106 protein-coding genes (2 of these 106 only partly in view) are annotated in these 110419 nt (G+C 69.4%); 61 read left to right on the top strand and 45 right to left on the bottom strand.

What is annotated here, in order from left to right:
• The 3 genes from AC07OX_RS12980 to AC07OX_RS12970 form a co-directional block, all read left to right on the top strand.
• On the top strand, positions 1 to 589 hold the 3' portion of the coding sequence (locus tag AC07OX_RS12980; RefSeq protein WP_062475258.1) for a ferritin family protein. The gene continues 269 nt to the left of window position 1, outside the view; the window shows 589 of its 858 coding nt (coding positions 270–858); the start codon falls outside the window, past its left edge; it ends in the stop codon at positions 587 to 589.
• Between the two features lie 98 nt (positions 590 to 687).
• Positions 688 to 1578 carry an RNA polymerase sigma-70 factor gene (locus AC07OX_RS12975; RefSeq protein ID WP_495261351.1) on the top strand — a complete coding sequence of 297 codons (891 nt, stop codon included), beginning with the start codon at positions 688 to 690 and terminating at the stop codon, positions 1576 to 1578.
• 105 nt (positions 1579 to 1683) lie between these two features.
• The gene (locus AC07OX_RS12970; RefSeq protein WP_062475252.1) at positions 1684 to 2151 is read left to right on the top strand and encodes a carboxymuconolactone decarboxylase family protein; all 468 of its coding nucleotides are present in this window, start codon (positions 1684 to 1686) and stop codon (positions 2149 to 2151) included.
• Between the two features lie 3 nt (positions 2152 to 2154).
• Here AC07OX_RS12970 and AC07OX_RS12965 read toward each other — a convergent pair whose 3' ends face one another.
• A complete protein-coding gene (locus tag AC07OX_RS12965; protein WP_495261352.1) occupies positions 2155 to 3222 on the bottom strand; it encodes a septal ring lytic transglycosylase RlpA family protein in 1068 nt (355 codons plus the stop codon).
• On the bottom strand, positions 3215 to 6010 hold the full coding sequence (gene glnE, locus AC07OX_RS12960; RefSeq protein ID WP_495261353.1) for a bifunctional [glutamate--ammonia ligase]-adenylyl-L-tyrosine phosphorylase/[glutamate--ammonia-ligase] adenylyltransferase: 2796 nt from the start codon (positions 6008 to 6010) through the stop codon (positions 3215 to 3217). Before glnE ends, AC07OX_RS12965 begins: the two co-directional genes overlap by 8 nt.
• 25 nt (positions 6011 to 6035) lie before the next feature.
• Here glnE and AC07OX_RS12955 point away from each other — a divergent pair, with 25 nt between their 5' ends.
• From AC07OX_RS12955 to AC07OX_RS12940, 4 genes are read left to right on the top strand one after another with little or no spacing between them, the layout of a single operon-like run.
• A complete protein-coding gene (locus AC07OX_RS12955; RefSeq protein WP_495261354.1) occupies positions 6036 to 10199 on the top strand; it encodes a YhdP family protein in 4164 nt (1387 codons plus the stop codon).
• The gene (locus tag AC07OX_RS12950) at positions 10196 to 11014 is read left to right on the top strand and encodes a carbon-nitrogen hydrolase family protein (RefSeq protein WP_495261355.1); all 819 of its coding nucleotides are present in this window, start codon (positions 10196 to 10198) and stop codon (positions 11012 to 11014) included. The genes AC07OX_RS12955 and AC07OX_RS12950 overlap by 4 nt, the downstream gene beginning before the upstream one ends.
• 2 nt (positions 11015 to 11016) lie before the next feature.
• Positions 11017 to 13074, top strand: coding sequence for a sensor histidine kinase (locus AC07OX_RS12945; RefSeq protein ID WP_495261356.1), 2058 nt, complete (start codon positions 11017 to 11019; stop codon positions 13072 to 13074).
• A gap of 49 nt (positions 13075 to 13123) precedes the next feature.
• Positions 13124 to 13750: a response regulator transcription factor gene (locus tag AC07OX_RS12940; RefSeq protein ID WP_062480799.1), complete on the top strand. Its 627-nt coding sequence runs from the start codon at positions 13124 to 13126 to the stop codon at positions 13748 to 13750.
• 20 nt (positions 13751 to 13770) lie between these two features.
• Here AC07OX_RS12940 and AC07OX_RS12935 read toward each other — a convergent pair whose 3' ends face one another.
• The 5 genes from AC07OX_RS12935 to AC07OX_RS12915 all read right to left on the bottom strand — a co-directional run bounded on the left by AC07OX_RS12935 (position 13771) and on the right by AC07OX_RS12915 (position 17112).
• Complete coding sequence (locus AC07OX_RS12935; protein WP_070063265.1) at positions 13771 to 14250, bottom strand: 2,4'-dihydroxyacetophenone dioxygenase family protein; 480 nt, start codon at positions 14248 to 14250, stop codon at positions 13771 to 13773.
• Positions 14251 to 14387: 137 nt separating this feature from the next.
• Positions 14388 to 15326: a helix-turn-helix domain-containing protein gene (locus tag AC07OX_RS12930; protein ID WP_495261357.1), complete on the bottom strand. Its 939-nt coding sequence runs from the start codon at positions 15324 to 15326 to the stop codon at positions 14388 to 14390.
• Positions 15327 to 15462: 136 nt separating this feature from the next.
• Positions 15463 to 16020: an OmpA family protein gene (locus AC07OX_RS12925; protein WP_062480792.1), complete on the bottom strand. Its 558-nt coding sequence runs from the start codon at positions 16018 to 16020 to the stop codon at positions 15463 to 15465.
• Between the two features lie 85 nt (positions 16021 to 16105).
• A complete protein-coding gene (locus tag AC07OX_RS12920) occupies positions 16106 to 16765 on the bottom strand; it encodes a YiaD family glycine zipper/OmpA-like lipoprotein (RefSeq protein WP_062480790.1) in 660 nt (219 codons plus the stop codon).
• Positions 16766 to 16962: 197 nt separating this feature from the next.
• Positions 16963 to 17112, bottom strand: coding sequence for a hypothetical protein (locus AC07OX_RS12915; protein WP_369645632.1), 150 nt, complete (start codon positions 17110 to 17112; stop codon positions 16963 to 16965).
• Between AC07OX_RS12915 and mltA the strand changes: the two genes are divergently transcribed.
• Together mltA and AC07OX_RS12905 are read left to right on the top strand one after the other, a co-directional pair.
• Positions 17111 to 18259 carry a murein transglycosylase A gene (mltA, locus tag AC07OX_RS12910; protein ID WP_159274134.1) on the top strand — a complete coding sequence of 383 codons (1149 nt, stop codon included), beginning with the start codon at positions 17111 to 17113 and terminating at the stop codon, positions 18257 to 18259. The two genes, AC07OX_RS12915 and mltA, sit on opposite strands and share 2 nt — an antisense overlap.
• A gap of 161 nt (positions 18260 to 18420) precedes the next feature.
• On the top strand, positions 18421 to 20700 hold the full coding sequence (locus AC07OX_RS12905; RefSeq protein ID WP_369645630.1) for a PhoX family protein: 2280 nt from the start codon (positions 18421 to 18423) through the stop codon (positions 20698 to 20700).
• A 119-nt stretch (positions 20701 to 20819) separates the two neighbouring features.
• Here AC07OX_RS12905 and AC07OX_RS12900 read toward each other — a convergent pair whose 3' ends face one another.
• On the bottom strand, positions 20820 to 21293 hold the full coding sequence (locus AC07OX_RS12900) for an Lrp/AsnC family transcriptional regulator (protein ID WP_062480783.1): 474 nt from the start codon (positions 21291 to 21293) through the stop codon (positions 20820 to 20822).
• A 105-nt stretch (positions 21294 to 21398) separates the two neighbouring features.
• Between AC07OX_RS12900 and mdeB the strand changes: the two genes are divergently transcribed.
• Positions 21399 to 24056, top strand: a complete 2658-nt coding sequence (mdeB, locus tag AC07OX_RS12895) for an alpha-ketoglutarate dehydrogenase (protein ID WP_495261358.1) — start codon at positions 21399 to 21401, stop codon at positions 24054 to 24056.
• Positions 24057 to 24061: 5 nt separating this feature from the next.
• Here the strand turns inward: mdeB and AC07OX_RS12890 are convergent, their stop codons facing one another.
• Both AC07OX_RS12890 and AC07OX_RS12885 read right to left on the bottom strand, forming a co-directional pair.
• Positions 24062 to 25030 carry a hypothetical protein gene (locus AC07OX_RS12890; RefSeq protein ID WP_369630648.1) on the bottom strand — a complete coding sequence of 323 codons (969 nt, stop codon included), beginning with the start codon at positions 25028 to 25030 and terminating at the stop codon, positions 24062 to 24064.
• Positions 25014 to 25679 carry a DUF6932 family protein gene (locus tag AC07OX_RS12885; protein WP_495261359.1) on the bottom strand — a complete coding sequence of 222 codons (666 nt, stop codon included), beginning with the start codon at positions 25677 to 25679 and terminating at the stop codon, positions 25014 to 25016. The genes AC07OX_RS12890 and AC07OX_RS12885 overlap by 17 nt, the downstream gene beginning before the upstream one ends.
• 79 nt (positions 25680 to 25758) lie before the next feature.
• Here AC07OX_RS12885 and AC07OX_RS12880 point away from each other — a divergent pair, with 79 nt between their 5' ends.
• The 9 genes from AC07OX_RS12880 (at position 25759) to AC07OX_RS12840 (ending at position 34442) form a co-directional block, all read left to right on the top strand.
• A complete protein-coding gene (locus tag AC07OX_RS12880; protein WP_070063260.1) occupies positions 25759 to 26535 on the top strand; it encodes a FadR/GntR family transcriptional regulator in 777 nt (258 codons plus the stop codon).
• A 156-nt stretch (positions 26536 to 26691) separates the two neighbouring features.
• A complete protein-coding gene (locus AC07OX_RS12875) occupies positions 26692 to 28017 on the top strand; it encodes an MFS transporter (protein WP_487847631.1) in 1326 nt (441 codons plus the stop codon).
• Between the two features lie 16 nt (positions 28018 to 28033).
• Positions 28034 to 28954, top strand: coding sequence for an L-threonate dehydrogenase (gene ltnD / locus AC07OX_RS12870; RefSeq protein WP_495261360.1), 921 nt, complete (start codon positions 28034 to 28036; stop codon positions 28952 to 28954).
• 43 nt (positions 28955 to 28997) lie between these two features.
• The gene (gene denD / locus AC07OX_RS12865) at positions 28998 to 30011 is read left to right on the top strand and encodes a D-erythronate dehydrogenase (RefSeq protein ID WP_495261361.1); all 1014 of its coding nucleotides are present in this window, start codon (positions 28998 to 29000) and stop codon (positions 30009 to 30011) included.
• A gap of 3 nt (positions 30012 to 30014) precedes the next feature.
• Positions 30015 to 31286 (top strand): 3-oxo-tetronate kinase, encoded by a 1272-nt coding sequence (gene otnK, locus AC07OX_RS12860; protein WP_495261362.1) that lies wholly within the window; start codon positions 30015 to 30017, stop codon positions 31284 to 31286.
• A complete protein-coding gene (locus AC07OX_RS12855) occupies positions 31283 to 31948 on the top strand; it encodes a class II aldolase/adducin family protein (protein WP_070063255.1) in 666 nt (221 codons plus the stop codon). Before otnK ends, AC07OX_RS12855 begins: the two co-directional genes overlap by 4 nt.
• Positions 31949 to 31960: 12 nt before the next feature.
• Positions 31961 to 32779: a 2-oxo-tetronate isomerase gene (gene otnI / locus AC07OX_RS12850; protein WP_495261363.1), complete on the top strand. Its 819-nt coding sequence runs from the start codon at positions 31961 to 31963 to the stop codon at positions 32777 to 32779.
• Positions 32776 to 33978 (top strand): amidohydrolase family protein, encoded by a 1203-nt coding sequence (locus AC07OX_RS12845; protein WP_495261364.1) that lies wholly within the window; start codon positions 32776 to 32778, stop codon positions 33976 to 33978. Before otnI ends, AC07OX_RS12845 begins: the two co-directional genes overlap by 4 nt.
• Positions 33975 to 34442, top strand: a complete 468-nt coding sequence (locus AC07OX_RS12840) for a RidA family protein (protein ID WP_062479653.1) — start codon at positions 33975 to 33977, stop codon at positions 34440 to 34442. The genes AC07OX_RS12845 and AC07OX_RS12840 overlap by 4 nt, the downstream gene beginning before the upstream one ends.
• Here the strand turns inward: AC07OX_RS12840 and AC07OX_RS12835 are convergent.
• The 9 genes from AC07OX_RS12835 to AC07OX_RS12795 all read right to left on the bottom strand — a co-directional run bounded on the left by AC07OX_RS12835 (position 34435) and on the right by AC07OX_RS12795 (position 44553).
• Entirely contained in the window at positions 34435 to 35085 is a 651-nt protein-coding gene (locus tag AC07OX_RS12835) for a TetR family transcriptional regulator C-terminal domain-containing protein (protein ID WP_159274126.1), read from the bottom strand. The two genes, AC07OX_RS12840 and AC07OX_RS12835, sit on opposite strands and share 8 nt — an antisense overlap.
• A complete protein-coding gene (locus AC07OX_RS12830) occupies positions 35082 to 36044 on the bottom strand; it encodes a PDR/VanB family oxidoreductase (RefSeq protein ID WP_070063251.1) in 963 nt (320 codons plus the stop codon). Before AC07OX_RS12830 ends, AC07OX_RS12835 begins: the two co-directional genes overlap by 4 nt.
• A 21-nt stretch (positions 36045 to 36065) precedes the next feature.
• Positions 36066 to 36659, bottom strand: a complete 594-nt coding sequence (locus AC07OX_RS12825; RefSeq protein ID WP_062479647.1) for an NAD(P)H-dependent oxidoreductase — start codon at positions 36657 to 36659, stop codon at positions 36066 to 36068.
• Between the two features lie 142 nt (positions 36660 to 36801).
• Positions 36802 to 37830, bottom strand: coding sequence for an ABC transporter substrate-binding protein (locus AC07OX_RS12820; protein WP_070063250.1), 1029 nt, complete (start codon positions 37828 to 37830; stop codon positions 36802 to 36804).
• 57 nt (positions 37831 to 37887) lie between these two features.
• Positions 37888 to 39285 (bottom strand): FAD-binding oxidoreductase, encoded by a 1398-nt coding sequence (locus tag AC07OX_RS12815; protein ID WP_495261365.1) that lies wholly within the window; start codon positions 39283 to 39285, stop codon positions 37888 to 37890.
• Positions 39257 to 40141: an ABC transporter permease gene (locus tag AC07OX_RS12810; protein ID WP_216360118.1), complete on the bottom strand. Its 885-nt coding sequence runs from the start codon at positions 40139 to 40141 to the stop codon at positions 39257 to 39259. The genes AC07OX_RS12815 and AC07OX_RS12810 overlap by 29 nt, the downstream gene beginning before the upstream one ends.
• Complete coding sequence (locus AC07OX_RS12805; RefSeq protein WP_062479639.1) at positions 40119 to 40928, bottom strand: ABC transporter ATP-binding protein; 810 nt, start codon at positions 40926 to 40928, stop codon at positions 40119 to 40121. Before AC07OX_RS12805 ends, AC07OX_RS12810 begins: the two co-directional genes overlap by 23 nt.
• Before the next feature lie 14 nt (positions 40929 to 40942).
• Complete coding sequence (locus AC07OX_RS12800; RefSeq protein ID WP_062479637.1) at positions 40943 to 41764, bottom strand: creatininase family protein; 822 nt, start codon at positions 41762 to 41764, stop codon at positions 40943 to 40945.
• 170 nt (positions 41765 to 41934) lie between these two features.
• Entirely contained in the window at positions 41935 to 44553 is a 2619-nt protein-coding gene (locus AC07OX_RS12795) for an autotransporter family protein (protein WP_495261366.1), read from the bottom strand.
• Positions 44554 to 44754: 201 nt separating this feature from the next.
• Here AC07OX_RS12795 and AC07OX_RS12790 point away from each other — a divergent pair, with 201 nt between their 5' ends.
• The 6 genes from AC07OX_RS12790 to AC07OX_RS12765 are packed head-to-tail and all read left to right on the top strand — an operon-like array spanning position 44755 to position 49940.
• Positions 44755 to 45270 (top strand): hypothetical protein, encoded by a 516-nt coding sequence (locus AC07OX_RS12790; protein ID WP_062479635.1) that lies wholly within the window; start codon positions 44755 to 44757, stop codon positions 45268 to 45270.
• A gap of 57 nt (positions 45271 to 45327) precedes the next feature.
• Positions 45328 to 46497, top strand: coding sequence for a c-type cytochrome (locus AC07OX_RS12785; RefSeq protein WP_495261367.1), 1170 nt, complete (start codon positions 45328 to 45330; stop codon positions 46495 to 46497).
• A complete protein-coding gene (gene ctaD / locus AC07OX_RS12780) occupies positions 46494 to 48287 on the top strand; it encodes a cytochrome c oxidase subunit I (protein WP_495261368.1) in 1794 nt (597 codons plus the stop codon). The genes AC07OX_RS12785 and ctaD overlap by 4 nt, the downstream gene beginning before the upstream one ends.
• Complete coding sequence (locus AC07OX_RS12775; protein ID WP_495261369.1) at positions 48284 to 48901, top strand: cytochrome c oxidase subunit 3 family protein; 618 nt, start codon at positions 48284 to 48286, stop codon at positions 48899 to 48901. Before ctaD ends, AC07OX_RS12775 begins: the two co-directional genes overlap by 4 nt.
• An 11-nt stretch (positions 48902 to 48912) precedes the next feature.
• Positions 48913 to 49605 carry a heme-copper oxidase subunit III family protein gene (locus AC07OX_RS12770; RefSeq protein WP_070063243.1) on the top strand — a complete coding sequence of 231 codons (693 nt, stop codon included), beginning with the start codon at positions 48913 to 48915 and terminating at the stop codon, positions 49603 to 49605.
• Between the two features lie 11 nt (positions 49606 to 49616).
• A complete protein-coding gene (locus AC07OX_RS12765; RefSeq protein WP_495261370.1) occupies positions 49617 to 49940 on the top strand; it encodes a cytochrome C oxidase subunit IV family protein in 324 nt (107 codons plus the stop codon).
• 9 nt (positions 49941 to 49949) lie between these two features.
• Here AC07OX_RS12765 and AC07OX_RS12760 read toward each other — a convergent pair whose 3' ends face one another.
• The 4 genes from AC07OX_RS12760 to AC07OX_RS12745 all read right to left on the bottom strand — a co-directional run bounded on the left by AC07OX_RS12760 (position 49950) and on the right by AC07OX_RS12745 (position 54032).
• Positions 49950 to 51575 (bottom strand): MFS transporter, encoded by a 1626-nt coding sequence (locus AC07OX_RS12760; protein WP_095950483.1) that lies wholly within the window; start codon positions 51573 to 51575, stop codon positions 49950 to 49952.
• Positions 51576 to 51605: 30 nt separating this feature from the next.
• Positions 51606 to 52376, bottom strand: a complete 771-nt coding sequence (locus tag AC07OX_RS12755; RefSeq protein ID WP_062479621.1) for an amino acid ABC transporter permease — start codon at positions 52374 to 52376, stop codon at positions 51606 to 51608.
• A gap of 93 nt (positions 52377 to 52469) precedes the next feature.
• Positions 52470 to 53228, bottom strand: a complete 759-nt coding sequence (locus AC07OX_RS12750) for a basic amino acid ABC transporter substrate-binding protein (RefSeq protein ID WP_095950484.1) — start codon at positions 53226 to 53228, stop codon at positions 52470 to 52472.
• An 81-nt stretch (positions 53229 to 53309) separates the two neighbouring features.
• Entirely contained in the window at positions 53310 to 54032 is a 723-nt protein-coding gene (locus AC07OX_RS12745; protein WP_495261371.1) for a hypothetical protein, read from the bottom strand.
• A 179-nt stretch (positions 54033 to 54211) separates the two neighbouring features.
• Here AC07OX_RS12745 and AC07OX_RS12740 point away from each other — a divergent pair, with 179 nt between their 5' ends.
• The 4 genes from AC07OX_RS12740 to AC07OX_RS12725 all read left to right on the top strand — a co-directional run bounded on the left by AC07OX_RS12740 (position 54212) and on the right by AC07OX_RS12725 (position 56254).
• A complete protein-coding gene (locus AC07OX_RS12740) occupies positions 54212 to 54856 on the top strand; it encodes a hypothetical protein (RefSeq protein ID WP_139700769.1) in 645 nt (214 codons plus the stop codon).
• A gap of 12 nt (positions 54857 to 54868) precedes the next feature.
• A complete protein-coding gene (locus AC07OX_RS12735) occupies positions 54869 to 55411 on the top strand; it encodes a GTP-binding protein (protein WP_070063237.1) in 543 nt (180 codons plus the stop codon).
• The gene (locus AC07OX_RS12730; protein ID WP_495261372.1) at positions 55408 to 55797 is read left to right on the top strand and encodes a roadblock/LC7 domain-containing protein; all 390 of its coding nucleotides are present in this window, start codon (positions 55408 to 55410) and stop codon (positions 55795 to 55797) included. The genes AC07OX_RS12735 and AC07OX_RS12730 overlap by 4 nt, the downstream gene beginning before the upstream one ends.
• 97 nt (positions 55798 to 55894) lie before the next feature.
• Entirely contained in the window at positions 55895 to 56254 is a 360-nt protein-coding gene (locus tag AC07OX_RS12725) for a hypothetical protein (RefSeq protein ID WP_307695214.1), read from the top strand.
• An 86-nt stretch (positions 56255 to 56340) separates the two neighbouring features.
• Here the strand turns inward: AC07OX_RS12725 and AC07OX_RS12720 are convergent, their stop codons facing one another.
• Positions 56341 to 56817, bottom strand: coding sequence for an Lrp/AsnC family transcriptional regulator (locus tag AC07OX_RS12720; RefSeq protein ID WP_062478228.1), 477 nt, complete (start codon positions 56815 to 56817; stop codon positions 56341 to 56343).
• A 178-nt stretch (positions 56818 to 56995) separates the two neighbouring features.
• Here AC07OX_RS12720 and AC07OX_RS12715 point away from each other — a divergent pair, with 178 nt between their 5' ends.
• From AC07OX_RS12715 to AC07OX_RS12695, 5 genes are all read left to right on the top strand, one after another.
• Positions 56996 to 60607 carry an indolepyruvate ferredoxin oxidoreductase family protein gene (locus tag AC07OX_RS12715; protein ID WP_495261373.1) on the top strand — a complete coding sequence of 1204 codons (3612 nt, stop codon included), beginning with the start codon at positions 56996 to 56998 and terminating at the stop codon, positions 60605 to 60607.
• Positions 60608 to 60865: 258 nt separating this feature from the next.
• Complete coding sequence (yajC, locus tag AC07OX_RS12710; protein ID WP_062478234.1) at positions 60866 to 61201, top strand: preprotein translocase subunit YajC; 336 nt, start codon at positions 60866 to 60868, stop codon at positions 61199 to 61201.
• 89 nt (positions 61202 to 61290) lie between these two features.
• On the top strand, positions 61291 to 63174 hold the full coding sequence (secD, locus tag AC07OX_RS12705; protein WP_062478237.1) for a protein translocase subunit SecD: 1884 nt from the start codon (positions 61291 to 61293) through the stop codon (positions 63172 to 63174).
• An 18-nt stretch (positions 63175 to 63192) separates the two neighbouring features.
• Positions 63193 to 64155, top strand: a complete 963-nt coding sequence (gene secF, locus AC07OX_RS12700; protein WP_062478240.1) for a protein translocase subunit SecF — start codon at positions 63193 to 63195, stop codon at positions 64153 to 64155.
• Between the two features lie 112 nt (positions 64156 to 64267).
• Positions 64268 to 66667, top strand: a complete 2400-nt coding sequence (locus AC07OX_RS12695) for a DUF1631 family protein (protein ID WP_495261374.1) — start codon at positions 64268 to 64270, stop codon at positions 66665 to 66667.
• A gap of 55 nt (positions 66668 to 66722) precedes the next feature.
• Here the strand turns inward: AC07OX_RS12695 and AC07OX_RS12690 are convergent, their stop codons facing one another.
• From AC07OX_RS12690 to AC07OX_RS12680, 3 genes are read right to left on the bottom strand one after another with little or no spacing between them, the layout of a single operon-like run.
• Positions 66723 to 67259 (bottom strand): Smg family protein, encoded by a 537-nt coding sequence (locus tag AC07OX_RS12690; protein WP_139700756.1) that lies wholly within the window; start codon positions 67257 to 67259, stop codon positions 66723 to 66725.
• Between the two features lie 59 nt (positions 67260 to 67318).
• On the bottom strand, positions 67319 to 68461 hold the full coding sequence (gene dprA / locus AC07OX_RS12685; RefSeq protein ID WP_495261375.1) for a DNA-processing protein DprA: 1143 nt from the start codon (positions 68459 to 68461) through the stop codon (positions 67319 to 67321).
• 33 nt (positions 68462 to 68494) lie between these two features.
• On the bottom strand, positions 68495 to 69718 hold the full coding sequence (locus AC07OX_RS12680) for a LysM peptidoglycan-binding domain-containing protein (RefSeq protein WP_159279203.1): 1224 nt from the start codon (positions 69716 to 69718) through the stop codon (positions 68495 to 68497).
• A gap of 160 nt (positions 69719 to 69878) precedes the next feature.
• On the opposite strand from AC07OX_RS12680, the gene def reads away from it, so the two are divergent.
• The 5 genes from def to AC07OX_RS12655 are packed head-to-tail and all read left to right on the top strand — an operon-like array spanning position 69879 to position 72925.
• Positions 69879 to 70400, top strand: a complete 522-nt coding sequence (gene def / locus AC07OX_RS12675; protein WP_070063231.1) for a peptide deformylase — start codon at positions 69879 to 69881, stop codon at positions 70398 to 70400.
• On the top strand, positions 70397 to 70894 hold the full coding sequence (locus AC07OX_RS12670) for a hypothetical protein (RefSeq protein ID WP_056577158.1): 498 nt from the start codon (positions 70397 to 70399) through the stop codon (positions 70892 to 70894). The genes def and AC07OX_RS12670 overlap by 4 nt, the downstream gene beginning before the upstream one ends.
• Positions 70891 to 71847: a methionyl-tRNA formyltransferase gene (fmt, locus tag AC07OX_RS12665; RefSeq protein WP_495261376.1), complete on the top strand. Its 957-nt coding sequence runs from the start codon at positions 70891 to 70893 to the stop codon at positions 71845 to 71847. Before AC07OX_RS12670 ends, fmt begins: the two co-directional genes overlap by 4 nt.
• A complete protein-coding gene (locus tag AC07OX_RS12660) occupies positions 71847 to 72587 on the top strand; it encodes an AzlC family ABC transporter permease (RefSeq protein ID WP_495261377.1) in 741 nt (246 codons plus the stop codon). Before fmt ends, AC07OX_RS12660 begins: the two co-directional genes overlap by 1 nt.
• Positions 72584 to 72925: an AzlD domain-containing protein gene (locus AC07OX_RS12655; RefSeq protein ID WP_095747259.1), complete on the top strand. Its 342-nt coding sequence runs from the start codon at positions 72584 to 72586 to the stop codon at positions 72923 to 72925. The genes AC07OX_RS12660 and AC07OX_RS12655 overlap by 4 nt, the downstream gene beginning before the upstream one ends.
• A gap of 10 nt (positions 72926 to 72935) precedes the next feature.
• Here the strand turns inward: AC07OX_RS12655 and AC07OX_RS12650 are convergent, their stop codons facing one another.
• From AC07OX_RS12650 to AC07OX_RS12625, 6 genes are read right to left on the bottom strand one after another with little or no spacing between them, the layout of a single operon-like run.
• Entirely contained in the window at positions 72936 to 73910 is a 975-nt protein-coding gene (locus tag AC07OX_RS12650) for a Bug family tripartite tricarboxylate transporter substrate binding protein (RefSeq protein WP_495261378.1), read from the bottom strand.
• 40 nt (positions 73911 to 73950) lie between these two features.
• On the bottom strand, positions 73951 to 74916 hold the full coding sequence (locus AC07OX_RS12645; protein WP_495261379.1) for an MBL fold metallo-hydrolase: 966 nt from the start codon (positions 74914 to 74916) through the stop codon (positions 73951 to 73953).
• Positions 74913 to 75131 carry a DUF2783 domain-containing protein gene (locus AC07OX_RS12640; protein WP_354348068.1) on the bottom strand — a complete coding sequence of 73 codons (219 nt, stop codon included), beginning with the start codon at positions 75129 to 75131 and terminating at the stop codon, positions 74913 to 74915. Before AC07OX_RS12640 ends, AC07OX_RS12645 begins: the two co-directional genes overlap by 4 nt.
• Positions 75128 to 76783: an FAD-dependent oxidoreductase gene (locus AC07OX_RS12635; protein WP_495261380.1), complete on the bottom strand. Its 1656-nt coding sequence runs from the start codon at positions 76781 to 76783 to the stop codon at positions 75128 to 75130. Before AC07OX_RS12635 ends, AC07OX_RS12640 begins: the two co-directional genes overlap by 4 nt.
• An 11-nt stretch (positions 76784 to 76794) precedes the next feature.
• Positions 76795 to 77916, bottom strand: coding sequence for an alpha/beta hydrolase family protein (locus AC07OX_RS12630; protein ID WP_495261381.1), 1122 nt, complete (start codon positions 77914 to 77916; stop codon positions 76795 to 76797).
• The gene (locus tag AC07OX_RS12625; protein ID WP_307582157.1) at positions 77909 to 78463 is read right to left on the bottom strand and encodes a VOC family protein; all 555 of its coding nucleotides are present in this window, start codon (positions 78461 to 78463) and stop codon (positions 77909 to 77911) included. Before AC07OX_RS12625 ends, AC07OX_RS12630 begins: the two co-directional genes overlap by 8 nt.
• A gap of 90 nt (positions 78464 to 78553) precedes the next feature.
• Here AC07OX_RS12625 and AC07OX_RS12620 point away from each other — a divergent pair, with 90 nt between their 5' ends.
• The 3 genes from AC07OX_RS12620 (at position 78554) to pyk (ending at position 82302) form a co-directional block, all read left to right on the top strand.
• Positions 78554 to 79462: a LysR family transcriptional regulator gene (locus AC07OX_RS12620; RefSeq protein ID WP_495261382.1), complete on the top strand. Its 909-nt coding sequence runs from the start codon at positions 78554 to 78556 to the stop codon at positions 79460 to 79462.
• Positions 79463 to 79554: 92 nt separating this feature from the next.
• Positions 79555 to 80748, top strand: a complete 1194-nt coding sequence (locus AC07OX_RS12615; protein WP_495261383.1) for a phosphoglycerate kinase — start codon at positions 79555 to 79557, stop codon at positions 80746 to 80748.
• A 105-nt stretch (positions 80749 to 80853) separates the two neighbouring features.
• A complete protein-coding gene (gene pyk / locus AC07OX_RS12610) occupies positions 80854 to 82302 on the top strand; it encodes a pyruvate kinase (RefSeq protein ID WP_062478290.1) in 1449 nt (482 codons plus the stop codon).
• Positions 82303 to 82362: 60 nt separating this feature from the next.
• On the opposite strand, the gene AC07OX_RS12605 is transcribed toward pyk, so the two are convergent.
• The gene (locus AC07OX_RS12605) at positions 82363 to 83379 is read right to left on the bottom strand and encodes a 1-aminocyclopropane-1-carboxylate deaminase (RefSeq protein ID WP_070063219.1); all 1017 of its coding nucleotides are present in this window, start codon (positions 83377 to 83379) and stop codon (positions 82363 to 82365) included.
• A gap of 145 nt (positions 83380 to 83524) precedes the next feature.
• Here AC07OX_RS12605 and AC07OX_RS12600 point away from each other — a divergent pair, with 145 nt between their 5' ends.
• From AC07OX_RS12600 to AC07OX_RS12590, 3 genes are all read left to right on the top strand, one after another.
• Positions 83525 to 84010 carry an Lrp/AsnC family transcriptional regulator gene (locus AC07OX_RS12600; protein ID WP_070063218.1) on the top strand — a complete coding sequence of 162 codons (486 nt, stop codon included), beginning with the start codon at positions 83525 to 83527 and terminating at the stop codon, positions 84008 to 84010.
• 154 nt (positions 84011 to 84164) lie between these two features.
• Positions 84165 to 85229, top strand: coding sequence for a class II fructose-bisphosphate aldolase (gene fba / locus AC07OX_RS12595; protein WP_062478296.1), 1065 nt, complete (start codon positions 84165 to 84167; stop codon positions 85227 to 85229).
• A gap of 100 nt (positions 85230 to 85329) precedes the next feature.
• Positions 85330 to 86238, top strand: coding sequence for a phosphoribosylaminoimidazolesuccinocarboxamide synthase (locus AC07OX_RS12590; protein ID WP_062478299.1), 909 nt, complete (start codon positions 85330 to 85332; stop codon positions 86236 to 86238).
• A 15-nt stretch (positions 86239 to 86253) separates the two neighbouring features.
• Here the strand turns inward: AC07OX_RS12590 and AC07OX_RS12585 are convergent, their stop codons facing one another.
• The 4 genes from AC07OX_RS12585 to AC07OX_RS12570 all read right to left on the bottom strand — a co-directional run bounded on the left by AC07OX_RS12585 (position 86254) and on the right by AC07OX_RS12570 (position 89494).
• On the bottom strand, positions 86254 to 86700 hold the full coding sequence (locus AC07OX_RS12585; RefSeq protein WP_062478302.1) for an META domain-containing protein: 447 nt from the start codon (positions 86698 to 86700) through the stop codon (positions 86254 to 86256).
• Between the two features lie 102 nt (positions 86701 to 86802).
• Entirely contained in the window at positions 86803 to 88083 is a 1281-nt protein-coding gene (locus AC07OX_RS12580) for a type II toxin-antitoxin system HipA family toxin (RefSeq protein ID WP_495261516.1), read from the bottom strand.
• A gap of 49 nt (positions 88084 to 88132) precedes the next feature.
• Entirely contained in the window at positions 88133 to 88441 is a 309-nt protein-coding gene (locus AC07OX_RS12575) for a helix-turn-helix domain-containing protein (protein ID WP_062481916.1), read from the bottom strand.
• Positions 88442 to 88573: 132 nt separating this feature from the next.
• The gene (locus tag AC07OX_RS12570) at positions 88574 to 89494 is read right to left on the bottom strand and encodes a tetratricopeptide repeat protein (protein WP_062481920.1); all 921 of its coding nucleotides are present in this window, start codon (positions 89492 to 89494) and stop codon (positions 88574 to 88576) included.
• 36 nt (positions 89495 to 89530) lie between these two features.
• On the opposite strand from AC07OX_RS12570, the gene purE reads away from it, so the two are divergent.
• The 3 genes from purE to AC07OX_RS12555 are packed head-to-tail and all read left to right on the top strand — an operon-like array spanning position 89531 to position 92264.
• Positions 89531 to 90076: a 5-(carboxyamino)imidazole ribonucleotide mutase gene (purE, locus tag AC07OX_RS12565; protein ID WP_495261384.1), complete on the top strand. Its 546-nt coding sequence runs from the start codon at positions 89531 to 89533 to the stop codon at positions 90074 to 90076.
• A complete protein-coding gene (locus tag AC07OX_RS12560; RefSeq protein WP_495261385.1) occupies positions 90073 to 91266 on the top strand; it encodes a 5-(carboxyamino)imidazole ribonucleotide synthase in 1194 nt (397 codons plus the stop codon). The genes purE and AC07OX_RS12560 overlap by 4 nt, the downstream gene beginning before the upstream one ends.
• Positions 91263 to 92264, top strand: a complete 1002-nt coding sequence (locus AC07OX_RS12555) for an L-threonylcarbamoyladenylate synthase (protein WP_062481928.1) — start codon at positions 91263 to 91265, stop codon at positions 92262 to 92264. Before AC07OX_RS12560 ends, AC07OX_RS12555 begins: the two co-directional genes overlap by 4 nt.
• A gap of 32 nt (positions 92265 to 92296) precedes the next feature.
• Here AC07OX_RS12555 and AC07OX_RS12550 read toward each other — a convergent pair whose 3' ends face one another.
• The 3 genes from AC07OX_RS12550 to AC07OX_RS12540 form a co-directional block, all read right to left on the bottom strand.
• Positions 92297 to 93889, bottom strand: coding sequence for an alpha/beta hydrolase family protein (locus AC07OX_RS12550; protein ID WP_495261386.1), 1593 nt, complete (start codon positions 93887 to 93889; stop codon positions 92297 to 92299).
• A 127-nt stretch (positions 93890 to 94016) separates the two neighbouring features.
• Positions 94017 to 95438, bottom strand: a complete 1422-nt coding sequence (dacB, locus tag AC07OX_RS12545; protein WP_495261387.1) for a D-alanyl-D-alanine carboxypeptidase/D-alanyl-D-alanine endopeptidase — start codon at positions 95436 to 95438, stop codon at positions 94017 to 94019.
• A 7-nt stretch (positions 95439 to 95445) separates the two neighbouring features.
• Positions 95446 to 96033, bottom strand: a complete 588-nt coding sequence (locus AC07OX_RS12540) for an NUDIX hydrolase (RefSeq protein ID WP_139700716.1) — start codon at positions 96031 to 96033, stop codon at positions 95446 to 95448.
• Between the two features lie 78 nt (positions 96034 to 96111).
• Here AC07OX_RS12540 and AC07OX_RS12535 point away from each other — a divergent pair, with 78 nt between their 5' ends.
• Genes AC07OX_RS12535 through pyrF form a run of 6 tightly spaced genes read left to right on the top strand, consistent with a single transcriptional unit; the run spans position 96112 to position 100876 of the window.
• Entirely contained in the window at positions 96112 to 96879 is a 768-nt protein-coding gene (locus AC07OX_RS12535) for a DeoR/GlpR family DNA-binding transcription regulator (protein ID WP_070063211.1), read from the top strand.
• Positions 96880 to 96926: 47 nt separating this feature from the next.
• Positions 96927 to 97946, top strand: a complete 1020-nt coding sequence (locus AC07OX_RS12530) for a DMT family transporter (protein ID WP_495263278.1) — start codon at positions 96927 to 96929, stop codon at positions 97944 to 97946.
• Positions 97939 to 98649 carry a tRNA (adenosine(37)-N6)-threonylcarbamoyltransferase complex dimerization subunit type 1 TsaB gene (tsaB, locus tag AC07OX_RS12525; RefSeq protein WP_495261389.1) on the top strand — a complete coding sequence of 237 codons (711 nt, stop codon included), beginning with the start codon at positions 97939 to 97941 and terminating at the stop codon, positions 98647 to 98649. The genes AC07OX_RS12530 and tsaB overlap by 8 nt, the downstream gene beginning before the upstream one ends.
• Positions 98646 to 99188 (top strand): ribosomal protein S18-alanine N-acetyltransferase, encoded by a 543-nt coding sequence (gene rimI, locus AC07OX_RS12520; RefSeq protein WP_062483095.1) that lies wholly within the window; start codon positions 98646 to 98648, stop codon positions 99186 to 99188. The genes tsaB and rimI overlap by 4 nt, the downstream gene beginning before the upstream one ends.
• Positions 99185 to 100018 carry a uracil-DNA glycosylase family protein gene (locus tag AC07OX_RS12515; protein WP_495261390.1) on the top strand — a complete coding sequence of 278 codons (834 nt, stop codon included), beginning with the start codon at positions 99185 to 99187 and terminating at the stop codon, positions 100016 to 100018. Before rimI ends, AC07OX_RS12515 begins: the two co-directional genes overlap by 4 nt.
• Positions 100019 to 100051: 33 nt before the next feature.
• Positions 100052 to 100876: an orotidine-5'-phosphate decarboxylase gene (gene pyrF, locus AC07OX_RS12510; protein WP_495261391.1), complete on the top strand. Its 825-nt coding sequence runs from the start codon at positions 100052 to 100054 to the stop codon at positions 100874 to 100876.
• Here pyrF and AC07OX_RS12505 read toward each other — a convergent pair.
• On the bottom strand, positions 100873 to 101607 hold the full coding sequence (locus AC07OX_RS12505) for a helix-turn-helix domain-containing protein (RefSeq protein ID WP_099793925.1): 735 nt from the start codon (positions 101605 to 101607) through the stop codon (positions 100873 to 100875). The two genes, pyrF and AC07OX_RS12505, sit on opposite strands and share 4 nt — an antisense overlap.
• A gap of 138 nt (positions 101608 to 101745) precedes the next feature.
• Here AC07OX_RS12505 and AC07OX_RS12500 point away from each other — a divergent pair, with 138 nt between their 5' ends.
• The 6 genes from AC07OX_RS12500 to AC07OX_RS12475 all read left to right on the top strand — a co-directional run bounded on the left by AC07OX_RS12500 (position 101746) and on the right by AC07OX_RS12475 (position 107697).
• On the top strand, positions 101746 to 102603 hold the full coding sequence (locus AC07OX_RS12500) for a hypothetical protein (protein ID WP_492687004.1): 858 nt from the start codon (positions 101746 to 101748) through the stop codon (positions 102601 to 102603).
• A 62-nt stretch (positions 102604 to 102665) separates the two neighbouring features.
• A complete protein-coding gene (locus tag AC07OX_RS12495) occupies positions 102666 to 104621 on the top strand; it encodes an MFS transporter (RefSeq protein WP_492687003.1) in 1956 nt (651 codons plus the stop codon).
• 210 nt (positions 104622 to 104831) lie between these two features.
• On the top strand, positions 104832 to 105278 hold the full coding sequence (locus tag AC07OX_RS12490) for a hypothetical protein (protein WP_062477469.1): 447 nt from the start codon (positions 104832 to 104834) through the stop codon (positions 105276 to 105278).
• On the top strand, positions 105275 to 106075 hold the full coding sequence (locus AC07OX_RS12485) for a DUF2145 domain-containing protein (RefSeq protein WP_307582134.1): 801 nt from the start codon (positions 105275 to 105277) through the stop codon (positions 106073 to 106075). The genes AC07OX_RS12490 and AC07OX_RS12485 overlap by 4 nt, the downstream gene beginning before the upstream one ends.
• Before the next feature lie 43 nt (positions 106076 to 106118).
• Positions 106119 to 107228 carry a serine endopeptidase gene (locus tag AC07OX_RS12480; RefSeq protein ID WP_495261392.1) on the top strand — a complete coding sequence of 370 codons (1110 nt, stop codon included), beginning with the start codon at positions 106119 to 106121 and terminating at the stop codon, positions 107226 to 107228.
• A gap of 91 nt (positions 107229 to 107319) precedes the next feature.
• Positions 107320 to 107697 carry a DUF3597 domain-containing protein gene (locus AC07OX_RS12475; protein ID WP_095747238.1) on the top strand — a complete coding sequence of 126 codons (378 nt, stop codon included), beginning with the start codon at positions 107320 to 107322 and terminating at the stop codon, positions 107695 to 107697.
• 71 nt (positions 107698 to 107768) lie between these two features.
• Here the strand turns inward: AC07OX_RS12475 and AC07OX_RS12470 are convergent, their stop codons facing one another.
• Positions 107769 to 108551: an SDR family NAD(P)-dependent oxidoreductase gene (locus AC07OX_RS12470; RefSeq protein WP_495261393.1), complete on the bottom strand. Its 783-nt coding sequence runs from the start codon at positions 108549 to 108551 to the stop codon at positions 107769 to 107771.
• 135 nt (positions 108552 to 108686) lie between these two features.
• On the opposite strand from AC07OX_RS12470, the gene AC07OX_RS12465 reads away from it, so the two are divergent.
• Positions 108687 to 109067: a hypothetical protein gene (locus tag AC07OX_RS12465; protein ID WP_495261394.1), complete on the top strand. Its 381-nt coding sequence runs from the start codon at positions 108687 to 108689 to the stop codon at positions 109065 to 109067.
• Here AC07OX_RS12465 and tgt read toward each other — a convergent pair.
• Positions 109064 to 110236 (bottom strand): tRNA guanosine(34) transglycosylase Tgt, encoded by a 1173-nt coding sequence (gene tgt / locus AC07OX_RS12460; protein ID WP_159274089.1) that lies wholly within the window; start codon positions 110234 to 110236, stop codon positions 109064 to 109066. The two genes, AC07OX_RS12465 and tgt, sit on opposite strands and share 4 nt — an antisense overlap.
• A gap of 8 nt (positions 110237 to 110244) precedes the next feature.
• Positions 110245 to 110419, bottom strand: the end of a protein-coding gene (gene queA / locus AC07OX_RS12455; RefSeq protein WP_495261395.1) for a tRNA preQ1(34) S-adenosylmethionine ribosyltransferase-isomerase QueA. 869 nt of this gene lie beyond the right edge of the window; 175 of the gene's 1044 nt are visible here — the last part of the coding sequence; its start codon lies off the right edge, out of view; it ends in the stop codon at positions 110245 to 110247.

The raw sequence follows: 110419 nt of genomic DNA, 5'->3' as shown, positions 1-110419 counted from the left end.
CTTCAGCCCGCAGCACGCGCCCACCGAGCAGGAGCTGCACGAGGTGCGCTTCGACTTCGACCCGGCGCCCCCGCTCGAAACCCTCATGCTGCACTTCTGCGGCGAGATCCGCCTGAACCACTGGTACCGCCGCGCCGCCCAGTGGCACACCGAGCCGGTCATCAAGCACATCTACACCACGCTGAGCCAGGACGAAGCCCGCCACGGCGGCGCCTACCTGCGCTACATGAAGCGCGCCATGGAAAAGTTCGGCGACGAGGCCCGTGCCGCCTTCACCAAGGTGGGCGTGCTCATGGCCAGCGCGCGCCGCACGGCCCAGGCGCTGCACCCGACCAACCTGCACGTGAACAAGGCGCTGTTCCCGAACGACACCATCCAGAGCCGCATGCCCGATCCCGACTGGCTCGAGCACTGGCTGGACAAGCAGATCAAGTTCGACGCCGGCTGGGAAACCAAGGTCGGCGAGCGCATCCTGCACAACCTGAGCCTGTTGATGAACCGCAGCTTCAAGACCGTGCAGGAGCTGAACCGCTACCGCAAGGAAGTCTCGGCCACGCTGGGCCCCAAGCCCGAATACCAGGGCGCCTGAGTCGCCCCCAAGAGCTCGATGAAATCGCCCCGCATGCCGGGGCGATTTTTTTGGTCAACGGCTGTCACAACGCGGCGACGTCAAACGTCTAATCGGGCATGGACGACCCGACCCTCACCTTCGACAGCCACCGCCGCCGCCTCCAGGGCATCGCCTACCGCATGCTCGGCTCTGTGGCCGAGGCCGAAGAGGTGGTGCAGGACGCCTGGCTGCGCTGGCACGAGGCCGACAAGGCCAGTTTCGATAGCGCCGAAGCCTGGCTCGTGACCGTCGTCACGCGCCTGTCGATCGACCGGCTGCGCAGCGCCAAGGTCCAGCGCGAGCACTACATCGGCCCGTGGATGCCCGAGCCCACGCTCACCGGGTCGCCCGACACGCCCGAGGAAACGCTCGAGCGCGCCGACAACATCTCCGTCGCCTTCCTGGCCGTGCTCGAGCGGCTGGCGCCCGAGGCGCGCGCCGCCTTCCTCATGCGTGAGGTGTTCGACGCCGACTACGACGAGATCGCCCAGACCCTGGGCAAGAGCGAGGCCGCCTGCCGCCAGCTGGTGCACCGCGCCAAGACCCAGGTGCAGGAGGCCCGCCCGCGCTTCCAGGTCTCGCGCGAGACCCACCAGCGCCTGCTGCGCGCCTTTGCCGACGCGGCTGCGCGCGGCAGCATGCAGGACCTGAAGGCGCTGATGGCCGAAGACGTCGAACTCATCGGCGACGGCGGCGGCAAGGTGCAGACCTTCAGCAAGATCCTGCGCGGCAGCCAGCGGCTGGCGCAGCTGTACTTCTCGCTCTGGCGCCGCATGGGCGCCGGCGTACACATGGAGCTGGTCGAGCTCAACGGCGAGCCCGGCATGCTGCGCTTTCTGGACGGCGAACTCGAATCGGCCCAGACCTTCGAGATCGAGGGCGAGCGCATCGTGCGCATCCGCGCCCAGCGCAACCCCGACAAGCTGGCGCGCATCGCCCAGCTGTTCGCGGCCAAACGGGGCGCTTGAAGAAAAAATTCGCGCGGCCTGTCACAGGGCCGGTGGCCGGTGCGTCTTCAGGGTGTAGCAAGCAGATTTCGCTTTTCCTCCTTCAACCACCCTGGAGTACATCCCATGAGCCAAGCCCCCGCCCTCCGTCTCGCCTGGACCAAGTTCGCCCCCAAGTCCTTCCAGGCCATGATCGCCGTCAACGGCAGCTTCGAGTCGAGCACGCTCGGCAAGGTGCTGATCGACCTCGTCTTTGCCCGCGTCTCGCAGATCAACGGCTGCGCCTACTGCCTGGACATGCACGTGCGCGACCTGCGCGTGCAGGGCGAAGACTGGCAGCGCATCAACAGCCTCGCCACCTGGCGCGAGGTGAGCCTGTTCAACGAACGCGAGCGCGCCGCGCTGGACTGGGCCGAAACGCTCACGCGCCTGGCCGACCACCACGCCGACCGCGACGCCGAGTTCGAAGCCCTGAAGGCCGTGTTCAGCGACCAGGAAATCGTCGAGCTGTCGCTCGCCGTGGCACAGATCAACGCCTGGAACCGCCTGGGCGTGGGCCTGCGTTCGCAGGTCGTGGCCAAGGCGATGCCCTGAGCCTCAGCGCCGCTCGACCACCATCGGCGCGATGCGCAGGTTGTCGCGCAGCTGCGTGACGGCCTCGCCCGCCGCATTGCGCGACGGGAACGGCCCGGCCTGCAGGCGGTGCGTGCCGGCTTCGCTGAACACGCGCAGCTGCGGTGCCAGCGTGGGCAGGCCGCGCGCGGCCTGGCTTCTCAGGGTCTCGGCGCCGTCGCGTTCTCGGAACGCGCCGAGCTGCACCCAGAAACCGGCGGCAGCGGAAGAGGGCGCCGATGACGTGGCAGGCGCAGCGAGCGGAGTCAGCGGCGCAAGGTCGGTCACCACCATCGCCTCACGCGGCCCGGCCGGTGCCTCGGGTTCCGACGGTGCCGCGGCCATCACCGGCGTCTGCGGTGCCACGGGCATCGTCGCGGCGGGGGCTGCAGCGGCGGTCATTGCGACCGGTGCCACCCAGGCCGAAGGCACGGCCACCGGCGCCGCGGCATAGGCCGTGCCCGCGTCGCGGCGCCAGGCGCCGGTGCGGATGTCTTCGTTGGTGATGCGCTCGATCTCCACCGGCGCCACGCCGCGCAGCAGGTCGAGCTTCAGCGCCGCCGTGTAGCTCAGGTCGATCACGCGGCCGTCCACGAAGGGGCCGCGGTCGTTCACGCGCACGATCACCTCGCGCCCGTTGGCCGGGTTGCGCACCCGCACGTAGCTCGGCAGCGGCAGCGTCTTGTGCGCGGCCGTCATGGCGTACATGTCGTAGGGCTCGCCGCTCGCGGTCGAGGCTGCATGGAACTTGCGGCCGTACCACGAGGCGATGCCCGATTCGCGGAACGGCCGGTCGTCGGTGATCGGCACGTAGCCGCGGCCCAGCACCGTGTACGGCTTGCTGGTGCCGCCGCTGCTGCGGATCGCCTCGATGCGGGGTTCGGCGTCGGGCACGCGGTCGAGGTCCGACGGGATGTTGCTGCCGGGGCCGTCGCGGCCACTGGCGACGCCGCCGCCACTGCTGCGCGGTCCGCTGGCGCAGCCGGCCAGCACGAGCGCGGCGGCCAGGGCGCAGGCCGTCAGCGCGCGGGAGGCGAGGGCGCGGTCAGCCAAAGACCGCCTTCCACAAGGCCAGCATGGCGTCGCGTTCGGCGCTCAGGGCGGGCGGCGTGACCTGCGTGGGCTCTTCGTTCAGGCGCGCGGTGTGCTGCACGCGGCGCAGCTCGCGGTAGGCGGTGGCGGCGTTGCGGCCCACGCCTTCGGGCAGCAGTCCGGCCTGTTCGGCACGCAGCAGCAGCGCGATGTTGCCCAGGTTGGGAATCAGCTCGGGGTGCGCGCCTGAGGCCGACAGCACCAGGAACTGCACCGCGAACTCGGTATCGACCATGCCGCCGGGGCTGTGCTTCACGTCGAAGCGGTCGGCCTTCACGGGGCGGGCGCCGCGCAGCTTGTTGCGCATGCCGATGATCTCGGCCTTCAGCGCCTCGCGGTCGCGCGGGGCCACCAGCACGGCTTCGCGCACCTGGTCGAAGCGCGCGCCCAGCTCGGCGCCGTGGTCGGCGCTGCCCAGCACGAAGCGCGCGCGCGTCATGGCCTGGTGCTCCCAGGTCCATGCGGTGTTGCTGCCGCGACCGAGCTGGTACTTTTCGTAGGCCTCGAAGCTGGTGGTGAGCAGGCCCGAGTTGCCGTTGGGGCGCAGCGCGGTGTCGATCTCGAACAGGTCGCCCTCGCGCGTCTTCACCGTGAGCCAGTTGATGAGCTTGCGCACGTAGGCCGCATAGACCTCGCCGGCGCGCTCGTCGTCATCGTCGTAGACGAACACGATGTCCAGGTCGCTGCCGTAGCCGAGTTCTTTGCCGCCCAGTTTTCCGTAGCCGATGATCGCGAACTGCGGCACCTCGCGGTGCCGGTTGCGCACATGGGGCCAGCACCAGCGGGCGGTCACGCGCAGCGTGGTGTCTGCCAGCGCGCTCAGGTCGTCGGCCACCTGCTCGACGGTGATGCGGCCATCGACGTCGCGCGCCAGCGTGCGGAACACCTCGGCGTGGTGGGCGTGGCGCAGCAGGTTCAGCAAACGCTCTTCGTCGGCCTCGCCGGTGCGGGTGAGCGAGGTGTGGCGCGCTTCGAGTTCGCGCTCGAATTCGTCGGCGATGAAGCGGCCCGAGAGCATCTCGTCGCTCGCGAGTTCGTCGATCACGCCGGGATGCTGCATGAGGTAGCGCGCGGGCCATTTCGCGGCGCCCAGCAGGCGCAGCAGGCGCTCCTGCACGGCAGGCCGTTCGACCAGCAGCGCCAGGTAGCTCTCGCGGCGCATCAGCGGCTCGATCCAGTCGGCCCAGCGCATGGCGGCATCGACGTGGCGCGGCGTCTGTCCCGCGCCTTCGCCGTCGGGCTCTTTCAGCCACTGGCCGGTGCGTTGCACCAGCTGGCGCAGGCGGCCCCGGGTTTCCTCGCGCAGGGCGAGCACACGCGGCGTCTCGCACCAGTCCCGGATGCGCTCGGCGAACACGGGCGGCAGGTCGTCGAGCAGGTCGGCCAGGTCGGCGGGCGCGGCGGCCTTCTTGCCGTTGCACTTGCCGTTGCAGGGCTTCTCGCCGCCCAGCAGCTTGTCGAACTCCTGGGCCACGAACTCGCGGTGGGTGTCGAGCTGTTCGAGGAAGGGGCAGCAGTCGGCGTAGCCCATCGACTGCGCGATCCAGCGCAGGTCGTCGTCGTTGACCGGCAGCACGTGGGTCTGCTGGTCGTCCAGGTACTGGATGCGGTGCTCCACGCGGCGCAGGAACTCGTAGGCCGCGGCCAGCGTGTCGGCCGTGTCCTGCGGCATGAGGTTGGCACGCGCCAGCCGTTGCAGCGCGTCGAGCGTGGGGCGCGTGCGCAGCTCAGGGAACTGGCCGCCGCGCACCACCTGCAGCAGCTGCACGGTGAATTCGATTTCGCGGATGCCGCCGCGCGACAGCTTCACGTCGTTGGCGCGCTCGGGGCGTCCGGCGCTGCGGCGCGCCGACTGTTCGCGGATCTGGCGGTGCAGGATGCGCAGCGAGTCGAACACGCTGTAGTCAAGATAACGGCGGAACACGAAGGGCAGCACCACGTTGCGCAGCGCCTGGGCCTGGCCGCCGAGCACCACGGCGCGCGGCGCGACCACGCGGCTCTTCATCCAGGCAAAGCGCTCCCATTCGCGGCCCTGCACCTGGAAATATTCTTCGAGCGCGTCGAGCGAGACCACGCTCGGCCCCGAGTTGCCGTTGGGCCGCAGCGCCAGGTCGACGCGGAACACGAAGCCGTGCTCGGTCACGTCGCCCACCAGCGCATAGATGCGCTTCACGGCCCGCGCGAAGTACTCCTGGTTGGACAGCTTGCCGCGCCCGTCGGCATCGCCGGCCGTGTCGCCGTCGACGTCGTACAGGTAGATGAGGTCGATGTCGCTGGACACGTTGAGCTCGCGCGCGCCGAGCTTGCCCATGCCGATCACCCACAGCTGCGAGCGCTGGCCTTCGGGGCCGAGCGGCGCGCCGTGCTGGGCGTCGAGTTCATGGCAGGCGTCCTGGCAGGCGATGTCCAGGGCCAGTTCGGCCAGCTCGGTCACGGCGGTGGTCACCACCGCGAGCGGGGCCTGCTGGTCGCAGTCGAGTGTGACCAGACGTTCCATCGTGAGCTGGCGCACGATGCGCAACGCATCGCCCACGGCCACGCCGCGTGCGCGCAGGGCGTCGTAGGCGACGGTCATCGATTCGCGCCGGGGCTCGCCGGGCGGCAGCAATTCGAGCTCGGCCGCATAGCGGCGACGCAGCCGCTGGACGAATCGGGAACTGGAAGAAAACGCGGGAGGCGTCGGATTGGATGGCAACTGATTCACACTGGTGTGGGTTGGCGCGGAACCCGGCTCAAGGCTGGCGGTCATAATTCCCGACACAGCGCGATCCTCAATGAACGACACGGCGTCTTCCCCTTCACGTCTGCTCCAAATCACCGCTGTGACAGCGCGCTGGCTATTGGGTCTGCTCTTCGCTGCGTGGCTTCTGCTGGCACTGTCAGTCGTGGTCCTGCACGCGTGGATTGTGCCGCGAATCGGCGATTTTCGCGGTGCACTCGAGGCGCAGGCTAGCAAGGCCATCGGTGTCCCGGTGCGCATCGGCGCCATCACCGCCCGTTCCGAAGGGCTATTTCCGGCCTTCGAATTGCGCGACGTGGTGCTGCAGGACGCAGACCAGCGCGAGGCCCTTCGCCTCGTGCGGGTGGTGGCGAGCGTGTCGCCGCGCTCGCTGTGGCGCCTGAATTTCGAGCAGCTCTATATCGAGGGCCCGCAGCTCGACGTGCGCCGCGACACTCAGGGAAAACTCCATGTGGCTGGATTGCACATGGAGACCGACACGACCGGAGAAACCCGCGCCGCCGACTGGTTTTTCGCGCAGCGCGAGTTCGTCATCGAAGGCGGCACCGTGCGCTGGACCGACGAGCAGCGCCGCGCCGAACCACTGCTGCTGACCGACGTGCGCTTCGTGTCCCGCAACGGCGCGCGTCGCCACGGCCTGCGGCTGGACGCCACGCCGCCGGCCGGCTGGGGCGAGCGCTTCACGCTGCGCGGCCAGTTCCGCCAGCCGCTGCTGTCGATCCGCAGCGGCCACTGGCAGACCTGGGACGGCCAGCTCTATGCCGACCTGCCCTACATCGACGTCACGCGCCTGGGCCAGTACGTTTCGCTCGACGCGCGCATCCGCGAAGGCAACGGCGCGCTGCGCCTGTGGGCCGACGTGGACGACGGGCGCATCGTCGGCGGCGCGGCCGACCTGGGCCTGAACCGCATCGACGCCTCGCTCGGCAAGGGGCTGCAGCCGCTGGTGCTGCGCGCCGTCACCGGCCGGCTGGCGGGGCAGATGAACGCGGACACCTTCGAGTTCTCGACCACCGCGCTGCAGTTCGACACCGTCGACGGCCTGCGCTGGCCCGGCGGCAACCTGTGGCTGCAGCACACGCCGGCCAAGGGCCGCACGCCCGAGCACGGCGCGCTGAAGGCCGACCGGCTCGACCTCGCGGCGCTGGCGCTCATCGCCGACCGCCTGCCGCTGGGCGAGGCCACGCACCGCGTGCTGGGCGCCTACGCGCCGCGCGGGCTGGTCGAGCGCATCGACATGAACTGGCAGGGCGCGCCCGACGCGATCGCGCGCTACCAGGCCAAGGGCCGGGTCAGCGGCCTGCGCGTGGCCTCGCAGCCGGCGCCTGCAGTCACCGCCCCGACCACCCCGGCACCGGCCGGCGCCCCCGCCGCGCCGCCGCGCGTGCACCCCGGCACCCCCGGCCTGAGCGGCGCCACACTCGACTTCGACGCCAGCCACACCGGCGGCACCGCCACGCTGGCCATGGCCAAGGGCACGCTCGAATTCCCCGGTGTGTTCGAAGACCCGGTCATTCCCATCGACCGGCTCTCGACCCAGCTGCAGTGGAAGCTCGACAACGGCGCCATGCAGGTGCAGGTGTCGAAGCTGCGCTTCGCCAACGCCGACGCCGAGGGCGAGGCCGAAGCCCACTGGCGCACCAGCGACCCGGCCACCTCGAGCAGCCGCGCGCAGCACCCCGGCGTGCTCGACCTGCAGGGCAAGCTCACGCGCGCCGACGGCACCCGCGTGTTCCGCTACCTGCCGCTCGACATTCCGCAGCACACGCGCGACTACGTGCGCGAGTCGGTCGTCAAGGGCACCGCCAGCACGGTCGATTTCCGCGTGCGCGGCGACCTGCACGACATACCCTTCATGGACCCGAAGCAGGGCGAGTTCCGCATCGCGGCCAAGGTGTCGGACGTGCACTACGCCTACGTGCCGCCCTCGCTCGCGGCCGCCACCGCCGCGCCCGCGACCCCGGCGTCGCGCACCGGCCCGCCCGCCGCGCCGCCGCCCGTGTGGCCGGCGCTCACCGGCGTGTCGGGCGAGCTGGTGTTCGAGCGCGCGGGCATGCTGGTGCGCAACGCGCGCGGGCGCATTGCCGGCGCGCCCGGCGTCGAAGTCACGAAGGCCGAGGCTCAGATCGCGGACATGTCGCACCACGCCGCGCTGTTGCGTGTCGATGCGCAGGCCAAGGGCCCACTGGGCGAGGTGCTGCGCGCCGGCGCACCGCTGGCTGGCGAGGCCGGGCCCTTCCTGCAGCGCGCGCGCGCTACCGGCTCGGCCGACTACAAGCTGCGCCTGGACCTGCCGCTGGAAAACGTCGACAACACCAAGGTGCAGGCCACCGTGACGCTGGCCGACAACGAGCTCCAGGTGGTGCCCGAGGCGCCGCCGTTCACGCAGGCGCGCGGCACGCTCAACTTCACCGACACCGGCTTCTCGCTGGCCGGCGTGCAGGCCCGCCTGCTGGGCGGCGAGGTGCGCGTCGAAGGCAAGGGCCGCTTCAGCGGGCCGCAGCGCGAACTGGCGCTGAAGGCGCAGGGCACGGCCAGCGCCGAAGGCCTGCGCGGCGCGCGCGAGGTCGACTGGCTCGCGCGCCTGGCCAAGCACGCCACCGGCAGCACGCCCTACGCCGCCACCTTCTCGATGCGCGACGACACGCCCGAGTTCTCGCTTACCAGCAGCCTGCAGGGGCTGGCGCTGGCGCTGCCCACGCCGCTGGTCAAGACGGCCGAAGAGCTGATGCCGCTGCGCATCGAGAAGAAGGTGCTGGCGCGCGACGCCCGCCGCGCCACGCAGGACCAGCTGACGCTCGAACTCGGCCGCGTCGGCTCGGTGCAGTACGTGCGCGAGCTGTCGGCCAACGGCCAGGCGCATGTGCTGCGCGGCGGCATCGGCGTCGGGCTGGCGCCCGGCGAGACGGCGCTGCCGCCCGACCGCGGCGTGTTCGCCAACGTCAACGTCGCCAAGCTCGACATGGGCGCCTGGCAGACGCTGGTGGGCACCGCCGCGGTGGTCGGCGGCGGCGAGCGCGCCGACGATCCCGACCTGGCCTACCTGCCCACGCGCATCGCGGTGCGCGCGCAGCAGCTGGGCATCGCGGGGCGCACCCTGCACAACGTGGTGCTCGGCGGCACGCGCGAAGGTGCGCTGTGGCGCGCCAACGTCGACGCCTCCGAGCTCAGCGGCTACGCCGAGTACAGCCACAGCCAGGCCGGCCGGCTCTATGCGCGGCTCGCGCGGCTGAAGATCGCCCCGGCCGAGGCCACGCAGGTCGAGACCCTGCTCGACGAGCAACCCGGCACCCTGCCGGCGCTGGACATCGTGGTCGACGACTTCGAGCTGCTCGGCAAGCGCCTGGGCCGCGCCGAGATCGACGCCGTCAACCGCGGCGGGCGCGAATGGCTGCTCAACAAGCTCGCCTTCAGCGTGCCCGAGGCCACCTTCACCGCCAAGGGCACCTGGGCCGCGCCGGCGGGCGGCGGCGCAAGCGCCGGCCAGCGCCGCACCACGGCCATGAACTTCAAGCTCGACATCGCCGACGCCGGCGACCTGCTCACGCGCTTCGGCATGCCCGGCGTCTTGCGCCGCGGCAAGGGGCGGCTCGAGGGCGAGGTCAACTGGCGCGGCTCGCCGTTCTCGCTCGACTACCCGAGCCTGGGCGGCCAGCTGCAGGTCGACGTGGAGCAGGGCCAGTTCCTCAAGGCCGACCCGGGCCTGGCCAAGCTGCTGGGCGTGCTGAGCCTGCAGGCGCTGCCGCGCCGGCTCACGCTCGATTTCCGCGACGTGTTCAGCCAGGGCTTCGCCTTCGACTTCATCCGCGGCGACGCCAAGATCAACAAGGGCATCGCCAGCACCAACAACCTGCAGATGAAGGGCGTGAACGCCGCCGCGCTCATGGACGGCTCGGCCGACATCGTGCGCGAGACGCAGAACCTGCGCGTGGTGGTGGTGCCCGAGATCAACGCCGGCACGGCCGCGCTGGTGGCCACGGCCATCAACCCGGCCATCGGCCTGGGCACCTTCCTCGCGCAGTGGGTGCTGAGCAAGCCGCTCGCGGCCGCCGCCACGCAGGAGTTCCACGTCGAAGGCACCTGGGCCGACCCCAAGATCGCCAAGGTGCCGCGCTCGCTGCAGCTGCTGCCCGGCCTGCCGGGTGGATCGACATCGACGGGCGCCAGCGAAGGCAAGAAAACGGAGACCACGCAATGAAAGTCGCAGCCATCCAGATGGTGTCCGCCATCGCCCGCGAAGCCAACCTCGTGCGCGCCCACGCCCTGCTCGGGCAGGCGGCGCGCGACGGCGCCGAGCTCGCGGTGCTGCCCGAGTATTTCTGCATGATGGGCGCGCGCGACACCGACAAGCTCGGCCTGCGCGAAACCGCCGGCGCCGGCACGGTGCAGGGCTTCCTGGCCGACGCGGCGCGCGAGTTCGGCCTGTGGATCGTGGGCGGCACGCTGCCCATCGAGAGCGACGACGCCGACCACGTCTTCAACAGCTCGCTGGCCTTCTCGCCCGAAGGCAAGTGCGTGGCGCGCTACGACAAGATCCACCTGTTCTTCTTCGACAACGGCACCGAGCGCTACGACGAGCGCCGCGTCATCGCACCGGGCGCGCAGCCCGTGGTGTTCGAGCTGCCCTCGCGCGACGGCCACGCCTGGCGCGTGGGCATGAGCGTGTGCTACGACCTGCGCTTTCCCGAGCTGTACCGCGCGCTGGCGGGGCAGGGCGCCGACCTGCTGCTGGTGCCCAGCGCCTTCACGCGCACCACCGGCGCCGCCCATTGGGAGGTGCTGCTGCGCGCGCGCGCCATCGAGAACCTGGCCTGGGTGGTCGCGCCCGCGCAGGGCGGCACGCACGAGAACGGCCGCCAGACCTGGGGCCAGTCGCTGGTCATCGACCCTTGGGGCGCGGTGGTCGCGCAGCAGGCCGCCGAAGAGGGCGTGGTGCTGTTCGACCTCGACGCCCGGCAGGTCGAGCGCACGCGCGCCCAGCTGCCCGCGCTGTCGCACCGCGTGCTCGCCTGACGATGGCCGACGAGGCGCTCGAGGTTTCCGCACCGCCGCAGCGCCGGGCCTGGGTCGTCGCCTTCGCGCGCCTGCGCTCGCTGTGGAAGCGCTGGTTTCTGTGGCTGCTGCTGGCGGTGCTGGTGTCGGCGCTGCTGGTCACCGTCGTGTGGCTGGCCGGCCGGCACGAGGTCGAGCAGGTGCAGGCCGCGCTGGAGCGCGACACCGCCGACGCCGTCGTCGACCTGCGCAGCGGCCTGCAGCGCAACGCCCAGAGCCTGCGCGCCACGCTGGCGCCGGGCATGGAGCGCACGCACTGGGCCGACCGCGCGGCGGCGCAACTGCGCGAGCACCGCGAATGGCTGCGGCTCGAATGGCGCGACGCGCAGCTGCAACCCATCGAGGCCGTGAACACGCCCTACCGCACGCGCATCCTCGAGGAGAGCAACCGCGGTCCCGCGCAGGCCGACGTGGCACAGGCCTGCGCCACCGCGCGCAAGGCCGGCGCGCCCGCCTACTCGCCCAGCCACTACGTGCCCGTGGCCGGCGGCGGCGGCGTCGAGGTGATGGAGCTGTGCCTGCCGATGGACGCCGGCGACTACCTGGTGGCCAGCTATTCGCTGCGCGACACGCTGGTCGAGCTGGTCGGCCCCACGCTCACGCGCGGCCAGGAGGTCGCCTTCACCGAGGCCGACGGCACGCGGCTGGTGGCGCTGGGCACCTCGCGGCGCATCGGCACGCGCGTGTTCACCTCGCAGCAGCGCATCGACCTGCCGGGCGCCTCGCTCATGCTGCGCGTGGACGGCTGGCGCGCCGCGCCCGACCTGTTCCCGAACATGCTCACGGCGCTGGTCACGGCGATCTCGATCGCGCTCGTGTCGGTGCTCGTGCTGCTGGCGCGCGACACCCGCCGCCGCCTGCGCGCCGAGCGCGACCTGGCTGACGCGCTGGCCTTTCGCAAGGCGATGGAAGACTCGGTCATCACCGGCCTGCGCGCGCGCGACCTGCAGGGGCGCATCACCTACGTCAACCCGGCCTTCTGCGAGATGGTCGGCTTCACGCCCGAAGAGCTCATGGCCGACAGCGTCGAGGCGCCGTACTGGCCGACCGAGCTGGCGCATGAATACCACCTGCGCCAGACGCGCCGCTTCGCGGGCGGCCTGCCGCCGCGCGAGGGCTTCGAGTCGGTCTTCATGCGCAAGGACGGCACGCGCTTTCCGGTGCTCATCTTCGAGGCCCCGCTGATCAACGCGCACAAGGTGCAGACCGGCTGGATGAGCGCCTTCATCGACGTGAGCGAGCAGCGCCGCGTCGAGGAACTCTCGCGCGCCAGCCAGGAGCGCCTGCAGGCCAGCGCGCGCCTGGCCACCGTGGGCGAGATGGCCTCGCTGCTGAGCCACGAGCTCACGCAGCCGCTGGCCGCCATCGCCAGCTACGCCACCGGCTCGCTCAACCTGATCGGGCCCGAGGCGCGCGGCGAGCAGGCCGAGGTGGCCATGGCCGTGAAGCGCATCGCCGAGCAGGCCGACCGCGCGGGCCAGGTGATCCGCAGCGTGCACGACTTCGTGCGCCGGCGCGACCGCATGCGCGAGGCCGTGGCGCCGCAGGCGCTCATCGATGCCGTGCTGCCGCTGGTGCGGCTGCAGGCGCGCAAGCTCGACGTGACGATCGAGATCGTGTGCGAAGAGCGCCTGCCCGCCGTGGTGTGCGACCGCACGCTGGTCGAACAGGTGCTGCTGAACCTGGCGCGCAACGCCATGCAGGCCATGGACGGCGCCGACCACGCGCCCGGCAGCCGCGTGCTGCGCCTGCGTGTGGCGCGCGCCCTGCCGGTGGGCGCCACCGTGCCGGCCGACGGCCGGCGCTGGCTCGAGTTCTCCGTGGCCGACCTGGGCTGCGGCATCAGCGAGGAGGTGGCGGCGCGCCTGTTCACGCCCTTCTTCACCACGCGCCCCGACGGCATGGGCCTAGGCCTGAGCCTGTGCCGCACCGTGGTGGAGCAGCATGGCGGCGCGCTGATGTTCGAGCCCAACCGCCCCCGAGGCACCGTCTTCAGGTTTACGCTCCCGGCTGCGGGATAGCCGCCTTTTTCTACTTCTTCGTTTCCTCTGTTCCGCTGGACCTCATGGCATGCAACCGCTGATCGATGGCTTGATCTTTATCGTGGACGACGACGCCAGCGTGCGCGAGGCGCTGGCCTGGCTGCTGCGTTCGCGCCGCCTGGCCAGCGAGCACTTCGGCAGCGCCGAGGCCTTCGAGCAGTACCTGGACGAGGCGCCGCTGCCCGACCAGCCGCGCTGCCTGCTGCTGGACGTGCGCATGCCCGGCATGAGCGGGCTGGTGCTGTTCGACCGGCTGGCCGAACGCGGCCTGCTGGCCGAGATGCCGGTGATCTTCCTGACCGGCCATGCCGACGTGCCCACCGCCGTCGAGGCGGTCAAGCGCGGGGCCTTCGACTTCTGCGAGAAGCCGTTCTCGGACAACGCGCTGGTCGACCGCATCGAGCAGGCGCTGGGCATGTCGCAGCGCGCGCTCGAGGTGCAGCGCGTGCGCCGCGGACTGGCCGACCGCATCGCCGAGCTGACCGACCGCGAGCGCGACGTGATGCGCCTCGTGGTCGAGGGCCTGCCGAACAAGCTCATCGCCGACCAGCTCGCGATCAGCGTGCGCACGGTGGAGGTCCACCGGGCGCGCGTGTTCGAGAAGATGGAAGTGAAGTCGGCGGTGGAGCTGGCCAACCGCCTGCGGGACCTCTAGCCCGCACCGCAGGTCGGGCCTCAGCTGTGCACGTGCTGCGCCGCGCCGTCGCGCGTGGCCATCTCCAGCATGCTGCGGCCGTCGACGATGCCGACGACGTTGCCGTCCTCGCCCAGCCCGGCAATCGCGCCCTCGAACACGCAGAACAGCACGCAGCCGCCGTCGGAGCGCGGCTGGTGGATGTCGCCGGCGGGCTCGTGCATGTAGTCGCCCGGGCGGCCGATGTCGTTGCGCTCGTAGTAGATGTCGCCCTCGAGCACGATCACCTCGATGGCGCCCAGGTGGTGGTGCACCGGCGCCTCGGTGTCGGGATCGACCTTCAGCAGGCAGGTGAAGCCGCCGCTGCGCCGGTTGATGCTCAGCAGCTTGTAGGCCACGCCGGGCATGACCCACGGCTTCCACGGATAGTTGTCGAGCTTCTGGAAATGCGGGTACGGCAGCGTGATGCGCGCATGGGCGGCGCTGGCGGGCGGCGTGGCTTTCAGGGCGGTCAGGGTCATGGTGTCTCCGTGGGTGATGCGGCCGGGATCGGCCTGCGAAGCCAGTCTAGGAGCGGCTTCCCACGCCATGGCATGTTGGCCCGAACGAAGCACGGGATGTCGAAAGCGGCGCGCTTTTGCGCAAGTTGCAGCGCCGTTCAGCGCATGCGGCGATAGGTGCTTGGCGCCACGCCGACGAACGCACGGAAGCGCGTCGAGAAGTACGCGGCGCTGCCGAAGCCCATGCGCGCGGCCACGGCCTCGACGGGCAGGTCGCTGGTGCGCAGCAGTTCGGCGGCGCCTTCCAGGCGGCGGCGCAGCAGGTACTGGTAGGGCGCCATGCCGCTGGCCGCCTTGAAGCTGCGGATGAAGTGGTCCTGCGACAGGTGCACCAGCCCTGCCAGGTCGGCCAGCCCCAGCGGCGTGGCCAGGTGCGCGTCGATGTGCTCGGTCACCCGGCGCAGCTGCCGCGGCGTCAGGACCGGCTGCCGGCGCGCGCCCTCCGTGCGCGGCAACGCACCGCGCCCCGGTGCGCAGTGGCGCCGCACGAGGTGATGGGCCAGCAGGTGCTGGCTCTGCGAGAGCAGCAGCGAATCGGGGCTCGCGGGCACGCTGCCGTACAGCTCCACCTCGCTCACCAGCATCTGGAAGAAGCCTTGCAGCCACGGGTCGCGGATCGCGAAGAAGGGGTCGATCTCCGCCGCCGGCCCGAGGCCTTCCTCAGCGGCGACGCGCGCGATCAGCGCCTGCCCGATGTACAGGTGCACCACGCCGCAGCGCCCGCCGATCTCCCATTCGGTGCCGTCGCAGGGAATGAAGCTCACGCTGCCCAGCCGCGAACGCGAGGCGACGAGCTTGCCGCGTTCGTACTTGCGCACCGCCGTGCTGCCGTTCTCGTGCAGCACCAGCACGTGATGCGCCGCGCCGTGGAAGGGCAGCCAGCACGCGTCCTGCTGCCAGCGGGCGGCGAACAGCTGGTCGCCGCCGGTCACGAGGTACTGGGGTTGCGCACCGGTGCCCGCGGCGATGATGTCCGGGGCGAAACGGGATGCGACGTGGGATGCGACCCTCGATGGGGCCGGCGCGATGGCGTTCATCGGAGTTTCCTCTCGTGTCCGCCCGGCGCGCGGTGCGCGCGCCGCGTGCAGGCCGCGCGATGTTAGGGCCGGCGGTGCCGTGCCCTCATGCGGGATTTCCTCACGGTGCCGCGCGAGGTGCGCGCAGCACCTGGGCTCAGATCTTCTCGGCGACGAAGATTTCGACGCGGCGGTTCTGCGCGCGGCCGGCGGCCGTGCCGTTGTCCGCCAGCGGCTCGCGCGAGCCGCGGCCGTCGGTGGTGATCACGGTGGTCGACACGCCACGGCCCACCAGGTGGTTGCGCACGCTGTCGGCGCGGCTCACCGAGAGGCGCTCGTTGCCTTCCTCGCTGCCCGTGCTGTCGGTGTGGCCGACCACGCGCAGGCTGGCGGTGGTGGCGCTCTTCAGGCCTTCGGCGACCTTGTCCAGCACCTGCGCCAGGTTGCGCTTGACGTTGGCGCGGCCGGTGTCGAACGAGAGTTCATTCGGAATCACGACGTGAAGCTGGTTGTCGGCGGTCTGCGAGATCACCACGCCGGTGCCCTTGGTGGAGCTTTCGAGCTCGGCCTTCAGCGCGTCCAGTCGGGCGGTCCAGCTGTTGGCCGGTGCGGCCTGCTGTGCGGCCGGTGCTTCGGCCGGCGGGGTCGACGATGCGCACCCCGCGATGAACAACACAGCGGCCAGGGCCGCGCTAGACACAACAAACTTCCTCATGAATTTTCCCTCTGCTTGGACCAATGAAAACTGAAGCGGGAACCGGCCGTTCGATAGGGCGGCCGGTTTCCCGGTGGGGCGGCGATCAGCCGCGCTGTGCGCGCTCGCCCACGTAGATCTCGACGCGGCGGTTCTGTGCCCGGCCGGCGTCGCTGTTGTTGTCGGCCACCGGCTCGTGCGAGCCACGGCCTTCGATGCGGAACGCCGCGGCGCTCACGCCGCGTGCCACCAGGTAGTCGCGCGTGCTGGCGGCGCGGTCCACCGACAGCGGGTTGTTGATGGCGTCGGAGCCGGTGCTGTCGGTGTGGCCGATGATGCGCACCTCGGCGTTCGGGTTGTTGCGCAGGCCGTTGGCGAACTGGTCGAGCACGGGCGCGAAGTTCGACTTGATGTTGGAGCGGCCCACGTCGAACGACACGTCGCTCGGAATGGCGAGCTTGAGCTCGTTGTTGGCCGTCTGCGTCACGGCCACGCCGGTGCCTTGCGTGGCGGCTTCCATCTGGCGCTTCTGGTTTTCCATGCGCTGCGACCACAGGTAGCCGCCGAGTGCGCCGGCCGCCGCACCGACCACCGCGCCCGTGCCGATGGCACCGCGGTTGCCGCCGGTGGCCGAGCCGATGGCGGCGCCGCCGAGCGCGCCGATGCCGGCACCGATGCCGGTGTTGCGCTGGGTGTCGGTCATTCCGCCGGCACAGCCGGACAGGACGAGGGCAGCTGCGGTGGTTGCAAGAACGAACTTTTTCATGGCGATCCCTTTCAAGGTTGAATCAAGCGGGCCACAGCTTAGCCCCCGGCGGGTATGCGATGGTACGTGCTCAAAGCCCTACGGAAAATAAGAAAACTTTCGCCATCGCCCGTGAATGCTGCGATGATTGCTACTAAAGTTGTAGCAATAGGGTGCTTGTCCGACAGTGGGCCGCGCCGTGTGGCTACACGAGCAATTCACACTTTGGGCGGCGGATCGGTGTCCTCACGCTCGGCGTCGGGGTCGTCATGCAATTCACCCTTGTTACGCCCGGAAAACATGGTCCACCAGATGATCAAGATCAGGACGAGTCCCGCGGCGAGGGCTTCAAGCAGAATCAAACCCATGAGAAATGGACTCCAGTGGCTGGTCGGGCTTGCGATCGTAGCAACGCTCGCCGGCTGTTCCCTCGGCCCCCGCGCCCCCGACGCCCCCACCCGACCCACCGTCACCCCGCCGCGCGACCTCGGTCCGCTGACCGGATCGCTCGCGCATCCGAAAAGCCGCTGGGTTCCCGTGGGCTGGTCCGAACTGCCGGGCTTCAGCGAAGACCCGCTGCATGAGGCGTGGATCGCGCTGCTGGCCAACTGCGCACGCCCCAACGCCGCCTTCGCGCCGCTGTGCCGCGAGGTGCGCCAGCTGGCCATCGCCACGCCCGAAGAGCAGCGCCGCTGGATGACCGACCGGCTGCAGCCCTACCGCGTCGAATCGCTCGCGGGCCAGAGCGAAGGCAAGCTCACCAGCTACTACGAGCCCGTGTACGAAGCCTCGCGCGTGCCCTCGGCCGGCTTCAGCGTGCCGCTGTACCAGGCGCCCGACGGCCTCGTGCCCAAGCGCCCCTGGTTCACGCGCCAGGAGATCGAGACGCTGCCCGAGGCCCAGGCCGCGCTGCGCGGTCGCGAGATCGCCTGGATGGCCGACCCCATCGACGCGCTCATGTTGCACATCCAGGGCTCGGGCCGGCTGCGCATCACCGAGGCCAACGGCTACCAGCACACCGTGCGCGTGGCCTACGCGGCCACCAACGAGCAGCCGTACCGCAGCGTGCAGCAGTGGCTCATGAGCCAGGGCGTCGCCAAGGTCGGCAAGTGGCCCGACGACACCAAGGCCTGGGTGGCGCAGAACCCGCAGCGCGTGTCGCAGCTGCTGTGGAGCAATCCGCGCTACGTGTTCTTCCGCGAAGAGACCATGAGCGAACTCGACGCCGCCTTCGGCCCGCGCGGCGCGCAGGGCGTGCCGCTGACGGCGGGGCGCTCCATCGCGGTCGACCGCGAGAGCATTCCCTACGGCACGCCGGTGTGGCTCGCCTCGAACGGCCCGACCGCGCAGCTGCAGAAGCTGGTGGTGGCGCAGGACACCGGCAGCGCCATCCTGGGCGCCGTGCGCGCCGACTACTTCGCCGGCACCGGCGCAGAGGCCGGACGGCTGGCCGCGAGCGTGAACCAGCCGCTGCGGCTGTGGGCGCTGTGGCCGAGGCAGTTGCCGGCGCCCTGAGGGGCGCAGCGTCCGCGCTGCCATGTGTGGCGCGGACGTGAAGGTTTTTTGACGAAATCTCGCCGTACCCCAACCAACGGCCGAGCGTTTCACGCGCATGTCATGCGAAGTGCCTAACTTCGCGGGCTGGTTTCAATCCCAACCCACGAAAGATATTGCGCATGACCGCAAACACCCGCACGGACGCCCACGGCGTCGATCTCGACGATGTCGGCACCAACCCGACCGCGAACCCGTCCTTCACCGACCTGATCGCATCGCGCCTGAGCCGCCGCCATCTGTTCGGGCTGGGCGTCGGCACCGCCGGCACTGCGCTGCTGCAGGCCTGCGGTGGTGGCAGCGGTGGCGGCACCGCGTTCCCGATCCTTCCGCCCGCACCGGCCCCCGCGCCGGCACCGGCTCCCGTCCCGGCGCCCCCGCCGATGAAGCTGGGCTTCAACGCCGTTGCCAAGAGCCTGGCAGACGTCGTGACCGTGCCCGCCGGCTACACGGCCAGCGTGCTCTACCGTCTGGGCGACCCGATCGCCGCCGGCGTGGCCGCGTACAAGAACGACGGCTCCGACGATCCGGCCACCTACGACCGCCGCGCCGGCGACCACCACGACGGCATGACCTTCTTCGGCATGAACGCCACCAACAAGTGGGACGCGGCCAACGCCTCGCGCGGCCTGCTGGTGATGAACCATGAAGCCATCACGCCGCTGTTCCTGCATCCCAACGGGCAGACGGCGCTCAACCCGGTTTACAGCAGCGCAACGGGCACGTCGCTGGTCGACGGGCAGCGCAACGTTCCTGACGAAGTGCTGCGCGAGTTCTACCTGCACGGCGTGAGCGTGATCGAGGTCAACAAGAGCGGCAACACCTGGAGCTACAAGCAGGACTCGAGCTTCAACCGTCGCGTCCACACGCTGACCGAAATGCAGTTCTCGGGCCCGGCCGCCAAGACCGACTACCTGAAGACCAAGTACTCGACGGACGGCAGCAAGACCCGTGGCACGCTCAACAACTGCGCCAACGGCACCACGCCCTGGGGCACGTACCTGACCTGCGAAGAGAACTGGGCGGGCTACTTCCGTCGCATCGCGGGCATGACCAACGACGACAAGAACCGCACTGCCAAGGAACTGAAGTCGTTCAGCCGCTACGGCGTCGCCGGTACCGGCCGCGAACTCTGGGCCACCGTCGCCGGCGGCGACGACATCCACGCCCGCTGGAACACCGAAGTCGTCGGAGCCACCGCCACCGACGACTACCGCAATGGCCACAACACCTACGGCTGGGTGGTCGAGATCGATCCGTTCAACCCGACGAGCACGCCGAAGAAGCGCACCGCCCTCGGCCGTTTCGGCCACGAAGGCGCCTGTCTCGGTCCGGTCGTGGCCGGCAAGCCGCTGGTCTGGTACATGGGCGACGACTCGCGCAACGAGTACATTTACAAGTTCGTCTCCACGAAGAACTGGGATGCGGCCGACATCGGCGGTGGCATGGCCGCGGGTGACAAGTACATGGACGACGGCCGCCTCTACGTGGCGAAGTTCAACGCCGACGGCACGGGCGTGTGGCTCGAGTTGAAGCTCGGCGTGAACGGCATTACCTCCAGCAATTTGACCTACGCCTTCGCCGACGCCGCCGACGTCGTGACCAACGCCCGCCTGGCCGCCGACGCCGCGGGCGCGACCAAGATGGACCGCCCCGAATGGGCCGCGGTCAACCCGAAGACCGGCGATGTCTACGTGACGTTGACCAACACCAGCGCCAGCGCGCGCCCCATCGGCAGCACCGACGCCGCCAATCCGCGCTTCTACGACGACAAGACCACCGCCAACAAGTCGCAAAAGGGCAACCCGAACGGCCACATCGTGCGCTTCGCGGACGACAACGCTGATCCGACGTCGCTGAGCTTCAAGTGGGACGTGTACCTCTTTGGCGCGCGCTCGACGGCCTCGGCCGACGTCAACCTCTCGCAGCTCACGGCCGACAACGACCTGTCCAGCCCCGATGGCATGTGGTTCAGCCAGGCCGCGCCCGGCCTGCTGTGGCTCGAGACCGACGACGGCGCCTACACCGACGTCACCAACTGCATGCTGCTGGCCGCACTGCCGGGCAAGGTGGGGGACGGCGGCGCGAAGGCGATCACCAACGTCGATGCCGCGACCAACACCACCCGCACGCAGAACACCTTCGTGGGCAAGGCCCCCGGCACGGAAGGCCTGCGCCGCTTCCTGGTCGGCCCGGCAGATTGCGAGATCACCGGCATCGCTGAATCGGGCGATGGCCGTGCGCTGTTCGTCAACATCCAGCATCCGGGTGAAGGTACGGGCAGGGCCGACATCACCGATCCGACGAAGTTCCTGAGCCACTGGCCGCAGGGCGGCAACGCCCGCCCGCGCTCGGCCACCGTGGTCATCACGAAGGACGACGGCGGCCTGATCGGCCTGTAAACGCCCTCAACCCCCTTCGGGAAACACCGTGGAACCGGCTTTGCCGGGCCACTGGTGTTGCCCCCGGCGAGGGGGTTGGCGCAGCGACACGAAGTGCGCGAAGCCTGGGGGAGCACCCATTACAACGGCGCTGCTGGCAACGGCAGCGCCGTTTTGTATCTGACCTGCTTGAGCGCAAAGCTCGAGCGGATCTTCTCGATCCCCGGGATCGGCGTCAGCTGCTCCATGATGAAGCGCTCCAGCGCCGCCATGTCGGCCACGGCGATGCGGATCAGGTAGTCGCTGTCGCCGGTCATCAGGTAGCACTCCATCACCTCGTCGTGCTCGGCGATGCGCTGCTCGAAGTCGGCCAGCGACTGCTTGCTCTGCGTGGTCAGGCTGATCGAGATGAACACGTTGAGCCCCAGGCCCAGCGCCTTGGCGTTCGCCAGCGCCACGTAGCGGTCGATCACGCCGCTGGTCTCCAGCACCTTCACGCGCGCCAGGCAGGGCGAGGGCGACAGATGCACCCGGCGCGCCAGTTCGACGTTCGACAGGGCGCCGTCGCGTTGCAGCTCGTCGAGAATGCGCAGGTCGATGGCGTCGAGTTCCATGAAATTCCGTAAAGCGCTTGAGTCGCGGCATTTTATGCTTGCGAATAGCCATGAAGTCGCAGGTGCCGGTAGCTAATTTTCCGCAAGGCGGCTTAAAGTGCTGGCATGAACGCCCCGATCTCCGCCGACCAGATGCGCGCCCTGTTGCTCGACACGCCGCCGTCGCACGACCCCGACCCCGAAGAGACCGCCGAATGGCGCGACGCCTTCCTGGCGCTGGCGCAGACGCAAGGTCCGCAGCGCGCGCGCCAGATGCTGGCCGAGCTGGCGCGCCTGGCGCGGCAGCAGCGCATCGGCTGGCAGCCCGAGCTGGCCACGCCGTACGTCAACACCATCGCCGCGGCCGACCAGCCACCGTTCCCGGGTGACCTCGCGGTCGAGGAAAAGCTCGCCTCGCTCATGCGCTGGAACGCGCTCGCCATGGTGGCCAAGGCCAACCAGGCGTACGGCGAACTCGGCGGCCACATCGCCAGCTACGCGAGCGCGGCCGACCTGTTCGAAACCGGCTTCAACCACTTCTTCCATGCGCGCAGCCCGGCGCACCGCGGCGACCTCGTGTTCTTCCAGCCGCACAGCGCGCCCGGCGTGTATGCGCGGGCCTACCTCGAAGGACGCCTGAGCGAAGAAGACCTGAACCACTACCGCCAGGAACTCACCGCGCCGGCCTTCACCGACGGCAGCGGCGCGCGCGGCCTGTGCAGCTACCCGCACCCGTACCTGATGCCGGACTTCTGGCAGTTCCCCACCGGCTCGATGGGCATCGGCCCGATCAGCTCGATCTACCACGCGCGCTTCATGCGCTACCTCACGCACCGCAACCTCTTGAACTGCGAAGGCCGCAAGGTCTGGGGCGTGTTCGGCGACGGCGAGATGGACGAGCCCGAATCGATGAGCGCCCTGACGCTCGCCGCGCGCGAAAAGCTCGACAACCTCGTGTGGGTCGTCAACTGCAACCTGCAGCGCCTGGACGGCCCGGTGCGCGGCAACGGCCGCATCATCGACGAGCTCGAGAAGCTCTTCGCCGGGGCAGGATGGAACGTCGTCAAGCTCGTGTGGGGCAGCGACTGGGACGGCCTGTTCGCGCAGGACGTGAGCGGCGCCCTCGCGCGCGTGTTCGCCGAGACCGTCGACGGCCAGATGCAGACCTTCGCCGCCAAGGACGGCCGCTTTAACCGCGACAACTTCTTCGGCCAGAACCCCGAGCTCGCGCGCCTGGCCGAAGGCATGACCGACGAGCAGATCGACCGCCTGAAGCGCGGCGGCCACGACCTCGTGAAGATCCACGCCGCGTACGCCGCCGCTGCCGCCCACAAGGGCCAGCCCACCGTGATCCTGGCCCACACCAAGAAGGGCTACGGCATGGGCAGCGCCGCGCAGGGCAAGATGACCACGCACTCGCACAAGAAGATGGGCGACGTCGACCTCATCGAGTTCCGCGACCGCTTCAACCTGCCGCTCACCGACGCGCAGGCCACCGCGATGGACTTCTACCGCCCGGCCGAAGACAGCGCCGAGATGCGCTACCTGCGCCAGCACCGCGAAGCGCTCGGCGGCGCCATGCCGCGCCGCGAGACCGCCTGCGACGTCGTGCCCAAGCCCGACATCGCGGCCTACGCGCAGTTCGCCACGGCCGCCGCGGGCAAGGAGATGAGCACCACCATGGCCTTCGTGCGCATGCTGGGCAACCTCATGAAGGACAAGGCCCTGGGCCCGCGCATCGTGCCCATCGTGGCCGACGAGGCGCGCACCTTCGGCATGGCCAACCTGTTCAAGCAGGTGGGCATCTATTCGAGCGTGGGCCAGCGCTATGCGCCGGAGGACATCGGCTCGGTGCTGAGCTATCGCGAAGCCACCGACGGCCAGATCCTCGAAGAGGGCATCAGCGAGGCCGGCGCCATCGCCAGCTGGACGGCCGCGGCCACCAGCTACAGCGTGCACGGCCTGGCGATGCTGCCGTTCTACATCTACTACTCGATGTTCGGCTTCCAGCGCGTGGGCGACGCCATCTGGGCTGCCGCCGACCAGCGCGCACGCGGCTTCCTGCTGGGCGCCACGTCGGGGCGCACCACCCTCGGCGGCGAAGGCCTGCAGCACCAGGACGGCAGCAGCCACCTCGTGGCCGCGACCATTCCCAACTGCAAGGCCTACGACCCGGCCTTCGCGGGCGAGATGGCCGTCATCGTCGACGCGGGCATCCGCGAGATGATGGTCGAGCAGCAGGACGTGTTCTATTACGTCACGCTCATGAACGAGAACTACGCGCAGCCCGACCTGCCGGCCGGCGCCGAGGCCGACATCCTGCGCGGCTGTTACCGCTTCGGCACGTACGCACCGGCATCGGGCAAGGCGAAGCAGAGCGTCACGCTGCTGGGCTCGGGCGCGATCCTCACCGAGGTCATCAAGGCCGCGCAGCAACTGGCCGACGAAGGCATCGCGGCCGAGGTGTTCAGCGTCACGAGCTGGAGCGAACTGGCACGCGACGGCCAGGCCTGCGAGCAGCGCGCGCTGGCCGGCGAGAAGAATGCCGGCACGCCCTTCGTCGCGCAGCAGCTCGGCAAGGGCGGCAAGGCCCCGATCGTCGCCGCCACCGACTACGTGCGCGCCCTGCCCGAAAGCGTGCGCGCCTTCCTGCCCGAAGGCCGCCGCTACCTCACGCTGGGCACCGATGGCTTCGGTCGCAGCGACACGCGCGCCGCGCTGCGCGGTTTCTTCGGCGTGGACGCGGCGAGCATCGCGCGGGCCGCGCGCCACGCGCTCGGGTAAAGGGCTTAGATGGACTGCTGGACTGGCCGAGGGGGCCAGTCCGCCGGTGCGTCGATGGTCTCGAGCGACTGCAACGCAAACGTTCGGCGCGGCGCGCGGTTTCGCAGCCGCGCCTCACGCACCTTGACTTGGGCACGCACGTGCCGATGCAGAGGAACAAGTCCGTCCTGGAGCGAGCGCTCCATCGCAGTGTGTGCCACGGTGCCGACGATCACACTTCGATCCGTGTGCAGGCGCAACTCGAAACGCGATGAATGCTCGGCCCAGCCGATGATTTCACCCTGAAATGTTTCGACTCGATCTTCGATCGTCATGGCCTCGGCGCGTTGTCGCGCTCGTTGTATGGCCTGCGTCGTCAGTTCGAAATCGCGCTCGCCCTCGACCACGCGAAGGCTGGCGCCTTCATCGTCGAGCAACTTGAAGAATTCTCTCAATGCCCCGAGTTGTCGGTTGTCGACATCGGCCGAGGCTTCATCGAACAGCGCATCGTCTGCGGCGGCCATGCGCGACAAGGTGTTGGCAACCTGATCGACCACCTCCTTGAGCACCACATCGCCAGAAGCGGGTTCGTTGCCTTCCAGAACGAAGCCAAATGATCCGCGCACGACGTCGGTGACCACCAATTGGGTGTCGTGGCTCATGGGGACCCGGCCGCGGGATGAAAGAGGGCCTGTCTCCACTGCGGCGTAACGCTGGCTGATCAGCTTCTGGAATTTTCCGACCGCCTGCGTGCCGAATGCGGCCTTGATCCCATGAGAGCCGACGACGGGTCGGCCACCAAAAAACAGGGCGACGCCAACGGGCGCCTGCACGCTGACGTTCGACAGTTCTGCCAGCTCTTTTTCGAGGCGCAAGACGCGTTGCCCGTATTGGCGTTCTGCGATCGGATCCTCATGGGTCCGGCCATCGGCCAGCAACTGCCGTGCTTGTGCCAGGTCTGCCTGCAGGAATTGCTTCTCAAGCTGAGCCAACATGGGGTTCTCCTTGGGGCATCAGGGAATCGAGCATCGGGCGCGCGATGACATCGTCAGAACTCAGCGGCAGTTGCAGCATGCCTTTCCACAGTGCATCGCCTCGACGATGGGAGTACAAGCCATACCAATAACGTGTTTGCTGTACCAGCCATTCAGGCGCCGTTGTGAGATTAACAATGTTGGTGTCGCAATGGAATTCATGTTTGCATCGGTCCAGATCGAACAGATCGGGCCGAGCATCCATCATTTGATTGATATCCGTCTTGCTCATTCCATGAGGAGGGTGAGCAAAGGTCACGACATCGATATCCCTTGGCGCTCGATCTTCGCGGGCTTCGATATCTTCGACGAAGCTGCCATCGAGCCACTGAAAGCCCTGTACGAAACCCAGCGCGTTCAACTCGGCCCGATAGCGTAGCAGTCCATCGAGTACGCGACACCGCTGCGGATTGATTGCGAACCGTTGCACTAATTCACCCGCCGCGACCGCATAGGGCGAACTGTGCGGGCTTGTCATTCGTTCGCCTACAAAAGGCGGCAAGACGTGCGAGTGGTTGAAGTCGGGAATCACAGGGGGAGGATAGCGGTCATATACAACCTGTTGCTTGTCGCGCGCTGAAACTGCGCCTCGAAATGCGCCGAAATACATCCTCGCCGCCTCTTCGCAACAACCGGTGAACCATTCGTCCCTAAGTTAGAGTCGCAGGCCCCACCGCCTTCCCGCGCCCATGACCGCCCGCTTCCAGTCCCTTGCTCCCGCCGTCCGCCTGGCCGACCAGGTGGCGGAAGCGCTCGTGGCCGAGGTGCGCAGCGGGCGCCTGTCGGAAGGCGACCGGCTGCCCACCGAGACCGCGTTGGCCACCCAGTTCGGCGTGAGCCGCACGGTGGTGCGCGAGGCGGTGTCGCGGCTGAAGTCGCTCGGGCTGGTCGATTCGCGCCAGGGCAGCGGTGTGTACGTGCGCGCTGCCGGCGTGGAGCCGCTGCGCTTCGAGATGCCGCACGTGGCCTCGCGCGAAGCGGTGGTGCAGATGGTCGAGCTGCGCCGCGCGCTCGAGGCCGAGGTGGCCGCGCTCGCGGCCGAGCGCCGCACGCCCGAGGACATGCTGCGCATCCGCGACGCCATCGATGCGCTGCACGCGGCGGTGTCGATGGGCGGCAACGGGGCCGACGAGGACGTGCGCTTTCACCGCGCCATCGCCGAGGCCGCGCGCAATCCGTTCCTCATCGGCACGCTGCAGTACCTGCGGCAGTTCCTGCATGGCGCCACCCGCGTCACGCGCGCCAACGAGGCGCGCCGCGCCGACTTCGTGCGCGAAGTGGCGCAGGAACACGCGCGCATCGTCGAGGCCATCGACGCCGGCGACCCGCTGGCCGCGCGCGAAGCCGCCAAGGCGCACATGGACAACGCCATCCGCCGCATCGAGCAGGCCGACCCGGCCTTCTGGCAGCAGGAAGGCGCCCAGCTCGCCCGACCCCTGGTCGAAGGCTGGCCTGCGGGCAAGTAAGCCCACGCTCACAATTTTCGGCAGGGGCAGAATGTGCGGGTTATCCCGTATCCGGGAGCTTGTCTTAAATTTGTATGATGACCTGACAAGTAAGGGGCGACCGCGCCGCAGGGTGACGGGACGGCCCCGTTTTTTCATCCAGCGGACTCCCTCCCCATGACTTCCACCCTCCAGGCCGGCGCGCCCCTCGCGGCTGACGCGCCCGACGCCGCGCTCGAAAAACGCGCCTACGCCAAGGTGTTCTGGCGCCTCGTGCCCTTCCTGATGCTGTGCTACGTGGTCGCGTACCTCGACCGCGTGAACGTCGGCTTCGCCAAGCTGCAGATGGGCGCGGACCTCGGCTTCAGCGAAACCGTGTTCGGCCTGGGCGCCGGCATCTTCTTCCTGGGCTACTTCCTGTTCGAAGTGCCCAGCAACCTGCTGCTCAACCGCGTGGGCGCGCGCGTGTGGATCGCGCGGATCATGATCACCTGGGGCCTGCTGTCGGCCTGCTTCGTGTTCGTGGAAACGCCGACCAGCTTCTACATCCTGCGCTTCCTGCTCGGCGTGGCCGAGGCGGGCTTCTACCCCGGCGTGATCCTGTACCTGACGCACTGGTACCCGTCGCACCGGCGCGCGCGGATCATCGCGGTGTTCATGTCGGCGATTCCCGTGGCGGGCATCTTCGGCAACCCGCTGTCGGGCTGGATCATGGACGCCTTCCACGGCGTGTCGGCCATGCACGGCTGGCAGTGGATGTTCATCATCGAAGCCATTCCCGCCGTGCTGGTGGGCGTGATGGTGCTGTTCTATCTGGACAACGGCATCAAGCATGCACGCTGGCTCTCGCCCGAAGAGAAGCAGCTGCTGCAGCGCGAGGTCGACCGCGACCAGGCGCACGGCGCCAAGGGCCCGCATTCGGTGGGCGCGATGTTCCGCGACGCGCGCGTGTGGTGGATGGCGCTCATCTACTTCGCCTTCGTGATGGGCCAGTACGCGCTGACCTTCTGGCTTCCCACGCTGGTGAAGGCCACGGGCGTGCAGGGCAACTTCAACATCGGCCTGCTCAGCGCCATTCCGTTCCTGTGCGCGATCGTCGCGATGAACCTGTTCGGCCGCAGCGCCGATGCGCGCCGCGAGCGCCGCTGGCACCTGATCATCCCCGCGATGATGGGCGCGGTGGGCTTCACCGTGGCCGCTTCGTACACGCAGAACACGGTCGTGTCGCTGACCTTCCTGTCGCTCGCCGCAGCCGGCGTGCTCACCTGCGCGCCGCTGTTCTGGTCGCTGCCCACCGCCTTCCTCTCGGGCACGGCGGCGGCAGCGGGCATCGCGGTCATCAACTCGGTGGGCAACCTCGCGGGCTTCGTGAGCCCGTACCTCATCGGCTACCTGAAGGACCTCACGGGCAGCACGCAGATCGGCATGTACGTGCTGGCCGGCGCGCTGGTGCTCGGCGCCATCGGCGTGTGGCTCACGCCCAAGCAACTGGTCAACCGTTGATCGAAGGACGCACGACATGACTTCTTCTTCCAACACCACACCCGTCGTCGGCCTCGTAGGCCTGGGCGCCATGGGCAGCGGCATGGCGCAATCGCTGCGCCGCGCGGGCCATGCGCCGCATGTGTTCGACGTGCGCCCCGGTGTCGCCGAAGCCTTCGCGCGCGAAGGCGGCACCGCCTGCGACACGCTGGCCGCGCTCGGCGCGCAGTGCGACATCGTGGTCAGCGTGGTCGTCAACGCGGCGCAGACCGAATCGGTGCTGTTCGGCGACGGCACCACGCCCGGCTGCGCGGCGTCGATGAAGCCCGGCAGCCTGTTCGTGATGTGCTCCACCGTCGACCCGAACTGGTCGGTGGCGCTCGAAGCGCGCCTCGCGCAGCAGGGCATCCTGTACCTCGACGCGCCCATTTCCGGCGGCGCCGCCAAGGCCGCGAGCGGCCAGATGACGATGATGACCGCCGGCACGCCCGCGGCCTACGAGAAGGCCGGCGCGATGCTCGACGCGATGGCCGCCAAGGTCTACCGCCTAGGCGACTCGGCCGGCGCGGGCAGCAAGGTGAAGGTCATCAACCAGCTGCTGGCCGGCGTGCACATCGCCGCTGCGGCCGAAGCCATGGCGCTGGGCTTGCGCGAAGGCGTGAACCCCGACGCGCTGTACGAGGTCATCACCCACAGCGCCGGCAACAGCTGGATGTTCGAGAACCGCATGGCCCACGTGCTGGCGGGCGACTACACGCCGCTGTCGGCCGTCGACATCTTCGTGAAGGACCTGGGCCTGGTGCTCGACGTGGCGCGCGCCAGCAAGTTTCCGCTGCCGTTGTCGTCCACCGCGCACCAGATGTTCATGCAGGCCTCCACGGCAGGCTTCGCGCGCGAGGACGACAGCGCGGTCATCAAGATCTTCCCGGGCATCGAACTGCCCGCCGGGAAAAAATAGCATCGAGCGACAGCGCTCCACCGACCCAGGAAAGACACACACCATGAACGTTCTCATCACCGGCGGCTGCGGCTTCCTCGGCGCCCGCCTCGCCCGCACCCTGCTCGCCGGCGGCCCGCTCGCACTGGCCGGCGGCGCGGCGAAAGACATCGCACGCATCACGCTCGCCGACCGCGTGCCGCCGCCCGCCGACCTCGCAGCCGACGCGCGCGTGCAGTTCGTGCAGGGCGACCTGTACGAGCAAGCCGCCAACGGCGCATTGCCGCTGGCCGACACCGACGCCGTGTTCCACCTCGCCGCCGCCGTGAGCGGCGAGTGCGAGGCCGACTTCGACCTCGGCATGCGCAGTAACCTGGACACCACGCGCGCCCTGCTCGACGCCTGCCGCAGCGCGGGCCATGCACCCGTGTTCGTGTTCTCCAGCTCCGTCGCCGTGTTCGGCGATTCGCCCGAGCAGCGCCTGCCCGCGGTGATCGAAGACACCACGCTGCCCACGCCGCAGAACAGCTACGGCATCCAGAAATTCATCGGCGAGCAGCTCGTGGCCGACTACACCCGCAAGGGCTTCGTGCAGGGCCGCAACGTGCGGCTCATGACCGTGTCGGTGCGCCCGGGCCGTCCGAACGGCGCGGCCTCCAGCTTCCTGAGCGGCATGCTGCGCGAGCCGCTGGCCGGCGTGCGCGCACGCTGCCCCGTGGCGCCCGAGACGCCGGTCGCGCTGGCCTCGCCCGGCAACACCGTCGCCGGCATCGTGCGCGCGGCCACCGCTGGCGCCGCCGAATGGGGCGCGCGCACCGCGGTCAACCTGCCCGCGCTGACCACCACCGTGCGCGAGATGGCGCAGGCGCTCGAGCGCATCGCCGGCCCCGAGGCCACCGCCCTCATCGACTGGGAGCCCGACGCCGCCATCGCGAAGATCGTCACCAGCTGGCCCAGCCGCATCCACGCGGCGCGCGCCGAGGCGCTGGGCCTGAAGGCCGACGCCAGCTTCGACGCCATCCTGCGCGACTACGTGCGCGAGAACGCGCAGGCGGTCACGCTGGCGCTGAAGGGCTGAGCGATGGCGAAGCTCGTGCTCGGCTGCATCGCCGACGACTTCACCGGCGCCACCGACCTGGCCAACAACCTCGTGCGCGCCGGCATGCGCGTGGTGCAGACCATCGGCGTGCCCGCCGGCCCGCTCGATGCCGACGTGGATGCGGTCGTGGTCGCGCTCAAGTCGCGCACCATCGCGCCGGCCGAGGCCATCGCGCAGTCGCTCGATGCGCTGCGCTGGCTGCAGGCGCAGGGCGCGCAGCAGATCTACTTCAAGTACTGCTCCACCTTCGACAGCACGGCGCAGGGCAACATCGGCCCCGTGACCGAGGCGCTGATGGACGCGCTGGGCTGCGACTTCACCATCGCCACGCCCGCCTTCCCCGACAACAAGCGCACCGTGTTCAAGGGCTACCTGTTTGCAGGCGACGTGCTGCTCAACGAGAGCGGCATGCAGAACCATCCGCTCACGCCGATGACCGACCCGAACCTCGTGCGCGTGCTGCAGGCGCAGTGCACGCGCAAGGTGGGGCTGATCGACCACGCGGTGGTGGCACGCGGCGCGGACGCCATCGATGCACGCATCGCGCAATTGAAGGCCGAGGGCGCGAGCATCGCGATCGTCGACGCGGTGTCGAACGACGACCTGCTGCGCATGGGCCCGGCGCTCGCGAAGCTGCCGCTGCTCACGGCGGGCTCGGGCGTGGCCATCGGCCTGCCGGCCAACTTCGGCCTCGCGCCGTCGTCGCAGGCCAGCGCGCTGCCGAAGGCCGGCGGCAAGACGGCGGTGGTGTCGGGCAGCTGCTCGCTGGCCACCAACCGGCAGGTGCTCGACTTCATCCAGCGCGGTGGCGCGGCCATGGCCATCGACCCGCTGCGCATCGCGGCGGGCGTGGACGTGACCGCCGAAGTGCTGGCCTGGGCCGCGCCGCTGATCGACAAGGGCTCCGTGCTCGTCTACTCGACCGCCGAAGCCGGCGCCGTGAAGTCGGTGCAGGGGCGGCTCGGCGTGGAAGAAGCCGGTGCGATGGTCGAACGCACCATCGCCGCCATTGCACGCGGCCTGGTCGAGCGCGGCGTGCACCAGCTGGTGGTGGCCGGCGGCGAGACCTCGGGCGCCTGCGTGCAGGCGCTGGGCATCGCGCAGATGCAGATCGGTCCGCAGATCGACCCCGGCGTGCCGTGGTGCCATGCGCGCTGCGATGCGGCGCCCGAAGCCGGGCTGCACATCACGCTGAAGTCGGGCAACTTCGGCAGCGACGATTTCTTCACCAAAGCTTTTACAGTGCTCGCATGACCGAGAACGAAGCCCGCGACGAAATCTGCCGCGTCGGCCGCAGCCTGTTCGAGCGCGGCTACGTGCACGCCACGGCCGGCAACATCAGCGTGCGGCTGGACGACGGTTTCCTCATCACGCCGACCGATGCCTGCCTGGGGTTTCTCGACCCCGCGCGGCTCGCGCGGCTCGATGCCCAAGGCCAGCAGACCGGCGGCGACCGCGCCAGCAAGACCATCGCGCTGCACACGCGCATCTACGCCGCCGCGCGCGGCTTCGATGCCGCCACGGCCTGCGTGATCCACACGCACAGCACGCACTGCGTCGCCCTGACCCTGGGCAACCCGCAGGCCGAACTGCTGCCCGCGCTCACGCCCTACTTCGTGATGAAGGTCGGCCATGTGCCGGTCATCCCGTACCACCGCCCCGGTGCGCCCGAGGCGGCCGAACAGGTGGCGCAGACCATCGCGCGCTATGGCGCGGCCGGCACGCCGATCCGCGCGGCGATGCTCGCGCGCCTGGGCCCCAACGTCTGGCACGAGACGCCGGCCGCCGCGATGGCCGTGCTCGAAGAGCTGGAAGAAACCGCCCGCCTGCAGATGCTCACGCAGGCCACCCGGCCCGCACCGCTCGCCCCCGACCAGATCGATGAACTGCGCCGCACCTTCGGTGCGCGCTGGTAGTACAAACACCCCATGCCCCAATTCGCCGCCAACCTCTCGATGCTCTACCCGGAGCTCGCATTTCTCGACCGCTTCGACGCCGCCGCGAAAGACGGCTTCCAGGCCGTCGAGTACCTCTTTCCCTACGACTTCTCGAAAGAAGAGATCGTCGCGCGCCTGAAGCACAACGGCCTGCAGCAGGTGCTGTTCAACGGCCCGCCTGGCGATTGGGCCGGCGGCGAACGCGGCCTGGCCTGCCTGCCGGGGCGCGAGGGCGAGTTCCGCGAAGGCATTGCGAAAGCCATCGACTACGCCGTGGCGCTCGACTGCCCGCGCATCCACGTCATGGCCGGCCTCGTGCCCGAAGGCCTCACGCGCGAGGCGGCAGAGGCCGTCTATGTCGGGAACCTGCGCTGGGCCGCGGCCGAGGCCGCGAAGGCCGGGCGCGACGTGCTGATCGAGCCGATCAACACGCGCGACATTCCGCGCTTCTTCCTCAACCGGCAGGACCACGCGCACCAGATCGTCGAGACCGTGGGCGCCGCCAACCTCAAGGTGCAGATGGACCTGTACCACTGCCAGATCGTCGAGGGCGACGTGGCGATGAAGCTGCGCCAGTACCTGCCGACCGGCCGCGTCGGCCACCTGCAGATCGCGGGCGTGCCCGAGCGCCACGAGCCCGATGTGGGCGAGCAGAACTACGACTACCTCTTCGACGTGATCGACGAGGTTTCGGCGCAGTGCGGCTGGCAAGGCTGGGTCGGTTGCGAGTACCGCCCGCGCCGCGGCATGGAGCCCGGCGGCACCTCGGCCGGCCTGGGCTGGCTGCGCGACTGGCGCCAGCGCGCATGACGACGACGCTCGAAGCGCTGCGCATTCCCGCGCCGCTGCGTGGTTTCGCAGCGGGCGATGCGCAGGTCTTCGACGTCACGATCGAGGGCGACAAGGTCGCGGCCATCGCGCCCAGCGCCTCGCAGACGCAGGCGCGCGGCACGCTGCTGAGCGCACTCGTCGAGGCGCACGCGCACATCGACAAGAACTTCACCGTGCAGGACGTCGGCGCCGCGCAGGGCGACCTGTTCACCGCCATCGAGCGCATGGGCCGCCACCGCGCGAGCTGGACCGGCGCATCGCTGCGCCTGCGCATGGAGCGCGCGCTGCACGAGGCCTGGCGCGCCGGCACGCGCGCGCTGCGCACGCACCTCGATTGGGTCGAGCTCGAACCGCCGGCCGCGCTGGCCGTGTTCGAGGCGCTGCGCGAGGAATGGGCCGGCCGCATCGAGCTGCAGTTCGTCGCGCTCGTGCCGCTCGACGTGTTCGCCGACCTCGCCGCCGGCGAGCGCATCGCGCGCGAGGTGAAGCGCGCGGGCGGTTCGCTGGGCGCTTTCATCTACCGCAACGACGGCCTCTTCGCCAAGCTGGGCCGCGTGTTCGACCTCGTGCAGCAGCACGGGCTGGGGCTCGACTTCCACGTCGACGAAGGCCTGGACACCGACGCCAGCGGCCTGCGCAGCATCGCGCAGCTGGTGCGCGCGCGCGACTTCAAGGGCCGCGTGGTCTGCGGCCACGCCTGCTCGCTCTCGGTGCAGGACGATGCCGTGGCCGCCGAAACGCTCACGCTGTGCGCCGGCGCCGGACTGCACCTCGTCGCGCTGCCGACCACCAACCTCTACCTGCAGGGTGCGTGGGACCGCACGCCCGTGGCGCGCGGCATCACGCGCATCCGTGAGGCCGCGGCGCACGGCCTGCGCGCGAGCCTGGCCACCGACAACGTGCAGGACGCCTTCTATCCCTACGGCAGCTACGACCTGCTCGAGACCTTCGGCCTGGGCGTCCAGATGGCGCACCTGGCGCCCGCCGCCGACTGGCTCGACACCATCACCGTGAACCCCGCGAAGGCGCTGGGCCTCGCGTGGGACGGCCGCATCGCGCCGGGCTGCCCGGCCGACCTGGTGGTGCTGGCCGCCACCGACGAACACGAACTCATCGGCCCGCGCGGACGGCAACGCACCGTCTACCGCGCAGGCCGGGCACTGGAGAACACACCATGAGCATGGGCAAGCCGATGGCCAACTATGCCGCCGCCAAGCGCGTCGGCGATTTCGTCTTCATGAGCGGCGTGGTCGCCGTCGACCCGGCCACGCGCCGCGCGGTGGCGGGCTACGACGCCATTCCGGAAGAAGCCCGCACCGCGCTGCAGGGCGTGGGCTATGCCACGGGCCAGATGTCGGTCGACATCTTCGAGGCGCCCATCGTGGCGCAGAGCTGGTTCGTGCTGGAGCGCATCCGCCAGATCGCCGCCGAGCACGGCGGCACCATGGAAGACGTGGTGAAGCTGGTGCAGTACTTCCGCCACCTGCCGCACTACGCCTTCTACAACCGCGTGCGCGGCCTGTTCTATCCGGGCGAGCCGCCGGTGAGCACGGTGGTCGAGGTGTCGCGCTTCCTGCCGGGCGACGAGGTGCTCGTCGAGGTAGAGGCCACGATGTACCTGCCGCAGCGCGCGGCTACTTGACGCCCGCGCCCTTGAGCAGGAACTCCGTCACCTGCTCGATCAGGTAGCGGCGGTCCTTGTCGTCGCCCTGCTGCGCCGTGTTGCGGTAGTAGGCGGCTTGGGTGGCGTGGTCGGCATAGAACTGCGTCACGGCCCAGATGTGGAACAGCACCAGCATCGGGTCGGCTTTGTCCATGAGGCCCTGGTTCATCCAGTTCTGGATCACGGCGGCGGCCTGGTCGGTGCGCTGCTTGCTCGTGTCCATCATGCTGTTGATGACGGGCGCGCCGCGCATCATCTCGGCGGTGAAGATGCGCGAACGCAGCGGATGCTCGAACGAGAACATCATCTTGCGCTGAATGAGGTCGCCCAGCACCTTGCGCGGGCCGAAGGCCTCGTCGCTGAAGCCGAACACCACGATCCAGTCGGTCAGGATGTCCTGCAGCACCTGGCGGTACAGCGCCTCCTTGCTCTCGATGTAGTAATGCAGCTGCGCCTTCGACAGGCCCGCCTTGTCGGCGATGGCCTGCGTCGAGGCGCCGGCCAGGCCTTCACTGGCGAACACCTCGATGGCGGCCTGGTTGATGAGGCCCAGCACCTGCGTGTATTTGCGCGAACGCCCGCGCGTGGCGGGGGCTTCGCTGTCGGTGTCCGTCACGCTCACAGCTGCAGCACCAGGTCGGGGCCCTTGGCGCGCGAGCAGCACAGCGCCACCTTGGTGCGCCGCTCGGTGCCCGTGAGGCAGAAGTCGCGGTGCTCGGCGCCTTCGCCGTCGCCCTCGACCACGCAGGTGCCGCACAGGCCCTGCTGGCACGACACGGGGATGTCGATGCCCACTTCGTGCAGCGCGTCGACCGCGGTCTGGTCGGCCGCGACCGGCACTTCGATGCCGCGCCGCGCCAGCTTCAGCGTGAAGGGCAGGCCCGTGGTGGCGGCGGCCGTGCCGGTGGGCGCGGCGAAGTACTCGGTGTGCAACGCGTCTTCGGGCCAGTGCGCGGCGGCCTCGCGCACCGCCTGCATGAAGCCGCCGGGGCCGCAGACGTACAGGTGCGTGTCGGGCGCGCGCTCGGCCAGCAGCGCGCGCAAGTCGATGCGCTGCGTCGCATCGCCCTGGTCCAGGTGCAGCTTCAGGTGCGGCGCCAGCGCGGGCGCGTGCAGCGCCTCGGCGAAGGCCAGGTGTTCCTCGCTGCGCGCGAACACGCACAGCGTGAAGTCGGCGCCGCGCGCGGCCAGCGCCTGCGCCATGGCCAGCAGCGGCGTCATGCCGATGCCGCCGGCCAGCAGCAGGTGGCGGCGGGCTTCGGCGCGCAGCGGGAAGGTGTTGCGCGGTGCGCTGATCGCAATGAGGTCGCCCTCGCGCACGCGCTCGTGCATCGAGGCCGAGCCGCCGCGGCTGGCGTGCTCGCGCTTCACGCCGATCACGTAGCCGCCGCTGCCCGAGGGCGCGCGCGCCAGCGAGTACTGGCGCGAGAAGCCGCCGGGCATGTGCACGTCGATGTGCGCACCGGCCTCGTAGCCGGGCAGCGGCCGGCCCCACGGATGCGCCAGCTCGAAGGCCAGGATTTCCGGCGTCTGCCGCGAGATGCGTTCGACACGGACGGTCAGCGTGCGTTCGAGGCTCATGGTGTGTGTCTCCCTGCGTGTCTACTGGATGTTGTGCAGCGTGCGCGCCACGCGCGCGATGAAATGGGTGCGGTCGCGGTCGGTGACGGCGTTCATGTCGTGCAGCTGCAGCCACGTCACCTTGCAGCGCCACGCGAACAGCGCCCGCAGCGCGCGCGTGAACAGCCGCCGCCCCGGGTCGCCGATGGCCATCACGAACCAGCGCGGCGAGCCGCCGGTGGTCACCACCGTCAGCCGGCGGATGTGCCGCATGCCCGACTTCGCGAGTTGCCCCTTGCGCTCGGCGGGCAGGAAGGCCACGCCCGGCAGCCACACGCGCTCGAGCCAGCCCTTGAGCATGGACGGCGGTCCATGGAACCAGGTGGGGTAGACGAACACCAGGTGCTCGGCCCACAGCAGCGCTTCGACGTGGGGTTTCACGCGTTCGCGGATCAGTTCGGGGTTGTCGAGGTAGGCGATGCGCTCTTCGCGTGTCAGCGTCGGGTCGAAGCCCTCGGCGTACAGGTCGATGGCCTTGACGGGATGTCGCGGCGTGAGGGCCTCGAGGGCGGTGCGGTACAGCGCGTGGTTGAAGCTGTCAGGGTTCGGATGGCAATGGACGACGAGCGTTTTCATGGTTCGGGCCGGTTCGCCTGTTCGGCGAGACGGGGTCAGAGCCCAAGGGAACAAAGGCCGCGCAGTGCCTTATGGCAACCCAGGCGCCGGCATCTGACCCCGGCGCAAGCCCCGCGCGACCCACGGGAAAAAACGAAGCGAATTACTTGCCGGTGAGCTTCTTGCGGATGTCGACACCCACGCCCTTGTTGACGAACTGCGTGGTCGCGACCTTCGACAGGTCGATCTCGCCCGGCTTGTACAGGCCGGCCTTGACCATCTTGTCGTAGAAGTCCTTCACGCGTGCTTCGTCCATGGCGCCGATGCCCTTGGTGAGCGAGTCGCCGCTGTCGATGATGCCCATCTTCTTGATGAGATCGATGGAGCCCTGCAGCGCGGCCGGCGTGGCGTCGGGGTTGGTCTTGGCGATGAGCTCGTTGGCGGCCTTGTTGTCGCCGTACAGGTAGTTGTTCCAGCCGACGATCGAGGCCTCGATGAACTTGCGCACCGTCTCGGGCTTGGTCTTGATGAGGTCGGCGCGGGTCTCGATGGTGGTGGCGTAGGTCGAGAAACCGTGGTCGGCCAGGAGGTGCACCACCGGGTCGAAGCCGGCCTGGGCCTTGATCGACAGCGGTTCCGAGATGGCGTAGCCCTGTTGAATGGACTTCTTGTCGGCCAGGAACGGGCCCACGTTGAAGGTGTAGGGCTTGAGCTGCGCGTCCTTGAAGCCGTGCTCCGACTTCATCCACTGCCAGAAGCTGAACTGGCCATCCTTGCCGATGAAGGCCACGGGTGCCTTCGTCATGTCCTTGAAGGTGTCGTAGCCCTGGCCCGGGTGGGCGAACATGGCCTGCGGGTCTTTCTGGAAGATGGCGGCGACCACCACGGTGGGCACGCCGTTCTTCACGTTGTCGAAGGACTGCAGCAGGTTGCCGGTCATGAGGAAGTCGACCTTGCCGGCCGGCAGCATGGGCCGGTTGTTGACCATCGGGCCGCCCTGCATGATTTCCACGTCGAGCCCGTACTTCTTGTAGGTGCCGTCCACCAGCGCCTGGTAGAAGCCGCCGTGGCCGGCCTGCGCCTTCCAGTTGGTGGCGAACACCACTTTGTCCTGGGCCTGTGCGGCGAAGGCGGCGCCTGCGAGGGCCAGGCCGAAGGCCAGCGGCCGAAGAGAGAAAGCGGGGATGCGCATGGGGACGGACTCCTGTGGAGGTTGGGGTGGGGACGGGATGCGAAGACTAATTGTTTTTCAGCGCTCGACGGCCATGTCGGGCGTCCAGCCGCGCGTCTTGCCGGGGTTCATCAGGCCCATCGGGTCGCTGCGCTTCTTGAACTCGATCTGCTGCGTGTCGATGGTCTTCATGCCGCCGTCCTCGATGGTGAAGACGTGCGGGTTGAAGATCTGCGCGCCGCCTTCCGACTCGATCTCGCGCATCACCTCGTACTGGTGGGCCTCGCCCTTCCAGCGCACGAGCAGGATGCCGAAGGTGCCGCACTGGCCGTTGGCGCGCGCGAAGTCCTGGTGCTGCAGCACGTCGTCGCCGAAGATTTGCATGTGCCGCTCGACCACGGCAGGGTCGAAGGGCTGGGCGTAGGCCACCTGCAGGTAGGTCCAGCTGCGGTCGGCCTTCAGCGCCTGCAGCGTCGTGTGGTTGAAGGCGCACTCGTAGGCCGGCGGCAGGCCCTCGGCCTGCAGCTCGGCCTCGGTGCCGGCCACCGACAGGGTGCCGCCGTGCGCCGCCGTGAGCGCGCGGAATTCGGCCATCGAGTCGGGCGAGACCATGGTGAACACCGCGTGCCGGTCGGGCGGAAAGCGATCGCCCATGGCCGTGTAGTAGGGCGAGAAGCGTGCCTCCACGGTCGACAGCAGGAAGATGTCCAGCGAAGGCGCCTGCGCGGCGATGCCGAAGTCGAGCGCGCCGCGGTAGGTGTCGAACAGCGCCGTGCAGTGCACCCAGTCGACCGCCGGGCTCAGCGCCACTTCCACGTCGAGGATCACGCCGTTGGTGCCGTAGGCGTGGTGCACCTGCTGGATCTCGTCGCCCACCAGCTCGATGACGCGCGGCTCGCGCTCCACCGTCATCACGCGCGCGCGCAGCAGGTTGCCCGGGTCGCGCAGGATGCCGTGGCGGAACGAGCCGATGCCGCCGAAGCCGCCCGCGATGAAGCCGCCGATGCTGGCCACGTGCCAGGTCGAGGGCCACATGCGCAGCGCCTGCCCGGTCTCGCGCGCGGCCAGGTCGATGTCGTGCATGCGCGCGCCGGCCTCGACGCGGATGCGGCCCTCGGCCAGGTCGAGCACGCGGCACATCTGCGTCACGTCGAGCACGAGGCCGCCTTCGAGCGGCACGCACTGGCCGTAGTTGCCGGTGCCGCCCGCGCGCACGGTGAGCGGCAGCTTCCATTTGGCGGCCACGGCCGCGGCCTGGCGCACGTCGTCCTCGGTGCTGACCTTGACCACGAGGTCGGCCACGCAGCCTGCGAGCTGCGCCGTGAGGATCGGGCTGTACCAGTAGAAGTCCTTCGACAGCTGCTTGCGCTGACTGGGCGTGGCGATCACGTTCAGGCCGCGCAGGTCCTCGCGCACGGCATCCCAGTCGACGGTGGACAGCGGGGTTCTAGCGTTCACGGCGCATTTCGCTTTCATGCCAGTGGCCGAGCACGAGGCGCGACAGGGCGGCGAACACGATGAAGATCACGATGCCCAGCAGAGACACCAGCAGCAGCGCCGCGAACATCATCGGGATCTCGGTGCGGAAGCTCGACTCGAGGATGCGCGAGGCCAGCCCCGTTTCCTTGCCCGCCGTGCCGGCCGTGAACTCGGCCACCACCGCGCCGATCAGGCTCAGGCCGCCGGCGATCTTCAGGCCCGCCATGAAGTACGGCAGCGCGCTGGGCGCCAGCAGGTAGCGGAAGGTCTGCCAGGGCGAGGCCTTGTACAGCTGGAACAGGTCGCGCAGGTTGCTGTCGGCGCTCTTCAGGCCGATGACGGTGTTCGACAGGATGGGGAAGAAGGCCACGATCCACGCGCACAGCAGCAGCGCCGCCGTGGTGCTCGACACGTAGATCAAGATGAGCGGCGCGATCGCGATGATCGGCGTCACCTGCAGGATCACGGCGATCGGGAACAGGCCGATCTCCACCCACTTGAACAGCGCGAAGGCAATCGCCAGCAGCACGCCGCCGACGATGGCGGCACCCAGCGCCAGCAGCGTGAGCTTCACCGTGAACCACAGCGCGCCCGAGAGCGACCCCCAGTTGTCGAACAGCGTGCGCAGGATGAGCGAGGGCGCGGGCAGGATGTAGTGCGGGATGTCGTTGGCGCGCACCATCCATTCCCACACCAGCAGCAGCGCCGCGACGATGACGACCGGCACGACGATGCGCAGCGTCGCCTCGCGCCGGCGCAGCTTGTCTTCGTGCGCGCGCAGCGTCTCGGCGGACGGCGTGGCTTCGTTGGTGTCGAGGGGCATCACGGTTTCAATGGTCGATGTCGAGGCCATGGAGCGCTCCGTGCAGAGATTGCGAAACAGCCGTGCAGTGCGCGTTGTAGCGGCTGGAGGTGCGGAAGGCCTCGCCGCGCGGGTAGGGCTCGTCGATGGCGATCTCGTCGATCACCCGGCCCGGCCGCGCCGCCATCACGACGATGCGGTTCGACAGGTACACCGACTCGTACACGCTGTGCGTGACGAACACGATCGAGAAGCGGTGCTCGCGCCAGATGGCCAGGAGGTCGTTGTTGAGCTTGATGCGCGTCATTTCGTCGAGCGCGGCAAAGGGCTCGTCCATGAGCAGCAGGCGCGGGTGCGTGACCAGCGCGCGCGCGATCGACACGCGCATCTTCATGCCGCCCGAGAGCTCGCGCGGGTACACGTCGGCAAAGCGCGAGAGGCCGACCAGTTCCAGCACGTGCTGCACCACCGGCGCGGCTTCGTCGCGGCTCATGCCCGCGAGCTTGAGTGGCAGCCAGACGTTGTCGAACACCTTGGTCCAGGGCATGAGCGTGGGCTCCTGGAACACGAAGCCCAGGTCGCGGTCGCTCTTGCTGTCCTTGGCGCTGCCGGTGTTGGCGCCCGACCATTGCATGTCGCCCGAGCTGATGCGCGTGAGCCCGGCGATCAGCCGCAGCGCGGTGCTCTTGCCGCAGCCCGAGGGGCCCAGGAAGCTGACGAAGTCGTGCTCGCCGATGTCGAGCGTCATGCCCTGCAGGGCGAGCGTGCCATTGGCAAAACGCTTGCCGACGTTGCGCAGGCGGACCAGAGGCGGCGTGGATGGCGTGGTGCTTTCCATGGGACTCCTTGGCGTCAGCGCCAGGCCGGAACGTTGGCCAGGCGCGAGAGCGGGAAGCGGTCGATCTCGTGCAGCAGCTCGACGAAGCGTTGGCCCACGTGGTCGAGCACCGCGGCGCCCTTCTCGGCGCTGGCGCGCGTGGCGTCGCCGGCGGCGCCGGCCGGGTTGATGTCGTGCATCTGCCAGCCGAGCTTGCCGCTGGGTGTGATCGAAAGAAACTTGTTTTCGGCCGCCAGCTGCTCGGTCATGGAGCCGAAGTTCTGGAATTGATCCTTGCGCACGTAATCGGGCGTGAGGTGCAGCATCACCGAACTCTCGAGGTCGCCGGCATGGATGCCGTGCTTGCCTTCGTGCGCGGTGAACAGGCCTTCGGGCAGGCCCAGCGTGTACCAGTTGGCGGCCACGACCATCATGTCGTGCTCTTCGCGCAGGTCGCGCGCCACGATGTCCATGACGCTCATCTGGCCGCCGTGGCTGTTGTAGAGCACCAGCTTGCGCACGCCGGCCTTGGCGACGCAGGCGCCGACGTCCTTCCACAGCGAGATCAGCGTGTTGGCCGACACCGTGAGCGTGCCCGGGTAGCGCGAGTGCTCGTTGCTCTTGCCGTAGGGCACGGTGGGCAGGAACAGCACCGGCAGGTCGTCGGGCAGGTAGGGCAGGCTGGCGCGCACCATGCCGTCGATGGTGGCGGTGTCGGTCGACATCGGCAAATGGGGGCCGTGCTGTTCGGTCGCCCCCACCGGCAGCACGGCGATCAGCCGTTCGCGGTCGAGGCGGGAGAACTCTTCACTGGTCAGGTCGGACCAGAAGCGGCTGCGCAAGGGGGGGTGATTCATCGGGGTGTACCTCGTGGCGGGCGGACGGGATGATGGGCTAAATTATCCATACGGTCAAAAAAGACTGGCTATCCGTGGATACCCGTTGATCTTTATCAAGCAAACCGCATGCCATCAAATTTGCACGGACGGTCAAAAGTCGAGCCGTCCGGGCACCCGGCGCCCCGGGGTCACCAGCGCATGCGCAGCCCCAGTTGCCCCTGCACGCCGGTCTGTTCGGTGATGCCGATGGCGCTGGTGTAGGCCAGGCCGCCGTAGACCGACAGCGTCTTGTTCACCTGCCCGACGATGCCGCCGCCCACTTCGAGGGCGCTCGCGTTGCGGCGGTTGGCGACCCGGTCGCTCGGCCCGAAGTAGATCGCGTTGCTGCCGCTGAAGGTGTGCCACAGGTTGAGCTTCAGGTAGGGCTTCCAGACGCCGCCGCCTGCCTCGAAGCGGCCTTCGAGTCGCGCGCCCAGCCGGCCGGTGACGGCGTTGTCGCGCTGGAAGCGCACGGTCGAGAGGCCGTCGTCGAAGTCGTCGAGCGAGCTGCGCTGCCAGATCAGCTGCACCTGCGGCTGCAGCGTGACGGTGTCGCTCAGCGCCAGCGGGTAGCCGGCCTCGAGCGATGCGGTCACGCTGGTGCCGTGCGGGCGGCCGCCGCGCCCCAGGGTGGAGCGCGCATCGGCCTTGTAGCGCGTGGCCAGCAGCACGGCGTCGCTGTACCAGCCGCTGCTCGCGATGCGCGTCCAGTAGGCGCCCAGGCTGTAGCCCTCGACGGTGAGCCGGCCGGCCGCCTCGTTGGTGGCGCCGCCGGCCACGCCGCTCGCGTGGCCGCTGGCCCGCGTGTAGCCGCCCAGCACGCCGACGCGGTGGCGCCCGCCCGCGCTGTCGGTGGCCGCCAGGAAGTCGTGGCCCAGCTGCAGGCCGCTCACGCTGCCGTCGAACTGCGGATTGGCATCGCCGCGCAGGCGCTGCCGCGTGCTTTCGCCGAACACGCGGCCCCACGAGGCCTGCCGGCCTTCACCGTCCGCGAGCAGTTGCGCATCGCCCTGCCGGTCGTGGAAGGTGCCCAGCTGCGCCAGCCCGAGGCGGCGCACGGCGATCGGCAGGGCGCTGTACAGCGGCACCTCGGGCCGGTAGAGCTTGACCTGCTCCACCGTCGCCGGCGAGCCTGTCTCGGCGATCACCTCGGCGGCTTCCTCCAGCGAGCCCACCACGGTGCCGCCCACGAGGTAGCCGTTGTTGCGCAGGTACCAGTTGTCGCGGTTGCTGCCTGTCGCGCCACCGCGGAACAGCCGGTAGTTGTAGGCACCGGCCTCCACCGCATGGGTCAGCGAGAACGCGTGGTCGGCCGTGGTGCCGCCGTTGACGGCCTGCACCACCAGGATGCCGTCGGCCAGCGTGGGCGCGCCCAGGCCGCCGCGGTTGACCACGCGCAGGCCGGTGGACCCCGTGGCCGCGCCGCCGTCGATCACCAGCTTGTCCGAGGGCGCGTTGTCACCCGCCAGCACGGTGTTGACCTGCAGCAGTGCGCCGCTGCCGCCCACGTAGTTGCCGCGCACCGTGAAGGCGCCGAAGCCGACGCCGTCGTTCGGGCCGGGCAGCAGCGTGCCCTGGTTGGTGACGTTGCCCGCGAAGGTGCCGGTGCCGGCCACGGTGGTGCCGGGCAACACCGCGATGACCGGGCTGGTCAGCGTGGCGGGCAGGGTGAAGCGGCCGGACTCGACGCGGATCGAATCCGAGAAGCTCGCGTCGGTCTGCCACGACCACGCGGTGCCGCGCATCGTCAGGTGCTGGAAGTTGCGGAAGGCGTTGTCGACCGTGCCGCTGCCTTCGAGAAAGGTGCTGGCCGTCTTGCCGACGCCGCCGTCGGCGCCACCCTTGATGACCGAGCCGGTCTGCAATATCAGCGTGCCGTTGCCGAGCGCGCCCATGTAGATCGCGTCGGTGCTGGCGGTGCCGCCGTGGCCTTCGATGGTGCCGGCGTTGACCAGCACGTCGTTGCCGTTCTGGCCGCGGTAGCCGTAGCCGTTGGCGCTCGAGAACGAGGCGCCGGCCCGGTTCTCCACGCGCGAGAAGAAGGTGCCGCCGAGCGTGTTCGCATGCACCGCGTCGGCGCCGCCCGCCGGCGAGTTGGCGCCCGTGGTGGCGATGCTGCCGGTGTTCACCAGCAGGTTGGCCACGAGGTTGCCGCCCTGCAGGTACACGCCCTTGGCCGAGGTGCCGATGGCCGAGATGCTGCCGTTGTTGACCACCGTGTTGCCCGGGCCCAGCAGGGAGATGCCATGCGAACTGCCCCCCGTGGTGGCGATGCTGCCGTTGTTGGTGATGCGCGTGCGCGTGCTGCTGTTCGACGTCACCAGGATGCCCGCGGTGCCGCTGCTCGTGGTGCTCAGGGTGCCGTTGTTGGTCAGCGTGTTGTCGTTGCCCGTGGCGACCATCGCCGCGCGCGCCGAGCCCGAGCCGCCCGACACCGTGATGGTGCCGTTGTTGGTGATGGTGCTCGCATCGCGCACCAGCAGCGCCTGCGTGGCGTTGGTGGTCAGCGTGGCGCCGCTGTTCACGGTGATGGTGACGCCGGTGCTGCCCGGCGTGGCGATCACGCTGGGCGATACGGTCGTGGTGCCGTCGCAGACCACCGTGTCGCCGGTGACCGGCGTGGCGGTGGGGCCGCAGGCCGCGTGCGCGGCGCCGCCTGCGAGCCCTGCAAGGGCGGCCGCGAGCCAGGGAAGGGGGGATGCCGGATGACGGCGGGGAAAAGAGAACCGAGAAAAGTGGGAAAACCGGGGGCCTCGCTCCATGCGCATGTCGTTTGCTCCTTCTTGTTTTTCATGAGGCCGTGGGGGCCTGGAGCGGCGGATTATTCAGTGCAATTGCCCTTCTGGAAACCGACGAACTTCCGTACTCACCGGGTCGGTCCCGATGGCGCGCCGACTTGAATGCGGCCGTTGTTGAGCCTATAACTCAAGCATGGTCTCTTGCTCGTCGCAAGACGGAAAGGAGGCGCCGTGAAAAGACGCATCTATTGGCTGTTGCCGGACCTGGCGAGTGCCAGGCAGGCCATGCACGATCTGCTGCAGGCGCGTGTCGACATCGCGCACCTGCATTTCGCCGCACGCGAAGGCCAGGACATGGCCGGGCTCCATGCGGCCAACGTCTGGCAGACCTCCGACCTCGTTCACGCCGCCAAGACCGGCTGGGTGCTCGGCACCGCCTGCGGCGTGGTCGTCGGCCTGCTGGCCGCGCTGCTGTTCCCCGTGTTCGGCGACGAGCCCGAATGGGCCGTGGCCGTGGGCCTGGCGCTGCTGGGCGGCGTGGTGGGCGCATGGTCGGCCACCATGGTCGGCGTGTCGATCCCGAGCCCGCGGCTGGCGCGTTTCGAGAGCGCCATCGCGCAGGGCCAGGTCCTGTTGATGGTCGACCTGCCGCCGTCGCGCGTGCGCGAGGTCGAGGCGATGCTGGAGGCCACGCACCCCGAGGCCCGCTTCGAGGGCGAAGAGCCGCGGATTCCGGCGATCCGCTGAAGCCGCCGCGCATGCGACTCCCGGAACCCACGATGGCCACCCCAGGGAGCGCAGCACATGACCATCGCCGTCGTCCTGTTGCTCATCGTGGTGGCCTCGGTGGCGTTCCACGCCGTCAACCCGTGGTGGACGACGCCGCTGGCCTCCAACTGGCAGCGCATGGACGACACGCTGACCATCACGCTGCTCATCACGGGCCTGTTCTTCGTCGTCATCAACCTGTTCCTCGCCTACACCGTGGTGCGCTTTCGCCACCGCGAGGGGCGCCGCGTGGCGCCGCATGCGCCCGAGAGCCGCACGCTGGAGCGCTGGCTCATCGGCGGCACCACCGTCGGCATCATGGCGCTGCTGGCGCCCGGCCTCGTGGTGTACGCGAACTACGTGCGCACGCCGCATGACGCGCGCGTGCTCGAGGTGCTGGGCCAGCAGTGGCAGTGGCGCTTTCGCCTGCCGGGCGCGGACGGCAAGCTGGGCGCGACCGATGCGCGCTTCGTCAGCGCCGCCAACCCCTTCGGGCTCGACCCGGCCGACGCGGCGGGGCGGGACGACCTGCTGGTTCCCGGCGACGAGGTGCACCTGCCGATCGGCCAGCCGGTGCTGGTGCTGATGCGCTCCCACGACGTGCTGCACGACTTCTTCGTGCCGCCCATCCGCGCCCGCATGAACATCGTGCCGGGGCAGGTGAGCCGCTTCTGGTTCACGCCGACCGTCGCGGGCCGCTACGAGGCGCTGTGCGCGCAGCTGTGCGGCGTGGGCCATCCGAACATGCGCGGCTTCGTGGTGGTGGAGGACGCGGCGGCCTACGACGCCTGGCGCACGGCGCTGCCGACCTTCGGCGCGATGCAGCTGGCGCAAGCGGCCAAGGCGACGCAGGCTGCCCAGGCACCGGCCGGCGGTGGCGGCCGCGTCGACCAGGGCCGCGCGCTGGCCGACGCCAAGGGCTGCGTGGCCTGCCACACCATCGACGGCAGCACACGCGTGGGGCCGACCTGGAAGGGCCTGTACGGCAAGACCGAGTCGATGGCCGACGGCAGCACCGCGCTGGTCGATGAGGCCTACCTGCGCAGCTTCATCCGCGACCCGCAGGCCCGCCACGTGAAGGGCTTCCCGCCGGTGATGCCGAAGATCGACCTGAGCGAGGAGGAGCTGGCCGCGCTGGTGGCCTATATCCAGAGTCTGGGCAGCCCGCCGGCGCAGGCTGCCACCGAACAGAAGGCCGCGCGATGACCGACGCTGCTGTGCTCACCCATGCCGATGACCATGACGACGACGCCGGCCACCTGGCGCCGCAGGGCTTCCTGCGCCGCTACGTCTGGAGCCAGGACCACAAGGTGATCGCCGTGCAGTACGCCTGCACCGCCATCGCGGTGGGCGTGGTCGGCCTGGTGTTGTCCAACCTGATGCGGCTGCAGCTGGGGTTTCCGGGCCAGTTCGAGTTCATCAACGCCGAGCGCTACTACCAGTTCGTGACCATGCACGGAATGATCATGGTGATCTACCTGCTCACGGCGCTGTTCCTGGGCGGCTTCGGCAACTACCTGATCCCGCTCATGGTGGGGGCGCGCGACATGGTGTTCCCCTACCTCAACATGCTGAGCTTCTGGGTCTACCTGCTGTCGGTGGTGGTGCTGATGGCCAGCTTCTTCGTCGCGGGCGGCCCCACCGGCGCGGGCTGGACGCTGTACCCGCCGCAGTCGATCCTGCCCGGCACGCCGGGCCACGGCGGCGGCATCGTGCTGATGCTGGTGTCGCTGCTGATCTTCATCGTGGCCACCACCATGGGCGGCCTGAACTACGCGACCACCGTGCTGCAGGCGCGCTGCCGGGGCATGACGCTGCTGCGCATGCCGCTCACGGTGTGGGGCATCTTCGTGGCCACGGTGCTGGCGCTGCTGGGTTTTCCGGCGCTGTTCGTCAGCGGCGTGATGCTGCTGCTGGACCGCACGGTGGGCACCAGCTTCTTCATGCCGGCGCTGGTGTCGATGGGGCAGCTGTCGGGCCACAAGGGCGGCAGCCCGCTGCTGTTCCAGCACCTGTTCTGGTTCTTCGGCCACCCCGAGGTCTACATCGTGGCGCTGCCGGCCTTCGGCATCGTGTCGGACCTGATCAGCGTGCACGCGCGCAAGCGCATCTTCGGCTACCGCACGATGGTGTGGGCCATCGTGGCCATCGGCGGGCTCAGCGTGGTGGTGTGGGCGCACCACATGTTCGTGAGCGGCATGAACCCGTACTTCGGTTTCTTCTTCGCCACCACCACGCTGGTCATCGCGGTGCCCACGGCGATCAAGGTCTACAACTGGCTGCTCACGCTGTGGCGCGGCGACATCCACCTGTCGGTGCCGATGCTGTTCGCGCTGGCCTTCGTGTGCACCTTCGTCATCGGCGGGCTCACGGGCCTCTTCCTGGGCAACGTGAGCGTGGACATCCCGCTGTCGGGCACCTACTTCGTGGTGGCGCACTTCCACATGGTGATGGGCGTGGCGCCGCTGCTGGTGGTGTTCGGCGGCATCTACCACTGGTTCCCCAAGATCACCGGGCGCATGCTGGACGACCGGCTCGGCCGGCTGCATTTCTGGATCACCTTCCTGGGCACCTACGCGATCTACTTTCCCATGCACTACCTCGGCGTGCTGGGCATGCCGCGGCGTTACTACAACTTCGACGGCTACAAGTTCATTCCGCCGTCGGCCTTCAGCCTGAATGAATTCATCACCGTGGTCGCGCTGGTGGTCGGCGCGGCGCAGCTGCTCTTCATCGTCAACCTGGCCTGGAGCGCCTGGCGCGGCCGGCCGGCCGGCGCCAACCCGTGGCGCGCCGCCTCGCTCGAATGGCAGACGCCCGAGACGCCGCCCGGCCACGGCAACTGGGGGCCGCGGCTGCCCGTGGCCTACCGCTGGGCCTACGCCTACGGCGTGCCGGGCGCGGCGGAAGACTTCATCGCGCAGAACGCGCCGCCGCAGGCGGGCGACGACAAGGACGACGTGCCGGTGAGCGGCGCGCGCGGAGCACCGGCATGAACGCGGACGCCGCCCTGCGCCTGCGCGGCCTGCCCCGCGATGTGCGGCTGCGCGACGCGCACGCCAGCGCGGCGGGCATCGGCCTGTGGGTCTTCATGGGCGTGGTCACCGCGCTGTTCTCCCTGTTCACCGTGGCCTACGTGATGCGCATGAGCAGCGGCGACGCGGTCGCGCTCGCGCTGCCGTGGCAGCTGTGGCTCAGCTCGGCGCTGCTGGTGGCGGGCAGCGTGGCGTTGGAAGCCGCCTCGCGCCGCATGGACCCGGCGCGCATGCGCCGCCTGCTGCTGGCCGGCGGCCTGTGCGCGGTGGGCTTTCTCGGCGTGCAGCTGTGGGCCTGGGCCGCGATGGCGCACGCGCAGGTGCTGCCGGCGGGCAACCCGTCGGGCAGCTTCTTCTACCTGCTGACCGCCATGCACGGGCTGCACCTGGCGGGCGGGCTGGTCGGGTGGGCGATGGCGGCGCGCGTCGCGTGGGCCGACCCCGCCCGGGCCGGATGGCGCATCGCGCTGTGCGCGCGCTACTGGCACTTCATGCTGGCCGTGTGGCTGGCGCTGTTCGCGCTGCTGGGGTGGGTGACGCCGGAGGTGGCGCGCGTCCTCTGCGGCACGGCGTGAGGAGGCTTCGCATGAACTCCAGCACCGCAACCCTCACCGGCTCCGCCGTCGCCACGAGCGGCTGGCGCGGGCTGGTGGCCGACTGGTCGTCCGACCGCCAGGCCTTCCACGTCTCGTGGGGCAAGGCCATGATGTGGATCTTCCTGCTGAGCGACATCTTCATCTTCAGCTGCTTCCTCACGGGCTACATGACGGTGCGCGTCTCGACCACCGTGGCCTGGCCCAATCCGAGCGAGGTGTTCGCGCTGCACGTGGGCGGGGCCGACGTGCCGCTCCTGCTGATCGCGATCATGACCTTCGTGCTCATCAGCAGCAGCGGCACGATGGCGATGGCGGTCAACTTCGCCTACCGCGGCGATCGCGTGAACGCCGCCACGCTGATGCTCGTGACCGCCACCTTCGGCGAGCTCTTCGTGGGCATGCAGGCCTTCGAGTGGTCCAAGCTGATCCTGGAGGAGGGCGTGCGGCCCTGGGGCAACCCGATGGGCGCGGCGCAGTTCGGCGCGGCCTTCTTCATGATCACGGGCTTCCACGGGCTGCACGTGTCGGCCGGCGTGGTGCTGCTGTTCGCGGTGGCCTTCAAGCTCATTCGCGGCGACTACGACAAGGCCGGCAACTACCAGGTGGTCGAGATCGTGGGCCTGTACTGGCACTTCGTCGACCTGGTGTGGGTCTTCATCTTCGCGCTGTTCTATCTCTGGTGAGGACCATCATCATGAACACCACCCACGCCACCACCGGCCAGCAGCACCCGATCGGCCTGTACCTGAAGATCTGGGGGCTCCTTTTCGTGCTCAGCGCGATGTCGTACATGGTCGACTACCTGCACGTGCAGGGCTACCTGCGCTGGGGCCTGATCATCGTCTTCATGCTGCTGAAGGCCGGGCTCATCGTCGCGGTCTTCATGCACATGGCGTGGGAGCGGATGGCGCTGGTCTACGCGATCCTGCTGCCGCCGCTGTGCCTGCTGGTGCTGGTCGGGCTGATGGCGGCGGAGGCCGACCACACCTTCCTCGCGCGGCTGGCTTTCTTCCGCTGACGGCCCTGCTCAGCGCCGCACCACGAAGCGCGTGATCACCGGCGGCGATTCGCCCAGGTGGAAGGCCAGCCGGCGCTCGCGCAGCGCCATGTCGGCGGCGGTGGCGCGGTTGAAGCGGCGCAGGTGGTCGGTCCACGACTCGTCCACGATCTGCTCCACGTAGCGCTCGGGCTGCGCGATGTCGTGCAGCAGCTCCCAGCCGATCGCGCCCTGGCCCAGGCGCGCGCGCCGGGTCTGCTGCATCACGAGGTGGAAGGCCGCGGCGCGCGACGGGTCGATGAGGTACTCGACCGTGATCACCACGCGGCCGTCTTCCTGCGGCGCCTCGGCCGGCGGGCCGGTGGCCCAGCCGGCCTGGGCGGGGCGCACGTCGTCTTCGCCGCTCACGTCGGTCACCCAGCGCATGGCGGCGAGCATCAGCAGCGTGCCGCTCACGGCGGCGATGGCCAGGCTCAGCTTCAGCGACGTGACGGTGGCCACCTGGCCCCACAGCGCCGCGCCGATCGCGCTCGCGCCCATGATCGCCATCTGGTAGGTCGACATGCCGCGCGCGCGCACCCAGTCGGGCAGCGCCAGCTGGGCCGACACCGACAGCGAATTGGCCACCGTGATCCACGCCATGCCGCCGAAGAACATCGCCGGCACCGCGACCCAGGCGTTGGGCGCCACGGCCATCACGGCCGTGGCCGCCGACTGCAGCATGGCGCCGCGCAGCACCAGCTGGTCGCGCCCGAGCGCCTGGCGCAGCCGCGGCAAGAAGAGCACCGCGATGATCGCGCCCGTGCCCATGGCGGCCAGCAGCAGCGTGAAGGTGCCGGCGCCGCCGCCCTGGAGGTTGCGTGCCAGCAGCGGCAGCAGCGCCAGCAGGGCGGTCGAGTGGAAGAAGAACAGCGACACGCGCGTGAGCACCGCGCGCATGCGCTGCGACTGGCGCACGAACTGCACGCCCACGCGCATCGCGCTGATGAGCTTCTCGCGCCCCAGCGGGTTGGGCGTGTGCTCGCGGCGCCAGCGCAGCACCACGAAGCCCGAGGCCACCGACAGCACCGCGTTGAGCGCGAACACCCACACGCTGCCTGCGCTCGCGATCAGCATGCCGGCCGTGAGCGGGCCGACGATGCGCGAGGCGTTCATGGCGATGCCGTTCAGGCCCAGCGCCGCCGGCAGTTGTTGGCGCGGCACCAGCTCGGGCACGATGGCCGAGAACACCGGCCAGCGCAGCGCCAGCCCGATGCCGTTGGCGAAGGTGAGCGCCAGCAAGAGCGGCGCGGTCATCACGTCGAGAGCGATGGCGGCGCACAGCACCACGGCGGTGCCGGCCAGCCAGAACTGCGTGGCCACCAGCCAGCGCCGGCGATCGAGGATGTCGGCCAGCGCGCCGCTCGGAAGCCCGAGCAGGAACACCGGCAGGGTGGAGGCCGACTGCACCAGCGCGACCCAGATCGGCGAGGTGGTCAGCGAGGTCATCATCCACGCCGCCGCCACATCGTTCATCCACATGCAGATGTTGGCGATGAGCCAGGTGCTCCACAGCATGCGGAACACGGGGAGCTTCAGGGGCTCGAGCGCCGCGAGGTTCGAGGGCTGCGGCCGGGCCGGCGGGAGGGGTGTCTCTTCGGGGGATATGGGCGGCATGTCGCGCTATTGTGGCGCGAGGCGGCGCGCCTAGCCCCGGTCGCTGCGCGCGAGACGGTGTTCGAGACGGCGCAGCAGCGTGGTCAGCACCAACGTCATCACCCAGTACACCACCGAGATCGCCAGGTACGGCTCCCAGTAGCGCGCATAGGCGCCGGCCACGGTGCGCGCGGCGTAGGCCAGCTCGGCCAGGCCGATGGCCGACACCAGCGAGGTGTCCTTGAGCAGCGCGATCGCGTTGTTGCCCAGCGGCGGCAGCATGCGGCGAAAGGCCTGCGGCAGCACCACGTAGCGCATCACCTGCGCCGGGCTCAGGCCCAGCGAGCGGCCGGCATCGAACTGCCCGCGCGAGATCGACTGGATGCCGGCGCGGAACACTTCGGAGATGTAGGCCGCCGAGTTCAGCGTGAGCGCAACCACGCCGGAGATGAGCGCGCCGTGCTCCTGCTTGAGCGTGCGCGCCAGTTCGCCGTCGATGAGCAGGCCCGTGCTCGGGTGGATGAACACCGGCATCACCGCGAAGTGGATGAGCAGGATCTGCACGAACAGCGGCGTGCCCCGGAAGAAGCTCACGTACACCGTGGCGGGCCAGCGCAGGAACACGCGCGTGAGCCAGGTCCACGGCGCATGGCGCGCCTGCGCCAGCCGCGCCAGCGCCAGGCACAGGCCCCAGCTCGCGCCCAGCAGCACGCAGACCACGGTCATGCGCAGCGTCATCCAGGCGCCCTGCCAGAACAGGTCCTTGTATTCCACGAGGATGTCCCAGCGGAACCATCCGAAAAGCAGCACTGGTTGTTCCATGCTTGCGTCCTCAACTCTCTGTCTATCTGTCGGTCAGCGGAAAAACGAAACGGCCGCGTGAGGGCGGCCGTGTTCAGGAAAATGCCGTGCGGCTCAGCGCACGTTCGGGTCCTTGTTGAACCACTTCTTGTAGATCGTCACGTAGCTGCCGTCGGCGCGGATGGCCGCCAGGCCGGCGCTGAGCTTGTCCAGCAGCGCCTTGTCGCCCTTCTTCACGACGATGCCGAAGCCCTCTTCGGGGAAGGACTTGTCGTCCAGCGTCTTCAGCTCGGGGTGCTGCGACACACGGTAGGCGATCACGCCGTTGTCGCCCATGGCGGCATCGACGCCGCCGCCGGCCAGCTCGGAAATGATGAGCGGCGTGCTCTCGAAGCGGCGGATGTTGGGGCTGGTCTTGCCGAACTCGCGCGAGGCGATGTCGTCGGCGGTGGAGGCACTGACCACGGCGATCTTCTTGCCCGTGAGGTCCTTCAGCGAGGCCACGGTGCTGTTCTTCGGCAGCGCGATCAGCTGGCGGGCCGCAAAGTACGGCGGCGTGAAGTCGTAGCTCTGCTTGCGCTTCTCGTTGATGGTGACGCCCGAGATCACGAGGTCGACGTCGCCGTTGTTCAGCGCGCCGAAGATGCCGGTGAACGGCGTGTTGACGATCTTGATCTTCAGGCCCTGCTGCTTGGCGATGGCGTTGATGATGTCGATGTCGAAGCCGACGATCTGCTTGTCCTTGTTCTCGAAGGCAAACGGCGCGTAGGTGGCGCTGGAGGCCACGGTGAGTTCGCGGTTCTGGGCCTGGGCACCGAAAGCGAGCGTGGCGGCAGCGAGGCCGAGGGCCAGGGCGCGGCGTAGAGAGTTCATTCGGGGTCCTTGTGTCTTTGCCGCCCGGCGGGAAGCGGTGGGCGAGCATTTTAGGCGGTCGCTATCAGGACCCCTTGTCGCCTACCGGGCGAACAGGAGGTAGAGCGCGACGGCAACCACGGCCACGACAGCGATCACCTTGCCCGCGCGGGGCGAGCCGGAGGCGCCAGTGGAGCTCCACGTCACGCTGTGGGTGCGCACGGTCTTCGTGCGCCCGCCACTGCTGCGCTCCGTGCGGACGAGCGCGTCGGCCACGACCTGCCGGCCTTCCGGCGAGACCGCGGACATCGGCGATGCAAGCGCCTGCAGCTGCGCAGGCGTCAGCACGCCGGTGCGCACGGCCCAGGCCAGCGTGGCGGCCGGCGAGGCGGGCGCCGCCCATTCGGGTTCCTGTGCGGGCAGCAGGCTGAGGGCTTGTGCGTGCTGCGCAGGATCGATCAACTGCAGCGCCTGCAGTTGATCGAGGGCGCTCTCAGTCACGCCGTCTTCCAGGCGGTTCGCCATGAGGCTGATCTCGAGCAGCACCCAGGCCGGCGCCTGGCCGCTGACCATGGCCACCGCGTTCGCCACGGTGCGGTGCGCCTCGTCTTGCGCACCGGGGGCGGCGCGGTCGCGCAGGCCGGGGAGCGCCTCCGGCGCGACGATGCCCTTGGCGGCGGCCCAGCCCAGCGCTTCGCTCGGGGTGCGCAGCGGCGCGTTCGGCAGGTCGGGGTGCGCGAGCGCCTGTGCGTGTTCGGCGTCGGTCAGCAGGCGCAGGGTGTGCAGGTGTGACAGGGCCCGTGGGCCAGCTTCTTCGGGATTCATGGGGCCCAGTGTCCCAGAGGTCTTGCGAAGGGCCGCGACGCCGGCCCGGCGCTCCCATCGTGTGCGTTACTTCTCGGTGCACGTCCAAATTTGGGCATCGAATCGATACACAACGCATCAATTAGTTAACACATATAACAATGAGGAACTATTAAAAGCAATTGCTCAGGGAAGAAGGTATGCCATTGGTTTTGGGCGTCATGGGGCTCCCTCAGGTCGAGGTCGAGCTGCTGCGGATCATCGTTCGCCTCAGCTCCAATCTCCGGTCGTTGTGGACGGTCAGCGAGTCGCAGCCCTGCGACCTGTTGCTGGTGGATGGCGATGCGCCGGCCGCCGAGCGGCAGACGCCGGCCGCGCGCTTCGTGGTGCCGATGGTGGCGCGCGGCGAGGCCGTGGCCGCCGCGCCCGCGCGCCGCACGCTGGCGCGCCCCATCTACGCGGAAGAGCTGGTCGCGCTGCTCAACCAGGTCGCGCCCAGCGGGGCCTCGGGCGACGCGGCGCGCGCCATGGTGCGCTCGATCCGCGCGCGCGCTTCGCTGATCCGCTGGCCCTCGCAGGTGACCCTGCAGCGCCATCCGATCTACGTGCGGCTGGCGGCGGCCCTGTCCAAGAGCGCGCAGTCGGCCGAAAGCCTCAGCGTGCTGGGGCGCATCGACGTGCAGGAGTGCAGCACCTTCCTCGGCCTGCTGGAGGAAGAAGGCGCGCTGACCTGGTCGGAGGAAGCCCGCGCGCCGCGCCCCTCGGGGGCCGGCGCCGGCGGCGAGGCCGCGCAGCACAAGCGGGGCCTGCTCTCGCGCATCCGCCGACGCCTCGGGCTGGCCTGAACGGGGCGCCGCATGAGGGACTTCAAGCTCGTCTTCACGGGCCCGATGGGCGTGGGCAAGACCACGGCCATCGCGGCCATCAGCGAGACCGCGCCGATCGCCACCGAGGTCGCCAACGCCGACACCTCGGTCGCCAAGGCCACCACCACGGTGGGGCTCGACTTCGGCCAGGTGACGCTGGACAACGGCGACCGGCTGCGCCTGTACGGCACGCCGGGCCAGAGCCGCTTCGACTTCATGTGGAAGATCCTGGTGCGCGATGCGCTGGGCCTGGCGATCCTGCTGGACAACAGCCGGCCCGACCCGATGGCCGACCTGGCCCAGTACCTGGACGGCTTCGCCGGCGCGCTCGAGCGCATGCCCTGCGCCGTGGGCGTGAGCCGCCTGCCGTCGCACCCCACCCCCACGCTCGACGACTACGCGCAGGCGCTGGCGGCGCGCGGGCTGGTGCTGCCGCTGCTGGCGGTCGACCCGCGCCGCAAGGACGACGTGGTCGCGCTGATCGAGACGCTGCTGATGCAGATCGAAGTGCTCGACGAGGAGGCCGCACCATGAAGATTCCCCACGCCCTGAAGCTGCGCGCCGCGGTCGAGGCGCGCCGCGTGCTCGACGAGGTCACGGGCATCGCCTCGGTGGTGATCGCCACGCCCGATGGCTTCGAGATCGCCAGCGTCGCGCGGCGCGACGTCGAGCCCGCACGCATCGCCGCCATGGCCAGCTCGATCGCCGCCATCGGCGCGGTGGTGTCGCAGGAGGCCGGCCTGGGCCGCTGCACCTGCATCACGGTCGCGACCGACAACGGCTTTGCGCTCGTCAGCCCGGTGCACAGCGGCGAGACCTCGCTGGTGGTGAACGTGATCGCCGACGCCGACGCGGTGCTCGCGCAGGCGATGTACCGCACGGCGGCCTGCGTGCGGGCGCTCGAGGCGCCGCAGTCCTAGGCCCTATCCACGAATTCACGGGCGGGGACGGATTGGCATGCGACGTCTCCACCCTCTTTTTTCATTCGCATGAATTTCACTCACAGGACTTACTGACATGGCCTCGATCCAGACCAGCCTCGACACCCTCCTGACCGCCGACGGCGCCCTGTGCGCTGCCGTGGTCGACTCCGCCAGCGGCATGATGCTGGGCGCCGCCGGCACCGGCGTGGACCTCGAAGTGGCCGCCGCCGGCAACACCGAAGTGATGCGCGCCAAGCTCAAGACGATGCGCGCGCTGGGCCTGAGCGACACCATCGAAGACATCCTCATCACGCTGGGCAAGCAGTACCACCTGCTGCGCCCGATGGCGCAGAAGGAAGGCGTGTTCATCTACTTCGTGCTCGACAAGGCGAAGTCGAACCTGGCGCTGGCCCGCCGCAAGCTGCAGGACGTCGAGAAGGACATCACCTTCTAACCAGATAGAAGGTGCACCGCCCTCGGGCGGATGGACGGGCCGGCTCCCTCGCGGGAGGCGGCCCTTTTTCTTTTCTGGAGGGGCGGCTACTTCGCCAGGTGCCCCAGCGGCAGCGCGCTGTTGGCCTTCACCTCGCCCAGCGAGAAGCTGGTGTGCAGGTCTTTCACGTTCGGCAGGTTCATGAGGTTCTGCCGCGCGAAGGCCGAGAAACCGTTCAGGTCCTGCGCCACCACCTGCAGCTCGAAGGTGCCGGTGCCGCTGATGTAGTGGCAGGCCACCACCTCGGGCATCTTGCGGATCGCGTCCTCGAGCTTGCGCGTGGCTTCGTGGGTGACGCGCTCGGTGTCCACGCGCACGAAGGCGAGCACGCCCAGCCCGATCTTGTGGCGGTCGATCTCGGCGCGGTAGCCCTTGATGAAGCCGGCGTCTTCCAGCGCGCGCACGCGGCGCCAGCAGGGCGCCGCCGACAGGCCCACGCGCTGCGCCAACTCGGCGTTCGTGAGGCGGCCATCGGTCTGCAGTTCTTGCAGGATAGCGAGGTCGAACTTGTCAATGCTTTCCATAGGGGTGGATGTTAAGCAAGATTCTTTCTGAAAGTCGTTTTTCCGAGGCAAAAAACGCAAACACCTGTCGCAGACCCCGGCATACACTTTGCGTCACCATGGGCTTGCGCCCTACCGGGCACAGACCCACACCCCTCAGCCAGGCCCACAAAGCCCTGCCAATACGGAGACAGAGAACATGAACGCCCCGCTGCCCGAGCACATTCGCCGCGCGCTAGAAACCGTCACGCTCGACGATAAATACAGCCTGGATTACGGTCGCGCCTTCATGAGCGGCGTGCAGGCCCTGGTCAAGCTGCCGATGCTGCAGCGCCTGCGCGACAAGCAGGTCGGCAAGAACACCGCCGGCTTCATCAGCGGTTACCGCGGCTCCCCGCTCGGCGGCTACGACCAGGCGCTGTGGAAGGCCAGCAAGTTCCTCAAGGAACAGAACATCGTCTTCCAGCCGGGCGTGAACGAAGAGCTCGCGGCCACGGCGCTGTGGGGCACGCAGCAGCTGGGCTTCTCGCCCCAGGGCACCAACAAGTTCGACGGCGTCTTCGGCATCTGGTACGGCAAGGGCCCGGGCGTGGACCGCTGCTCCGACGTCTTCAAGCACGCCAACATGGCCGGCACCACCGCCTGGGGCGGCGTGATCGCGGTGGCCGGCGACGACCACATCTCCAAGAGCAGCACGGCCGCGCACCAGAGCGACCACATCTTCAAGGCCTGCGGCACGCCGGTGTTCTTCCCGGCCAACGTGCAGGAAATCCTGGACCTCGGCATTCACGCCTTCGCGCTGAGCCGCTTCTCGGGCGTGTGGTCGGGCATGAAGACGATCCAGGAGATCGTCGAGTCCAGCGCCACGGCCATGATCGACCCCGAGCGCGTCGACATCGTCATTCCCACCGACTTCGAAATGCCGCCCGGCGGCCTGCACATCCGCTGGCCCGACCATGCGCTGGAGCAGGAAGCCCGGCTCATGCACTACAAGTGGTACGCCGCGCTGGCCTACATCCGCGCCAACCGCCTGAACCACAACGTGATCGAAGGCCCGAACGACCGCTTCGGCATCATGGCCAGCGGCAAGGCCTACAACGACACGCGCCAGGCGCTCATCGACCTGGGCCTGGACGACGCGGCCTGCCGCCAGCTGGGCATCCGCCTGCACAAGGTGGGCGTGGTGTGGCCGCTGGAGGCGCAGCTCACGCGCGAGTTCGCCACCGGCCTGCAGGAAATCCTGGTGGTCGAGGAGAAGCGCCAGGTCATCGAATACCAGCTCAAGGAAGAGCTCTACAACTGGCGCTCCGATGTGCGCCCCAACGTGGTCGGCAAGTTCGACGAAGGCGCCAGCTCCACGGATGACGGCTACTCCGGCGGCGAATGGTCGATGCCCAACCCGACCTCGCACACGCTGCTGCGCGCCAACGCCGACCTGAACCCGGCCCTCATCGCCAAGGCCATCGCCGCGCGCCTGAAGAAGACCGGCCTCTTGGCCGCCGCCGGCGCCGACATGGCCGCGCGCATCGACGCGCAACTGGCCATCCTGGAGGCCAAGGAACGCGCGATGGTGGTGCAGCAGGCGTCCACCAGCGTGGCCGACGCCACGCGCCAGCCCTGGTTCTGCTCGGGCTGCCCGCACAACACCAGCACCGTCGTGCCCGAAGGCTCGCGCGCGATGGGCGGCATCGGCTGCCACTTCATGGCGACCTGGATGGACCGCTCCACCATCGGCTTCACGCAGATGGGCGGCGAGGGCGTGCCATGGGTCGGCCAGCAGCCCTTCACGACCGACCAGCACATCTTTGCCAATCTGGGCGACGGCACGTACTTCCACAGCGGCCTGCTGGCGATTCGCCAGAGCATCGCGGCGGGCGTGAACATCACCTACAAGATCCTCTACAACGACGCGGTCGCCATGACCGGCGGCCAGACCGTGGGCGAGCGCCCCGAGGGCCACTCGGTGCTGCAGATCGCCGAGAGCCTGCACGCCGAAGGCGCCAAGAAGGTCGTCATCGTCACCGACGAGCCCGAGAAGTACGAGGGCGTGAACATTCCCGGCGACCACGTGCAGGTGAAGCACCGCGACCTGCTCGACGACATCCAGCGCGAGTTCCGCGCCATGTCCGGCACCACGGCCATCATCTACGACCAGACCTGCGCCACCGAGAAGCGCCGCCGCCGCAAGCGCGGCACGGCCGTCGATCCGGCCAAGCGCGTGGTCATCAACGAGCTGGTCTGCGAAGGCTGCGGCGACTGCAGCGTGCAGAGCAACTGCCTCTCGGTGGAGCCGCTGGAGACCGAGTTCGGCCGCAAGCGCACCATCAACCAGAGCAGTTGCAACAAGGACATGAGCTGCCTGAAGGGCTTCTGCCCGAGCTTCGTCACCGTCGAGGGCGGCCAGCTCAAGAAGAAGGGCAAGAACAAGGCGGCCACGCCGGCCGAGTTCGGCCTGCTGGCCGAGCCCGCCATTCCGTCGCTCGCGGGCGGCAAGGTCTGGGGCGTGGTGGTGGCCGGCGTCGGCGGCACGGGCGTGATCACCATCGGCCAGCTGCTGGGCATGGCCGCGCACATCGAGGCCAAGGGCATCGTCACGCAGGACGCGGCGGGCCTGGCGCAGAAGGGCGGCGCCACCTGGAGCCACGTGCTCATCGGCGACACGCAGGACGACATCCGCACCACCCGCGTGGGCACCGCGGCGGCGGACCTGATCCTGGCCTGCGACCCGCTCGTCACGATCAACGCCGAGACCATGGCGCGCATGCGCGAAGGGCGCACGCACGTGGCGCTCAACAGCCACAGCGCGCCCACGGCCGCCTTCGTGCGCAACGCCAACTGGCAGAACCCCGAAGACGCCTGCGCCGCTGAAATTGCGCGCGCCGTGGGCATCGACGGCCTGGGCGCCTTCGACGCCGATGCCGCCGCCACCGCGCTGATGGGCGACACCATCTACGTCAACCCGATGATCCTGGGCTACGCCTGGCAAAAGGGCTGGGTGCCGCTGGCGCACGAGTCGCTGATGCGCGCCATCGAGCTGAATGCCGTGGCCATCGAGAACAACAAGACCGCCTTCGAGTGGGGCCGCCAGGCCGCCGTGCGTCCGGACGAGCTGCAAAAGCGCGTGCGCCCGGGCCAGGTCATCGAGTTCAAGAAGCGCGAGACGGTCGAGGCCCTGGTGGCGCGCCGCGCCGAGTTCCTGACCGGCTACCAGAACGCCGCCTACGCCGAGGAATACAAGGCCTTCGTCGGCCGCGTGCAGCAGGTCGAGTCGGCCGTCGGCAAGAGCACGGGCCTGGCCGAAACGGTGGCGCGCTACCTGTTCAAGCTCATGGCCTACAAGGACGAGTACGAAGTCGCCCGCCTGCACACCGACCGCACCTTCCTGGACCGCGTCGAGGGCATGTTCGAAGGCGACTACAAGCTCAACTACCACCTGGCGCCGCCGCTGCTTGCAAAGAAGAACACCAAGGGCCAGTTGCAGAAGCAGAAGTTCGGCCCCTGGATGCTCACGGGCTTCCGCTTCCTGGCGAAGCTCAAGGGTCTGCGCGGCACGGCACTCGATGTCTTCGGCCGCACCGAAGAGCGCAAGACCGAGCGCGCCCTCATCGGCGAGTACCGCGCCAGCATCGAGGAAGTGCTCAAGGGCCTGCGCGCCGACAACCACGCGCTGGCGCTGGAGATCGCGAGCCTGCCCGAGCAGATCCGCGGCTACGGCCACGTCAAGGAGCGCAACCTCGCGGCGGCCCGCACCCGCTGGACCGAGCTGATGGGCAAGTGGCGCAACCCCCAGGCGCAGCGCGCAGCGGCCTGATCCGACAGGCCCGTTTCCCCTGACAAAGAGCGCCCCTGCGGCGCTCTTTGCTATTTAAACGATAGCTGAAAGCCCTCGGGGGTGCGCCGGATAAGGGCGCGAAACGGCCATCCGCGCCGAATACAATGCCCGACTGCGCGCGGCCTCCCCCGCCGAGCCTTTGACTTGCGGCCCGCATCCCTCGTGGGCGCGGAACCGCGGGCCCGGCCCGCGCATCTGAAGTCTTTTTCTTCTCTCTTCCCTCTGCTGGAGACTCTCTTGTTCATTTCCTCTGCTTTCGCTCAAACCGCGCCCGCAGCCGCCGGTGGTGGCGACATGTTGTCTTCGCTGGGCAGCATGCTGCCGCTGGTGCTGATGTTCGTGGTGCTGTATTTCGTCATGATCCGCCCGCAAATGAAGCGCCAGAAAGAGGCCCGCGCCATGATCGAAGCCCTGGCCAAGGGTGACGAAGTCGCCACGGCAGGCGGCGTGCTCGGCAAGATCACCTCGCTGAACGACCAGTACCTCGGCCTGGAAATCGCCAACGGCGTCGAGATCAAGATCCAGCGCAGCGCGGTGGTCCAGGTGCTGCCCAAGGGCGCCGTCAAGCAATAAAAGCGTGAGCTGAACCTTGCGCTTCAGGGCGCAGGGCCCCAAGTCACGCCGTGTTCCATTTCTGAAACGCTTGTGAAAAGCGCCTTCTCATGAACCGTTACCCGGTCTGGAAGTACACGATCATCGTGATCGTGCTGCTCGTGGGGCTCATCTACGCCCTGCCCAATTTCTTCGGCGAGGCACCCGCGGTGCAGGTGTCCGCGGCCAAGACGACCGTCAAGGTCGATGCCGCCACCCAGACCCGGGTCGAGGAGGCGCTGAAGGCGGCCGGCCTGACGCCCGACCTGGTGACGCTGGACGCCGGCTCGCTGCGCGCCCGCTTCACCACCACCGACGACCAGCTCAAGGCGCGCGACGTCGTGCAGCGCGCCCTGGTGCCCGACGCCAGCGATCCGCCCTACACGGTGGCGCTGAACCTGCTGTCGCGTTCGCCCAAGTGGCTCACGTCGCTGCATGCGTTCCCGATGTACCTGGGCCTGGACCTGCGCGGCGGCGTCGACTTCCTGCTGCAGGTCGACATGAAGGGCGCCATCGACAAGAAGGCCGAATCGTTCGCGAGCGACCTGCGCACCACCTTCCGCGACAAGAGCATCCGCGGCACCCAGGTCAGCCGCAACGGCCAGACCGTCGAGGTGACCTTCCGCGACGCGGCCTCGCTGGAGACCGCCAAGCGCCTGATCGTGGACCAGTTCCCCGACCTCAGCACCACCGACACGCAGGACGGCACCAACTGGCGCCTGACCGCCACCATCAAGCCCGAGGCGGCTCGCCGCCTGCAGGACGCCGCGCTCAAGCAGAACATCACGACCCTGCACAACCGGATCAACGAACTCGGCGTGGCCGAGCCGGTGATCCAGCAGCAGGGCCTGGACCGCATCGTCGTGCAGCTGCCCGGCGTGCAGGACACGGCCAAGGCCAAGGAAATCCTGGGCCGCACCGCCACGCTCGAAATGCGCATGGTCGACGAAAGCGCCGAAGGCCGCGCGGCCGAACTGAGCGGCGCGCCCGTGCCCTTCGGCTCCGAGAAATTCCTCGACCGCGGTGGTCGTCCGGTGATCGTGAAGAAGCAGGTGCTCGTCACCGGCGAGAACCTCACCGACGCCCAGCCCGGCTTCGACCAGCAGAGCAACCAGCCCAAGGTCGACCTGACCATGGACGCCAAGGGCGGTCGCATCATGCGCGACGTCAGCCGCGAGAACTACAAGAAGCGCATGGCCATGCTGATCTTCGAGAAGGGCAAGGGCGAAGTGCTCACGGCCCCGTCGATCAACGGCGAGCTGGGCAACCGCTTCCAGGTCTCGGGCTCGATGACGGTGGCCGAAGCCAGCGACCTCGCCCTGCTGCTGCGCGCCGGCTCGCTGGCCGCGCCCATGGAGATCATCCAGGAGCGCACGATCGGCCCGACGCTCGGCGCCGACAACATCGAAAAAGGCTTCAAGAGCGTGATGTACGGCTTCCTGGCCATCATGGTCTTCATGTGTGCCTACTACGCGCTGTTCGGCCTGTTCTCGTCGATCGCGCTGGCCGTGAACCTGATGCTGCTGGTCGCCATTCTCTCGATGCTGCAGGCCACGCTCACGCTGCCCGGCATCGCGGCCATGGCGCTGGCCATCGGCGTGGCCATCGACTCCAACGTGCTGATCAACGAGCGCGTGCGCGAAGAGCTGCGCAACGGCGCCTCGCCGCAGGCCGCCATCCATGCCGGCTACGACCGCGCCTGGGGCACGATTCTCGATTCGAACGTGACCACGCTGATCGCGGGCATTGCGCTCTTGGCCTTCGGCTCGGGTCCGGTGCGCGGCTTCGCGGTGGTGCACTGCATCGGCATCGTCACCTCGATGTTCTCCGCCGTGTTCTTCTCGCGTGGCCTCGTGAACTTCTGGTACGGCCAGAAGAAGAAGCTCAAGTCTGTGTCGATCGGCACCGTCTGGCGGCCCAAGACCGACGGCACGGCCGTGGTCGACACCAAGTAACGGCCGAGGGCCATCGCCATGGAATTCTTCCGCATCCACAAGACCATCCCGTTCATGCGCCATGCCCTGGTGCTGAACATCATTTCCTTCGCAACCTTTGCGCTGGCGCTGTTCTTCCTGTTCCACCGCGGGCTGCACCTGTCGGTGGAGTTCACCGGCGGCACGGTGATGGAAGTGGCCTACGAGCAATCGGCCGACATCGGCAAGGTGCGCGAGGCTGTCACCAAGCTCGGCTATCCCGAAGTGCAGGTGCAAAACTACGGAACCTCGCGCGACGTGCAGATCCGCCTGCCCACCCAGAAGGGCATGAGCTCCGACCAGCAGAGCGCGCAGGTCATGCAGGCGCTGAAGTCGGTCGACCCGTCGGCCACGCAGCGCGGCATCGAGGTCGTCGGACCGCAGGTCGGCGACGAGCTGACCTCCAACGGCATCAAGGCGCTGGCCATGGTGGTGATCGGCATCATGATCTACCTGGCGTTCCGTTTCGAATGGAAGTTCGCGCTGTCCACCGTGCTGGCCAACCTGCACGACGTGGTGATCATCCTGGGCTTCTTCGCCTTCTTCCAGTGGGAGTTCTCGCTGGCGGTGCTGGCGGCGGTGCTGGCGGTGCTGGGCTACTCGGTGAACGAGTCGGTCGTGATCTTCGACCGCGTGCGCGAGAACTTCCGTCGTTACCGCAAGATGACGACCACCGAAGTCATCGACAACGCGATCACCTCGACCATCAGCCGCACGATCATCACCCACGGCTCCACGCAGCTCGTGGTGCTGTCGATGTTCTTCTTCGGCGGCCCCACGCTGCACTACTTCGCGCTGGCGCTGACCATCGGCATCTGCTTCGGCATCTACTCGTCGTGCTTCGTGGCCGCCGCGATCGCGATGTGGCTGGGCGTGAAGCGTGAAGACCTGATCAAGGGCCCGCCGGTCAAGCGCGACGGCGACTCCGGCGGCGACGACCCGAACGCCGGCGCCGTCGTCTGAGGGATACTTCGGCGCCAGCTTCGCGTCACCCGCACTTGTGCGGTGGCGCATCCCGATGCAAGCTCGGGGCTGTCGCCGATGAACCGTTCTCTCCGGCCTTTCCGATCCATCAATGAGCACTGCGCGGTCCGCTTCTTCCCTGCAGCTCGCACGCGAGGCGCGTGAGCGTTTCGTAGCGGCCACGGAAGGCGCGATCGCTCCGCTGGCCCAGGCCATCCGCGACCGGCTGACCGCGGTGGCCTCCGATGTCGGCAGCGCGCGCAGCATGCAGGAAAGCCGCGACGACCTCGTGGCGTTCCAGGGCCATGCCTCGCAGTGGGTGTCGCTGGCGCAGACCGGCTGGCGCAAGGCGCTGGGCACGGGCCCGGCGGGCGGCACCTCGTCGGCCCCCGCGGCGCTGCGGCTGGAGCTCATCGGCGACGAGGTGGTCGAGAGCAACATCCTCGCCTCGCGCCTCGCTCAGACCATCCACGACAAGGCCAGCTTCGAACTCAGCGACCTGCGCCTGCGCATCCAGCACCTCGAGGGCACGCACGAGCTCGATGCCCGGGACGTGCTGAAACCCGAGACCCTGGCCAAGCTGCTGGTGGAACAGTGGCTGGCCGCCGGCCTGAGCCGCGAGGCCTGGGGCCGCGTGCAGGGCACGGCGCAGCAGGCCCTGGCGGACGTGGTCGTGAAGGCCTACGAAAGCGCCAACGCCTTCCTGATCGCGCAGGGCGTGATGCCCGAAATCGACCTCAAGAGCTTCGTGCGCCGCACGGGCGATTCGGGCGGCGGCCCGTCGTCCATGGGCATGCCGGTGTCGTCGAGCATGCCGATGGGGCAGGGCGCGCCGGCGGGTGCGGCGGTGCCGCACGGCCAGCAGCCATCGCAGCAGCAGCAGCGTCCGGGCTTTGCTTTCCAGGCCTCGCATGCGGCGTCCGTGCCGTCGTCGGGGCCGGCCTCCAGCTCGATGATGGGCAGCTCGCCGCTCGCCTTCGCGCGGCAGCGCGCGCAGACCGCGCTGCTGAGCCTCAAGCGCTTTGTCGCCGCGCGCATCGGCGGCGAGGCCGGCGCCTCGCAACCGGGCGGAGGCACGACCGGCACCGGCGGCGGCGTGGCCGCGCCCCGCGTGTTTTCACGCACCTTTGCCGGCGCCATCGCCGATGCCGAGGTCGCCTACCGCATGGCGGCCACGCAGTACATGGACGGCGGCGGCGAGCAGGCCACGCTGATCCAGCAGACCGCGGTCGACCTGCGCCGGCGCACCGCCGAGCTCAAGAAGCGCGCGCCCACCACGGCCGACAAGGCCACGGTCGAGATCGTGGCGCTGATGTTCCAGGCCATCCTCGCGGAAGAGCGCATTCCGTTCTCCGCGCGCGTCTGGTTCGCGCGGCTGCAGATGCCCGTGCTGCGCGTGGCCATCGCCGAGCCCGAATTCTTCGGCACCCTGCAGCACCCCGCGCGCATGCTGATCGACCGCATGGGCTCGTGCGTGATGGGCTTCGACGCCGCCGCCATCACCGGCAGCGCGCTCGAGAACGAGATCAAGCGCGTGGTGCAGGTGATCGAGCAGTACCCCGAGACCGGCCAGCGCGTGTTCAAGCTGGTGTTCGACGAGTTCGTCGCTTTTCTCAGCCGCTACCTCACGCAGAGCGACGCCACGCAGCGCGTCATGAGCGTGGCGCAGCAGGTCGAGCAGAAGGAGACGATGGCGATCCAGTACACCATCGAGTTGCGCAAGATGCTCAACGACATGCCGGTGCGCGACGAGATCCGCGAGTTCCTGTTCAAGGTCTGGGCCGAGGTGCTGGCCATCGCCGCGCTGCGCTACGGCGCGCAGGGCGAGCACACCGTGATGCTCAAGCGCGTGGCCTCCGAGCTGGTCTGGGCCGCGAGCGCCAAGCCCAACCGCGCCGACCGCGCCCGCGTGATCCAGGACCTGCCGCAGCTGCTGCAACGCCTGCGCCAGGGCATGGACCTGCTGGGGATCGTCGGCGAGCCGCAGGAAGGCCACATCAAGACCATCGGCGCCACGCTCACCGACGCCTTCATGTCGAAGACCGAGGCCATTCCCCAGGCCAAGATCGAGGCCATGGCCGAGCGGCTGGCGCACCTGGAAGACTTCGTGACCGACGACGGCAGCGCCTCCAGCCTGCCGCTGGACGCGCAGAGCATCGAGCTGCTGCTCGGCGTGGACGCGACGGCGATCGAGGTCATTTCCGACACCGCCGGCGTCAAGGTGGCCGAGGACATGCTCGCGTGGACCCACGAACTGCAGGTCGGCAACTGGTTCATGCTGGACCACAACGACCGCGTGACCCAGGTCCAGTTCGTCTGGCGCAGCGACCGCAAGCAGCTGCACCTGTTCGCCTCGGCCGACGGCCGCAGCTTCCTCATCCAGGCCGGACGGCTGGCGATGTACCTGCAGGCCGGCCTGCTGGTGCCGGCCGAGGAAGAAACGCTCACCGCGCGCGCGACGCGCGAGGCGCTGGCGAAGCTCGATGCGAATCCCGAGCGGCTGCTGAACTAGTCAGCCGCGCGGCTGTTCTCGTCTGTGGGGAAGTGCGCGCAGCTCGGAGGCGAGCTCAGTGTGCCGTACGGCCTTCGCGGCTCTCGCAAAGCTCGTCGAGCACGAGTGCGTCGGGCTCGATGCCCGTGCTCCAGTGCACCATCAGCACGATGATCTTGAGTTCGTCCAACGCCACCGGGTCGCCCGGCGCGGCCATCGCGCGCTCGACGACGATCTCACGCAGGCCGCAGGGCAGCACGTTCGACAGCTCGAGAAAACGGATGAAGCCGAGGCATTCGGCGCCGAGGTGTTCCTGCTCCGACGGCGAGTACACGCGCATCGACTGGCTCGACTGGGGCAGCGCCGCATCGGGTGCACCGCCCAGCGTGACGCGGGCAGTGGTGATGGCGTTGTCGTCATCGCCTTCGCTGGCCTGGTGTTCAAACTGCAGGCCTTGCGTGGCAAGGCTCAGGCCATCGAGCCACTGCAGGGCGTCGCGTATTTCGTCCGCCTCGAAACCGTGCGCACTGAGCTTGCGGCCCAGCTGTTCGGGTTCGGGGCAGGCATCGCCGCGCCAGTAGTTTTCATACACAAACACGAGCACTTCGAACATGGGCCCAATATAGCCGAGGAATCTGTCGTGTGTCCCCAGGCTTTCGTGCACTTCGTGCGTCAGCCGACGGCGGCTCTTTGAAACAGGCCGCCGGGCAAACGCGAGACATGCCCGTCGAGTTCAAGCTCGAGCATCTTCGCCTGCAGTTGGGCCGCGCTCCAGCCGGTGCGTGCGCTCAGCGCATCGAGGCTCACCGGGTCGAAGCCGAGGGCGTCGAGCAGCGGGTGCTCCGGGGCCGGCGAAGGCGCGTCGCTGACAACTGTGCGAACGGGCGGTGCCAGCGGCGGCAGTTCTTCGAGGATGTCGCTCACCGACTCGACCAGCTTCGCGCCTTGGCGGATCAGCGCATGGCAGCCGCGCGATTGCGGCGAGTGGATCGAGCCCGGGATCGCGAACACTTCCTTGCCCTGCTCCGACGTGAGCCGCGCGGTGATGAGCGAGCCCGAGGCCAGCGCGGCCTCGACCACCAGTGTGCCGCGCGCCAGGCCCGCGATGAGGCGGTTGCGCTTGGGAAAGTTCTGCGTGAGGGGCGGCGTGCCCAGTGGCAGCTCGCTCACGATCAGCCCTTGCAGCGTGATGCGGTGCGCCAGGTCGCGGTGCCGCGCGGGGTACACGCGGTCCAGGCCGGTGCCGACCACGGCCACCGTGGCGAGTACCGGTGCGTCGCCGGCCGCGTCGAGCGCGCCCAGATGCGCCGCCCCATCGATGCCGAGCGCCAGTCCCGAGACCACGGGCAGGCCCGCTTCGCCCAGCGCCCGTGCGAAGGCGCGCGCATGGCTGGCGCCTTGCGGCGTCGGGTTGCGGCTGCCGACCACGGCAAGGCTGCGGCCGAGTTGCGTGAGGTCGAAGGCGGCGGCGCCGAGCACGTAGAGCATCAGCGGCGGGTCGACCATCTCGAGCAGCGAGCCCGGGTAGCCGGCGTCGCCGAGCGTCACGACGCGGCGCGTGATGGCGCCGCCGGTGGCGTCGTCTGCGGGGTGCAGCCATTGCCAGGTCTGGTCGACCTGCGCCTGCAGGCCGGAGGGCGGCTGCTTGAGCGCGGCGGCCTGGGCGGTGCTGACGACTTCGCACAGCGTTGCCTCGGGCTGCGCGAAGATCGCGTCAGGCAGCCCGAAGGCCGCGAGCAGGCGGCGTGCGGCGCCGTCGCCGACGCCTGGGGTCAGTGAAAGTCGCAGCCAGCCTGCGAGTTCTGCGCGTTCCAAACGAGTGTGCGAGAAAGAAGCCTCAGGCGCGTGTCAGGGATTGACGAGGAAGTCGCCGGCGCGGGGAGTGTCGTTGATTTCGAGCACCAGTGCGTACGAGACTTTCTCGAAGGTGCGGAACACCATCAGCAGGCCGATGCGTTCGTTCGGCAGCTTGATGGTTTCCTTGCGGGCGCCGGTGCGGTCGAGGATGGTCTCGCCGTTCTTCAAAATGGCCAGCACATGGCCGTTGTCGACGCCGTCGCGCGTGCCCTTGTTGATGGCCACGACCTGGTTCTGCGCCGCGTACTGCACGGCGTTGCCGTAGACCGACACGATGCGGCCGTCCACCTGGGTGGAGGGCGCGCGCGGTGCGTAGCTCAGCAGCTGGCGCGGGGGCTCGGGCAGCAGGCGGTCGCCGGCGCGCATTTCCTCGCGCGACGCGATGATGTCGATGCTGGCCGGCACGACCGTGATGACGTCCTTGTCGCCGGTCGTCTCGATGGTGGTCGATTCGCCGCGCTGCAGCTGGGCCTTGCCCAGGTACTGCGCCTCGTAGCCGAGGATTTCGCCGGTGCCGGGGTCTTTCAGCGGCGTGGCGCTGCGGAAGATGCGGTAGTGCTGCACCGGGCCCGGCTTTTCGACCAGCGGCGACTCGGCATTGCCGCGCGCATAGGCGCGGTCGCCGCGCGACAGCAGCACGCGGCTGTCGTTGCCAGCCACGATGCGCGGTGCGGCGTCGAGCGTGTTGGCGTCGACCACGATGGGTTCGCTGAGGAAGGGCTCGATCAGGCTCGGGTTGAGCGTGGGCAGGGCCATGCCGGCGAGCGAGTCGAAGCGCGTGCGCGGCGACAGCTTGATGGTGCCGCCGTCGACGCCGCCCACGCTGCGGCGGGTGGTCAGGCGCGCGCGGCCGCCGCTCTTGTCCAGGTACAGCACCTGCCCCGGGTAGATGCGGTGCGGGTCCTGGATCTCGTTGATGTTCATGCCCCACAGCTCCGGCCAGCGCCAGGGGCGCAGCAGGTACAGGCGCGAGATGGCCCAGAGCGTGTCACCGGGCTTGACGGTGTACTCGTCGGGCGCCTTCGGCGACAGCTCGCTCAGCGGCACGCCGGCCTGGGCGGTCTGCTGGGCGGTGGCGCGCTGCTGGGGCGTGACGGGGTAGGTCGTCTGCGCCCAGGCCGCCGTGGCGCCGCAACTGCCGGCCACTGCCAGGGCGGCCGTCCAGAAGGCAAAGAAGGTCGGGCGCTGGTGTTCGGTGGAGCTGGGCTGTGTCATGTCTGGATGGGTGAGCGCACGAAGTATCGTGGCGCATACGAATCTCACAATTTGCTACGAATTCTGCGCCCGAAGCCCTTGCAAGGGCAACGTTTTCGCGCCAATGCGCCGCGACGCGTCGCGGAATTGGCGAAAATAGCCACAACTTCCCCCCGATTTCATGGCCAAACGAATCATTCTGAGTTACCCCGACAAGCGTCTGCACACGGTGGCCAAGCCGGTGCAGGGCGTGGACGCGCGCATCAAGACGCTGGTCGCCGACATGCTGGAAACCATGTACGACGCGAGCGGCATCGGCCTGGCCGCGACCCAGATCGACGTGCACGAGCGCGTGGTCGTGATCGACGTCTCCGAAGAGCGCAACGAGCCGATCGTGCTCATCAACCCGGAAATCACCTGGGCCAGCGACGAAAAAGTGCTGAATGAAGAGGGCTGCCTCTCGGTGCCCGGCATCTACGACGGCGTGATGCGTTCCACCTCGGTGAAGGTCCAGGCGCTCGACGCCGACGGCAACACCCACACCATCGAGGCCGACGGCCTGCTGGCCGTGTGCATCCAGCACGAGCTCGACCATCTCATGGGCAAGGTGTTCGTCGAATACTTGTCGCCGCTCAAGCGCAACCGCATCAAGAGCAAGCTCCTCAAGCAGCAGCGCGAGGACATGAAAGAAGCACGGGCATGAGCCACCGGGCTGCGTGGTCCTCGCTGGCCGCCGCCGGACTGTTGTTCCTGGCGGGTTGCGTCAGCGAACCCACGCGCATCCAGCCCGGCACCTCCGCCGCCGAAACCCTGCAGCGCCTGGGCGCGCCCACCGGCCGCTACCCGCTCAACGGCGGCGGCGAGCGCCTGCAGTACTCGCGCATGCCGGCCGGCTTCGAGGTGGTCGACATCGACCTCGACGCATCTGGCAAGGTCGTCTCGGTGACCCAGGTGCTGACCGAGGCGCGCTTCGGCCACGACATCCAGGTCGACCGCTGGCGCCAGAACGAGGTGCTGGCCTTCTACGGCAAGCCCTACGAAATCAGCCGCGTCAGCTCCTTCGACGGCACCGTCTGGACCTGGCGCTACAAGGCCATCAACGAGCGCCGCATGCTCTATATCTACATCGACCCCACCGGCGTGGTGCGCCGGTACCACACGGGGGATGACCTCGAATTCGAACGGATCCGGGATTGAGCGCGTTGAAAGTCGTTTTTGCGGGCACGCCCGAGTTCGCGCGCGTCGCCCTCGAGGCCATTGCCGCCGCCGGCCATGACATCGTCGGCGTGATGAGCCAGCCCGACCGGCCCGCCGGCCGCGGCATGAAGCTGCAGGCGTCGCCCGTCAAGCAGTGCGCCGTGGCCCACAACTGGCCCGTGGCCCAGCCACGCAGCCTGCGGCTCGACGGCAAGTACCCCGACGAGGCCACGGCCGCGCGCGACACGCTGCTCGCGTGGCAGCCCGACGTGATGGTGGTCGCGGCCTACGGGCTGATCCTGCCGCAGTGGGTGCTCGACCTGCCGGTGCACGGCTGCCTCAACATCCACGCCAGCCTGCTGCCGCGCTGGCGCGGCGCGGCGCCGATCCACCGCGCCATCGAGGCCGGCGACGCACAGACCGGCATCACCATCATGCAGATGGACGCGGGCCTGGACACCGGCGACATGCTGCTGCGCGAGGCGATCGACATCGCACCCGGCGAGAACACCGCCCGCCTGCACGACCGCCTGGCCGCGCTCGGCGGCCGCATGGTGGTCGAGGCGCTGGCGCAGATCGGGCAACTCACCCGCACGCCGCAGCCCACCGAAGGCATCACCTACGCCCACAAGGTCGAGAAGCACGAAGCGCTGATCGACTGGACGCAGCCGGCCGCGGCCATCGTGCGCCGCGTGCTGGCCTTCGATCCGTTCCCCGGTGCCAACAGCCCGCTCGGCGGCGAGACCGTCAAGCTCTGGGCCGCGCACGTGGCGCCCGGCAATACGGGGGCCGCGCCCGGCACCGTCGTCTCGGCCGACGCAACGGGCGTCGCCGTGGCGGCATCGGATGCGACTGTGGTGCTCACCGAACTGCAACGCCCGGGCGGCAAGCGCCTGCCCGCGGCCGATTTCCTGCGCGGCTTCGACCTGAAGGCCGGCCAGGTCTTCGGCTGATGTTCCTCTCGCCCACGCTGCGCCGCCAGCCCGAGTTCCGCGGCGGCATGCGCGACATGGCCTCGGCCGCGCTCGGCATCGGTGCCTGGGGCCTGATGACCGGCGTGGCCATGGTCAAGTCGGACATGAGCGTGCTCGAGGCCGTGGCGATGACGCTGTTCGTCTACGCCGGCAGCTCGCAGCTGGCCGCCATTCCGCTGCTGGCCGCGGGCGCGCCGGCCTGGGTGATCCTGGCGACGGGCTTCTGCGTCAACCTGCGCTTCGTGGTGTTCAGCCTGCACCTGCGGCCCTACCTCATGCACATGCCGCGCTGGCGCCGCCTGCTGCACGGCTACCTGACGGCCGACCTGAGCTACGCGCTCTTCACGAAGCAGTACACGGCCCCGCCGACCACGCCCGCCGAACGGCTGGCGCAAGAGGCCTACCTCACCGGCAACTACTTCGTGACCTGGTGCGCGTGGATGGGCATGAGCCTGCTGGGCATCGCGCTGGCCAACCTCATTCCGCAGACCTGGGGCCTGGGCTTTGCCGGCGTGCTGAGCCTGGTGGCCATCGTCTGCTCGATGGCGACGACGCGGCTGCGCGTGCTGGCCGCGCTCATCGCGGGCGCCACGGCGGTCGCGGCCTACGCGCTGCCGCTCAAGCTCAACATCGTGGTCGCGATCGGCGTGGCGGTGCTGCTGTGCTTCTGGCTCGAAAAGCAGTTCGGGCTCGACCCCGACGCGGAGGACGACAAGTGAGCGGCGGCGGTACCGACTGGTGGTCCCTGGCCGTGATCGCGGGCCTCGCCGGCGTCACCGTGCTCACGCGCTGCTTCTTCTTCATCCTCGACCGGCCCTGGGGCCTGCCCGAGTGGGCGCACCGCGCGCTGCACTACGCGCCGGCCGCCGCGCTGGCCGGCGTGATCGCGCCCGAGATCGTGATGACGCAGGGCCACCTGATCACCACGCTGCACGACGCGCGCCTCTACGCGGCGGTCGTCGGCGGCGCCTACTACTTCTGGCGGCGCGGCGTGCTCGGCACGATGCTGGCCGGCATGGCCGTCTACCTGCCCCTGCACCTCGGCCTGGGCTGGTGATCGGCTCAGACTAGTCGAGCTTCACGCCGGCGGTCTTGATGATGTTGCCCCAGCGCTCGCTCTCCGCGCGCGAGAGCTTGTAGAAGTCCTGCGGCGTGCCCGGCAGCGCCTCGAAGCCGAACTCCGCAAACAGCTTCACCACCTTCGGTGCCTTCATCGCCTTGTGCAGCTCGGTGTTGATGCGCGCCACGGCTTCGGGCGGCATGCCGGCCGGGCCGATCAGGCCGTGGAAGGCGTAGGCGTTGACGTCGCTGAAGCCGGCCTCGACAAAGGTCGGCACCTCGGGCAACGCACCGGCGCGCTGCGGCAGCGCGATGGCCAGCACGCGCACCTTGCCCGACTTGATGATCGGCAGGCCCGAGGCCAGGTCGAGCATCATCGTCGGCACCTGGCCGCCCATCACGTCGGTCATGGCGGGCGCGGCGCCCTTGTACGGCACGTGGGTGATCGTGAGGCCCGCCTTCTGCTTGAACAGCTCCATTGCCATATGGTGCGGCGAGCCGTTGCCGGGCGAGGCGTAGCTCACCTTGTCGGGGTTGGCCTTCACGTAGCGCACGAACTCGGCCACGTTCTTCGCGGGAAAGTCGGGGTGCACGACCAGCGCCACCGGGAAGCGCCCGATGGTGCCGATGTAGGTGAAGTCGGTTGCCGGCTTGTAGGGCAGCTTGGCGAACATGTGCTCGTTGAACAGCAGCGCCGCGTTCTCGGCCTGCATGATCGTGTAGCCGTCGGGCTTGGCTTGCATCATCACCGACACGCCGATGTTGGTCGACGCGCCGGGGCGGTTGTCGATGATCAGCGGCTGGCCCAGCGACGGCTGCATCGCCTCGGCCAGCGAACGCGCGAGGTTGTCGGTGCCGCCGCCGGCCACGTAGGGCACGATCCATTTCACGGGCTGGCTCGGGTAGGCCGCCGGTTGCGCCGACGCGAAGGGGGCGGCGGCGAGTGCGAGGGTCGCGGCCAGCAGGGGAAGAAGGCGTTTCATCGTTTGTTGTCTCCGTTGCTTTGTTGAAAAAGGGGGCGGCTCAGGTGCCGCGCAGGACCTGCCAGAGCTCGCGGTCGCGTTCGGCGGTCCACACGACCGGGTGCTCGATGTCGCGCAGTTCGTCGTAGGCGCGCGAGACGTCGAAGGGCAGCACGTGCTGGAACACCGGCCAGCCGCCGAAGCGCGGCGTCATGGCCGCCTCGGCGCGCGCGAAGCAGCCCTTGAGCGTCTCGCCCGCGGCGATGCCCGCGCGCACGCTGTCGAGCAGCGTCGAGAGAAAGTCCTTCGTGAGCCCGATCGCCTCGGCGCAGGCGGCTTCGCCTTGCAGCACCGCGCCGCGCCCGGGCACCAGCACGCGCGGCTTGAGCGCGCGCACTGCGTCGAGCGTGCCGGCCCAGTCGCCGATGTAGGCGTCGCCCGCGTACACGCCACAGTGGTTCTCGACCACGTCACCCGCAAACAGCACGCCGCTGTCGGGCAGCCAGGCCACGGTGTCGCCGCTCGAATGGCCGCGCCCCAACGCCATGAGCCGCAGTTCGCGGCCACCGCCCAGCGGCAGCGTCATCTCGCGCTCGAAGACCGTGGTCGGGAAGGTCAGGCCCGGAATCTCTTCCACGCCCGCGAACAGGCGAGGAAAGCGGCCGACTTCCGATTCGAAGTCGGCCTGGCCGCGCGTGCGGATCCAGTCGAGCGTGCCGTTGCTGGCGACGATCTCCTGCACTTCGTCGAAAGCGCTCGCGCCCATCACGCGCACCGCGTGGTAGTGGGTGAGCACGATGGTGCGGATCGGCTTGTCGGTCACGCTGCGGATCGCCGCGAGGAAGTCGCGCGCCATGCGCGGCGTGGGGCGGGTGTCGATCAGCACCACCTGCTCGTCGCCGACGACGAAGCCGCAGTTGGGATCGAAATCGCTGATGTAGCCGTAGGCGCCCGGCGCGAGTTCCTGCAGCCGGGGCTTCTGCTCGCGGGTGTCGGAGGCGGAAGCGAAAGAGACGGTGGCGGTCATGGAGGTGTTGTCGTGGTCGTGGGGATGTCGTCGTCGGCCTCGGCCGCCGCGTCGATGCAGGCGAGCAGCACGGCCTGGTCGGCGCACTGGTTGGCCAGCAGCAGCACGAGGCGCGCGTTGAGGTCGGCGCTCTGCGCCTCGGTGCGGCCTTCGTGCGCGGCCAGCAGCGCGGCGTAAAAGCCGTCGGGATCGGGGATGCGGGGCTCGGTGATCATGAGGACGAAGCGGTGAGTGCGAGCGCCGTGCGCACGGCGGCGGCGATCGTGTCGGGGGTGGCTTGCGCAAGGAGCGCAGCGCGATAGGCATCGGGGCGCACGAGCACGAAGCCACCCACGCTGGGGTCGATGCCGAGGTGGCGTGCGAGCGTTTCGTCGGCCTGCAAGGTCGGCAGGCCGCTGTCGCCGCCCACGGCCAGCAGGCGCAGCGGCAGTGCGGCCGTGGCATCGCATGCGGCCTGCGCCTGCGCGCGCGTCGGCGCGAACCACAGGCCCAGGCACTGCGTGCCCTCGGCCAGCAGCTGCATCAGCGTGGTCTCGCGCCCATCGGCCCAGCGCAGCGGCAGGTTCTGCACCGTGCGCCCGCCCTCGGGCAGCAGCGGCGCGGCGGGGTAGTCGTTGGCGACCGACATGCGGCCCGTGTTGACCAGCGCCCGCGCGAAGGTGTGGCGCTTGGCCAGCGCCACCACGGCGCGGCGCAGCGTGTGCTCGGCCGGCGAGCGCGGCGCGAGAAAGCGCGCGGAGCGGCTCGTGACCGTCAGGTTCTCCTGCGCGGCCGGTCGGCGCTCGGCGTCGTAGCTGTCGAGCAGCGCCTCGCCGGCCTTGCCCTGCACGACCAGCGCAAGCTTCCAGCCGAGGTTGGCCGCGTCCTGGATGCCGGTGTTGCCGCCGCGCGCGCCGAAGGGGCTCACCACGTGCGCGGCATCGCCGATGAAGCACACGCGGCCGCGGCGAAAGCGCTCCAGCAGGTGGTCGCGGTAGCCATACGGTCCGATCCACACGAACTCGAACGCCACGTCGGGCCCGAGCTGTTCGCGCAATCGCGCACCGGCCACCTCGGGGCGGCTGATCTCGGCGGGATCGCAGTCCTCGGGCATCTGGTAGTCGATGCGCCACACGCCGTCGGCCATCAGGTGCTGCCACACGCCGCGGCCTTCGTTGAAGGGTGCGTCGACCCAGGTCCAGCGCTCGGTCGGCAACGGTTTTTCGAAGCGCACGTCGCTGATGCACCAGCGGTCGGTGCTGCGCGAGGCATGCGATGCCACGCCGAGCTGCGTGCGGATCGGGCTGTTCGCGCCCGTGGCGTCGATCAGGTGGTCGGCCTCGATCATGTAGCTGCCGGCGGGCGTCTCGATGTCGATGTGCACACCGTCGGCCAGCGGCTCGACGCGCGTCACGCGGCTCTTCCAGCGCAGGTCGGTCACGCCGAGTTCCAGGATGCGATCGACCAGGAACCACTCGATGTAGAACTGCTGCAGGTTGATGAAGGGCGGCTGCGTCGAGACGCTGCTGGCCTGCAGGTTGAAGTTGTAGACCTCCTCGTCGCCCGAGAAGGTGCGCCCGAACGACCAGGTGACGCCCTTGGCCGCGATGCGTTCATAGATGCCCAGGCGCTCGAAGATCTCCAGGCTCTTTTGCGCGTAGCAGATGCCGCGCGACGAGGCACCGCGCACGCCCACGGTGTCGTCTTCGTCGAGCAGCACGGCGCGCACGCCGCGTTGCGCGAGGTCGCAGGCCAGCGTGAGGCCCGAGGGGCCGGCGCCGACGATCACGACCGGGTGGCGCACCACCTGCGCGCTGCCGAGTTCGGGCGGCGGCGTGAAGGGCCAGACCGGCAGCTCGTAGGCCGGTGCGAAGGCAAAGTTTTCCATGGTGTCGTGCGTCACAGCGCGCGGGCGAATTCGGCGATGGCGTCCGCCGCTTGCGGGATCAGCTCAGGCTGGCCCGCCAGGTAGTGGTTGCCGCCGACGATGTCGACGTTGCGGATGCGCGACCCGCCCGCGGCCATCCATGCGTCGCGCGTGCTCGGAAAGGTCGATTGGTCGCCGGTATAGGTCAGCAGCAGCTTCGGCACCGTGGTGCGCGCGAGGTTGGTCGGCCCGTCGGCCTGCGAGCGCGACGACCACTGCGAGAGGAACGCGGTGAGCGAGGTGGTGCGGCCCATCGCGTTGGCCGAATAGTTCACCTGCCGCGCATCGCCCCAGACGCTGCCGGGCCGGCGCGCGTTCGCATCGAGCGACAGGTCGACGCAGCGCGGATCGGCGTGCGTGCGGTAGACGACGAAGGTCTGGTCGCGCGGCGCGCCGGGCGTGCCGCGCAGCAGCGCGAGGCGCTCGAGGCACCACTGCTCGATGCGGTCCATCCGCGCCTTCTGCGCCGCGCTGAAGCGGGCGAGAAAGTCGGCCTCGTAGGGCACGCGGTGGCGCGGGTCGTACATGTCGAGCGCGGGGTCGACCGAGAGCGGGTCGTGCTCGTCGGTGACCGAGGGGTCGATCCAGTCGCGCATCAGCCGCGTGCGGCCCAGGTGCGCGGCGCACAGCGCGAGGCCGTCTACCGGCGGCAGGTCGCTGGCGTGCAGATGCGTCGGGTCGCCGTCGGGCAGGTGCGTGGCCGTGAGCTGCTCGGCCTGCGCCTGGTAGAAGGCCGAGAGTGCCGCGCCGCCCGAGTTGCCGACCAGGAACACCTTCTCGTAGCCGGCGGCGCGCAGGTACTGCACGCCGGCGCCCAGGTCCTGAATCGCACGCTCCATCAGCAACACTGTGTCGTTGCCGACGAAGCGCGAGTTCAGGCCCATGCAGCAGATGCCGCGCTCGGCCAGCGGGCCGATGAGGTAGTGGCCCATGAAGTTGCTGGTCGGGTGCATCACGATGGCCGCGATCTTTTTCGGCCCCGGCGGCGCGCGGAAGGCGCCGTAGATGCGCGGGCGCAGCAGCTGCAGGCCCGACTGGCTGTCCATGGCCGCGCCGGGCTTCACGTCGATGACGGCGAGTTGCAGCTCAGACATGCGACGCGCCTTTCGCTGCCCGAAGCGCCGCCTTGCGCGCGGTCCACGCGTCGAGGTCGGCGTGGGCATGGCGCGCGTGTGCGTCCATCTCGGTTTGCGGCACGGTCGGCGTGGTGAGTTCCACGCGGATGCCGTTGGGGTCGAAGAAGTAGATCGACTCGATGATGTGGTGGTCGGTCACGCCCAGCACCTCGATGCCCGCGCCTTCGAGCCGCGCCTTGGCGGCCAGCAGGTCGGCCACCGAGTCGACGCGCAGCGCGATGTGGTTCACCCACGACGGCGTGTTGGGCGAGGGCAGCGCGGCGGTGTCGTCGCCCAGGTCGAAGAAGGCGATGTACGCGCCGTCGCGCATCTGGAAAAAGATGTGCACGTAGGGGCAGTACTCGCCCGTGCTCGGCACGTGGTCGTTCTTGATGACGTGGGCCAGCGGCAGGCCCAGCAGGTCTTCGTAGAAGTGGCGGGTTTCCTCGCTGTCGCGGCAGCGCCAGGCGAAGTGGTGCAGCCCGCGAATGGGTGGGGGCGCCGTGGGGGTGGCGGTCGTCGGCATGTCGTGTCTCCGTTGAGGCCGCGATTGGGCAATGCCGCGTCTTATGATGCAATCGAAATTAATTCATCGATTGATGAAATAACCATATATATGAACCTCACCCTGCGCCAGCTGCGCGCCTTCGCCGCCGTGGCCGAAACCGGCAGCTTCACCACCGCCGCCGGGCAGCTGCACCTCACGCAGTCGGCGCTCAGCGTGCTGGTGCGCGAGCTCGAGCGCGAGATGGGCGTGCAGCTGCTCGACCGCAACACACGGCGCGTGCAGCTGTCGGAGGCGGGGCGCGAGTTCCTGCCGTCGGTGCACCGGCTGCTCGGCGACCTCACGAGCGCGGTCGCGGACGTGACCGATTTGCGTGACAAGAAGAAAGGGCTGTTGCGGCTCGCAGCGCCACAACTCATGGCCTGCACGCTGATGCCGCGCGTGATCGCCGCCTACCGCGAGGCGTACCCCGACGTGGACGTGCGCCTGGCCGACACGCTGCCCGAGCACCTGCTGCTGGGCGTGGCGGCCGGCGACGTCGAGCTGGCCGTGGGCCAGGACGTGGCGGTGGACGCCGCAGCCATCGAGCGCCGCACGCTGTTCCGCGACCGCCACTGGCTGATCTGCCCGCCCGGCCACGCCTTTGCCAAGCGCCGCAAGGTGCGCTGGCACGAGCTGGGGCCCTACACCTTCATCGCGCCCACGCGCGACTTCCGCCAGCGCGTATTGCCCGAGCTGGGGGCCGAGGAGCGTGCGTTCCTGATGCGGCCCGGCACGCAGGAGGTGTCGTACATGACCACCGCGCTGGGCATGGTGGCCTCGGGGCTGGGGCTGACCGTGTGCCCGACCTACTCGGCGTCGCTGGTGCGCGCGCACGGGCTGCAGATGGTGCGGCTCGAGTCGCCCGACTTCCACCGCGAGGTGTGCGTGTACAGCGCGGCGCGGCGCTCGCTGTCGCCCGCGGCGGCGAGTTTCGTCGGCATCCTCGAGCAGTTCGCGACCGCGCAGGCGAAGGCCTGAAAAAGCATCAGCGCCCCGCAAGAGACGCGCAGGGGCTCAGGAGGGTGAAAACTACAATGCGCGCAGTCCCGTCTTTCACCATCCTCAGACCCATGAACGTCATTCGATTCACCGACCTTTGTGCGCAAGGCAAGGCCGCCGGCCAGCGCGTCTTCATCCGTGCCGACCTCAACGTGCCGCAGGACGATGCCGGCCGCATCACCGAAGACACGCGCATCCGCGCCTCGGTGCCCTGCATCCAGCTGGCGCTCGACGCCGGCGCGGCCGTGATGGTCACCTCGCACCTGGGCCGCCCGACCGAAGGCGAGTTCAAGCCCGAAGACTCGCTGGCCCCCGTCGCCCAGCGCCTGGGCGAGCTGCTCGGCCGTGACGTGCCGCTGGTGGCCAACTGGGTCGACGGCGTCGACGTCAAGCCCGGCCAGGTCGTGCTGCTGGAGAACTGCCGCGTCAACAAGGGCGAGAAGAAGAACGACGAAGCGCTGGCCCGCAAGCTGGCCGCGCTCACCGACATCTACGTGAACGACGCCTTCGGCACCGCCCACCGCGCCGAAGCCACCACCTACGGCATCGCCCAGTTCGCCAAGGTGGCCGCGGCCGGCCCGCTGCTGGCGGCCGAGATCGACGCCATCACCAAGGCGTTGGCCCAGCCCAAGCGCCCGCTGGTCGCCATCGTGGCGGGCTCGAAGGTCAGCACCAAGCTCACCATCCTCAAGAGCCTGTCGGCCAACGTTGACCAGCTGATCGTCGGCGGCGGCATCGCCAACACCTTCATGCTGGCCGCGGGCCTGAAGATCGGCAAGTCGCTGGCCGAGCCCGACCTGCTCGACCAGGCCAAGGCCGTGATCGACGCCATGCGCGCGCGCGGCGCCGACGTGCCGATCCCGGTCGACGTGGTCACGGCCAAGACCTTCGCGGCCGACGCACCCGCCACCGTCAAGGCCGCCACCGACGTGGCCGAGGACGACCTGATCCTGGACATCGGACCGAAGACGGCCGCCATCCTGGCCGCGCAGCTGCGCGAAGCCGGCACCATCGTCTGGAACGGCCCCGTGGGCGTGTTCGAGTTCGACGCCTTCGCGGGCGGCACGAAGGCCATCGCGCAAGCCATTGCCGAAAGCAGCGCCTTCTCGATCGCCGGCGGCGGCGACACCCTGGCGGCCATCGCCAAGTACGGCATCGAAAAGCAGGTCGGTTACATCTCGACCGGCGGCGGTGCCTTCCTCGAGGTGCTGGAGGGCAAGACCCTGCCGGCCTTCGAGATCCTGGCCAAGCGCGCGGCCGGCTGATTCCGGCGGCGGTCCGGCCACGGGAGGGAAATCCCCCGTGGCGACTGACTTCCGTTCGACACACAAAGTGTATACAGTAGCGAATACAAAACGGAGACCCCCTTCATGAGCTCGGACCGCATCCCCCGCCACGCCACCAAGATCGTCGCCACCCTCGGCCCCGCCTCCAGCACGCCGGAATTGCTGGAACAGATGATCCTGGCCAAGGTCAGCGTGGTGCGGCTGAACTTCAGCCACGGCACGGCGCAGGACCACATCGACCGCGCCACCATGGTGCGTGAGGCGGCCCGCAAGGCCGGCCGCGAAGTGGCCATCATGGCCGACCTGCAGGGCCCCAAGATCCGCGTCGGCAAGTTCGCGCAGGGCAAGATCTGGCTGGAGCCGGGCGCCAAGTTCGTGCTCGACGCCTCGCGCACCGAGCTGGGCGACGTCGATGCCGTCGGCCTCGACTACAAGGACCTGCCGCGCGACGTGAAGCCCGGCGACAAGCTGCTGCTGAACGACGGCCTGATCGTGCTCACGGTCGACGGCGTCAAGGGCGAAGCGGTGCACACCACCGTCAAGCTGGGCGGCGAGCTGTCGAACAACAAGGGCATCAACAAGCAGGGCGGCGGCCTCACGGCGCCCGCGCTGACGGCCAAGGACATGGAAGACATCAAGACCGCGATGAGCTTCCAGGCCGACTACGTGGCCGTGAGCTTCCCCAAGAACGCCACCGACATGGAAATGGCGCGCCAGCTGTGCAACGTGGCGGCCGCCGAGTACGGCCACAAGCCCGGCATGATCGCCAAGATCGAACGCGCCGAGGCCATTCCGAAGCTGGAAGAAATCCTGCGCGCCAGCGACGGCATCATGGTCGCCCGCGGCGACCTGGCCGTGGAAGTGGGCAACGCCGCCGTGCCGGCGCTGCAGAAGAAGATGATCCGCATGGCGCGCGACATGGACAAGGTGGTCATCACCGCGACCCAGATGATGGAGTCGATGATCACCAACCCCGTGCCCACCCGCGCCGAGGTGAGCGACGTGGCCAACGCCGTGCTCGACGGCACCGACGCCGTGATGCTCTCCGCCGAAACCGCCTCGGGCCGCTACCCGCTCGAGACCGTGCAGGAAATGAGCCGCATCTGCGAAGCCGCCGAGGCCGCCGAAGACAAGACACTCGACGCCGACTTCAGCGGCAAGACCTACAGCCGCATCGACCAGTCGATCGCCATGGGCGCGCTGTTCACGGCGCACCACCTGGGCGCCAAGGCCATCGTGGCGCTGACCGAGTCGGGCTCCACCATCCTGTGGATGAGCCGCCACCGCGCGCACATCCCCATGTACGCCCTGACCTCGCGCCTGGCCACGCAGCGCAAGCTGGCGCTGTACCGCAACGTGCGCCCGCTGCTCATGGATTCGGAAAGCGACCGCGACACCGCGCTGCGCCAAGCCGAGAGCCACCTGAAGAAGCGCGGCATCGTGCAAAGCGGCGACGTGTACGCCATCACCTGCGGCGAGCCGATGGGCGCGCCCGGCGGCACCAACATGCTGAAGATCTGCAGGGCGAGCTGAGTTCGTTCGCAGCAAGACAAAGGCCGGCACATGCCGGCCTTTTTCATGGCGCCGTCTGGTTCAGCCGTTGCGGAACAGGAAGCTGTAGGCGTTCAGCGCGGGCACGCCGCCCAGGTGCGCATACAGCACCTTCGAGCCCGCCGGGAATTCGCCCAGCCGCACCTTCTCGATCATCCCGTGCATCGACTTGCCCTCGTACACCGGGTCGGTCAGCATGCCCTCGAAGCGCGCGCTCAAACGGATCGCCTCGAGCGTGCCTTCGTTCGGCAGCCCGTACTCGGGCCCGCCGAAGCGGCGGTCGAGCACCACGTCCTTCTCGGTGATGTCGCGGCCCAGCTCGACCAGCTCGGCCGTGTTTTTGGCGATGCGCAGGATCTGCTCGTAGGTCTGCTGCGGCTTGGCCGAGGCGTCGATGCCGATCACGCGGTCGGCGCGGCCGTCGGCTGCGAAGCCCACCACCATGCCGGCCTGCGTGCTGCCCGTGACGGAGCAGACCACGATGTAGTCGAACTTGAAGCCCAGCTCGGCCTCCTGCTGGCGCACTTCCTCGGCAAAGCCCACGAAGCCCAGGCCGCCGCGCGGGTGCTCGGAGCAGCCCGCCGGGATCGGGAAGGGTTTGCCGCCGGCCGCGCGCACGTCGGCCATCGCCTGTTCCCAGCTCTGGCGGATGCCGATGTCGAAGCCCGCCGCGTCCAGCCGCACGTCGGCGCCGAGGATGCGCGACATCTCGATGTTGCCGACCCGGTCGTACACCGCGTCGGAGTAGTTGACCCAGTTCTCCTGCACCAGCACGCACTTCAGGCCCAGGTGCGCGGCCACGGCCGCCACCTGGCGCGTCTGGTTCGACTGGATGCCGCCGATCGACACCAGCGTGTCGTAGCCGCCTTCGAGCGCCTCGGGAATCAGGTACTCCAGCTTGCGCGTCTTGTTGCCGCCGAAGGCCAGGCCGCTGTTGCAGTCCTCGCGCTTGGCGTAGAGCTCGACCTTGCCGCCCAGGTGGGCGCTCAGGCGCTTCAGCGGCTGGATCGGCGTGGGGCCGAAGGTCAGGGCGTGGCGGGGGAATTTCTTCAGGTTCATCGACGCAGCTCCAAAAGCGGTGAGGGGTTGAAGCTGTCGATCGTAGGAAGAAGCCTTTGCAATGTGCTTGCGAAGTTGGCTGGATTCGTCGATCAAAAGAAGGCAGGATGGTCATACAGAAGGCTTTTCATCCGGAAAGGAAGCCATGAGCACAACAAAGTTGCGTGCCCCGACGGAGCTCGACCGCACCGACCGCGCCATCCTGCGCGCCCTGCAGCGCGACGCCTCGGTGTCGAACGTGGCGCTGGCCGCCAAGGTGAACCTCAGCGCGCCGGCCTGCCTGCGGCGGGTCGAGCGGCTCCGGGCCGCCGGCTTCATCAAGGGCGTGGTCGCCCTGCTGGACCCCGACGCGCTCGAGGTCGGCATGCTCGTGATGATCGGCGTGGTGCTCGACCGCTCCACGCCCGACTCCTTCGCCGATTTCGAAAAGGCGGCGCAGAAGGTGTCGGGCTGCCTCGAATGCCACGTCGTCACGGGCGAATTCGACTACTTCATGCTCGTGCGCACCCGCGACAACGACAGCTTCAACCGCCTGCACGCCGAGCAGCTGCTGTACCTGCCGGGCGTGCGGCAGATCCGGACCTTCGTGGTGCTCAAGCAGGTGCTGTCGACCACGCAGTTGCCGATCTGAAAAAGTTGAAAAAGAGCTGCGCGCCAGTACCCGTGGCGCCCGGGGTGGCGTCGGCCCTGTCCCACAAGGGGGCTCGGTAGAATCGGGGTAGTTTTCTCCCGACTTTCCGCCTTCTCTTTTTCCCGTCTTTTTCTATTCCCACGAGGTATTTCCCATGGCACTCGTCTCGATGCGCGAACTGCTGGACCACGCCGCCGCCAACGGCTACGGCATTCCGGCCTTCAACGTCAACAACCTCGAACAGGTCCAGGCCGTCATGGAGGCCGCCAAGGAAACCGGCGCGCCCGTCATCCTGCAGGCCAGCGCCGGCGCCCGCAAATACGCGGGTGAAGCCTTCATCAAGCACCTGATCCAGGCCGCCATCGAGCAGTACCCGAACATCCCGCTGGTGATGCACCAGGACCACGGCCAGAGCCCGGCCATCTGCCAGGGCGCGATCGACCTGGGCTTCTCGTCCGTGATGATGGACGGCTCGCTGCACGAAGACGGCAAGACGCCCGCCTCGTTCGACTACAACGTCGACGTGACCCGCAAGGTGGTCGAGCTGGCCCACAAGGTCGGCGTCACGGTCGAAGGCGAGCTGGGCTGCCTGGGCTCGCTCGAAACCGGCATGGCCGGTGAAGAAGACGGCATCGGCGCCGAAGGCGTGCTCGACCACGCGTCGCTGCTCACCGACCCCGAGGAAGCCGCCCAGTTCGTGAAGGCCACGCAGCTGGACGCACTGGCCATCGCCATCGGCACCAGCCACGGCGCCTACAAGTTCACGCGCAAGCCCACGGGCGACATCCTGTCGATCCAGCGCGTGAAGGAAATCCACGCCCGCCTGCCCAACACCCACCTGGTGATGCACGGCTCGTCGTCGGTGCCGCAGGACCTGCTGGAAATCATCCGCAAATACGGCGGCAACATGAAGGAAACCTACGGTGTGCCCGTCGAGGAAATCCAGGAAGCCATCAAGTACGGCGTGCGCAAGATCAACATCGACACCGACATCCGCCTGGCGATGACCGGCGCGGTGCGCAAGTTCCTGGCCGAGAACCCCGAGAAGTTCGACGCCCGCGAGTGGCTCAAGCCCGCGCGCGAAGCCGCCAAGCAGATCTGCAAGCAGCGCTACATCGAGTTCGGCTGCGAAGGCCAGGGCGCCAAGATCAAGGGCGACACGCTGCAGGTCGTTGCCGCCAAGTACGCCAAGGGCGACCTGGCGCAGCAAGTCATCTAACGAAGACCGACTGCGCGCCGCAGGCCACCGCTCGCGGTGGCTTTTTTCTGCGCGCACAATCCGCTTTCCCTGTCACCGTTTCCCAGCCGAGCATCCGTCCATGACCACCGTTCACACCTCTTCCATCCAGAGCCTGCCCCTGCTTGCGCGCGGCAAGGTGCGCGACAACTACGCCGTCGGCGAAGACCGCATCCTGATGGTCGCGAGCGACCGGCTCAGCGCCTTCGACGTGATCATGGGCGAGCCCATCCCGGGCAAGGGCGAGATCCTCACCAAGATGGCGCTGTGGTGGTTCGACCGCCTGGGCGCGCTGTGCCCCAACCACCTGACGGGCGAGGCGCCCGAGAGCGTGGTGCAGCCCGACGAGGTGGCGCAGGTCACGGGCCGATCGATGCTGGTCAAGCGCCTGCGTCCGATCCCGGTCGAGGCCGTGGTGCGCGGCTATCTGGCCGGCAGCGGCTGGAAGGAATACCAGGACAACCGCGCGGTCTGCGGCGTGCCGCTGCCCGAGGGCCTGACCAACGCGAGCAAGCTGCCGCGCCCGATCTTCACGCCCGCCGCCAAGGCCGCGGCCGGCGAGCACGACGAGAACATCAGCTACGAGCGCGTGGTCGAGGTCGTCGGCCCCAAGCTGGCCCAGCAGATCCGCGAGGTCAGCATCGCCATCTACGAGGCGGCGGCCCAGATCGCGCTCGCCAAGGGGATGATCATTGCCGACACCAAGTTCGAGTTCGGCCTGGACGAGAACGACACGCTGGTGCTGATGGACGAGGTGCTCACGCCCGACAGCTCGCGCTACTGGCCGGTCGAGGGCTACGAGGCCGCGCTGGCCGCCGGCACCAACCCGCCGAGCTACGACAAGCAGTTCGTGCGCGACTGGCTCGAGGCCACCAAGATCAACGGCAAGCCCTGGGACAAGACGCCCCCGGCGCCGCGCCTGCCGGCCGAGGTCATCGAGAAGACGGCCGCCAAGTACCGCGAGGCGCTGGACCGCCTCACCCACGGCTGATCCGGCTTTTCTTTTTTAGCGTGTCGTGCCGTTGCTGAGCAGCGCCACGGTGCGGCCGCTCGCATCGAGCAGCGCGAGCCGCCCCGGCGCCAGCCGGTAGCTGGCCGTGTTCTGCAGCGCCGACAGGAACTGCGCCTCGTTGGCGCCGCGCACCGGGTCGGCGCAGGCCATGCGCGTCGCGGCCATCTGGCCGAGCTTGAGCGACACGCCCGCGCGCGTGAACGATCCCGTGACGCGGTTGCAGCCGCCTGAACCACTCACCCGTCCGCTGTTGCGATCGAACTGCAGCTGCGCATCGCCGCCCGGCGCGATGGGCTCGTCGCCCAGCTGCACCAGGCGCCACACCGGCCCTTCGATCGGCTCGTCGAGGCTGATGCCGCTGCCGCAACCGGTCAGGGCGGTCAGCAGCAGCGCGGCCGAGGCAACGGCGGGGAGCGCGGTACGGCGGGCGAAGGAACGCATGGCCAATTTTCCTTTTCAATCTGCAACAAGTTAAAACCGGCGCCATCGTATGCGACGCCGTGGCCGGTGCGAAGACAGGCCCGATGGCGCATCCGGGCTTCTTCAGGCCCCGAGGGCCACGCCGCCCGCGAGGCGCGCCTCGACGCAGCGGCGCACGCTGGCCGGCGTGCCGTCCTGCGCCAGCAGCGCAGGCCACTCGGCCTGGGCCTGGCGCACGGTGTCGCGCGCGATGGCCATCAAGCGCGCCGGCCGCAGCAGCCCGGCCGCGCGCAGCAGCGCCTCCAGCGCCGCCCCGTCGAAGGCGCGCAGCGTGGCGTCGATGGCGCGGTTGACGCCGTAGTCGCGCGCCGGCACGTCCTCGAAGAAGGCGGCCACGCAGACCGGGTCGTACAGCGGCGCGAGCACTGGCGCCACGCCGTCGGGGTAGCGCAGCGCCCAGTTCTTCAGGTGCGCGTCGCTGTTGCCCAGCAGGATGAAGGCCACGAGGCGGCGCACGCACTCGCGCACGTCGGCCACCGGGTTCGGCGACAGGCGGTCGAGCACGCGCAGCATGGCGGGCCAGTCGGTGGCCAGCCCGCGGCCGTACTTCTGGCGCGGCTCGTACTGCAGCACCTGCGCGAACTCTTCCATGTGGATGCGCCCGCCCTCGGGCGTGCGGTCGAAGCGGCGCACCGCCAGGATCTGCGCGAAGGGCACCTGCTCGGGCAGGTCGGCGTCGGCCCGGTCGATCACGTGGGCCTGCGCGCAGTCGAGGCCGAGCGCGCCGCACAGGCGGTAGCCGGTGTATTCGTTGGCGACCAGGTCGGGGTGGCGCGTGCTCGGCAGCTTGAGGATGAACGAGCCCGCCGCGCCGTGGCGCTTGACCACGTAGCGCCGCCCGTCCTGCACCGCCGAGAACTTGGTCACCACGCCGGGGATGGCGGCGGCGTCTTCCACCGGCATCTCGACGAAACCCGGTTCGAGCACGTCGAGCCCCAGCGCCGTGTGCCAGTGGCGCACCGTGTCGGGAATGCCCTCGGACGTGGGCACGGGCTCGACCTCGAGCGCGCCCATGAGGTCGTGGCCGGCGGCGGCCAGCAGCTCGAACTCGTCGTCGGCCGCGCAGCCACGCTGCTGCGCCAGGCGCTCGCGGTTGTGGCCCTCGGGCAGCAGGTTCTGGAAGTAGCTGGGCCAGCGGCCGTCGCTGCGCGAGACGCGGGCGTCGCGCGCCGAGGCGAGGATGGCGCGCGTGGCCGCCTCGTCGGCACCGCGGTACGCGAGGGACAGCGTGGGCCGGCCCGCGTCGGCGATGTAGGCCTCGTCGAAGGACACGCGCAGGATGTCGCCGTACTGCGAGAGGTAACCGATGGCGCGCCGCCCGCCACCGGGCAGGTGCAGGTGCATCCGTAGGTAGCGGATGCCCGTGTTGAAGGCGGCGCGCGTGCTCACCGCCTCACCGGTTCTCGTCGGCCAGGCTCTGCGCGATGGACGGCGGCGCGCCAACGCCCGCCGGCTGGCCGAGCAGGCGGCCGCCCGAGCGCACGAAGTCTTCGAGCTGCGGGCGCAGGCTGGCGGGCACGGGCATCAGCTCGAGCCCCAGCACGCGCGCCATTTCGAGCAGCGTCGACAGGCGCGGATCGATCTGGCCGCTTTCGATGCGCTGCACCGTCATGCGCGACAGCCCGGCGCGCGTGGCCAGCGCCTCCTGGCTCAGGCCGCCGGCCTTGCGGGCTTTTTCGAGTTCTTCGGTCAGTTGGAGCATTGCAATGCGCTTTTATCGGAAATTGAGTAGCAATGCTATCTATATGGGGCGGTGGCAGCAATAAAAAAGCGACCCACAGGTCGCTTTCTTGTTCAATTGCGCACTGAAAGGCGCAATGCGTCGTTCAGCCGTTCAGCTCAACACCACGCTGCTCAGGCGGCGGCGGTACGTGGCCACCACCGGATCGTCCGGCGGAATCTGCCCGTCGGCGACCTTCACCTTCGGCGGCTCGATCACGTCGAGGATCGCGATGTAGGTCTTGCGCGCGAGGTCTTCGCTCCAGGTCTTGTCGCGCATGAGGATGTCGAGCAGCTCGTCCATCGCGTCGGTCCAGCGCTGGGCGGCCATCAGCAGGCGGGCGCGGTTGAAGCGGGCGTCGAAGTCGCGCTTGTTGGCCGCGATCTTGTCGTCGAAGTCGCCCAGCGTCGGCGCCGAGCCGGTGACCGGTGCGGCGAAATCGATGGCGTCCATCCAGCGCTGCAGCGAATCGAAGCGGCGCACCAGCGTGGTCTTGGCGATCACCGGCGCAAAGGCGACCTTGGCGTCGTCCACGCGGCCTTCCTGCAGCAGCAGCTTGATGTAGTCGAAGCGCGCGTCGTCGTTGGCCGGGTCGGTGGCCACCGCGTGCTGCAGCTTCTCGAGCGCGCCCAGGGTGTCGCCCTCGGCCAGCGCTTCCTGCGCAGCGGCGCCTTCCGACGCCGCTTCGGCTTCCTCCGCGCCCGGTACGTGCTTGTCGAGGAATTCGCGGATCTTCTCGGCCGGAATGGCGCCCACGAAGCCGTCCACCGGCTGGCCGTCCTTGAACATCACGCAGAACGGGATGCTGCGCACGCCGAACATCTCGGACAGCTGCGAGGAAATCTGCGGCACCTTGTCGGCGTCCAGCTTGGCCAGCGTGAAGCGGCCGGCGTACTCGGTTTCGAGCTTTTCGAGCACCGGGCCGAGCTGTTTGCAGGGGCCGCACCATTCGGCCCAGATGTCCAGCAGCACCGGCGTGGCGACCGAGCCTTCGATCAGCTCGGCCTGGAAATTTTCGAGAGTGATGTCGATCATCGGGAACAGCTGGGGGTGAAACGTAAAATTGAAACCATGAACGAAACCATTCAGGTCGGTGTAGTGATGGGCTCGAACTCCGATTGGGAGACGATGCGCCACGCGGTCGAGATTCTCCAGCAATTCGGAATCAGCCACGAAGCGAAGGTGGTCTCGGCCCACCGGATGCCCGATGCGCTGTTCGCGTACGCCGATAGCGCCGCCGGGCGCGGGCTCACGGCGATCATCGCCGGGGCGGGCGGCGCGGCCCACCTGCCGGGCATGCTGGCCTCCAAAACCACGGTGCCGGTGCTCGGCGTGCCGGTGGCCAGCCGCCACCTGCAGGGCGTCGATTCCCTCTACAGCATCGTGCAGATGCCCAAGGGCGTGCCCGTGGCCACCTTTGCCATCGGCACCGCCGGCGCGGCCAACGCGGCGCTGTTCGCCGTGGCCATGCTGGCGGTGAACAACCCGGCGCTGCGCGCCAAGCTCGACGCCTTCCGCACGGCCCAGACTGCCGCCGCGGAGGCCATGGTGCTGCCACCGCCCGAAGCGGGCGCGCCGGTGTCGCCCTTCTCGCCGCAAGGCGGGGGTGCGCTGTGAGCACCGGCCATTCGGGCGACCTGCCCATCCTCCCGGGCGCCACGCTCGGCGTGCTCGGCGGCGGCCAGCTCGGGCGCATGTTCGCGCACGCGGCCCAACGCATGGGCTACTTCACCGCGGTGCTCGACCCCGATGCCGACAGCCCCGCCGGTCGGGTGAGCCACCACCACATCCACACCGACTACGCCGACGTCGACGGCTTGGCCCGCCTGGCCGGCCTGGCCGACGCGGTGACGACCGAGTTCGAGAACGTGCCCGCGCCCTCGCTGGAGCACCTGGCGGTGGCGCGGCCGGTGTCGCCCGCCGCCTCGGCCATCGCCATCGCGCAGGACCGCATCGCCGAGAAGGCGTACTTCACGCGCTGCGGCGTGCCCTGCGCGCCCTACGCCGTCATCGAGACGGCGGAGCAACTGGCTGCCGTTGATGATCAACTGCTGCCCGGCATCCTCAAGACCGCCCGTCTGGGCTACGACGGCAAGGGCCAGCAGCGCGTGAAGACGCGCGCCGAGCTGGTCGAGGCCTGGCAGGCCGCCGGCTGCGTGCCCTGCGTGCTCGAGAAGATGCTGCCGCTCGAATTCGAGTGCTCGGTGATCCTGGCGCGCGGCCGCGACGGCCAGATCGTGCACTTCCCGCCGCAGCGCAACCTGCACCGCGACGGCATCCTCGCCGTGACCGAGGTGCACCCGCAGAACATGCCCAAGACCGTGGCGCAGGGCGCGGTCAATTCCGCCAAGAGCATCGCCAGTGGCCTCGATTACGTGGGCGTGCTGTGCGTCGAGTTCTTCGCGCTGGCCGACGGCTCCCTGGTGGTGAATGAAATGGCACCGCGCCCGCACAACAGCGGCCACTACACGATGGAAGCCTGCGATGTGTCGCAGTTCGAGCTGCAGGTGCGCACCCTCGCCGGCCTGCCGCTGACCGCGCCGCGCCAGCACAGCCCCGCCGTCATGCTCAACCTGCTGGGCGACCTGTGGTTTCCGGGCGGCGAAGGCGACGGCGCCAAGCCGGTCGCGCCGCGCTGGAGCGAGGTGCTCGCCTTGCCCGGCACCCATCTGCACCTGTACGGCAAGCTGGCGCCGCGCCGCGGCCGCAAGATGGGCCACCTGACCCTCACCGGCGCCACGCTCGAGAGCGTGCGCGCCAATGCCTCGCAGGCCGCGCTGCTGCTGGGCCTGCCGGCGCTCGCATGATCCTCGACGGCCATGCTCCCGACGCCATCGCCGAGGCCGCGCGCGTGCTGCGCGCGGGCGGACTGGTCGCCTTCCCGACCGAAACCGTCTACGGCCTGGGCGCCGACGCCAGCAGCGACACCGCCGTCGCCGGCATCTTCGCGGCCAAGGGCCGGCCGGCCGACCATCCGCTGATCGTCCACGTGGCGGCGGGCGCCAAGGGCGCGCAGGCGCTGTCGCGCTTCGCCCAGCCGCTGCCGCCTTTCGCGCAGAAACTCGTGCAGGCCTTCTGGCCCGGCCCGCTCACGCTGATCGTCACGCGCCAGCCCGGCGTGGGTACGGCGGCGGCCGGCGGGCAGGACACCATCGGCCTGCGCTGCCCCGCGCACCCGGTGGCGCAGGCGTTGCTCGAAGCCTGCGCCGAGCAGGGCGTGCCCGGCCTGGCGGGGCCCAGCGCCAACCGCTTCGGCCGCGTCAGTCCGACCACGGCGCAGCACGTGCACGACGAGTTCGGCGACGCGCTGCTCGTCGTCGACGGCGGCGCCTGCGAAGTGGGCATCGAATCGACCATCGTCGACTGCAGCCGGGGCGCGCCCGTGCTGCTGCGCCCGGGCCTCATCACGCGCGACCAGATCGAGGCCGCCGTCGGCGAGCCGCTGCGCGACCGCGAGGTGCTCGACACGCCCGACCCGCGCGCCTCGGGCACGCTGGAGGCGCACTACGCGCCCGACGCCAAGGTGCGGCTGATGGACCCCAAGGCGATCCAGACGGGCCTCGACGTGCTCGGCGCCAACGCCGCGCACATCGCCGTGTGGACGCGCAGCAACGTGCGCAGCCGCTCGCAGCGCGTGCTGCTGCGGCGCATGCCCGACGACGCCGCCGCCACCGCGCAGCAGCTGTTCGCGGTGCTGCGCGAATTCGACGCGCAGGGCGTGAAGCTGATCTGGGTCGAGACGCCGCCCGACACGCCCGAGTGGGAAGGCGTGAAAGACCGCTTGCAGCGCGCTGCAGCGGCCTGATCAACGCCTGATCGGCTGCTTGGCCGCGGGGCTCAGCCCCCGGCCGCCAGCACCCCCTGGAAGAACCCGCGTGCTGCCGCCAGGCAGAACGGCGGCGCCAGCGTGCCGTGGTAGGCCGCGGTCACGGCGCGCGCCTTGTCGGTGGCGCTGCCCGGCGTGCTCTGTGCCAGCAGGTCCTTGGCCTGTGCAAAGCCGGCGCGTGCCGCCGAGTAGCTGTCGGTGGTGCCGCGGTCTTCCAGGTCGACCACCGCGAGCGCGGCGGCCGGCATGCCCTTGGCGCGGAAGTAGCCGGCCGTGGCGCGGGTGCTCAGGAAGTTCACGGTCGGGTCGTTCGCGCCGCTGCACAGCAGCATCGGCTTGGTCGGCACCCAGTTGCGCAGGTCGTTGGCGATGGCCGCCTTGCGGAAGCCCGTGGCGGGCTTGCAGTCCAGCGGCGAGGCCGAGCCGAGCGACGCGGCCGTGGCCGGCAGCGCGTTGCCGGGGCAGGGGGCCGACTGGATGTCGGTGGCCGCCTGCGTGAGGAAACTCTGCTTGATGAGGTTGTTGGCCCCATAGAAGATCGCCAGCTCGGGGCTCACCGGGCCCGGCTTGCCGTCGGCCGGGAACAGCGCCAGCTGCGGCAGCTTGCCGCTGGAGAACAGCGTGCCCGGCGTGAGGGTGGGCAGCAGGGTGTCGATGCCGGTGGCGTACTGCGCCTCGTAGACGTCGCTGGTGCTGTTGTAGACGTTGCCGAACTGCTGCTGCCAGCTGGTCGACAGCAGCGGCACGAACAGCGTGGCGCCCAGCGCCGGCCAGCCCAGGTAGGTGTAGTCGGTCAGGAGGCTGATGGCCGAGGGCGCGGCCAGCGGGGCCGAGGCCGTCACGGTCTTGCCGGTGGCCTGCATCTCGCGGTGCGCGGCCATCGCCACGTAGCCGCCCTGCGAATAGCCGGTGATGAACAGCGAGCCGGCGTCGTTCGCGCCGATGTCCGAGAAGGTCTTGCGCGCCGCGGTGAGCGCATCGACCATGTCCTTGCCCTGCTGCTCGCCGTTGAGGTAGGGGTGGTAGGGCAGCGTCGACTTGTCGTAGCCCGCGTAGTTGGGCGCCACCACGATGTAGCCCTGCGCCGCGAACATGGCGGCCACCATCAGGCCCTCGCCGGCGGCCGGTTGGGTGGTGTCGGTCCACTTGGCGAGGTTGTAGTTGCGCGCCGGCGTGGTGCCGTGCGCGTACAGCACCACGGGGCGCGCGCCGCTGCAGGCCACGTCGGAACCCGAGGGCACCATGATCGCGGCGGTGGCGTTGGTGGCTTCGTTCTTGCCGCCGACGGTGCGGTACTCGAGGTAGCGCATGTCGACGCCGCACTTGGGCGCGCCGGTGACCTGCAGCAGCGCCTTGCCCTGGTCGGAGGCCTGCAGGCTGGCCCTGAACTGGTCGGCCGTGAGCTTGGTGCCCTGCTCGGGCGGGCTGGTGACGACCGTGCCGCGCCCGGTGTCGCTGCCGCCGCCCGGCGGCGGAAAGCCGATGCCGCCCCCACCGCCGCCGCCCCCGCCGCAGGCGGCGAGCAGCAACGTGGCGCCGGCGAGCGTCGCCGTGGCGGTGACCCGGCGGGCCGAGAGGGAGGAATGCCGTGGATGCAAGGTCAAGACGCGTCTCCTGGAGTTGTATCGAAAACGAACGAGCGTCCGATTCTGGGCAGCGCCATGGCCGCGCGCAAGCCGCGTTTGCGAGCAGAACCTATTCAGTAGCGGGGCGGCTCAGGCCCCGTCCGAGTCACTGGTCCTGCGCGGTCCAGTCGATCAGCGCGTCGAAGGCGGCGCGCGCGGCGCCGGCGTTCTCGCCGTTGGCGATGGCCACCAGCACGTAGCGCCGGCCGCTTGCGCCGTGCACGTAGCCGGCCACGCCCGAGGCGTCGCGCAGCGTGCCGGTCTTCAGGTGCGCCGCGCCGCCCGAGCGCAGCGTGCGCCGCTTCAGCGTGCCGTCCACGCCCATCGCGGGCAGCGAGGCCACCAGCTCGGGCATCACGGGCGAGCGCCACGCCACCTGCAGCATCTTGCCGAGCGCGGCGGCGCTGATGCGCTCGTCGCGCGACAGGCCCGAGCCGTTCTCGAACACCGGCGACGCCTCGCCGGTGCCGATGCGCTCGCGCCACCACTGGCCCAGCGCGCTGCGCGAGGCCTCGAAGGTGCCGCGCTGCTTCTGCGTGAGGCCCAGCGTGAGGAACACCTGCTGCGCCATCACGTTGTTGCTGTACTTGTTGATGTCGCGCACCACCTCGGCCAGCGGCGGCGATTCGAAGTCGAAGGCCGGCTTCAGGCCCGCGGGCACGCGGCCCTCGCGCATCTGGCCGCCCACGCGCCCGCCCATCTCGGCCCACATGCCGCCGATGGCGCGCAGGCTGTAGGTGCGCGGGTCGGCGTAGGCCACGGCCCAGCTCTTCTCGCCGCAGCCCGCGGGAAAGCCGCCGTTGAAGCGGATGCGGTTCACGTCGCTGAAGTCGGGCTTGAGCGCGCCGCGCCAGTCGCCGCATTCGCCGGGCGCCAGCGGCACCGTGGGCGGCATCGCCACGCTGGCCAGCGGGGGCTCGTAGCTCACGCGCGCGAACTGGCCGGCGCGGTCGGGCGCGAAGGTCATGTTGACCGACTTGAAGTTCACCAGCAGCGCGTCGGGCGAGGCGTTGTAGGGGCGCAGCGGCTCGCCGTCGAAGGCGGCCGGGTCGTTCTCGACCGTGGTCTCGAAGGCGCTGCGGTCGATCACGATGTCGCCGCTCACGGTGGTGATGCCCAGGCCCTGCACGTGGCGCAGCAGCAGCCACACGCGCTCCAGCACCAGCTTGGGATCGCCCTGGCCCTTGATGTAGAGGTTGCCGTTGAGCACGCCGTTGGCCACCGAGCCCTCGACATACACCGGCGTGTTCCAGCTGTAGGCCGGGCCGAGCAGGTCGAGCGCCGCGTAGGTGGTCACCAGCTTCATGATCGAGGCCGGGTTCACCGGCACCTGCGAGCGCCAGGCCAGGCGCGGCGCGCGGCCCGCGTCGGCATCGGCCACGAGCAGGGTCACGGCCTCGCGCGAGACCTTGGCACGCGCGAGGGCGGCATCGACTTGAGGCGGAAGGGCTTGCTGGGCGAAGGCGCCGGCCGGGGCCAGCAGGGCGAGGGTCAGTGCGAGGGGCGCAGGGCGGAAGGCAAGAGGCATCCGCGGATTATCCCGGCGCGAAAACGTGCAGCTTCGCGTGGTACAGCAGCATGATCGTCTTGGCGTCGGCGATGCGGCCGTCGGCCACCATGGCCAGCGCCTCGTCGATGCCCAGCTCGAGCACCTCGATGTCCTCGCCCTCCTCCGCCAGCCCGCCGCCCGCGCCGACGCGCATCGAGGCCTCGTAGGGCGCGACGAAGAAGTGCAGCTTCTCGGTCACCGAGCCCGGGCTCATGAAGCTCTCGAACACCTTCTGCACGGTGCCGAGCCGGTAGCCCAGTTCTTCTTCCACCTCGGCGCGGATGCGTTCCTCGGGCGCGGCGTTGTCCAGCAGGCCCGCGGCCGCCTCGATCAGCAGGTCGTCGTGGCCGTTGACGAAGGCCGGGTAGCGGAACTGCCGCGTGAGCAACACCGTGCGCTGGCCCAGGTGATAGGGCAGCAGCGTGGCGCCGTTGCCGCGGTCGTAGGTCTCGCGGTGCATGCGCTGCCACTCGCCGTCGTTGCGCCGCCAGTCGAAGGCGGTGGTGCGCAGCGTGTACCAGTTGTCGGACAGGAGGGTGACTTCGTGCACCCGGACGCGGTCGTGAATGGTCATGGCGGCGAGCATAGAACCGAGTTCGTGCAATATCAAGAAGATTCGTGCAATAACGTGCAAACCCGTTACCATCGGCCCATGCTCACCCGACCGCGCAAGCAACACATCCTCTCGGTCCTGCGGCGCGACGGCCAGGTCGTCGCCAAGGCGCTCAGCGAGGAACTGGCCCTGTCCGAAGACACCATCCGCCGCGACCTGCGCGAGCTCGCGGCCGAAGGGCTGCTGCAGCGCGTGCACGGCGGCGCGCTGCCGGTCGCGGCGGCCGAGGCCGACTTCAGCGGGCGCCAGCAGCTCGCGCCCGACGAGAAGGTGGCCATCGGCCGCGCCGCCGCGCGCCTCGTGAAGCCGGGGCAGGTGGTGTTCATCGACGGCGGCACCACGGCCGTGCAGCTGGCGCGCCACCTGCCGCTCGCGCTGCAGGCCACGGTGGTCACGCACAGCCCGTCGGTGGCGGTCGAGCTGGCGGCGCACGCCGGCATCGAGGTGGTGCTGATCGGCGGGCGCCTCTTCCGGCATTCGATGGTGGCGGTCGGCGCGGCGGCCATGGCGGCCATTTCGCGCATCCACGCCGACACCTACTTCATGGGCGCCACCGGCGTGCACGCCGAGGCGGGCCTGACCACGGGCGACGCGGAAGAGGCCGAGATCAAGCGCGCCCTGATGGCCGCGGCGGCCGAGACCGTCGTGCTGGCCTCGTCCGAAAAGCTCGGGGCCGCGTCGGCGTGGGTGGTCAGCCCGCTGGCGGACGCGACGCAGCTGCTGGTGGCGCCGCAGGCCCCCGAGCAGGCGCTGGCGCCGCTGCGCGCGGCCGGGCTGGCGATCCTGCGTGCCGACGAGGCCGGCTGATTCGCCCCGCCCCTGCGCGGCCAGGGCCTGCCCTCGATAATGGCGGGATGCCCGCCGCGCCCCCGCAGACCTCTCCGCCCCTCCTGTCTCCCCGCATGCTCGGCATCGGCGCGGCCGTGGTCACCGTCGTGGTCTGGACCGCCTTCATCCTCATCGCGCGCGCCTCGGCCGCGCGCTCGCTCACGCCCTTCGACCTGGCCTTTGCCCGCGTCTGCGGCGCCAGCCTGGTGCTGGTGCCCTGGGGCGCGTGGCTGGCGACGAAGCACCGCGGCGCGGTGTCCTCGTTCTTCGGGTTGTCGCCGCTGTCGCTGCGCATCACCGCCACCGCCGGCATCTTCGGCGGCGTGGCCTACGCCCTCATCGCGTACAGCGGCTTCTTCTTCGCACCGGCCGGCCATGCCGCCGTGCTGATGCCCGGCAGCCTGCCGCTGTGGACCACGCTGCTGGCCGCGCTGGTGCTGCGCGACCGCATCACGCCCACGCGCGCCATCGGGCTGGCGATGATCGTCGCGGGCGACCTCGTGGTCGGCGGGCGCAGCCTGCTGCACGCCTTCGAGGGCGGCGAGGTCTGGAAGGGCGACCTGATGTTCATGGGCGCCGCCTTCTGCTGGGCCTGCTACAGCGTGGTGGCGCGCCGCCACGGCCTGGACGCGGTGCGCGCGACCATCGCCATCACCGTGTTCGCGCTCATGACCTACGTGCCGGTCTACACGCTGCTGGTGGCCTCGGGCGCGGTCGTGAGCCACATCGGCAGCGCGCCGTGGGGCGAGGTCGCATTCCAGATGGCCTTCCAGGGCCTCGGCTCGGTGGTGATCTCGGGCATCACCTTCACCAAGATGATCCAGCACTTCGGCCCGGTGCGCACCACCATGATCACGGCGCTGGTGCCGGGCCTGTCGGCCTTCGGCGCGGTGCTGTGGCTGGACGAACCGATGCACTGGAGCCTGGTCGCCGGCCTCGCGCTGGTGACGGCCGGCATCCTGTTCGGCGTGCGCGCGGCGGCCGTGCGCGCCGCGCCGGTCTGCCCGACGCCGTGCCCGGCGGGAATGGGGCGTCCGAATGTCTGACAAGCTCCTGGCCTTCGACACGAGCACCGAGCACCTGTCGGTCGCGGTGCGCCACGGCGACCGCGTGCTGGCGCACAGCGGCGTGGGCGGCGCGCAGGCGTCGAGCACGCTGCTGCCGTTGATCCGCCAACTGCTCGCCGACGCGGGGCTCGCGCTGGCCGAGCTCGACGCCATCGTCTTCGGGCGCGGCCCGGGCTCCTTCACCGGCCTGCGCACCGCCTGTTCGGTGGCGCAGGGCCTGGCCTTCGGCGCCAAGGTGCCGCTGTTGCCGGTCGACACCCTGCTGGCCGTGGCCGACGAGGCGCGCCATGCCTTCGGCGCGCAGCGCGTGGTGGCCGTGCTCGATGCGCGCATGGACCAGCTCTACGCCGCGCACTACGACTTCGACACCGCCGGCCCGTTCGGCGGCGACCCCGAGCCGCTGCTGCTCGCCCCCGAGGCGCTTGAAGTGCCGGCCGGCTGGGCGCTCGCCGGCAATGCCTTCACCGCCTACGGCCCGCGCCTGGCGAACGCCACGGCCCGCCACGAGGTGCTGCCCACGGCCGTCGCCATGCTGCGGCTGGCGCCCGCGCTGCTCGCGGCCGGCCGCACCGTGCCCGCCGCGCAGGCCTGGCCGCTCTATGTTCGCGATAAAGTGGCGCAAACCACCGAGGAACGCGCCGCCATCAAGGCGGCGGCCGCCGTTCCGCCGAACCCCGCATGAGCGCCGTCCTCCAGTCCGTCGAAGCCCGTCTTGAACCGCTCACCGTCGAGCGGATCGATGCCGTGTGCGCGGTCGAGCAGACGGCCTACACGCACCCCTGGACGCGCGCCAACTTCACCGATTCGATGGCCGTGGGCTACCACTGCCAGTGCCTGCTGGCGCCCGGCGTGGCGCCGGGTGTCGAGTCGCCCTGCACCAGCCTGGGCGAAACGCTGATCGGCTACTTCGTCGCCATGAAGGGCGTGGACGAGGTGCACCTGCTCAACATCACCGTGGCGCCGGCCTTCCAGCGCCAGGGCTGGGCGCCGCTCATGCTCGAAGCGCTGGCCGGCTGGTCGCGCGGCGAGGGCGCGCTGTGGCTGTGGCTCGAGGTGCGCGAAAGCAACCGGCGCGCGCTCGACATCTACCTGCGGCAAGGCTTTCGCAGCGTCGGCGTGCGCAAGGGCTACTACCCGGCGTTCGACGGCAAGCGTGAAGACGCGGTCGTCATGAGCATGCGCCTCAACGAAACAGGCTCCGCCTGGGGAGCTTTGCGATGACGGACACCGCGGTCCACACCCTGCGCCTGGACGCGCGCCAGCGCGCCATGCTCGACGAGATGGGCGTGAAGGTCTGGTGGCCCGTGCCGCCGGAACCCGAGATCGAAGTCGAAGCCGAGCCGGAGGTCCCCGTGGCCGCTGACTCCGGCATGCCCGACATGCCCGAAGGCCCGCCGCTGGAGCTCGACGAACGCGACCAGTCGTACGACGCGCCGCCTCCGCCTCGCCCGGCCCCGGCGCCCGTCGCCCGCCCGGTGGCCGCCCCGGCACCGCGTCCCGTCGCAGCGCCGCCCGTGGCGCAAGGCGCCGCCGTGCTGGTCGAAGCACCCTGCCGCCTGTACGCCGACAAGGCCGATGCCACGGCGCCGGTGCAAGGCGGCTGGCTGGTGGTGGCCGACATGCCCCCCGAGGCCGACGGCCGCCACGGCGAGCCCTTCGCGGGCGACGCCGGCCGCCTGCTCGACAACATGCTGCGCGCGCTGAAGCTGCACGACGGCCGCACGCCCGTGCACCTGATGCGCACGCACCGCGGCGTGGCCGCCGGCCAGCCCGGCAGCCCGCAGCCGATCGATGCCGCCTTCGACGCCCACGCGGCGGCGCTGGCGCCCAGCCTCGTGCTGGCCATGGGCCCGCTGGCCGCGCAGAGCCTGATGCAAAGCCGCGATCCGCTGGGCAAGCTGCGCGGGCGTGCCGTGCCGCTGGCGTCGGCCAACGGCGTGCCGGTGGTGGCCACGTACCACCCCGCCTACCTGCTGCGCAACCCGGCCGACAAGGCCCGCGCCTGGGCCGACCTGTGCCTGGCGGCAGAGCAGGCCACCCCTTCGGCCTGAGGCCGGCGGGCGGGGTCCGTAAAATCGGGCCCCATGACTTTCCTCGACAAGCTGGCCGCTGCACAGCAAACCAACGGTTCGTTGCTCTGCGTGGGCCTCGACCCGGAGCCAACCAAATTCCCGGGGGCGTACAAGGGCGACGCCAGCCGCATCTATGACTTCTGCGCGCGCATCGTCGACGCGACGGCCGACCTGGTCATCGCCTTCAAGCCCCAGATCGCCTACTTCGCGGCCCACCGCGCCGAAGACCAGCTCGAACGCCTGATGGAGCACATGCGCCGCAACGCGCCCCACGTGCCCACCATCCTGGACGCCAAGCGCGGCGACATCGGCTCCACCGCCGAGCAGTACGCGCTCGAAGCCTTCGAGCGCTACGGCGCCGACGCCGTGACCCTGTCGCCCTTCATGGGCTTCGACTCGGTCGCGCCCTACCTCCAATACGAAGGCAAGGGCGCCTTCCTGCTGTGCCGCACCAGCAACCCCGGCGGTTCCGACCTGCAGGGCCAGCGCCTGGCCAGCGTCGAGGGCCAGCCCTTCCTGTACGAGCACGTCGCCCGCCTGGCGCAGGGCCCGTGGAACCTCAACGGCCAGCTCGGCCTCGTGGTGGGCGCGACCTACCCGGCCGAGATCGAGCGCGTGCGCGAACTCGCGCCGACGGTGCCGCTGCTGATCCCGGGCGTCGGTGCCCAGGGCGGCGACGCGGTCGCCACCGTGCGCGCCGGCTGGCGCGCCGACGCACCGATCATCGTGAACTCGTCGCGGGCGATCATTTACGCCTCGTCGGGCGAAGACTTCGCCGATGCGGCGAAGAACGCCGCACGCACCACGCGCGACGCATTGGAAGCTGCCAAGCCTTAGTTTCTGCGCAGGCGGGTGAACGCCTCGAACTCCCAATTGCGCATGCCCAGCAGCAGGGTGTAGCCCTCGCGGTCCTTGGCCGACAGCTTCTGGTCGGTCTGGTGCTGCTGCGCAAAGTCTTGCGCCACGCGCTGCAAGCGCTCCAGGAAGGCCGGTGCCAGCGACCGGCTGATCGAGCCGTGCACCAGCAGCAGGCCTTCGGCCGGGCCGTCGAAGCCGCCCTTGTAGTAGTCGAGCACCACGTTCTCGCGGAAGAACTCCATCACCGGGCCGTGCGGGCGCCAGCGGAAGGTCTTGGCGAGCTTCAGGCGGTACCGGTTCAGCGGGCGCAGCTCGATGATGCCGATGCGGTCCAGCTGCGCCAGGCAGCCGATGCACTCGGGCTCGGTGATCCGGTACGACGCCACGATCTGCTCCAGCGTCCACTGGCTCAGCACGCTGATCGCCACCAGCAGCAGCTTCTTGTCCTTGACCACGGCCTTTTCCTGCTCGTGGGTCAGCTCCTTCAGCAGCGGCTGGGCGTCGGCCACGCGCCGCGCCAGCTCGGCGAAATCGATCTTCAGGGCGCGGCAGATCGCATCGACGCGCGACAGCGGCATGTCGCTCTTGGCCAGCATGCGCTTGACGCTGGACTCCGCCATGTCCAGCGACCGGGCCAGGTCGGCATACGTCATGCGGGCGCTTTTGAGTTCGTTCTTGAGGGCCTGGACCAGGTCGACGGTGGTGCTCATGAAGGGAGGGTACGGGTTGAAGGTATAGAAAAAGGATACCGAAGGGAGTGAAATAGTGCCTCGTATCGATTCTCGATGCCTGGGGGAGGGCTGGCAACTAGATTCCACCCGCCAGCCACCACCCCACCGAGGAACGCCATGCTTCTGCCCACCCTGACACGCCGCGAACGCGGACTGTTGTTCACCTTCGCGCTGCTCTTGCTGATCGCCTTCTTCGGCCCGGCGCTGCCGGCCGCCGACGTGGCGATCGCCTCCGTGTTCGCCGACAACCGGCCGCTGTTCCACCTGCCCAACGCGATGGACGTGCTGAGCAACCTGCCGTTCCTGGCGATCGGCTGCCTGGGGCTGTACCGGCTCAACCGCATCGACCGCTCGCACCAGGAGGCACTGGCCGGGTTCCCGCTGGCGCCGCCCGCCAACGACCCGCCGGACAACACGCTGGACTGCGCCTGGCTGTTCTTCGCCGGCCTGATCGCCACCGCCGCCGGCTCGGCCTTCTATCACCTGATGCCCGACGCGCCCCGCCTCGCCGCCGACCGCGCCGGCATGGCCGTGGCCTTCGCGGGCCTGATCGGCATCGCCGTCTGCGAACGCGTCAGCCAGCGCGCCGGCTGGCCGGCCGCCTGGTTCGTGCTCACGGCCGGCCTGCTGGCGGCCGAGGTCTGCCAGGAAACCGGCAACGTGCTGCCCTGGGCGCTGGTGCAGTTCGGCGGCATGGCGGTGGTGCTCACGCTGGCGCTGGCCACGCCGATGCGCGGCGCTGTCGGGCTCAAGCTGGGCTGGGTGATCGCGTTCTACGTGCTGGCCAAGATTTGCGAACTGGGCGACCACGCCATCTACGAAGCCACCGGCCACCTCGTGTCGGGCCACACGCTCAAGCACCTGGTGGCGTCGCTGGCCGGCCTGCCCGTGCTGATGGCGCTGTACCGCCTCGAAAAGGGCTGGCGCGCCACCCTGCTGCGGCACAATCCCGACCCTGCCGCGATCGCGGCATGACGCGGCCTGACCACGGAACGCCCGTGGCGCAGCGGTAGAAGACAAAGAGGAGATTGCATCGCATGACAACCCCCGCCGCCGCCGCGACTGCGCCCGTGGTGCATGAGCCCAACGCCCACGCGAACCAGTTCGCCCTGCTCGGCCAGCGGCGCTTCGCGCCCTTCTTCTGGACCCAGTTCGCGGGGGCCGCGAACGACAACCTCTTCAAGTTCGCCTTCACCGTCATGGTGACCTACCAGCTGCAACTGAGCTGGATGCCGCCGGCGATGGCGGGGCTGGTGATCGGTGCGCTGTTCATCCTGCCCTTCCTGCTGTTCTCGGCCACGGCCGGGCAGCTGACCGACAAGTTCGACAAGACGAAGATGATCCGCTTCGTCAAGAACCTCGAGATCGCCATCATGGTGATCGCCGCCTGGGGTTTCGTGCGCGCCGACGCGGTGGTACTGCTGGGCTGCGTGTTCCTCATGGGGCTGCACTCCACCTTGTTCGGGCCGGTCAAGTTCGCCTACCTGCCGCAGGTGCTCGACTCGCGCGAGCTCACGGGCGGCAACGGCATGGTCGAGATGGGCACCTTCGTCGCCATCCTGCTGGGCCAGGTGGCGGGCGGGCTGCTGGTGGCGATGCCGCAGATCGGCCACACCACGGTGGCCGTGGCCTGCCTGCTGCTGGCGCTGGTGGGGCGCGGCGTGGCGCAGGCCATTCCGCCCGCGCCGGCCACCGACCCCAGCCTGGTCATCAACTGGAACCCCTTCAGCGAAACCTGGCGCAACCTGATGCTGGCGCGCGAGAACATCGTGGTGTTCCGCTCGCTGCTGGGCATCTCGTGGATGTGGTTCTTCGGCGCGGTGTTCCTGAGCCAGTTCCCCAGCTTCGCGAAGGAAGTGCTGCACGGCGACGAGCAGGTGGCGTCGCTGCTCTTGGTGGTGTTCTCGGTGGGCATCGGCGTGGGCTCGCTGCTGTGTGAGACGCTGAGCCGCCGGCAGGTGGAAATCGGCCTCGTGCCGCTGGGCGCCATCGGCATGAGTGTGTTCGCCATTGACCTGTACTTTGCCTCGCGCGCCTTGCCGCCTTCGGCCGGCATGGGCCTGGGCGCCTTCATGCAGCAGCCGGCGCACTGGCGCGTGATGGCCGACCTGGGGCTGCTGTCGCTCTTCGCGGGTCTGTACAGCGTGCCGATGTACGCGCTGATCCAGTTGCGCAGCCAGCCCACGCACCGCGCGCGGATCATCGCGGCGAACAACATCCTCAACGCGCTCTTCATGATCGGCAGCTCGGTGCTGGCCGGCGCGCTGCTGGGCGCGGGCTTCACCATCCCGCAGATCTTTTTGTTCACCGGCATCGCCAACGCGGTGGTGGCGTTCTACATCTTCATGCTGGTGCCCGAGTACCTGCTGCGCTTCGTGGCCTGGGTGCTGTCGCGCTTCGTGTACCGCTTCGACATCAAGGACGACCAGCACATTCCCACCGAGGGCGCCGCCGTGCTGGTGTGCAACCACGTGAGCTTCATCGACGCGGTGCTGCTGATGGCCGCGAGCCCGCGCCCGATCCGCTTCATCATGGACCACCGCATCTTCAAGGTGCCGGTGCTCGGCTGGCTGTTCAAGCTGGCCAAGGCCATCCCGATCGCGCCGCAGAAGGAAGACCCGGCCGCGTACGAGGCGGCCTTTGCCAAGGCCGTCGGCGTGCTGCGCGAGGGCGACCTGCTGGGCATCTTCCCCGAAGGCGCGATCACGCGCGACGGCGAGCTGCAGCCCTTCAAGGGCGGTGTGATGAAGATCCTCGAGGGCGCACGCGCCGAAGGCATCGAGCCGCCCGTGGTCCCGATGGCGCTGACCAACCTCTGGGGCTCGTACTTCAGCCGCATCGAGCTGCGCGGCGGCCAGCAGGTCGCCATGGCCAAGCCTTTCCGTCGCGGCTTCTTCAGTCGCGTGGGCCTGCGCGTCGGCCACCCCGTGGCGCCGCAGGAAGTGCAGCCCGAGACGCTGCGCCAGCGCGTGGCCGGCCTGCTGGCCTCCTGAGGCGTTCGCCCCAAAGTATCTCTTCGGGATACTGCGGGATGTCAGGATCGCAACTGGTTGAAGTATTCGAGCCCCGCGGCGTGAAGGCGAACCATCATTCGCTCACCTTCACTGCGCCGCGAGGCCTTCATGCAACCCCTCTCATCCTCCACCGTTTCGATCACCCAGCGCGACCTGCCGGCTTCGCGCAGGACCGCCCTGGCGCGGTCGATGGCCGCCCTGGCCTTCGCCGCCTGCGCCGCGTTCGCGGGTGTCGCGACGCCGCTGCCCGCACGGGCCCAGAGCGAGGCCTCGGCCGCGCTGTCGCTGCTGCCCGTGGCCTCGGTGGTCGGCGCCGCTTCGGTCGTCGGTGCGTCGGCCACCGCGGTGGTCGCTGTGCCCGCGGCGCTGTCGGTGGGCGGTTCGGTGCTCACGGTGATCGCGGTCGAGGCCTCGGTCGACGGCACCGTCTACCTGCTCGAACGCGCCTCGGACGGCGCCCGCGCCAGCGTCAAGGTGATGGGGCGCGCCACCCGTGGCGTGTCGGCGGCCGCCGGCACGGCCGTGGTCGTCAGCGTGATCGGCACGGGCGTCGTGCTCTCGGCCGCGGGCGAGGTGCTGGCCTTCGTGCCCAACGCGGTCGGCCGCGCACTGCTCCACAACGAAAGACTGTCGTGAAACCCGCCGTGCGCCCCGCGCTGCTGCTGGCGTTCGCCATCGCTGCGGTGCTGCCGCTGCAGGCGAATGCCGGCCGCTCGTGCGAACAGGTCAGGCCGACGCCGGCGCTGATCGTCAAGGGCATGCAGCTGGCCGAGCGCACCTCGCAGCAGCTCGATGCGAGTGGCGCGCGCGTGGTCATCCTGGCGCGCGCCGGACAGGACCTGAGCAAGTACGGCCTGCGCTATTCGCACCTGGGCATCGCCTACAAGACCGACGAGGGCCCGTGGCGCGTGGTGCACAAGCTCAACCACTGCGGCACGGCGGTGGCCGCGGTCTACCGGCAGGGGCTGGGCGAGTTCTTCCTCGACGACCTGTGGCGCTACGAGGCCGCCTGGTCCGTGCCGACGCCCGCGGTGCAGGCGCAGCTGATGGCCGCGCTGCGCGAGCCCGACGCGCGCCTCGTGCGCCTGAACGTGGCGCCCTACAGCATCGTGAGCTACGCCTGGGGCCAGAAGTACCAGCAGTCGAACCAGTGGGCCATCGAGACCCTGGCCGCGGCGATGGAGCCCGCCACCATCGGCACCCGCGCGCAGGCGCAGGCCTGGCTGCAGTTCAAAGGCTACGAGCCCACCACGCTGAACCTCGGCCCGCTGACCCGCCTGGGCGGGCGCGTGGGCTCGGCCAACATCGCTTTCGACGATCATCCGAACGAGAAGCGGTTTTCGGACCGCATCGAGACCGTGACCGTCGACTCGGTGTTCGCCTGGCTGCCGCGTGCGGGCTTAGGCGCGGCGCCGGTCACACTCAAGCTCTGAGCGAAGAGAAGCAACGAAGAAAAGAAAGAACGAAGGAAAGACCATGAGCAAATCCCTGCGCCTGTCCGAGAAGTGGTTCCGCCGCGGCCTGTGGCTGGTGGCGTTCGTGTTCGCGAGCTTCCTGATCGGGCTGGGCAGCACGATCGTGGGCGACCTGCCGCAGGTCGAGCGCGTGCGCGTGCTCGACGACTTCATCGACAAGCCCGCGGCCGAGCCGCTGCGCGCCACCATCAAGGCCTCGGAGGCCGCCGAGCTGCAGGCCGCGCGCGACCTCGACCAGGCGCAGCTGCAGCTCAACACGGCGCAGCAGGCCAGCGCCAACGCGCGCGAGACCTTCGGCAACTGGATCGCCACGCGCCGCGCCACCGCGCAGCCCGACCAGGACACCGAGCTCATCGCGCGCACCAAGGCGCTCGACGCCTTCAAGCAGAAGGAAGACGCGGCGCAGCGCAAGGCCGACGCCCAGCGCCAGATCGCGCTCGACGCGCGCCAGGCCGAGCAGCGTGCGCGCGCGGCATTGGGCGTGCTGGAGCACGACGCGCAGCAGCGCCTGGACGCCGAGTACCGCCGCGTCGAACTGCGCGTGTTCGGCTACCGGCTCGCGCTGACCCTGCCGCTGCTGCTGGTGGCCGGCTGGCTGTTCGTGAAGAAGCGCAAGAGCACCTACTGGCCCTTCGTGTGGGGCTTCATCTTCTTTGCGCTGTTTGCCTTCTTCGTCGAGCTGGTGCCCTACCTGCCGAGCTACGGCGGCTACGTGCGCTACGTGGTGGGCATCGTGCTCACGGTGCTGGTGGGGCGCTACGCCATCGTGGCGCTCAACCGCTACCTGGCGCGCCAGAAGCTCGCCGAGCAGCAGCCCGACCAGGTGCGCCGCGAAGAGCTGAGCTACGACGTCGCGCTGGCCCGCCTGGCCAAGAGCGTGTGCCCCGGCTGCGAGCGGCCGGTCGACCTGAAGAACAACGAGATCGACTTCTGCCCGCACTGCGGCATCGGCCTGTTCGACCACTGCGGCCACTGCAGCACGCGCAAGAGCGCGTTCTCCAAGTTCTGCCATGCCTGCGGTACCTCGGCCGCTGCGCAGGCGCCCCTTACACCTGTGACCGGCACTGCGCAATCGGTCACGCCGGGCGCGCCGGTTCAGCCGGCCACGTAGCGAAAGCGCCGCACGGTCGTGCTACAACCCCGGGCTGCGTCACGCAACGCCGTGCCGCGGGTTTTCCCATTCACATTGACGGAGCACACCCATGAGCATTTTCGGCAAGATTTTTTCCAAGATTTTTCCGTCGGCCAACGCCGCTGAAGTCGTCGCCGCACCGCCGGCGGCTGCACCCGGCGCGCCGGCCGTTGCCGCACCGCCGCCCGCGATCCCGCTGGGCGACGTGCCCGCCGTCCTGGACGCGATGCCAGGTGCCGCCGGCCTGAACTGGCGCACCTCGATCGTCGACCTGCTCAAGTTGCTGGGCCTGGACAGCAGCCTCGCCGCGCGCAAGGAACTGGCCAGCGAAATCCTCTACAGCAACGGCGAACCGGGTTCGGCCGAATGGAACATCGGCCTGCACAAGCAGGTGATGACTCGCATCGCCGCCAATGGCGGCACGCTGCCGGCCGAACTGCGCGACTGATCGTCCCGCCACCCACGCAGCAAAAAGCCCGGCATGCCGGGCTTTTTCTTTGGGGCGAGCGTTGAAGCGCTTCAGGTCCAGCCTGCGTCCACCACGTAGTCCTGCGCGGTGCACATGCGCGAATCGTCGGCCGTGAGGAACAGTGCCATCGCGGCGATGTCCTCGGCCATCACGCGGCCCGGCAGGCATTGCGCCGCATCGATCTCCGCGGCGGATTCGGGCTTCACCCAGAGCTTGATCTGCCGCTCGGTCATCACCCAGCCCGGCATGATCGTGTTGACCCGGATGTTCTGCTTGCCCAGGTCGCGCGCCAGCGAGCGCGTGAGGCCGTTCACGCCCGCCTTGCAGGCCTGGTAGACCGGGTAGCCGCGGCCCTTCATGAGCCAGCTGATCGAGCCGAAGTTGACGATCGAGCCGCCGCCCAGCGCGCGCATGTCGTCGGCCACGGCCTGCGCAGCAAAGAACTGGTGCTTGATGTTGACGGCCACGAGGCGGTCGAAGTCGTCGCTGGTCACGTCGGCCATCTCGTGGCGCCGGTCGTTGGCCGCGTTGTTCAGCAGCACCGACACCGGCCCGAAGCGCTGGCGCACCGCGTCGATGGCGGCGGCGAGGGCGGCCGTGTCGGTCACGTCGCAGGGCACGAACAGCGCGGGGTGCGCGCCCTGCAGCTGCGCGGCAAGCGCGCTGCCGGCGGCCGTGTCGAGGTCGCAGAAGCCGACCTTCGCGCCTTGGGCATGAAAGGCCCGCACCAGCGATTCGCCGATGCCGCTGGCGCCGCCCGAGATGAACACGGTGCGGTCGGCCAGCGAGGGATAGCGGGCGGTATAGGCCGTGGGTGGGGAGGCGTTGGTCATGAGGGTGAGGACAACCGCAGTGAAGACAGGCCAAGCGTACCGGATGACGGCGTCTCTGGTGCCGGCCGGGCCTCCACCCGGCGTATGGCTTCCGGCCTGTGGGCAGGGCGCCGTTGCAGGCATACGCTTCGGCCCATGAGCTCCTTCAACCGCCGCTTCGTCCTCTGTCTCGCGCTTCTTCCGGCCGCCTTCGCGGCGCGGCACGTCCGCGCGCAGGCGCAGGCACCGGCGCCCGTGCTGCTCTTCAAGGTGGTCTCGCCGCGCGACGACATCGTGGTGGGCATCGAGGCGGCCCAGCTGGGCGCCGGCGCGACGCCGCCCGTGCAGCGGCTGGCCGCCATGCTGACCGAGAAGGGGCAGCTCACGCTCTGGCAGTACGCCTCGCACAAGGACGCGAGCGGAGCCCTGGTGCAGGCGCCGCTCAGGCAGGTCGTGGTCTTCAGGAACGAGCTGCTGCGCATCGAGCCCTACGCGACGCCCCTGGCCATCAAGCCCCCGGGCGCCGCGAAGTCCTAGACGCCGCGTGCGCGGTCGGCCTTGAACTGCGCGCGGAACGCCGTGAAGGTGCCCGCGTCGAGCGCGGCGCGGATCTCCGTCATCAGGTTCAGGTAGTAGTGCAGGTTGTGGATGGTGCACAGCATCGGGCCGAGCATTTCGCCGCAGCGGTCCAGGTGGTGCAGGTAGGCGCGGCTGAAGCCTTCGCGCCCGCCGTCGTTCCAGCTCACGCCCGAGGTGCCCGCACAGGCGTGGCAGGTGCAGCTCGGGTCGACCGGCTGCGGGTCGCTCTTGTGGCGCGCGTTGCGCATCTTCAGGTCGCCGAAGCGCGTGAACATCGTGCCGTTGCGCGCATTGCGCGTGGGCATCACGCAGTCGAACATGTCGACGCCGTCGGCCACGCCCTGCACCAGGTCTTCGGGCGTGCCCACGCCCATCAGGTAGCGCGGCTTGTTCGCGGGCAGCCGGTGCGGCGTGTGGCCCATGATGTGCAGCATCTCTTCCTTGGGCTCGCCCACGCTCACGCCGCCGATGGCGTAGCCGGGGAAGTCCATGTCGACCAGCGCCGCCAGCGACTCCTCGCGCAGGTTCTCGAACATGCCGCCCTGCACGATGCCGAACAGCGCGTTGGGGTTCTGCAGGCGCGTGAACTCGGCCTGGCAGCGCTTGGCCCAGCGCAGGCTCAGTTCCATCGAGACGCGCGCCTCGGCCTCGGTCGTGATGTGGCCCTTGGTGTCGTAGGGCGTGCACTCGTCGAACTGCATCACGATGTCGCTGTTCAGGATGGTTTGGATCTGCATCGAGACCTCGGGCGTGAGGAACAGCTTGTCGCCGTTGACGGGCGACGCGAACTTCACGCCTTCTTCGCTGATCTTGCGCATCGCGCCCAGCGACCACACCTGGAAGCCGCCCGAGTCGGTGAGGATGGGCTTGTCCCATTTCTCGAACTGGTGCAGCCCGCCGAAGCTCGCCATGACGTCCAGGCCCGGGCGCATCCACAGGTGAAAGGTGTTGCCCAGGATGATCTGCGCGCCCATCTCCTCGAGGCTGCGCGGCATCACGCCCTTGACGGTGCCGTAGGTGCCCACGGGCATGAAGATCGGCGTCTGGACCTTGCCGTGGTTGAGCGTGAGCGTGGCGCGGCGCGCGTGGCTGTCGGGGTCGGTCTTGAGGAGTTCGAAGTTCAGCATGATGTCGTTCAGTCCTGGGTGCGTGCGAGCAGCATGGCGTCGCCGTAGCTGAAGAAGCGGTAGCCGTTGGCGATGGCGTGGGCGTACAGCGCCATCACGCGCTCGTAGCCCGCGAAGGCCGAGACCAGCATCATCAGCGTGCTCTTGGGCAAATGGAAGTTGGTCACCAGCACGTCGACGTGC

Source organism: Variovorax sp. GW821-FHT09D07, from assembly GCF_059416345.1.
This window is presented reverse-complemented; position numbering and strand designations above follow the sequence as displayed.

Bases quoted from the DNA above. Each gene is read 5' to 3' on its own strand.
- AC07OX_RS12620 (WP_495261382.1), top strand. From the start codon at position 78,554: ATGAACCTCACCCTGCGCCAGCTGCGCGCCTTCGCCGCCGTGGCCGAA.
- AC07OX_RS12640 (WP_354348068.1), bottom strand. From the start codon at position 75,131: ATGATCACCGAGCCCCGCATCCCCGATCCCGACGGCTTTTACGCCGCG.
- AC07OX_RS12760 (WP_095950483.1), bottom strand. From the start codon at position 51,575: ATGCCGCCCATATCCCCCGAAGAGACACCCCTCCCGCCGGCCCGGCCG.
- tsaB (WP_495261389.1), top strand. From the start codon at position 97,939: ATGTCTGACAAGCTCCTGGCCTTCGACACGAGCACCGAGCACCTGTCG.
- AC07OX_RS12580 (WP_495261516.1), bottom strand. From the start codon at position 88,083: ATGCACCTGCACCTGCCCGGTGGCGGGCGGCGCGCCATCGGTTACCTC.
- glnE (WP_495261353.1), bottom strand. From the start codon at position 6,010: ATGACCGCCAGCCTTGAGCCGGGTTCCGCGCCAACCCACACCAGTGTG.
- AC07OX_RS12955 (WP_495261354.1), top strand. From the start codon at position 6,036: ATGAACGACACGGCGTCTTCCCCTTCACGTCTGCTCCAAATCACCGCT.
- AC07OX_RS12670 (WP_056577158.1), top strand. From the start codon at position 70,397: ATGAGCCACCGGGCTGCGTGGTCCTCGCTGGCCGCCGCCGGACTGTTG.
- AC07OX_RS12540 (WP_139700716.1), bottom strand. From the start codon at position 96,033: ATGACCATTCACGACCGCGTCCGGGTGCACGAAGTCACCCTCCTGTCC.
- AC07OX_RS12915 (WP_369645632.1), bottom strand. From the start codon at position 17,112: ATGGGTTTGATTCTGCTTGAAGCCCTCGCCGCGGGACTCGTCCTGATC.
- AC07OX_RS12900 (WP_062480783.1), bottom strand. From the start codon at position 21,293: ATGGAACTCGACGCCATCGACCTGCGCATTCTCGACGAGCTGCAACGC.
- AC07OX_RS12855 (WP_070063255.1), top strand. From the start codon at position 31,283: ATGACCGAGAACGAAGCCCGCGACGAAATCTGCCGCGTCGGCCGCAGC.
- AC07OX_RS12625 (WP_307582157.1), bottom strand. From the start codon at position 78,463: ATGCCGACGACCGCCACCCCCACGGCGCCCCCACCCATTCGCGGGCTG.
- AC07OX_RS12570 (WP_062481920.1), bottom strand. From the start codon at position 89,494: ATGATCGACATCACTCTCGAAAATTTCCAGGCCGAGCTGATCGAAGGC.
- mdeB (WP_495261358.1), top strand. From the start codon at position 21,399: ATGAACGCCCCGATCTCCGCCGACCAGATGCGCGCCCTGTTGCTCGAC.
- AC07OX_RS12795 (WP_495261366.1), bottom strand. From the start codon at position 44,553: ATGCGCATGGAGCGAGGCCCCCGGTTTTCCCACTTTTCTCGGTTCTCT.
- tgt (WP_159274089.1), bottom strand. From the start codon at position 110,236: ATGCTGAACTTCGAACTCCTCAAGACCGACCCCGACAGCCACGCGCGC.
- pyrF (WP_495261391.1), top strand. From the start codon at position 100,052: ATGACTTTCCTCGACAAGCTGGCCGCTGCACAGCAAACCAACGGTTCG.
- ctaD (WP_495261368.1), top strand. From the start codon at position 46,494: ATGACCGACGCTGCTGTGCTCACCCATGCCGATGACCATGACGACGAC.
- AC07OX_RS12650 (WP_495261378.1), bottom strand. From the start codon at position 73,910: ATGAAACGCCTTCTTCCCCTGCTGGCCGCGACCCTCGCACTCGCCGCC.
- AC07OX_RS12740 (WP_139700769.1), top strand. From the start codon at position 54,212: ATGCCATTGGTTTTGGGCGTCATGGGGCTCCCTCAGGTCGAGGTCGAG.
- fba (WP_062478296.1), top strand. From the start codon at position 84,165: ATGGCACTCGTCTCGATGCGCGAACTGCTGGACCACGCCGCCGCCAAC.
- AC07OX_RS12840 (WP_062479653.1), top strand. From the start codon at position 33,975: ATGAGCATGGGCAAGCCGATGGCCAACTATGCCGCCGCCAAGCGCGTC.
- AC07OX_RS12745 (WP_495261371.1), bottom strand. From the start codon at position 54,032: ATGAATCCCGAAGAAGCTGGCCCACGGGCCCTGTCACACCTGCACACC.
- rimI (WP_062483095.1), top strand. From the start codon at position 98,646: ATGAGCGCCGTCCTCCAGTCCGTCGAAGCCCGTCTTGAACCGCTCACC.
- AC07OX_RS12750 (WP_095950484.1), bottom strand. From the start codon at position 53,228: ATGAACTCTCTACGCCGCGCCCTGGCCCTCGGCCTCGCTGCCGCCACG.
- AC07OX_RS12530 (WP_495263278.1), top strand. From the start codon at position 96,927: ATGCCCGCCGCGCCCCCGCAGACCTCTCCGCCCCTCCTGTCTCCCCGC.
- AC07OX_RS12735 (WP_070063237.1), top strand. From the start codon at position 54,869: ATGAGGGACTTCAAGCTCGTCTTCACGGGCCCGATGGGCGTGGGCAAG.
- AC07OX_RS12975 (WP_495261351.1), top strand. From the start codon at position 688: ATGGACGACCCGACCCTCACCTTCGACAGCCACCGCCGCCGCCTCCAG.
- AC07OX_RS12535 (WP_070063211.1), top strand. From the start codon at position 96,112: ATGCTCACCCGACCGCGCAAGCAACACATCCTCTCGGTCCTGCGGCGC.
- AC07OX_RS12500 (WP_492687004.1), top strand. From the start codon at position 101,746: ATGCTTCTGCCCACCCTGACACGCCGCGAACGCGGACTGTTGTTCACC.
- ltnD (WP_495261360.1), top strand. From the start codon at position 28,034: ATGACTTCTTCTTCCAACACCACACCCGTCGTCGGCCTCGTAGGCCTG.
- AC07OX_RS12825 (WP_062479647.1), bottom strand. From the start codon at position 36,659: ATGAAAACGCTCGTCGTCCATTGCCATCCGAACCCTGACAGCTTCAAC.
- AC07OX_RS12815 (WP_495261365.1), bottom strand. From the start codon at position 39,285: ATGAAAGCGAAATGCGCCGTGAACGCTAGAACCCCGCTGTCCACCGTC.
- AC07OX_RS12495 (WP_492687003.1), top strand. From the start codon at position 102,666: ATGACAACCCCCGCCGCCGCCGCGACTGCGCCCGTGGTGCATGAGCCC.
- purE (WP_495261384.1), top strand. From the start codon at position 89,531: ATGAACGAAACCATTCAGGTCGGTGTAGTGATGGGCTCGAACTCCGAT.
- AC07OX_RS12600 (WP_070063218.1), top strand. From the start codon at position 83,525: ATGAGCACAACAAAGTTGCGTGCCCCGACGGAGCTCGACCGCACCGAC.
- AC07OX_RS12615 (WP_495261383.1), top strand. From the start codon at position 79,555: ATGAACGTCATTCGATTCACCGACCTTTGTGCGCAAGGCAAGGCCGCC.
- secF (WP_062478240.1), top strand. From the start codon at position 63,193: ATGGAATTCTTCCGCATCCACAAGACCATCCCGTTCATGCGCCATGCC.
- AC07OX_RS12505 (WP_099793925.1), bottom strand. From the start codon at position 101,607: ATGAGCACCACCGTCGACCTGGTCCAGGCCCTCAAGAACGAACTCAAA.
- AC07OX_RS12605 (WP_070063219.1), bottom strand. From the start codon at position 83,379: ATGAACCTGAAGAAATTCCCCCGCCACGCCCTGACCTTCGGCCCCACG.
- AC07OX_RS12775 (WP_495261369.1), top strand. From the start codon at position 48,284: ATGAACGCGGACGCCGCCCTGCGCCTGCGCGGCCTGCCCCGCGATGTG.
- AC07OX_RS12725 (WP_307695214.1), top strand. From the start codon at position 55,895: ATGGCCTCGATCCAGACCAGCCTCGACACCCTCCTGACCGCCGACGGC.
- AC07OX_RS12950 (WP_495261355.1), top strand. From the start codon at position 10,196: ATGAAAGTCGCAGCCATCCAGATGGTGTCCGCCATCGCCCGCGAAGCC.
- AC07OX_RS12830 (WP_070063251.1), bottom strand. From the start codon at position 36,044: ATGAGCCTCGAACGCACGCTGACCGTCCGTGTCGAACGCATCTCGCGG.
- AC07OX_RS12585 (WP_062478302.1), bottom strand. From the start codon at position 86,700: ATGCGTTCCTTCGCCCGCCGTACCGCGCTCCCCGCCGTTGCCTCGGCC.
- otnI (WP_495261363.1), top strand. From the start codon at position 31,961: ATGCCCCAATTCGCCGCCAACCTCTCGATGCTCTACCCGGAGCTCGCA.
- AC07OX_RS12575 (WP_062481916.1), bottom strand. From the start codon at position 88,441: ATGCTCCAACTGACCGAAGAACTCGAAAAAGCCCGCAAGGCCGGCGGC.
- AC07OX_RS12935 (WP_070063265.1), bottom strand. From the start codon at position 14,250: ATGACCCTGACCGCCCTGAAAGCCACGCCGCCCGCCAGCGCCGCCCAT.
- AC07OX_RS12660 (WP_495261377.1), top strand. From the start codon at position 71,847: ATGTTCCTCTCGCCCACGCTGCGCCGCCAGCCCGAGTTCCGCGGCGGC.
- AC07OX_RS12890 (WP_369630648.1), bottom strand. From the start codon at position 25,030: ATGTTGGCTCAGCTTGAGAAGCAATTCCTGCAGGCAGACCTGGCACAA.
- AC07OX_RS12515 (WP_495261390.1), top strand. From the start codon at position 99,185: ATGACGGACACCGCGGTCCACACCCTGCGCCTGGACGCGCGCCAGCGC.
- AC07OX_RS12940 (WP_062480799.1), top strand. From the start codon at position 13,124: ATGCAACCGCTGATCGATGGCTTGATCTTTATCGTGGACGACGACGCC.
- AC07OX_RS12820 (WP_070063250.1), bottom strand. From the start codon at position 37,830: ATGCGCATCCCCGCTTTCTCTCTTCGGCCGCTGGCCTTCGGCCTGGCC.
- AC07OX_RS12805 (WP_062479639.1), bottom strand. From the start codon at position 40,928: ATGGAAAGCACCACGCCATCCACGCCGCCTCTGGTCCGCCTGCGCAAC.
- AC07OX_RS12905 (WP_369645630.1), top strand. From the start codon at position 18,421: ATGACCGCAAACACCCGCACGGACGCCCACGGCGTCGATCTCGACGAT.
- AC07OX_RS12755 (WP_062479621.1), bottom strand. From the start codon at position 52,376: ATGGAACAACCAGTGCTGCTTTTCGGATGGTTCCGCTGGGACATCCTC.
- AC07OX_RS12885 (WP_495261359.1), bottom strand. From the start codon at position 25,679: ATGTATTTCGGCGCATTTCGAGGCGCAGTTTCAGCGCGCGACAAGCAA.
- def (WP_070063231.1), top strand. From the start codon at position 69,879: ATGGCCAAACGAATCATTCTGAGTTACCCCGACAAGCGTCTGCACACG.
- AC07OX_RS12930 (WP_495261357.1), bottom strand. From the start codon at position 15,326: ATGAACGCCATCGCGCCGGCCCCATCGAGGGTCGCATCCCACGTCGCA.
- pyk (WP_062478290.1), top strand. From the start codon at position 80,854: ATGAGCTCGGACCGCATCCCCCGCCACGCCACCAAGATCGTCGCCACC.
- AC07OX_RS12465 (WP_495261394.1), top strand. From the start codon at position 108,687: ATGAGCTCCTTCAACCGCCGCTTCGTCCTCTGTCTCGCGCTTCTTCCG.
- AC07OX_RS12475 (WP_095747238.1), top strand. From the start codon at position 107,320: ATGAGCATTTTCGGCAAGATTTTTTCCAAGATTTTTCCGTCGGCCAAC.
- AC07OX_RS12635 (WP_495261380.1), bottom strand. From the start codon at position 76,783: ATGGAAAACTTTGCCTTCGCACCGGCCTACGAGCTGCCGGTCTGGCCC.
- AC07OX_RS12880 (WP_070063260.1), top strand. From the start codon at position 25,759: ATGACCGCCCGCTTCCAGTCCCTTGCTCCCGCCGTCCGCCTGGCCGAC.
- AC07OX_RS12630 (WP_495261381.1), bottom strand. From the start codon at position 77,916: ATGTCTGAGCTGCAACTCGCCGTCATCGACGTGAAGCCCGGCGCGGCC.
- AC07OX_RS12555 (WP_062481928.1), top strand. From the start codon at position 91,263: ATGATCCTCGACGGCCATGCTCCCGACGCCATCGCCGAGGCCGCGCGC.
- AC07OX_RS12785 (WP_495261367.1), top strand. From the start codon at position 45,328: ATGACCATCGCCGTCGTCCTGTTGCTCATCGTGGTGGCCTCGGTGGCG.
- mltA (WP_159274134.1), top strand. From the start codon at position 17,111: ATGAGAAATGGACTCCAGTGGCTGGTCGGGCTTGCGATCGTAGCAACG.
- denD (WP_495261361.1), top strand. From the start codon at position 28,998: ATGAACGTTCTCATCACCGGCGGCTGCGGCTTCCTCGGCGCCCGCCTC.
- AC07OX_RS12715 (WP_495261373.1), top strand. From the start codon at position 56,996: ATGAACGCCCCGCTGCCCGAGCACATTCGCCGCGCGCTAGAAACCGTC.
- AC07OX_RS12645 (WP_495261379.1), bottom strand. From the start codon at position 74,916: ATGACCGCCACCGTCTCTTTCGCTTCCGCCTCCGACACCCGCGAGCAG.
- AC07OX_RS12810 (WP_216360118.1), bottom strand. From the start codon at position 40,141: ATGGCCTCGACATCGACCATTGAAACCGTGATGCCCCTCGACACCAAC.
- AC07OX_RS12770 (WP_070063243.1), top strand. From the start codon at position 48,913: ATGAACTCCAGCACCGCAACCCTCACCGGCTCCGCCGTCGCCACGAGC.
- AC07OX_RS12490 (WP_062477469.1), top strand. From the start codon at position 104,832: ATGGCCGCCCTGGCCTTCGCCGCCTGCGCCGCGTTCGCGGGTGTCGCG.
- AC07OX_RS12730 (WP_495261372.1), top strand. From the start codon at position 55,408: ATGAAGATTCCCCACGCCCTGAAGCTGCGCGCCGCGGTCGAGGCGCGC.
- AC07OX_RS12800 (WP_062479637.1), bottom strand. From the start codon at position 41,764: ATGAATCACCCCCCCTTGCGCAGCCGCTTCTGGTCCGACCTGACCAGT.
- AC07OX_RS12695 (WP_495261374.1), top strand. From the start codon at position 64,268: ATGAGCACTGCGCGGTCCGCTTCTTCCCTGCAGCTCGCACGCGAGGCG.
- secD (WP_062478237.1), top strand. From the start codon at position 61,291: ATGAACCGTTACCCGGTCTGGAAGTACACGATCATCGTGATCGTGCTG.
- AC07OX_RS12690 (WP_139700756.1), bottom strand. From the start codon at position 67,259: ATGTTCGAAGTGCTCGTGTTTGTGTATGAAAACTACTGGCGCGGCGAT.
- AC07OX_RS12680 (WP_159279203.1), bottom strand. From the start codon at position 69,718: ATGACACAGCCCAGCTCCACCGAACACCAGCGCCCGACCTTCTTTGCC.
- AC07OX_RS12765 (WP_495261370.1), top strand. From the start codon at position 49,617: ATGAACACCACCCACGCCACCACCGGCCAGCAGCACCCGATCGGCCTG.
- AC07OX_RS12470 (WP_495261393.1), bottom strand. From the start codon at position 108,551: ATGACCAACGCCTCCCCACCCACGGCCTATACCGCCCGCTATCCCTCG.
- AC07OX_RS12925 (WP_062480792.1), bottom strand. From the start codon at position 16,020: ATGAGGAAGTTTGTTGTGTCTAGCGCGGCCCTGGCCGCTGTGTTGTTC.
- otnK (WP_495261362.1), top strand. From the start codon at position 30,015: ATGGCGAAGCTCGTGCTCGGCTGCATCGCCGACGACTTCACCGGCGCC.
- dacB (WP_495261387.1), bottom strand. From the start codon at position 95,438: ATGCCTCTTGCCTTCCGCCCTGCGCCCCTCGCACTGACCCTCGCCCTG.
- AC07OX_RS12945 (WP_495261356.1), top strand. From the start codon at position 11,017: ATGGCCGACGAGGCGCTCGAGGTTTCCGCACCGCCGCAGCGCCGGGCC.
- AC07OX_RS12720 (WP_062478228.1), bottom strand. From the start codon at position 56,817: ATGGAAAGCATTGACAAGTTCGACCTCGCTATCCTGCAAGAACTGCAG.
- AC07OX_RS12480 (WP_495261392.1), top strand. From the start codon at position 106,119: ATGAGCAAATCCCTGCGCCTGTCCGAGAAGTGGTTCCGCCGCGGCCTG.
- AC07OX_RS12590 (WP_062478299.1), top strand. From the start codon at position 85,330: ATGACCACCGTTCACACCTCTTCCATCCAGAGCCTGCCCCTGCTTGCG.
- AC07OX_RS12845 (WP_495261364.1), top strand. From the start codon at position 32,776: ATGACGACGACGCTCGAAGCGCTGCGCATTCCCGCGCCGCTGCGTGGT.
- AC07OX_RS12920 (WP_062480790.1), bottom strand. From the start codon at position 16,765: ATGAAAAAGTTCGTTCTTGCAACCACCGCAGCTGCCCTCGTCCTGTCC.
- AC07OX_RS12970 (WP_062475252.1), top strand. From the start codon at position 1,684: ATGAGCCAAGCCCCCGCCCTCCGTCTCGCCTGGACCAAGTTCGCCCCC.
- AC07OX_RS12875 (WP_487847631.1), top strand. From the start codon at position 26,692: ATGACTTCCACCCTCCAGGCCGGCGCGCCCCTCGCGGCTGACGCGCCC.